The 115,343-nt window shown below is 72.7% G+C and carries 33 protein-coding genes (2 of these 33 running past the window's edge); 11 read left to right on the top strand and 22 right to left on the bottom strand.

Annotated features, from left to right (window positions below; translation table 11 throughout):
- The 3 genes from QSK30_RS00660 to QSK30_RS00650 all read right to left on the bottom strand — a co-directional run.
- Positions 1–874 carry the 5' portion of an ABC transporter substrate-binding protein gene (locus tag QSK30_RS00660; protein WP_285498742.1) on the bottom strand. The gene continues 506 nt to the left of window position 1, outside the view, so only the first 874 of its 1,380 coding nucleotides appear in the window; its start codon is at positions 872–874; its stop codon lies off the left edge, out of view.
- A gap of 49 nt (positions 875–923) precedes the next feature.
- Positions 924–2,024 carry an ABC transporter ATP-binding protein gene (locus tag QSK30_RS00655; RefSeq protein WP_285498741.1) on the bottom strand — a complete coding sequence of 367 codons (1,101 nt, stop codon included), beginning with the start codon at positions 2,022–2,024 and terminating at the stop codon, positions 924–926.
- Positions 2,025–2,222: 198 nt separating this feature from the next.
- Positions 2,223–2,975 (bottom strand): 2OG-Fe(II) oxygenase, encoded by a 753-nt coding sequence (locus QSK30_RS00650; RefSeq protein ID WP_285498740.1) that lies wholly within the window; start codon positions 2,973–2,975, stop codon positions 2,223–2,225.
- A gap of 139 nt (positions 2,976–3,114) precedes the next feature.
- On the opposite strand from QSK30_RS00650, the gene QSK30_RS00645 reads away from it, so the two are divergent.
- Both QSK30_RS00645 and QSK30_RS00640 read left to right on the top strand, forming a co-directional pair.
- Complete coding sequence (locus tag QSK30_RS00645; RefSeq protein ID WP_285498739.1) at positions 3,115–6,846, top strand: hypothetical protein; 3,732 nt, start codon at positions 3,115–3,117, stop codon at positions 6,844–6,846.
- Positions 6,847–6,892: 46 nt separating this feature from the next.
- Positions 6,893–7,240 carry a hypothetical protein gene (locus QSK30_RS00640; protein WP_285498738.1) on the top strand — a complete coding sequence of 116 codons (348 nt, stop codon included), beginning with the start codon at positions 6,893–6,895 and terminating at the stop codon, positions 7,238–7,240.
- Positions 7,241–8,824: 1,584 nt separating this feature from the next.
- Here the strand turns inward: QSK30_RS00640 and QSK30_RS00635 are convergent.
- On the bottom strand, positions 8,825–9,229 hold the full coding sequence (locus QSK30_RS00635; protein WP_285498737.1) for a histone-like nucleoid-structuring protein Lsr2: 405 nt from the start codon (positions 9,227–9,229) through the stop codon (positions 8,825–8,827).
- Between the two features lie 920 nt (positions 9,230–10,149).
- On the opposite strand from QSK30_RS00635, the gene QSK30_RS00630 reads away from it, so the two are divergent.
- Positions 10,150–11,052, top strand: coding sequence for a GNAT family N-acetyltransferase (locus tag QSK30_RS00630; protein ID WP_502871772.1), 903 nt, complete (start codon positions 10,150–10,152; stop codon positions 11,050–11,052).
- 261 nt (positions 11,053–11,313) lie between these two features.
- Here QSK30_RS00630 and QSK30_RS00625 read toward each other — a convergent pair whose 3' ends face one another.
- Positions 11,314–14,301, bottom strand: a complete 2,988-nt coding sequence (locus QSK30_RS00625) for a glycine--tRNA ligase (protein WP_285498864.1) — start codon at positions 14,299–14,301, stop codon at positions 11,314–11,316.
- Between the two features lie 537 nt (positions 14,302–14,838).
- Here QSK30_RS00625 and QSK30_RS00620 point away from each other — a divergent pair.
- Together QSK30_RS00620 and QSK30_RS00615 are read left to right on the top strand one after the other, a co-directional pair.
- Positions 14,839–15,393 carry an acyl-CoA thioesterase gene (locus QSK30_RS00620; protein ID WP_285498736.1) on the top strand — a complete coding sequence of 185 codons (555 nt, stop codon included), beginning with the start codon at positions 14,839–14,841 and terminating at the stop codon, positions 15,391–15,393.
- Positions 15,390–15,845 carry an ester cyclase gene (locus QSK30_RS00615; protein ID WP_285498735.1) on the top strand — a complete coding sequence of 152 codons (456 nt, stop codon included), beginning with the start codon at positions 15,390–15,392 and terminating at the stop codon, positions 15,843–15,845. The genes QSK30_RS00620 and QSK30_RS00615 overlap by 4 nt, the downstream gene beginning before the upstream one ends.
- Positions 15,846–16,009: 164 nt before the next feature.
- Here the strand turns inward: QSK30_RS00615 and QSK30_RS00610 are convergent, their stop codons facing one another.
- Positions 16,010–16,300, bottom strand: a complete 291-nt coding sequence (locus tag QSK30_RS00610) for a hypothetical protein (RefSeq protein WP_285498734.1) — start codon at positions 16,298–16,300, stop codon at positions 16,010–16,012.
- A gap of 319 nt (positions 16,301–16,619) precedes the next feature.
- Between QSK30_RS00610 and QSK30_RS00605 the strand changes: the two genes are divergently transcribed.
- Entirely contained in the window at positions 16,620–17,819 is a 1,200-nt protein-coding gene (locus tag QSK30_RS00605) for a cytochrome P450 (RefSeq protein WP_285498733.1), read from the top strand.
- 80 nt (positions 17,820–17,899) lie between these two features.
- On the opposite strand, the gene QSK30_RS00600 is transcribed toward QSK30_RS00605, so the two are convergent.
- Positions 17,900–19,036 (bottom strand): response regulator transcription factor, encoded by a 1,137-nt coding sequence (locus QSK30_RS00600; RefSeq protein ID WP_285498732.1) that lies wholly within the window; start codon positions 19,034–19,036, stop codon positions 17,900–17,902.
- 107 nt (positions 19,037–19,143) lie between these two features.
- On the opposite strand from QSK30_RS00600, the gene QSK30_RS00595 reads away from it, so the two are divergent.
- Positions 19,144–19,725 carry a copper resistance CopC family protein gene (locus QSK30_RS00595; protein WP_285498731.1) on the top strand — a complete coding sequence of 194 codons (582 nt, stop codon included), beginning with the start codon at positions 19,144–19,146 and terminating at the stop codon, positions 19,723–19,725.
- Positions 19,726–19,819: 94 nt separating this feature from the next.
- Complete coding sequence (locus tag QSK30_RS00590; protein ID WP_285498730.1) at positions 19,820–21,508, top strand: PstS family phosphate ABC transporter substrate-binding protein; 1,689 nt, start codon at positions 19,820–19,822, stop codon at positions 21,506–21,508.
- Between the two features lie 16 nt (positions 21,509–21,524).
- On the opposite strand, the gene QSK30_RS00585 is transcribed toward QSK30_RS00590, so the two are convergent.
- Positions 21,525–22,220 (bottom strand): DUF4386 family protein, encoded by a 696-nt coding sequence (locus QSK30_RS00585; RefSeq protein WP_285498729.1) that lies wholly within the window; start codon positions 22,218–22,220, stop codon positions 21,525–21,527.
- A gap of 100 nt (positions 22,221–22,320) precedes the next feature.
- On the opposite strand from QSK30_RS00585, the gene QSK30_RS00580 reads away from it, so the two are divergent.
- On the top strand, positions 22,321–22,986 hold the full coding sequence (locus tag QSK30_RS00580; protein ID WP_285498728.1) for a TetR/AcrR family transcriptional regulator: 666 nt from the start codon (positions 22,321–22,323) through the stop codon (positions 22,984–22,986).
- A gap of 240 nt (positions 22,987–23,226) precedes the next feature.
- A complete protein-coding gene (locus QSK30_RS00575) occupies positions 23,227–24,141 on the top strand; it encodes a hypothetical protein (protein WP_285498727.1) in 915 nt (304 codons plus the stop codon).
- Positions 24,142–24,514: 373 nt separating this feature from the next.
- Here QSK30_RS00575 and QSK30_RS00570 read toward each other — a convergent pair whose 3' ends face one another.
- Positions 24,515–25,795: a cytochrome P450 gene (locus tag QSK30_RS00570; protein WP_285498726.1), complete on the bottom strand. Its 1,281-nt coding sequence runs from the start codon at positions 25,793–25,795 to the stop codon at positions 24,515–24,517.
- Positions 25,796–26,261: 466 nt separating this feature from the next.
- Here QSK30_RS00570 and QSK30_RS00565 point away from each other — a divergent pair, with 466 nt between their 5' ends.
- A complete protein-coding gene (locus tag QSK30_RS00565) occupies positions 26,262–27,077 on the top strand; it encodes a fibronectin type III domain-containing protein (protein ID WP_285498725.1) in 816 nt (271 codons plus the stop codon).
- A 558-nt stretch (positions 27,078–27,635) separates the two neighbouring features.
- On the opposite strand, the gene QSK30_RS00560 is transcribed toward QSK30_RS00565, so the two are convergent.
- The 13 genes from QSK30_RS00560 to QSK30_RS00500 all read right to left on the bottom strand — a co-directional run.
- On the bottom strand, positions 27,636–28,745 hold the full coding sequence (locus QSK30_RS00560; protein ID WP_285498724.1) for a DegT/DnrJ/EryC1/StrS family aminotransferase: 1,110 nt from the start codon (positions 28,743–28,745) through the stop codon (positions 27,636–27,638).
- The gene (locus QSK30_RS00555; RefSeq protein ID WP_285498723.1) at positions 28,742–30,181 is read right to left on the bottom strand and encodes an NDP-hexose 2,3-dehydratase family protein; all 1,440 of its coding nucleotides are present in this window, start codon (positions 30,179–30,181) and stop codon (positions 28,742–28,744) included. Before QSK30_RS00555 ends, QSK30_RS00560 begins: the two co-directional genes overlap by 4 nt.
- Before the next feature lie 89 nt (positions 30,182–30,270).
- Entirely contained in the window at positions 30,271–31,470 is a 1,200-nt protein-coding gene (locus QSK30_RS00550; RefSeq protein ID WP_285498722.1) for a macrolide family glycosyltransferase, read from the bottom strand.
- 2 nt (positions 31,471–31,472) lie between these two features.
- Positions 31,473–32,414, bottom strand: a complete 942-nt coding sequence (locus tag QSK30_RS00545) for an NAD-dependent epimerase/dehydratase family protein (protein ID WP_285498721.1) — start codon at positions 32,412–32,414, stop codon at positions 31,473–31,475.
- On the bottom strand, positions 32,411–33,001 hold the full coding sequence (locus QSK30_RS00540; RefSeq protein ID WP_285498720.1) for a dTDP-4-dehydrorhamnose 3,5-epimerase family protein: 591 nt from the start codon (positions 32,999–33,001) through the stop codon (positions 32,411–32,413). The genes QSK30_RS00545 and QSK30_RS00540 overlap by 4 nt, the downstream gene beginning before the upstream one ends.
- 18 nt (positions 33,002–33,019) lie before the next feature.
- Entirely contained in the window at positions 33,020–33,757 is a 738-nt protein-coding gene (locus tag QSK30_RS00535; protein ID WP_285498719.1) for a hypothetical protein, read from the bottom strand.
- A gap of 11 nt (positions 33,758–33,768) precedes the next feature.
- Positions 33,769–34,662, bottom strand: coding sequence for an ABC transporter ATP-binding protein (locus QSK30_RS00530; RefSeq protein WP_285498718.1), 894 nt, complete (start codon positions 34,660–34,662; stop codon positions 33,769–33,771).
- Positions 34,659–51,584, bottom strand: a complete 16,926-nt coding sequence (locus QSK30_RS00525; RefSeq protein ID WP_502871771.1) for an SDR family NAD(P)-dependent oxidoreductase — start codon at positions 51,582–51,584, stop codon at positions 34,659–34,661. Before QSK30_RS00525 ends, QSK30_RS00530 begins: the two co-directional genes overlap by 4 nt.
- Complete coding sequence (locus QSK30_RS00520; protein ID WP_285498717.1) at positions 51,581–61,912, bottom strand: type I polyketide synthase; 10,332 nt, start codon at positions 61,910–61,912, stop codon at positions 51,581–51,583. Before QSK30_RS00520 ends, QSK30_RS00525 begins: the two co-directional genes overlap by 4 nt.
- 14 nt (positions 61,913–61,926) lie before the next feature.
- Positions 61,927–71,133, bottom strand: a complete 9,207-nt coding sequence (locus QSK30_RS00515; RefSeq protein WP_285498716.1) for a type I polyketide synthase — start codon at positions 71,131–71,133, stop codon at positions 61,927–61,929.
- Between the two features lie 52 nt (positions 71,134–71,185).
- The gene (locus QSK30_RS00510) at positions 71,186–86,215 is read right to left on the bottom strand and encodes a type I polyketide synthase (protein WP_502871770.1); all 15,030 of its coding nucleotides are present in this window, start codon (positions 86,213–86,215) and stop codon (positions 71,186–71,188) included.
- Between the two features lie 290 nt (positions 86,216–86,505).
- On the bottom strand, positions 86,506–108,648 hold the full coding sequence (locus tag QSK30_RS00505; RefSeq protein ID WP_285498714.1) for a type I polyketide synthase: 22,143 nt from the start codon (positions 108,646–108,648) through the stop codon (positions 86,506–86,508).
- A gap of 17 nt (positions 108,649–108,665) precedes the next feature.
- A protein-coding gene (locus QSK30_RS00500; RefSeq protein ID WP_285498713.1) for a type I polyketide synthase crosses the window boundary here: on the bottom strand, positions 108,666–115,343 show its final stretch. It continues 17,445 nt past the right edge of the window; 6,678 of the gene's 24,123 nt are visible here — the last part of the coding sequence; its start codon lies beyond the right edge, outside the window; it ends in the stop codon at positions 108,666–108,668.

Genomic DNA, 115,343 nt, shown 5'->3' with positions numbered 1-115,343 from the left:
GGGCGAAGCCCTCGGTGCCCTGCTGCTGGGTGCGGTTGGGCATCGCGCCGGAGCGGACCATGCCCTGCATCGTGGTGACGGCCTCGACCACCGGCGCGTCGGCGAAGGACAGCGTCTTGCGGTCCTCGGAGATCACCCGGCCGCCGTTGGAGCGCACGATCGACTGGAAGCACCAGTCCTTCGCCGACTTGGTCAGGCAGTCGACGTAGGCGCCCTCCTTGCCGGTCTTGGCCTTGATCGCCGAGGCGGCCTGCTCGACCTCGGCCCAGGTGGTCGGCGGCTTGGCCGGGTCCAGGCTGGCGGCGGTGAACAGCGCGGCGTTGTAGTAGAGCACCGGCGTGGAGAAGACGAACGGGACGCCGTAGGTCTTGCCGCTCCAGTCACCGAGGCCGCGGGCGGTCTTGGCGTAGGGGTACTTCGCGCCGTCGAAGTTCTTCTGCACCGCGTCCTTGCCCACCAGGTCGTCCAGCGGGGCGGCCTTGAGCTGGTTGACGGTGAAGTCCAGCTCGCTGAAGCCGAGCTGGGCCACGTCCGGCGGGTTGCCGGTGGCCAGCTGGCTCTGCAGGCTGGAGACGGTGTCGGTGGCCGGGTTCGCGCTGTTGCCCTGCGGCTTCTGCGGGGTCACCTTGATGTTCGGGTGCGCGGCGGTGAACTTGGTGATCAGCTCGTTGAACGTGTCGGTCCAGGCACCGGCCTGGCCGAAGTTGTAGCTCTCGAAGACGATCGAGACCTGCTGGTCGGCCTTGAGCTCGGGGATCTGGCTCACCGGCGCGGCGGTGGTGGCCGGGTCGGCGCCGCCGAGGCCGCACGCCGACAGCGCGGTCGAGAGGGCCAGCGCCGCACCGGCGCACGCCAAAGACAGCTTCCTTCTCACGGGGAACGCTCCTTGCTCGCTCTTGCTTCGCTTGGGGGACAAGCAGATTTCAGGCCGACGTGGCCACGGGCGTCGGCTGCCACGCCAGCCTGCGGCCGCTGTCGGGGTCGAACAGGTGCAGGTGCTCGGGGGCGGCCCGCAGGTGCACGGGGTCGCCCGCGCGCAGGCCGAGCGGGCGCGGGCCGCGCAGGCACAGCCGGTCGTCGCCGACCAGGCAGTGCGCGACCTCCTCGCTGCCCAGGTTCTCCACCGCCCGCACCACGCCGCGGATCCCCGCGTCCTCGGGCGTGGTCAGGACGAGGTGTTCGGGGCGCACGCCCAGCACCACCGGCCGGGCCGGGAGCTCGGTGGCGAAGGGCAGCAGCAGGTCGATGTCGGTGCCCCGCGCGCGAGTGCGCCCGTCGGCCGGGGCGAGGCTGGCGGGCACCAGGTTCATCGGCGGCGAGCCGAGGAACCCGGCGACGAAGGTGGACGCCGGCTCGTCGTAGACCTGCTCCGGGGTGCCGACCTGTTCGAGCTTCCCCTTGTCCAGCAGCACGATCCGGGTCGCCATGGTCATCGCCTCGACCTGGTCGTGGGTCACGTAGACGACGGTGGCGGCCAGCCGCTGGTGCAGCGCGGAGATCTCCGCGCGGGTGCTCGAGCGCAGCTTGGCGTCCAAGTTGGACAGTGGTTCGTCCATCAGGAACGCGCCCGGGTCGCGCACCAGCGCGCGGCCCAGCGCCACCCGCTGGCGCTGGCCGCCGGAGAGCTCCTTGGGCTTGCGGTCCAACAGCTCGGTGAGGTCGAGCACCGCGGCCACGTCGGCGATCTTGGCCTGCGCCGTGGCCTTGGGCAGCCGCCGGGCGCGCAGCGGGAACCCGATGTTGCGGGCCACCGACAGGTGCGGGTAGAGCGCGTAGCTCTGGAACACCATGGCCAGGTCCCGCTGCCGCGGCGGGGTGTGGGTGATGTCGGTGTCGTCGAGCAGGACGCGACCGCCGGTCGGCGGCAGCAGCCCGGCGATCATCCGCAGCAGGGTCGACTTGCCGCACCCGCTCGGTCCCAGCAGGACCAGGAACTCGCCGTCGGCGACATCGAGCCAGATGTCGTCGACCGCGGTCACGGAACCGAAACGCCGGGTGAGGCCTTCCAGTTGAATACGGCTCACAGGTGCGCACTCCTCGCTGAGATCGGCCGACCGGCCGCCGGACGAGCCGAAGTGCAGCAGGCATCCGTGTACAGCCGATGAACCGGAGGTCGTGCGCGGTCTTGCCCGCTGGAATCACACCTGCCCTGACCAGCGGAAACGGGGCTGAACAGGGCGCCCGGCGATCGAAAATCGCAATCGAGCGAGAAGCCGTGGCAGTCAGCGGGCGTTGTGGAAGATGATCCCCAGCACGTACCGCTGTCCGGAGTGGACCGCACTGACCCCGTGCCGCAGCTGGACCCGCCGGTAGCCGCGGGCACCGGGAACCGGTCGGTGGCGCACCGGGAAGACCAGCCCGGCGCCCCGGCCCGGCCGGGCAACCATCGCCCGCGACTGCTGCCGGGGCCGGTTCTCCACGAACACGCTCTCGCCGCCGGTGAAGTCCTCGTCGGGGGTGCTGAGCATGATCGCCACCTGGAGCGGGAAGGTCAGGTCGCCGTAGACGTCCTGGTGCAGGCAGTTGTAGCCACCGGCGTCGTAGCGCAGCACCAGCGGGGTCGGCCGGTGCTGGCCGTGGTCGGCGCACTCGGCCACCAAGGTCTCCAGGTCGGCGGGAAAGGTCCGCTCGCCCAGCTTCTCCGCCCACTGGTTGGCGAGTTCCGCCAACGGTGGGTAGAGCGTCGTTCGCAAGTCCGCGACGAGTGGGACAAGAGGGTCGGCGAAGTACCGGTAGGTCCCTTTGCCATAAGAGTGCCGGGTCATCACCACCCTCGACCGGAAAACCTCGTCCCGGTCGAAGAGATCGATCACTTCGGCGCACTGCTCCGGACTGAGAAGCGGCGGGGTTAGCGCGAACCCCGCGCTGTCCACTTCGGCCGCCACCGACCTCCAGTCGACCGCCGCTTTCGAGTCCAGTGCTGCCGAGTCCACCGCTGTCGAGTCCACCGCTGCCGAGTCCAGTGCTGCCGCCATCACGCCACTCCCAGTCCTGAGGTCGTCCCGATCCACCCCTGAACCCCGCCGGCACGAGTTCGGTTGCACCGCCAGTGCCGATTCCGAACCTGTGGACAACTCCGCGCGGCCGGCAGCCGGACCGACCACAATGCCCGGTGTGAACAGCACCTCGGCGCGCTCCCTGCTCCGCGACCTCGACCCGCTGCCCTACCCGCGGCGCCAGCACCACCTCGCCGTGCTCGCGCGGCAGCTGGACCGGGCCCGGTTGCGGCCGCTCGTCGAGGAGCTGCACGCGTCCGACCCGCACGGCAGGCGGGTGGGCCTGCGGCTGGCGGCGATCGCGGGCGACGCCGACTACGTCCTGCGGTGCCTGTCCGCGCCCGAGACGCGGTTGCGCGCACACGCGGTCCTGCACGCCGTCCGCTTGGGGGTGGCGCTGCCCGCCGACCTGGTCGACGACCTCCCCGCGGCGTTGCGCAAGCGGTTGTACAAGGCCGTTCGGGCGCACCGCCGCCACGAGCTGGCCGCGGCCCTGCTGCCCCGGGTGCGCGCCCGGTTCGGCGACCACGAGGCCGTCGCGCTGCTGGTCTCCTGCCCGCCGGAGATCGTGGCCGCCGCGCTGCCCGAGCTCGGGTACGCGGTGGGCAGCTGGTCGGCGCTCGCCCGGGCCCACCCCGGCCCGCTGCTCGACCACGTCGAGGCCGAGCTCGACCGGGTCCCCCGGGCGAACTGGCCCGGGCTGTGGAACCGGCTCGGCCAGGTGCTCGCCGAGGCGGCCGGGGCCGACCCGCGGCGGGTGCTGACCCTGCTCGAGCGCACCGCGGGCGTGGTCGCGCTGCCCAGCGGGCTCTGGCACACGATCGGCCTGCTCGCCCGGCACGACCCGGCGCGGCTGCTGCGAGTCCTGCTGGACCCGCGCCGGGTCGGGTCGATCCCGGTCAGCCGGGGCCTGTGGCGGGCGCTGCTCGGCTGCGCCGACGACGAGCTGGGCGCCCTGGCCAGGGTGCTGCGCGGCGATCAACTGCCCGGATTCCTGCACACCCTGCCGCCGTCGCGGCGGGCCGCGGTCTACGCGGCGGCCATCGGCGACCGGGACCTGGTCGCCGCGGGCATCCCGCTCGACGCGGTCGACGAGCTGCCCCGCGCCGCGCGGGCGCGGGAGGCCGAGCGCCTGCTCGGGCTGCGCTCGGGCGCCGACGACCCGGGTCTGCGGCTGGCGGTCACCGCCCGCACCGACTGGGCCACCGCCGGTCCGGTGCTGGCCGAGGCCACCCGTCGGTCCACAGCGGACGAACGCGCCGAGGCGTACCCGCTGGCGATCGCCGCCGCCGCGGCCACCCGCGACCGCGTCGAGTTCGGCGCCTACCTGGGCACCCTCACCCGGCTGCGCAACGAGCAGGCCCCGGTCCGCTCGGCGGCGCTGCACGCGTTGGCCAAGGTGCCGCCGTGGCTCTACGGGGAAGCCGACATCCCCGCGCTCACCGCGCTGCTCACCGACGCGGCCGAGTCGCACGACCGGTCGGCGTCGAGCAGCTGGGGCGTGCGGCTGCTGGCGAGCCTGCTCATCCGGGAGGGCACCGCGCGCGGGCTGCCCGCGCTGCTCGACTGCGGTCTCGCCGCCCTGACCACGTTGGGCGACAAGACAATGGTCATCAACCTGCACGGTGTGGCCGACGGGCTCCCGCACGGCGCCGAACGCGCGGTCCACGCGGCCCTGGCCCCGCGCCTGGCCAACGAGGCCCGGCGCGGCCACTTCGACCTCGCCCTGGCGCTGGCCGCCGGGCTGGGCGAGCGCGCGTGGGACATCCCCGGTCTGCAAGCCGTCATCGACCAGGCCCGGCGCGCCAAGGACGACACCGTGGTCCGGTCGGCGATCGAGCTGTGGCTGGCCCCACCCACCACCAGGGGCGACCGCGTCGCCCAGGTGCTGCGCGCCGACCGGTCGACCATCGTGCTGCCCGCCGTTCGCGCCGCGGTGGCCCGGCGCCGCACCGACCTGCTCGACGACGTCCTGGCAAGGCCCGCCCGCGGCCGGTTCCTGTCCGGGAAAGTGCACTGGATCCCCGAGTTCACCGCCTGTTTCGACGCCTGGCTCCCCCGCCAGTGCGCCCGCTACGCCGCACTGCTCACCGAGGTCGCCAACGACACCACCCTGGAGCAGTACGCCCGGACCGAGGCGGTCCGCAGGCTGCGCCACGTTCCCGGCGCCGCTCCTGCCCTGCGCGAGCTGTCGCGCTCACCGGTGGTGGTCATCGCCGAGGCGGCCCTGGCCGGGCTGGCGTGGACCGAGGAGCCGGGCGAGGTGCTGCCCGACCTGTTGGCCTGGGCCGACACCGACCGGGCCCGGGTCGCGATCCACGCGGTGGCCCGCTCGGCCCGGTTCATCCAGCCGTCCGAGCTGGCCGTGCGGCTGGCCCCGATGCTGGCGGCCAAGAAGGTCACCACCCGAAAGGAAGTGTTGCGACTCCTGGCAACCCACCACGTACCCGGCGCCGCGGAGATCATCGCAAACGCTTTCCGCGCCCCGGACCAACACCGCGACATCCGCCGGGCCGCCGCGTCGGCCAGCCGCCACCTGCTGGACTCCGCCGCGGCCTGGCAGACCTTGACCGCCGCGGCCCAGGACGAACTCGCCGTGGCAGGCGCCGTCCTGGAGACCTGGCCCCACTCCTTGCCGGAGCGCCACCGCCCGCCCTACGCCACGCTGATCCGCACCGTGGCCATGTCCAACGCCCCGGACACCGCCAGGGAAGGCCTGCGCGTCCTCCCCGGCTGGAGCCAGTGGGACACCGCGGGCACGGCGATGCTGGTCGACCTGGTCACCGACCTGTCGACAACCGCCACCTGGCGCTTCGCCCTCACCGCCCTGACGTCGGCGGCCACCACCACGGGCGACCCGACACCGGTGCTCGAAGCCGTCCACCGGCTCTTGGCCGCGGGCGACAACCAGACATCAACGCATTCCCCCGCGCCCAACGACTCCAGCCACCTCCAACCCGAAATGGATTCAGGCGCGACATCCACCACCACACCAACCCCCGCCACTGCCACGCCCGACTCGCCCGCCGAACAAAGCCCTTCCGCGCCGGACAACAACGCGGGTACTCCGACGCCGGGAAAGGCAATGCCCGACCCCGCTGCCGGTGGACGTGTTCCGACCGACCACCAAGACACACCCGCGGCGACCACCGGCCACGACCCGACAAGATCATCGGTCGACCCGACACCCGAGCGATCCGGCCCGTCCGGCCAATCCGGCCCGTCCAGCCAAGATCGGGCAGTCGCGGGCGTGGCGATCCCCGCAACGGCGGGAACTCCGGGCACCTCGGCGGCCATCCCGTCAGCCGAGACGCCGGGTGACCCCGTCGGACGAGAAGCGCGCGAGTCGGTCCGTTCCCGGCCGGCTCCTGATCGTGACTTGCCCGCCCGACAACGCCTGCACGCGTTAGCGGCGGAGGTGGCGGCGGCAGCGGTGCGCGGCACCGGCCGGGAACTGGCGACGGCGGTGGGCGCGGCGCTGGTCGACGACACCTGGCGTCCGGTCGCCGTCGACCTGGGGTTGGCCGCGATCACCTGGGAGTCGGTCGACCCCGCAGCGCTCCGGGCAGTGCACGCGCTGGCCGGTGGTCCGGTGCAGGCGTGGCAGGCCGCCCAGGTCCTGCGGTCACGGCTGGGCCAGGTGGTCTCCCGGCTGCCCGACGACTCCTTGCTCGCGGTGGCCCGCGATCTGGTGCCCGACGCCCCCGCGTTCGCCCTGGGCGTAACCACCGTGACCGGTGAATCCGCCGGCTGGCCCACCCGGTGGCGGGACATCCTGGATGATCTTCGCGAGCACCCGGACCCGCACACCCGAACCGCCGCCCTGGCGGTGTTCACCCGGCCCGAGTAGCCCGTACCGTGAACAAACGCCCGTCTAGGGGAAGAGGAGCCCGAGCATGCCGGAGCCAGTCCTGGTCTCGATCGCCGCCGCACTGGCGGCGAAGTCCGCGACCTCGCTCTACGAGCTGGTGAAGACCAGGTTCGCCAGGCGCGCCGAGGCCGCCGCGGCCCTGGAGGCCGCCGCCGGGGCCGCCCCGGAGTCGACCGAGGTCGCCACCCTGGCCGCCGAGCTGGAACGCGAGGAGCGGCAAGACCCGCAGTTCCAGAGCGACCTGCGCTCGCAGTGGGACACCGTCGCCACCCAGCTGCAGGCCGACCACGGTGCCGTCAACAACCAGATCACCGGGAACGTCAGCGGAAAGGTCCTGCAGGCCCGCGACATCCAGGGCGGCATCAGCTTCTAGGACTCCCGCGGTTGGCAGCCGCCGATGATCACGCCTCCGCGACATCGGTGTTGGAGCCGTGCGCGGTGCCCCCTGGCGTGACCGCTCCGGGCGGTGTGGGGCTTGAACCGCGCCCGAACGGCTGTGGTTGCGCGGTAGGCGGCTGAGCCGCGGAATTGTGAACCCCGGTCATCATCGCGGGTGGCCGGGGTTCGACCACTCCCGTACGCAATACGGAATTGTCCGCGGTGACGCTGAAGTGCGGCAACGGGCCGCGGAATGCGCCGCGCCCGGGCCGGGCAATAGCGCCGGCTCGACCGTGCCGGGCCCATCCGCCCACACCGAACAACCAAAGCGGACAACCAGGCCGCCGCCACCTCGACACCGGCGGCTCGCGAAAGAGTCGGCCCGGGAATGGCCCGCGCCCCGCCAGGATGACAACCGGGCGGGACCCAAGGACGCGCTGGCGGGCAAACCCGGTTAGAAACGGCACAACCGCGATCCGGAACGCCGCAACCCCCATGCGTTACCGCCAACGGTCGTCCTAAACGATGGCGACAACCTCGATCGACGAACTACCCGCCGTCGGCGAAACCGCCCCAAGCGGCCACGGCCGGACACGGCCCGGCAAACCCCATCTGTCGCGCACCGAGACCCCAGGCCACGAAACCGCGCCGGGTCCACGGCCGAAACCAAACGACACGGTTGGGTGAACCCACCTCGCGGGCGGGAGCAATCATGACTGTGAAAACCTGAACGACAACGCCCCGACGCCGGCCGGGCGGACCCGCGCCCGCACAGCCGCATAGGTGCGAAACCGCACCACCGGTTTGATTGGGCGAACGACGCCGGCCAACGGCGTCCGTCATACCCGCCGGGCGGGCGTCGACCACGGCAGCCCGCGAAACCACACGATCAGTGCGACCACGCGGTCGACGTTCCACAAAACAACTCAGCCGAGCGCGACGGCGATCATGGCGCAAAACCACGCACTGGGCGTGACCGGACGACGACACCGGCAATCACGGCCGGTCGAACCGGTCCGGCGCGGGCCACGGGGATGCGCAAAACCAGGGCACCCGACCAACCGGGCAATCAACACCGGCCGGCACACCGGGCGCGCCCGAGCGCGCGAAACACCACAGCCCGACCAAGTCGAGCGACGACACCGCCAGTACGGCGGGCAAACCTCAGCCGCACGGACAACGAGCCAACATCACCTGCCAGGACAAAGCCGAGCAACGAACCCCAGAGTCCAACGACCCGCACAACCTGCTGACAACGTGTCCGCAACGGCACAGCCGTACGAACCCGCGACGCGCACCAACCACACCACCACCCGGCGCACCCACAACGAGCCAGCGGGGAGTAAGCCGAGCAACGACCACAAACCCACCGCAGAACCACCCAGGACGGCCGGACGACCCCACACGCCCTGTCGACCACGAACCACCGGCGCGGCAGGACCGAACCGCCCCGGCAGCCAGCAGACTGGCCCATCCGGCGGCGCCCGTCGGCCACGCCGTCCGATGTGGTCGACCGATCACCGAGACCCGGCGGGACCGTGGCGGAAACGAAACGCCACGGTCCGTCCCGGTGTCGCGGTCAGCCGGAGAAAGCGGCCTTCTTCGCCTTGGAGCTGCCGTTCGTCTTGGCCTTCACGGTGTGCGCCTCTTCGAAGGCCTCCACGACCGCGGACGGGATACGGCCGCGCTCGGAGATGTCGTGGCCGTTCTGGCGGGCCCAGTCGCGGATGGCCTTGGTCTGCTCCTTGGAGCGGGCGTCGCCCGCCGGCTTGGCCGCGGGGGCGGTGTGCCGCTTGACCCGGCCACCGGTGCGCCGCGCGGCGGCGACGTACTCGGCCAACTGGTCGCGCAGCTTGGACGCGTTGGCCTCATTGAGGTCGATCTCGTAGTTCGCGCCGTCCAGGCTGAATTCGACCGGACGGATGTCGTCGCCTGCCGAGCCGTCGAGGTCGTCGAAAAGCTGGACGATGGTCTTCTGAGCCATAGGGCACCTCACTGCATTCGGGGTGTCACTGGGAAATGGAAAGCACGTACCCGCCTGGTCGGAACAGTACCCGTCCGGGAGGCTTTCGACAAATGTCCCACCGGGGGAGAATGGTCCGCGTGTCGCAGGCCACTGCCCGCGGTGGGAAACCCGCCGCCCGCCCGATCGGCCGAAAGACTGGTCCGGGCCGGGGAAATCCACCCGGTCGGGCCATATCACCCCGGTCCGGATTGACCGGCCGCGCCGGAGGGCGGGCACCGGCGCGGGGCAAAGCGACAAGGCGCGCCCGAGGTCTCGACCGCGATCAATGCCCGGGCCCCGCGCCGCCCCACCGCCGCGCGTCCAATCCGGGCGGCAGCCGGATTGGACGGGCCGCCACTCGGCCGATTGCCGGATTCGCCCGGCGCCCGGCGGGCCCGATTGCCCGGGGCGACCGTCGGGCCACGCGGCGACGCGGTCGGATAGGGCACGCGCATTGCCCGGACGCCCGGGTCGGCACGCCACCGGGGAAAGCGCCCCGGGGTGTGACGCAGCGGTGAAGCGGCCGTGAGGATTGCGTGTGGTGACCATCGGGCGACACCAAGTGGTGAATTACCGGCGCCGCAACCGACTTCCGCGCCCACCGAAGCCCCGGGTCGGGTCGCGCCCCGACAACAACGCCGCCGTCCGGGTCGCTATGCGGCGGGGTATTGCGACCCCGGCGAAGTCCAACACCCACGCGCTGTTCTTCGCCGCTTTCCACCACCGGCGCGCGCCGGTCGGCCGGGAAACCGGGTTGCGCGCCGCGGGCGCGGCGGCTACCTTCCGCTCGTCCGTACGCCGAGAGAGGGGGTGGGAAAACCGATGATCACCACGAATCCGCGCTCCCGCCCCGGCCTCGACGGCTGACCGGGAGCGCACCAGCTTCTCGGAAGGACATCATGACCCTGGTCATCCGCCCGCTCGTCGCGGGCGAGGAGAACCTGTTCGACTCGCTGCCCGACCGCGGCCTGGTCGGCCGCCCGGTCCTGGGCAACCTCAGCTACCCGGACCTGCGCGCGCGGGGCGAGTACCGTCCGGAGTGGACCTACGTCGCCATCGCCGAGGGCACCGTGGTCGCCCGCGCCGCGTGGTGGGGCACCCCGTCCGACCCGGCCCCGGTCGCCCTGGACTGCTTCGACTTCACCGACGCCGACGCCGCGGTGGCGCTGCTGCGCGCGGCCCCGTTCACCGCCGAGTACTGCCTCACCCTGCCCGCGGGCTGGCGCACCACCCCGGCCGTGCGGGCCGAGGCCGACGCCCGGATCGACGCCGCCACCGCGGCGGGCATGCGGATCCTGGTGGAGCGCTACCGCTACCAATGGACCCCCGCGTGCGGCCTGCCCGACCGCCCGGACCGGCTCCGCTACCGCGAGGAGCCCGACGACGCGGTGTTCCTCGACATCTTCCGCCGGGTGCACGTCGACAGCCTGGACGCGCACGTCCAGGCGACCGTCGCCGAGTCCGGCCTGGAGGCCGCGGCGCAGGAGGACCTGGACATCCTGCGCTGGATGCCCGCGCCGCGGTCCTGGTGGCGGGTGGCGGAGACGCAGGAGGGCAGCCTGGTCGGCCTCACGGTGCCCAGCCGCAACCCCGGCGGCCCGGTGGTGGCCTACATCGCCGTGCTGCCCGAGCACCGGGGCCACGGCTACGCCTACGACCTGCTGGTGGAGGCCACCCACCTGCTGGTGGCCGAGGGCGCAGACCGGATCGTGGCGAACACCGACGTCGACAACATCCCGATGGCCAAGGCGTTCGCCAAGGCGGGGTACCCGATCACGCAGCACCGGATAGACCTGGTCTGACAGCGGAAGGACCCGCTCTCGGGCGGGCCCGGTACGCGGCAACACGCCCCCGCCGACGGGAAGACCCTGCACGACCACCGGCGAGCCGCCCACACCCTGACCGGCTCTGCCGCAGGGATCGCGGTCCGGCACAACCGGGTCCGAACCCCCACAACAACAGCTGCGAGACATCCCTCAGCGTGGCCGAGGGCCCGCTCCGACCTCGGAGCGGGCCCTCGGTGATCTCACCGCAGGTAGATCTCCCAGTGGGTGGGTGGCCGCTCAGCCGTCGAGGCTGGAGCCCAGTGCCTGCCAGTCCAGGACCGGCGCGGCCCAGTCCCGGATGGCCGCGAGCAGACCCAGCCGGGCGGCGCGCAGGGCCGGGTCCGGCGCCATCACCAGGATGTCGTCGAAGAACACGTTCACCGGGCCGGTCAGCACCGCCGCCGCCGAGGTGAACTCGGCCAGGCCGGTGCCCGCGGCCGCGCGGGCCTTGTCGAACACCTGGTGCAGCGACACCTCGGCGGGCTCGGTGAGCACCGCCGGGTCGTAGCCGGGCTCGGTCCCGGCGGGGACGATCCGCCGGACCCGCTGCAGGGCCGCGACCAGCGCCGCGAAGTCCGGGTCGCCCACCCGGGTGGACAGCTCGGCCAGCGTCTCGTCGGCGACCACCGGCGCCGCGCCCAGCACCAGCACCGCCGAGACCTGCTCGTGCGGGTGGCCCGCGTCCAGCAGCTGCTGCTCGTACCGGCGCAGCACGAACTCGGCCACCTCGGCCAGCACCGCGTCGGACACCTCGATGCCCTGCGCGCGCACGCGCTCCGCGGCGGCGGCCAGCCCGCGCGGCACGGTGATCGCCCGCAACGAGGGGTGCGCCCGCAGGATCGCGACCACGCCCGCCCCCGCGCGGCGCAGGCCGAACGGGTCGGAGCTGCCGGTCGGCTTGGCGCCCACCGCGAACAGGCCCGCGAGCAGGTCGAACCGGTCGGCCAGCGCGAGCAGCGCACCGGGAGCGGTGGCGGGCACGGCACCGCCGCCGGAGCGCGGGAGCTCCATGTCGTAGAGGGCCTGCGCGACCGCCTCGGGCTCACCGGCGCGGCGGGCGTACTCGCGGGCCATGGTGCCCGCCAGGCTGGTCAGCTCGATGACCATCTGCGAGCCCAGGTCGAACTTCGCCAGCGCGGCGGCCCGGCGCAGCACCTCGATGTCCACAGTAGAGCTGTCCACAGTGGACACCTCGGTGGCCAGGTCCAGGGCCACCGCGGCGATCCGGTCGGCGCGCTGGGCCACCGAGCCGAGCCGCTCCTCGAAGGCCAGCTTGGCGATGCCCTCCTTCATCCGCTCCGGCGGGGTCTGCAGGTCGGCGCGCCAGAAGAAGCTCGCGTCCTCGTACCGGGCGCGCAGCACGGCCTCGTTGCCCGCGCGCACGGTGTCGTGGTCGCACGCGCCGTTGGCCACCGCCACGAAGTGCGGCAGCAGCGTGCCCTGCGCGTCGCGCACCGGCAGGTAGCGCTGGTGCTTGCGCATCACGGTGGTGAGGATCTCGGCTGGCAGGTCCAGGTAGCGCGGCTCGAATGAGCCGAGCACCGCGTTGGGCTCTTCGACCAGGTTGGTGATCTCGTCGATGAGCGCGTCCTCGCCCTCGACGTGACCGCCGACCGACTCGGCCAACTCCGCCGCCGCGGCGACGATGCGCGCCCGCCGCACTTCTTGGTCGGCCACAACCCCGTGCGAGGCAAGGAAATCGAGGTAGCCCTCGGCGGATTCCACTGGCAGCACGGGCGTTGCCGCCGTGCGGTGCACCCGGGTCTCCCGGCCCGCGGCGAGCGCGGAGGCGACCACCGGCACCTGGGTGTCGCCCAGCAGCGCGACCAGCCAGCGCACCGGGCGGGTGAACGAGAGCTTCGGGTCGCTCCACCGCATGTTCTTGTCCGCGCGCAGTTCCGCGACGAGTTCGCCGAGCAGTCCACTGAGGACCTCCAGCGCGCCGCGGCCGAGATCGGTGCGGGTGATGCCGACGTACTCCACACCGTCCACATCGATGCGCTGGAGCGCGCTCGCGTCCACCCCCTGGCCGCGCGCGAAACCGGCGGCGGCCTTGGTGGGGTTGCCATCGGCGTCGAAGGCGGCCGAGGCGCGCGGGCCGCGCACGGTGCGCTCGGCGTCCGGCTCCACCGGCTCGACACTGTCCACAATGGCCACGATCCGGCGCGGTGTGGCGTGCGTGCGGACCTCGCCGTGGCCGAGGCGGGTGCCGTCGAGCTTGGCGGCCAGCGCCGTGCGGACCGCGGCGGCGGTGCGGGTGACCTCGTGCGGCGGCAGCTCTTCGGTGCCGATCTCGAACAGCAGCGTGCGGGTCCCCTCCACGACGGGGAACTCCGTCGGCGCGGGCAGCGCGGCGGGCAGGTCGGCGGTGCCGAGCGGGTGCCCCAGCTCGGCGCGGCGCTGCGACCACAGGCCTGCGACCTCGCGGGCCAGCCCGCGCATCCGGGCGAACGCCTTGGCCCGCTCGGTGGTGCTGACCGCGCCGCGGGCGTCGAGGACGTTGAAGGTGTGCGAGCACTTGAGCACGTGGACGTGCGCGGGCACCGGCAGCCGGGCGTCGAGCAGCCTGCGGGCCTCGGCGGCGTAGTCCTCGAAGAGCCTGCGCTGGGTCTCGACGTCGGCGTCGTCGAGGTAGAACCGGCTCATCTCGTACTCGGCCTGGCCGAACGCCTCGCCGTAGGAGATGCCCGGCGCGTAGGCGATGTCCTTGAAGTGCGCCACCCCCTGCAGCGCCATCATGATCCGCTCGACGCCGTAGGTGATCTCCACCGAGACCGGGTCGAGGGTCTGGCCACCCGCCTGCTGGAAGTAGGTGAACTGGGTGATCTCCAGCCCGTCGAGCCAGACCTCCCAGCCCAGGCCCCAGGCGCCCAGGGCGGGTGAGGCCCAGTTGTCCTCGACGAAGCGCACGTCGTGGGCGTGGATGTCGATGCCCAGCGCCTCGAGGCTGCCCAGGTAGAGCTCCTGCGGGTTGCCCGGGTCGGGCTTGAGCACCACCTGGAACTGGGTGTGGGTCTGCAGCCGGTTGGGGTTCTCGCCGTAGCGGGCGTCGTCGGGGCGCACGCTGGGCTCGACGTAGGCGACCCGCCACGGCTCGGGCCCCAGCACGCGCAGCACGGTGGCCGGGTTCAGCGTCCCGGCGCCGACCTCGGTGTTGAACGGCTGCACCACCATGGCGCCGCGCTCGGTCCAGTAGCGGGTCAACGCGAGCAACGCGTCCTGCATGGTCAGCACAGCGGAACCTCACTACGGGCGGGCGTGTGGATGCGGTCGCAGTCTAGGTGCTGTCCCGCGGGTCCGGTGCGTGGGATTCGTGATCCGCGCGGTTCCTGGCCGCGCGGGCGGGAGGCCGCTCGTACCGGGTTGTACTTGGGCTTTCCGTCCGTGCGGCCAGGGGCCGCGCGGGCGCGGATAGCGCGTGCCGGACTCGCGGGACAGCACCTAGCGGTGGGGCGTGGGGTCCCGACCGCACCCGAGGATTTCCGACGGTTCACCCACTCGGGCAAGTATCGGTGACGAACTCTCCCATTCGTGCAGCTCTACTTCACTAGTTCGAGTTACGGGTGTCCCGCAGTTAGCCCTGTGGCCGGTGACCGACCGTGATCAATGTCGCCCAACAAAGCGAGATATCCGCGGATGGTGCGAAATTGGCAAAGACCACCCGAATGATCGTTTAGACTGGGCGCCATCTCCCCCCGCTCGTCGCCCCCGTGCACCGGTATTCCCGACCGACCCGATATCCCCTTTGGAGAATCACTTCCGATGACCCCTGTCGACGCAGCCCAGCGGACTCCGACGACGCAACCGGAGTCCATGGCGACCGGGAAGACGATGGGCGCCTCGCGCTGCGAGCTCTCCCGCGTCATCTGGCGGTCCAACGAGAACATGTTCGGCTCTGGCAAGGGCACGCTCATCCTGGAACTGGTCGACGACGTCGCCTGGGCCACCGCCGCCCGGCACAGTGACGGCCACGCCGTCACCGTCTCGGTGGAGGCGATGACGTTCTTCGCCCCGGTCTGGGCAGGCGACATCGTCTCGGCGCGCGCCCAGGTGGAGGGCACCGGCCGGACGTCGATGGAGATCGGCGTGCACGTCGACGCCCAGCGCTGCCACGGCACCGGCGAGCGCGAGCGGATCGCCGAGGCGCACCTGGTGTTCGTCGCCGTGGACGACGACGGCGCGCCGCGCCCGGTCCGCCCGGTGCACCCGGAGACCGACGCCGAGTACGCCCGCCACCGCGCCGTGGCCATCCGCCGGGAGCACCGCAGAGCGCTCGCCGCCGCCCTCTCCGAGGTCGCGCTCCCCGCACCGCGGTGACCGGCGTGCTGGTCCGCGGGCCGTGGTCGGCCACCCGCGCGGGCGATCAGGTGGAAATCGCGGTGGCGTTCATCCGGGAATCGGTCAACGAGGGCGATTTCACCGTTCTGGACGAGTTCGCCCATCCCGATATCCGAGATTTGTCCGACGTCCGAGTCTTCGACGACGGAATACCCGGGCTGCGCTTTTCGATCGAGGCCGCCCGGCGCGCGATGCCCGATGTCTACGCGCGCATTCTCAGCGCCCGGCGCACCGGTACCGACACGGTCGAGACGCGCCTGGAGTTCAGCGGCACCTATGTCGGGACCAACCTGGCGCCCAGTCCCCGGCACGGCCGCCGGGCCACCTGGCGCCAGCACCACCTGTGGTCCTTCCGAGGGGCGCGGGCCAGCGCCCACCTCGGCTGGATCGACCGCGCCGCGCTGCGCGCGGCCCTCGGCGAGCCGTACTGAGGGCTTGGCCGGAACCCGGTGTCCCCCGGTCGGCGCCCACCGACCGGGGGACCCCAGGCGGGATGGTTCGACCCACCCTCACGACGCGGCGCCCACCGCGTCGGAACTCGTGGTTCGGCCCCATGGTGACCGCCCGCACGGGGCTGGACCAGGGCCGTTGGACATCAGCCCGCGAGCCGGTCCGGCGTCCGGCGGTGCGGCCACAGCCGACGGGCCGGGTGCGGCAACCTGACCACCGCGGGCAACCCGGTCTCGGCGCGGGTGGTGCCGGGCGTCTCGGCGACCGGGCGCGACGACACCCACTCGGTTTCGGTGGCGGCGCGGCGGGCGTCCCGCTCGGCGCCCGCGTGCTCTTCGACCAGGATCCGGTCCAGCAGGCCCGCGGCGCGGCGGAGACGCCAGGAGGCGAGCCCGACCAGGGCGATGACGGCTCCGATGATCCACAGCAGTGTCATGGGCACATCGATTCTTCGGCGGTTCGAACCCCGGGCCGACCCGAGCGCGCGTTGTCCGGACGCTCGTTGGTCCTTCTGGGGCCTTGCTGCTCCGTGCATCGCATGGACCCCGGTCGCCAGTTACCGCTCGTAGCGGATCAGTAGCTATCTACTCGCGAGTATCACCCGTACGGCGTACATATTTAATGATCAAGTAACCCGGGCCGCCGGTGCTAGGGGACCCCTGCTAGGGGTTGACGGTCCCCGGGGCCGACAGCAGGATCGAGGCGGATTCCAGTGCTGCCAGGGCGAACTGGCCTGTCACGGACGGACCCCCGCTATGACTGCGCTCTTCGACCTGAACGACCCGGCGCTGGCCGCCGACCGGTTCGGGTACTACCGGCGGCTGCGGGAGACCGAGCCCGTGCACCGGTCGCCGTTCGGCTACTGGGTGCTCTCCCGCTACGACGACGTCGACGCCCTGCTGCGCGCGCCCGGCGCCTCCAGCAACTTCCCCGCCGACCCCGGCTGGGCGATGATCCGCGGCGGCCCGACCTGCCCGGTGGTCAAGAGCACCAGCAAGTGGATGCTCATGCAGGACGGTCTCGCGCACCGCCGGATGCGCAGGCTGATCGCGCGCGTGTTCACCCCGCGCAACATCGACCGGATGCGGCCGCGGATCGCCGAGGTGGTCGGCAGGCTCATCGACGACATGGGCGACGGCGAGGTCGACCTGATCTCCGACCTGGCGCTGCCGATGCCGATCCTGGTGGTCGGCGAGCTGCTCGGCATCCCCGAGCAGGACCGCGCCAAGTGCCGCGATTGGACGGACAAGGTCGGCTACGTGATCGACCCCGGGGTTACCCCGGCGCGCCGGATCGCGATGAACAAGGCCGAGCCCGAGTTCCGCGCCTACCTGCTCGACCTGATGGCCCAGCGGCGCGGCAACGACCCCGAGCACGACCTGCTCTCGGTGCTGATGTCCCCGGACGCCGACGGCGAGCAGCTCACCGACGAGGAGATCGTCGCCAACATCCTGCTCATCTTCAACGCGGGCCACGAGACCACGGTCAACCTCATCGCCAACGGCATGCTCGCCCTGCTCCAGCAGCCCGCGGCGCTGCGCGCGCTGCGGGCCGACCCGGGGCTGATGGGCACCGCGGTCGAGGAGCTGTCCCGGTTCGACCCGCCGGTGCAGCTCGCCGCGCGGATCGTCACCGCGGACACCCGCATCGGCGACAAGGTGATCCCGGCGGGCGACACGGTGATCGTGCTGTTCGACGCCGCGGGCCGCGACCCGGACCGCTACCCGGACCCGGACCGGCTCGACCTGGCCCGCACCGAGCCCAAGTCGCTCGCGTTCAGCTCCGGCCCGCACTACTGCGTGGGCGCGGTGCTGGGCAAGCTGGAGGCGAGCACGGTGTTCGCCGAGCTGCTGCGCCGCTACTCCGACATCGAGCTGGCGAGCCAGGACCTGCGCTGGCACTCGCACTTCAACCTGCGCGGCCTCACCGAGCTGCGGCTCAACCTCAAGCGCTGACCCGGCGGGCTACTCGAGCGACGTGATCGCCTGGCGGTGTTCGGCCCAGGTGATCAGACCGTCGCGCAGCACTTGCCGGGTCAGCGCGCTGCGGGATCGGGCGGAGCGATCGAGGTCGGTGTACTTCTTGCGAACCCGTTCCAGCCGGGAGTGGACGGCCTGCACGGTGAGCCGGAGCGCGCGGCGATCTCGACCAAGGTCATGCCCGCGCAGTGGAGCAGCAGCACCTCCCGCTCACCCGGGCTGAGCTCCGGGCGCCCGACCGGGGGCAGGTCCATCGCCGCCGCCAACAACGGCGCCCGGTAGACCCGTCCGTACGCCGCGGCGCGGACGGCCTCGGCCAGGTGGTCGGCGATCTCGACCTTGGTGATGTAGGTGTGCGCGCCGATCCCCATGCACCGCACCATCGTGATGCGGTCGACGCGAGTCGAGCAGACGACCACCTTCCGCCCGGCGTCGACCAACCGCTGCAGGTCGAGGTAGCCGGACCCGGCCCGGTCCGCGGGGCCGGTGTCCGGGCGGTGCAGGTCCATGATCACCACGTCGGCGACGGCACCCGGACCGGTGAGCGCGGACAGCACCGAGTCCGCCTCCGAGACGATCCGCACTGGCGGGTCCGCGCGGTCGAGGTAGTGGCGAATCCCGTGCCAGACGACTTGGTGGTCGTCGACCACCGCGACGGTGATCGACGGGACGCCGTCCAGCTCGGCCGAGAGCCTGCCCAGCCGAGCGCCTTGCTCGTCGAGGAACCGGTCGATCTCGTCCAGGCCCGCGACCAGGGCGGTCGGCTCGATCCCGGGCAGTTCAGCGGGTTCGCTCGCCCGCGCCTGGACCTCGGCCAGCCTGGCCCGGGCGAGGCGCAGCAGGCGCACCGCGGTGGCCTGTTCGGCCTCGGCGACGTCCAGTTGGCCCTCGGCGCGTTCCTTCGCCACCACCGTCGCGCGCAGCTCGGTCTCGTTGTCCCGCAACCGGAGCACCTGGTCTTGCAGGCGCAACACGAGTGTCTGCAACGCCCACACGGCCTGGGTCAGGTTCCGCTCGACCTGCATGCCCTCCAAGAGCTGCCGTCGCGCGTCCGCCAGCTCGCTGTAGGCGGCCACCAAGCGCTCCTGCCCGGTGTGCACGTGCACGCCGCCGGAGATGCGGTACGCCTGCACGCTCGTGCCGTGCACTTCCCCGGCGATCTCGTTACTGGTGATGTCCCCAGGACGCTCCACCGCACCCCCTCACGCACGAGCGCAGCCTACGCAAGGGAAGCACCGCGGGGCCTCGGTCGAACGCGGGCAAACCCTGGCCGAACGCACCCACCGGCTACCCTCCGTCCATGATCCTGCGCCGCCTGGCCGCCATCCTGCTCCTCGCGGGCGTCGCCCTGACCGCCACCGCGCTGCCCGCCTCGGCGCACGTGGAACTCGAGTCGAGCTCGCCCGCCAAGGGCGCGGCGCTGGCCGAGCTGCCCCAGTCCGTCCAGCTCACCTTCACCGAGGCGGTCACCATCGGTCCGAACGACTCGGTGTCGGTCAGCGGCGCGGGTGGTCGTTGGACGGTCGAGCGACCGGTGGTCGCGGGCACCGTGGTCACGGTCGCGGTGCAACCCGTGGGCCTGGCGGGCCAGTACGCCATCGAGTACCGGGTCACCTCCGACGACGGCCACACCGTCTCCGGGCAGATCCCGTTCAGCACGATCGTGGACGCCCCCGGCGCGCAGACCACCAGCTCGGAGACCGCGGGCTCAGACGTGGTGACCAGCGAGGAACTCCCGCCCGTGACCGAGGTGTCCACGGCGCCGGTGGCGGCCCCCGCGCCCGGGTCCAACGCCATGCCCAACTGGGTGTGGATCACCGGGTTGGCCGTCCTGGTCGCCATCGGCGCGCTGCTCGCGCTGCGCCGGTCCGGCAAGCAGTAGCGCTTGGCTGAACCGGCGGTGAACGGATGGAGATCATGCTGCCCGCCGGGGCCGGCCCTCCTACGCTGACCGGCGTGATCCTGGGAGGCGTCCGGTGACCGGAATCCGAGAGACCCTGCGCGCGGTACTGGACTTCCTCGGCCCCGGCAACCTCGTGCTGGGCATCGTGCTGCTGGTGGCCACGCCGTTCGTCGACCGGTTCCTGATCCGGCGCAAGCGGATCAGCTACCGGGTGCACTACAACTCGAAGATCGGCCTGGGGCCGGAGAAGCTGCACGACGACGGCCCCGGGGCGGGCCCGCGGCAGCTGGCGAGCATGTCGCGGCTGCTCGACCGGATGAGCATCGTGGTCATCCGGATCCGCAACACCGGCGGCTACGACATCAGCGCCGACGACTTCGACAAGCCGCTCTCGTTCACCTTCGGCAAGCGGGTGGTCTGGAACGCCCGGATCTCCGAGGCGGGCTCCGACGAGATCCGCGAGCAGCTGCGCGCCGGGCTGCGGTTCTTCCGCAACGGCACCGACCCCGCACCCGGCAACGGCGAGCGGGACAACCTGCTGACCGTGCGGGAGAAGCTGTCCCAGCGGATGGTGCGCTGGATCGGCGGGCAGGCCCCCGCCCCGCAGGAGCCGGAGACCGAGCCGCGCTGGCACGGGGTGCGGCTGGACGGCCTGTCCTTGAAGCGCAAGCAGAAGTTCAAGCTGGTCGTGGTCCTGGAGGAGCCCGCGGACACCCCGGAGGGCGAGACCAGCAAGGAGATCGAGTCCACCGGCAAGCTCGGCGACAACGGGATCATCAAGGACGAGAAGCGCCAGCGGCGGGTCACCCTGCCCCGGCTCACCGGCGCGCTCGCCCTGGTGCTGACCGGTTTCCTGGTGCTGAGCCTGGTGTTCGCCTCACCACCGACCGACCCGTCGGTGGCCTGCGGCTCGGGTGAGCTGTCGGTGCAGGGGTCGAGCGTGTTCATGCCCACGATGAAGTCGATCGCCCGCGACTACCTGGACGCCTGCACGGACGCCAAGATCCTCACCCAGGCCACCGGCAGCATCGATGGGGTGCGCACCGTCGCGGCCCTGAGCCCCGCCGACGCGGGGACCCTGGCGGCGCTGTCCGACGGCAGGCACCGGGGCGAGGAACAGGGTCTCTACGCGCAGCAGCTGGCGATCGTGGTCTACCACGTGGTGGTCAACTCCTCGGTCGGCCTGGACACCATCTCCACCGCCGACCTGCGCAAGGTCTACGACGGCACCTACCAGGACTGGAGCCAGCTGCGCGGCGGCGCCCCGCTGCCGATCCGGATCGTCGGGCGCGGCCAGGAGTCCGGCACCCGCGAACTGTTCGAACAGCGCGTCCTGGGCACCGGCGAGGACGGCCTGTCCTCCAACGAGTGCCTGGCGAAGGACCGCAACCCGGGCGCCCGGACCACGCGCTGCGAACGGGACTCCAACTCCGAGGTCGTCGCCAAGATCAGCTCCATCCCGGGCACCATCGGCTACGCGGACGCCCCGTCGGTGGCCGAGGCCCGCAAGAGCAACGCCCTCAACGCCCTCAGCCTCGACGGCAAGGTGTTCGACGCGGCGGGCGGCATCGAGTCCGAGTATCCCTTTTGGACCGTGGAGTACCTCTACACCCGCGGCGAACCGGCGGCGGGCTCGCTGCTGGCCTCGTTCGTGAAGTTCGTGCGGACCCACGACAGCGCCCGACTGCGCCTCAAGGACGCGGGGTACCTGCCGTGCACGACAGCCGAGCGCACCCAGCTGGAACTCTGCAACAGCCGCTAGCCTTGGTGTAGACCAGTTATCGATCCCGCGCCGCGCTCGACCGCCTGCCGCCGCGGACGACGTGCACGGCGGTGACCAGGAACCAGACCTGGACCGTCGCACTGCCCACGCTGATCAACGCGCCCGCGTCCACCCCGAGCAGCTCGACCAGCGGCAGGGCGAGGGCGGCGGCGGTGACAACGGTGAAACCCTTGAGCCACAACGGAATGCTCGCGACCTTGGCCAGGCAGAGCAGCCAACCCGCCGCGAACAGCGACACCCCGAGCAACTCACCAACACCACCCGCGAACGAGTTCAGCGCGTCGTACTGCACCTCGATCGCCTCCCGGTGCACGCCCGACTGCCAGGCGTGCGCGAGGTCGGGCATGGTGGTGAGCCACCGGACGATGCCGACACACCGAGCCACTGTGGACAGAGCGGCGAACGCCACGCCGAGCCGGGCAACCCGCGAGTCCTGCCGGTCCGGCGCGAGGGTCCCCATGGCCCACAACGCCACCGGCAGGAACAACGCCGAGTAGGCGAGGTACACGACATACCCGACCCGCAACGCCGCCTCGTGCTCAGCCACTCGCGGCAACACGGCGGCGGCAGGTTCACCCAGGCTGGCCGGCCAGTCCACAGCCGCCCCGAGCACCACCAGCGGGACGAACAGCAACAGCCCCTCCACCAGTAACAACACCGCGGTCGCCCGTTCCGGGACGCCCTCGCGCATGCCGCCAACTTTGCGATCAGTATCTGCACTGCGATCAGTGTTCACACTTTGACCGTAGCGCACTGCGAACACCGATCGCAACGCGCTACCCTCACGCACCATGGCGACCAGGCGGGAACGACTCCGGGAACAAACCTCGGCCGAGATCAAGGCCACGGCCCTGGCCCACCTGCGCGAGGGCGGCGGCGCAGCCCTGTCACTGCGCGCGGTGGCGGTGTCGATCGGGATGAGCCCGGCAGGCCTGTACCGCTACTACCCGAACCGCGAAGCACTGATAACCGACCTGATCACCGACGGTTTCGCGGCACTGGCGGAGGAGGTGACACGGGCCCGCGACGCGGCAAAGGGCGACGCCTTCGTGGCAGCGGCGCTCGCGTACCGGCAGTGGGCGCTGACCCACCCGCACGAGTTCGCACTGCTGTACGGAACACCGATCCCGGACTACGCGGCCCCGGAATCCGGCCCCACCTCACACGCCAGCCGAGCAGTGGGCGCAGCCTTCGTACCCCCCATCATCGAGGCGTGGCACAGGGGCACCCTGAAACGCCGAGAGGTCGACCCGACGATCACCGCACTGAACACCTTCGCCGCAGCAGTAGACCTACCCCCGGACGCCGCAGCGATCGCCTTCACCGCGTGGACCACGATCCACGGCCTAGTGGTCCTGGAAACCTTCGGCCACCTGGCCTGGCTGGGCGAGAACCCGGCTCCCCTAGCCGAATCCCGCTTTCAAGCCCTGTCCGAAGACCTCGGAATCGCCCCCTGACCCCGGCCAGAAAAGAAGCGCTGGCCTGACCCAGGCGGTGGGTATCCCTTTCCCACCCGCTCTATCCACTGCGCCTCTTTTCGTAGGGGCCCCGAACAAAGCCACTCCACCCAATCCAGCCCTGCGCCGGAACCCGGCCACCCAGCAGGCCGAGCACAGCAACCAGATCCAGCTGAACCGCTCCCCCAGATCCACCGTGTACCTGGTGAATCCAAGTCCAGCCACCAGGGAGCCACCCAGATGAACCGCACCATCTCCGCCGCCGTCCTCCTCACCGCCATCGCCGCCCTCTCCGCCTGCGCGGGTCAAAGCACCCCCACACCGGACACCCCAGACACCGCGGCCGCGGTACCCGCCGCCCAGGAGAGCGAACAGCTCGACGGCGTCTCGTTCTTCGGCGGCACCGCGAAGTCCAACAAGGCCACCGAGGGCACCGGTGACTGGGCGACCGGTCCGGACGGCACCGCGAACACCGCGCAGGCGGAGACCGCGAGCAAGTGGGTGCAGCTCAAGGCGGGCAAGGCCGGGGAGCTGAACCCGGTGGTGGTCAACGGTGCCGGGCTCACGCTGTACCGGTTCGACAAGGACACCGCGAGCCCGTCGAAGTCCACTTGCAACGGTGACTGCGCCAAGACCTGGCCGCCGGTCACAGTTGCCAAGGGCGGCAAGGTGTTCATCGCTGGGGTCAAGAAGTCGGCGGTCGGCTTCGTCACCCGCGACGACGGCAGCACGCAGGTGACGATCAAGGGCTGGCCGGTCTACCGCTTCGCCAAGGACACCAAGCCCGGCGACACCCTGGGCCAGGGCGTGGGTGGAACCTGGTTCGGCGTCACCCCGGACGGCCGCAAGGCGGGCGCGGGCGCCACCCCGACCACCACCCCGTCCACCGCCCCCGAGTCGGGGCGCAAGGCGACCAGTGTGACCCTGTTCGACGAGCCGAACTTCAGCGACAACGGTGCCGCGGAGGGTACTGCGGGCAAGGGCTGCAAGAACCTCGCCCGGCCGGGGAACGCGTCGTCGTTGACGGCGCTGGGCTCGGTGAAGTTGTGGTCGGAGAAGGATTGCAAGGGGAAGTCGTTGGTGGTGGACGGGGACGTGGCTGACCTCGCGCGGCTGGACTTCGATGACGTGGCCGCTTCGGTGTTCTTCGGGTGATCGCTTGGTGGCCGGCCTGGGCACAGCAGCGGGTTCATGCCGCTGCTGTGCCTTGCTGCTCTGTGCCAGCTCTGCTGGTGGCCTGGTTGGCGGGGTGGGCTCGATTGGGTGGAGTGGCTTTGTTTGGGGCCCCTAAGAAAAGAGGCGCCGTGGGTAGAGCGGGTGGGAAAGGGATACCCACCGCCTGGGTCAGGCTAGCGCCTCTTTTCTCCCCAAACAAAGCCACTCCACCCAATCGAGCAGGAGGGCGGGCGGGTGCGGCTTGCGCGGGGAGCGGGTTGGGTGAGCGACATGGAAAAGCTTGTTGCGACTGCGACTCGGCCGACTGTCTCCCGCTCTGTTCCCTCAGGCCGCCGCCTGCACTCTTTCCCTTTTAGGCCGTGGTGACCGGGATTTGTTCCACGCCGTAGACGATGGAGGTCTTCCGGTATTCCAGGGAGTCCTCGGGCTTGGCCAGTTTCAGGTTCGGGAACCGGCGCACCAGGGCCGGGTAGGCGGCTCGGAGTTCCATCCTGGCCAGTTCGGCGCCGATGCAGCGGTGGGCGCCGTAGCCGAAGGCCATGTGCTGGGTGGGTCGGCGGCGGGGGTCGAAGGTCCGGATGTCGACACCGAGGGCGTCGTCGCGGTTGGCTGAGCTCAGGGAGCAGACGACGAGGTCGCCCTTGCCGATCTCGGTGTCGCCGATGCGCAGGTCGTGCCGGGCGAACCTGGGGAAGGCGACCTGGACGACGGTGAGGTAGCGCAGCAGTTCCTCCACGAACGGGCCGATGGCCTTGTCGTCGTGGCGGATTAGGGTGGCGGTGTCCGGGTCGCGCAGCAGGATCACCGCGCCCAGGGCGAGCATGCTGGCCGTGGTCTCGAAGCCGCCGGTCAGGATGCCGTCGGCCAGGCCCGCCAGTTCCTTGTCGTCGACCTCGTCGCCGTGTTCTCGGATGATCATGCCGAGCAGGCCGTCGCCGGGGTCGGCGCGCTGGGCGCGGACGATGCCCTCCAGGTAGACCAGTGACTCCGAGATGGCGCCGAGTGAGGCGCCCGCGCCGCTGAACAGGTCGAAGCGGGCGACCGCGAGGCGTTGGAAGTCGTCGCGGTCGGAGTAGGGGACGCCGAGCAGCTCGCAGATGGTCAGCGACGGGATGGGCAGGGCGAACAGCTCGACCAGGTCGATCGGGCCGGGCGCGGTGGCGATCCGGTCGAGGCAGTCCGCCACGATCGCGTCGATGCGCGGGCCCAGCCTGGCCAGCCTGCGCATGGTGAACTCAGGCGTGAGCAGCTTGCGCAGCCGGGTGTGGTCGGGCGGGTCGGCGAAGCCCAGGCCACCGGGGTTCTGGTCCTCGATCTCGACCAGCTCGCCGAGGTGGCGGTAGTCGTTGCTGAACGACGCGGTGTCGACCAGCACCTGCTTGTTCTCCGCGTAGCCGGTGACCAGCCAGATGTTCACCCCGAAGGGGACCGGCAGCTTGGTGACCGGCTGCTCCTCGCGCATCCGGTCGAGCTCGGCCACCGGCTCCATCCCGTCGCGGCGCAGCGGGACCAGGGTGGCCTCGGGGAGCAACGAGAGCGCCCTGGTGCCGAACTTGCGCAGCAGGAAGCGGGCCGCCGAGGTGCCCACCAGCCAGGACCCGATCCGCGCGCCCATCGTCCGAACGAGACCCATGGCGACCTCCCCCGAGACCGACGTCGAGGACCTGAGCCTACCCATGCCCCGGATCGCTCTCCGCGACCTCCGCGCCCAGAGCCACCCGCATGACCCAGCTCACAGCGGACCGGCGGTCCGCTTGCGCCCGAGGCAGACCGGATTCTCACCCTGCGTAGTGTGGTGAGTCCGCCAGGGCGCTGTGCCGGAACATGCGCTGGCTAGCCCGGTCAACCCGGGCGTGTTCGCTGAACTGTGGGTCTTTCGACTCCCGATTCGGCGCGTGGCCGGTGACCGGAATTGACAAGACCTGACCAACCCGTGGATTGTCGCCAGGGGATCCTGGTGGCGATTCGGCCACGGGACCCGGGAATCCACAAAGGACATTTTGCGGCAAGGAGATGTCCGCCCGCGTTCGGCGCAACTTCGTTGCCGCCGAACCGGCGCGGCCCTAGCTTGGGATTCCTCCGAGCGAAGGGAACTCCCAGTGCGCAGGATCCTCGCCACCGCCCTGGTCGTGTTGTCCGCCAGTGTGCTCACCGCCGCCACGGCGGCGGCCCAGCCGATGTCGGTCGAGCTGACCAACCGCTGTCCGGGACCGGTCGGTGGTCCGGTGAAGCTGGCGCTGACCGCCGACATCGAGAACCCCGCCTACCTCGGCCCCGGCCCGGAGGCGCGCCGGATCACCGGGAAGGCCACCATCCCGGCCCGCGCCGTGCGGGGGCTGCGCTCGGTCGAGGGTGTGGTGACGGCGAACATCGCGGTGAGCGGCACGGTGTCGCTGCGCGCGGCGGTACCGCTGGACTTCCACCGGACCACGGTCATCCCCGGCCAGGACCTGGTGGTCGACGTCGCCGGGTACACCGGGACGAACTACTCCACCTTCAAGGCCGGGCTGAGCTACGTCGACATCGAGAGCATCGACCTGACCCTGCGCGGACACGGCCGCACGGTCAAGTGCACCCGCGGCGACCAGCCACCCGCCCGGTGGCTGGAGATCCGGACCGACAACGTGATCAACGAACTGCTGCCCGCGCCGAAGGGCCTGCACACCACGGCGGTCGGGTCGGACAGCGTGTCGCTGGCCTGGAACCCGACCAGTGGGCCGTTCTGGACCGTGTACGGGTACGAGGTGGCGGTGGACGACGTGCCCGCGCAGCGGTTGATGGGGCCGGTGCTGAGCACGACGATCACCGGGTTGCAGCCGGACACGGTGTACTGGTTCCGGGTGAAGGGGATCGCGAACTTCGGGTCGGAGCGGCGGGGGGATCCGATTCGGGTTCGGACTCTGCCTCGGCGTTGATCATGCTTGCTGGGTGGTTGGGTTCGCGGGTGGGCTCGATTGGGTGGAGTGGCTTTGTTCGGGGCCCCTAAGAAAAGAGGCGCCGGGGTGAAGCGGGTGGGGAAGGGATCACCCACGCCGGGACCAGGCTAGCGCCTCTTTTCTCCCCGAACAAAGCCACTCCACCCAATCGAGCAGGAGGGCGGGGAGGGTGCGGCTCCGTCGGGAAGCGGGCTGCAAAGCCACTCCGCCCAATCGAGCAGGAAGGCGGGAGGGTGCGGCTCCGCCGGGAAGCAGGTTGCAAAGCCACTCCACCCAATCGAGCAGGAAGGCGGGAGGGTGCGGCTCCGCCGGGAAGCGGGTTGCAAAGCCGCGCCACCCGATCGAGGAGGAGGGTAGGCGGGTGCGGCTCGGGTGGGGGGCGGGTTGGGTGAGGCTGGCTTGCCCGGGGGGCCTGGTTGGGGACGGCTTGGTTGGGGAGAGCCCGGCCAGAGGCTGGGGTTGCTTGGCGAGCGGCTTGCTAGGCCGCTCCACCTCGCAGGCACCAAGGCGGAGGTGAGGCCTGCGGCACCTCGTGGGTCAGAGGGTGCGGAGGACTTCGCGGAGGGCGCTGATGACCTTGTCCTGGAGGTCCTCCGACAGGGACGAGTACATCGGCAGGGAGAAGATCTCGTCCGCCAATGCCTCGGTGACCGGCAGGGATCCTCGTTCGTAGCCCAGGTGGGCGAAGCCGCTCATGGTGTGGACCGGCCAGCGGTAGCTGACGTTGAGGGCGATGTCGTAGGCCTGCAGTGCCTCGAGGATCTGGTCCCGCTTGGGGTGGCGGACCACGTAGACGTAGTAGACGTGGTCGTTGCCCGGTTCGACGGCGGGGAGCACCAGGTCGGTGTCGGCCAGGGCCTCGGCGTAGCGGGCGGCCACGCGCTTGCGGGACTCCAGGTAGCCGTCGAGGCGGCGGAGTTTTCGGCGGAGGATTTCGGCGTGGACCTCGTCCAGGCGGGAGTTGTGGCCGGGGGTCTCGACCACGTAGTACTGCTTCTCCATCCCGTAGTACCGCAGCCTGCGCAGGGCGGCGTCGACGTCCGGGTCGTCGGTGACGACGGCACCGCCGTCGCCGTAGGCGCCCAGGACCTTGGTGGGGTAGAAGCTAAACGCCGCCGCTTGGCCGGTGGTGCCCGCGATCTTGCCGTGTTGGCGGGCGCCGTGGGCCTGGGCGCAGTCCTCAAGTAGGACCAGGTCGTGCTTCTTCGACACCTCTTGCAGTGGTGCCAGGTCGACGCACTGGCCGTAGAGGTGGACCGGGAGCAGGGCCCTGGTCTTCGGCGTGATGGCGGCCTCGACCTGGGAGACGTCCATCAGGTAGTTGCGCTCGTGCACGTCGACGAAGACCGGCTTCGCGCCGATCTGGTCGATGGCGATGACCGTGGGGGCGGCGGTGTTGGACACCGTGATCACCTCGTCGCCCGGGCGGACGCCCAGCGCGCGCAGGGCCAGGACCAGGGCGTTGGTGCCGTTGTCGACGCCGATGCCGTGCGCGAGGCCGTGGTAGGCGGCGAACTCCTCCTCGAACCCGCGCACGCTCGGGCCGAACACCAGCTGGCCGGAGCGGAACACCGTGTCGACGGCGTCGAGGATGTCCTCGCGCTCGTTCTCGTACTCGGTCAGGTAGTCCCAGACGCGCGTGGTCATGCTGTTCCCTCCGGGCCGGACACCAGGCTGTGCAGGCAGGCGAGCACGCTGCGCGCCTGGACGTTGAGGTAGTGGCTGTGCCGCAGCAGGGTGGCGAGCTGGTGCAGCGGCAGCCACCGGTGGTCGGGGTGCCGGGCGGCCGATGCGTCCACATCGGACTCGATCACCACGTACCGGGTGCGGGCGTGCAGGAAGCGGCCGCCCTCCTCGGAGTGCACGGCGTCGAAGCGGATCGCCGACGGAGCCGCGGTCAGCACCTCGTCGAGGAAGGGTGGGCGGGCCTCGGCGGGCAGTTCGGCGTAGGTCTCGGGGGTGCACTGCACGGTCGGGGCCAGCTCCACGACGTCGAAGTAGCCCGGTTCGACCTTCGCGTGCATCAACACGTGCAGCACGCCGTCGACGCGCCGCACCAGGAACGCCACAAGCCCGAGGCCGCGCGGGCGCAGCATCGGCTGGTGCCAGTTGCCCACCTCGCGGCCCGCCGCCGAGACGCCCACGCCGACCACGTCGAAGAACAGGCCGCTGTCGTGGGTGATGCGGCCCTCGGACCAGCGCCAGTTCGCGACGGTGTTGAGCGGGATCTCGCGGACGCGGACGTCCTGGCGGGTGCGCGCGTCGGTGATCCAGCTGAGCACCTCGCCGATGGGGTGCGCGGCGGGCTGGGCGTCGTCGAGCGAGCGCACCAGGCTCTCGCGGAAGCCCGAGCCGGTGCCGTAGGCGGACGCGGAACCCCTGCCGGAGAAGGGGAAGCAGCACAGCACCGTGCGGGTGTCCATGTTGATCAGGTCGTCGAGCCGGAGCAGCTCGTGCACCTGGGCCAGGGTCAGCCAGCAGAAGCCGTCGAGCACCTCGACCTCGTCGTGCACCTCGACGACCATGTTCCGGTTGCGCTTGCGGTGGAACCAGGCGCCCTGCTCGGACTGGCGGACGTCGGCGAGCACCGTGTGCCCGGCGGTGTCGCGGAAGTACTCCAGGTAGGGCACCGACTTGCCGCCGTGCACGCTGGTGTAGTTGCTGCGGGTGGCCTGCACGGTGGGCGAGAGCTGGACGCCGTTGACGTTGCCCGGCTCCACTTTGGCCTGCATCAGGCAGTGCGCGACACCGTCGAACTCCTTGACCAGGATGCCCAGGATGCCGATCTCGGGCTGGCTGATGATCGGCTGGCTCCACCGGGCGATCGGCGCCCCCGCCACCTCGACGTCGAGCCCGCGCACGGTGAAGAACTTCCCGCTGCGGTGGCCGATGTCGCCGGTCTCCGGGTGCACCGACCAGCCGTCGAGGCGGTCGAGCGGGATGGGCTCGACGTGGGTGTGGAAGCGGGCGCGGCAGTCGGTGAGCCACGCCTCGAGCGCGGCCGGGTCGGTGACCGCGTAGGGGGTGCGTGCCGAGTGGGCGATGCGGGCGGCATCGCCAACCCGGTCGGATACGTCGGTCACGGTGAAGTCCTCATCGCGTCGTGGCGCACGGAACCGCTTGCGGCTCAACGGATCCGAGCGTAGGAACGGGCCAGCTGGACTGACAACCCCTATCGGCCCCCATTCGCCAGCAGCCGCTCCAGCGCGTCGGCGCCCGCCCGGCCACCGCCCGCGGCACCGATGTCCACGCGCATCCGGCTGACCCGCTGGGCGGTGAGCCGGTCACCCGCGACCTCGACCACCGCCGCGCGCAGCTTCGCCGGGGTGGGCAGCTCGTCGCGGATCACCCGGCCCAGGCCGAGTTCGGCGACCCGGCGCGCGTTCACCCAGTCCTCAGGAGACGCCGGGACGACCACCAGCGGCACGCCCTGGTGCAGGGCGCCCATGACGCTGCCCAGGCCCGCGTGTGAGAGGAAGACGTCGGTGTGCGCGAGAACCTCCAGGTGCGGCAACCAACCGTGGACCTCCACATTGGACGGCAGTGGACCGAGTGCGGCCCGGTCGACGCCCTCGTGCACGGCCAGCACCACGTGCCACGGCTGGTCCCGGAAGGCGTCCACGCAGACCTTGAAGAACCCCGCCCGCCGGTTCACGCAGGTGCCCAGCGAGACGAACACCAGCGGGTCGTCGGTCATCGGCGGCTTCCACGGCTGCGCGGTCGGGTCCGGGTCGAGCCCCGGGCCGATGAAGGCGAAGCGCTCGTCGAAGGTGTCGCCCGCGAACTGGAACGAGCGCGGGAAGTACGCCAGGTTCAGCTCCTCGGTGCGGCCGATGAAGTCCTTCAGGTCGGTGTCGCCCTGGCCGTGCGCGACGAGCAGCCGGGTGAGGCGGGCGAAGAAGGACTGCAGCTCGGGGTGGCTCAGCTCGGCGCGGCCCATCTTCTCGACCATCTTCTCCAGCAGCGAGAAGTGCTCGTTCGAGGCGAACACCGGCAGGCACTGCACGGTCGGGACCCCCCACGCGCGACCGAGGATCCGCGCGGCGTGGTAGACGGTCAGGTCGTAGCAGATCAGGTCCGGCTCGGGACCGGGCTGGGCCACGACCGCGTCGAGGACGCGCTCGCTCTCGGTGAGGTAGATGCCGGTCAGCGCGGCCGTCTCGTCGGCGGTGACGTAGGCGGACAGGTCGATCCCGGGCAGCTCCGAGTCGTACTCCACGACGGTCGCGCCGGTGGCCGCCACCTTCGGCACCGGACCGCCACTGGTCACATAGGACACCTCGTGCCCGCGCCGCACCAGCTCGGCCACCACGCTCAGCGACGGCATGACGTGGCCGAAGCCGGAGTTGTTCAGGAACAGGACCCGGGCCACGCTCACTCCCCCGCGATCGAGGCGACCGTGCGGCGGATGCCCTCGGTCAGCGGCACCCGCGGCTCCCACCCGGTGACCGCGCGGAACGCCGACGCGTCCACCTCGACGCTCTTGAGGTCGGTCGGCTCGGCGTGCCCGGGCGGGGGCACCGACACCACCGGCACCGGCGGACGGCCGGTGGTGGCCGACACCCGCGCCGCGATCTCGGCGAACACCTTGCCCAGCGGCTCGCCCACGCCACTGCCGAGCACGTAGTGCTTGCCCGCGAGCGCGTCCGCGTTGTCCAAAGCGGACACGAACGCGGCTGTGACGTCGTCGATGTAGACGAAGTCGCGGCGCACGGTGCCGTCGTGCCACATCGTCAGCGGCTCGTCGGCGAACGCCTTGCGCACCATCAGCGCGACGACACCCTTGTCGCGTGCCGTGGTCTCCGGCCCCTGGCCGTAGACCGTGGGCAACCGGAGGGAAACGCCCCGGAGGACCCCCTCGGCGGTCGCGTCCTTGAGCAGGTTCTCCGCGGCCAACTTCTGCCGCGTGTACGCGCTGCGCGGGTTGTCGGGCTCGGAGCCGTCGATGCGGACCCGCTCGGTCAGCCCCACCTGCGTCTCGGTCCCGGCGAAGAGCACCACCGGCGGCGACGGCCTGCCGCGCAGCGCGTCGACCAGGTCCGCGACCAGGCCGACGTTCACCCGCTCGGCCACGGTGTCACCGTCGGCGACCCGCCAGCCACCGTCGGTGTAGGCGGCCAGGTGCACCACCGCGTCGGCGTCGGCCACGTGCTCGGCGACCCCGTCGGTCAGGTCCGCGGCGCGCACCTCGACGTGCGCGGGCGCCGGGGTCGGCCTGCGCGCCACGACCCGCAGCGAGACGTCCGCGCGGGCCAGCGCCCGGGTGATGCCCGAGCCGATGAACCCGGACGCGCCGAGCACCACCACCCGCGTCATCCGCGCAGCTCCAGCTCGATCTCCTGGCACAGCTCGTAGCGCGGCAGGAGGTCCATGGCGTCGGCCAGCCGCGGCGCGACCAGGTCGCGCTCGGAGATGATCGCGTTCTCCGGCACCGGCAGCCCGAGGGCCGGGTCGGTGACCAGCAGCGCCAGCTCGTGCTCGGGCACGTAGGCGCTGGAGACCATGTAGGACATGACGGTGTCGTCCTCCAGCGCCACGAACGCGTGCCCGCAGCCGACCGGGAAGTACATCGCCCGGAAGTCGTCCTGGTCGAGCAGCACCGAGTCCCAGGCGCCGAAGGTCGGCGAGCCGACGCGGAGGTCGACGACGATGTCGATCGCCTTGCCGCGCGCGCAGTAGACGTACTTCGACGAGCCCGGCCGGGTCAGGGTGAAGTGCACGCCGCGCACCACGTCCCGTCGGGAGCGGCTGTGGTTCGTCTGGGCCACCGGGAACAGCCGGTGCCCGGTGGCCGCCAGGAACGCCGACTCCTGGAAGGGCGAGAGGAACAGGCCGCGGTCGTCCGGGAACACCCTGGGGGTGAACTCGACGGCGCCGTCGACCTTGAGGTTGCGGAACTGCATGATGCCCCTTCGGGTGGTTCAGCGGAAGCGCTTGCCCTCGTCGGACCGGTACGCCTGGTAGGCGAGGAAGGCCAGCACGACGGTCCAGACGCCGAGCATCACCATCGACAGCGGGTTCGGCGAGTAGTCGCCGACCGCGGCCCAGACCAGCTCGGCGGAGCCGCGGGTGGGGATGAACGGCGCGAAGCCGGTGGTGAAACCGCTGGTGCTGTTGGGATCGGTGAACAGCCCGCCCAGGTAGGCCAGGATGATCGGGGCGATGCTGGTGATCACGCTGACCAGGTACGGGTTCACCGCGTAGCCGATGGCCAGCATCATCAGCGAGAACGGGATGACGGCCAGCACCAGCGCGCCCAGGCCGAGCAGCACCCCTCCGAAGGACACCGAGGCCGCGGTGCCGATCGCGGCGATGGCGATGAGCGGCAGCGCGCCCGCGACCACGAACAGCGAGCTCATCACGATCATGCTGACCATCTTGGGCAGCGGTCCGCCGGGCAGGGTGCGGACGTAGCCGCCCCAGGGCTTCATCCGGGCGTCGGCGATGCCCAGGCCGTACTGCGCCGAGCAGATGATCAGCACCGTGAACAGGCACATCGAGCCGGTGCTCAGCGTGGCGCCGACCGGGTCGTCGCCGAGCGCGGGCACCACGAACAGCAGCATGCCCACGGTGGGCAGGAACATCAGTGCGACGAAGACCATCGGGATGCGGATGGCACCCAGGATCTCGAACTTGGTGTAGGCGGCGATCGTGTTCACTGTGGACTCTCCTAGACGGACGACGCGGTGGTGGGGGCCTTGGCGGTGTAGGCCAGGAAGGCGTCCTCCAGCGAGCCGGGGCGCACCTCCAGCTCGCTGAAGGCGACCCCGGAGGCCACCAGGTCGCGGACCAGCTGGTCGGAGTCCGGGGTGATCAGGCTGACCCGGTCGCCGTCCTGCTCGACCCCGACGACCCCGGGCAGGGTCGGCACCTCGGGGGTGCGCACGGTGACCTTGCGCAGGCCGCTGACCCGGCGCAGCGAGGCGACGCTGTCGTCGGCGACCAGCTTGCCGCTGTCGATGATGACGACCCGCTCGGCCAGCTCCTCGATCTCCTCGAGGTAGTGGCTGGTGATCACCGCGGTGCCGCCCGCGGCGTTGTAGGCCTTGACGCCATCCCAGAGCGCGCGCCGCACCTCGACGTCCAGGCCGGTGGTCGGCTCGTCGAGGAAGACCAGGTCGGGGCGGCCGACGAAGGCCAGCGCGATGGCCAGCCTGCGCTTCTCGCCGCCGGAGAGGCCACCGGTCTGGCGCTTCTCGACCTCCTCGAGGTGGAACTGCTCGAGGAGCTCCTTGCGCCCGATGGGGTTGGGGTAGTGCGAGGCGACGAACTCGATGACCTCGCCCGCCTGCAGGGTCTCCGGCATGCCGGTCTCCTGCGGGGTCATCCCCATCCGGCGGCGCGCCCGCACGTCGCGCGGGTTGTGGCCGAAGAGCTCCACCGACCCGGCGGACGGCTTGCGCAGCCCGACGAACATGTTGATCAGCGTGGACTTGCCCGCGCCGTTGGGGCCGAGCAGGCCGAGCATCTGCCCGGCCGGGATCTCCAGGGACAGCTCGTCGACGGCGACCACGTCGCCGTACCGGCGGGTGACGCCGCTCGCGCGGGCCAGGACTTCGGTCATCGCTGGTGTTTCCTCTCGTGGGGCGGTTCGCCGAGCTGGTCGCGGATCCATCGGTGGACCGCGTCGGCGGTCGACCCGGCGTGCTCGGACATCATGGTGAAGTGGTTGCCCACCACGTCCACTGTGGACGTGGTGGGCCAGCTGCTGCGCCAGTCGCCGCCGTGCTCGCCCAGTGCCTCGGTGGCCCGCACGAGCAGGGTGGGGACCCGGTGCTCGGGGTCGGGGGCCTGCCAGAACAGCCTGCCGTACCAGGCCATCGCGGTCAGCCGCACGTCGTCCATCGGGACGTACTGGTCCTGGCGTTCGAAGACGCCCTCGGACAGCTCGTCGGCCCAGTCGTTCATGACCGGGTGGTCGAGCGGGTAGATGTCGACCAGCACCAGCGCGGCGGGCGGGGTGCCCCGCTCGACCAGGCGGGTCGCCAGGCGGTGCGCCAGGGTGGCGCCGCCGGAATGTCCCAATAGGACAAAAGGACGGTCGACCGGGACCGCGTCGGCCTGCCAGTCGAGGGCGATCTCGGCGGTGGCGGGGAGCAGCTCACCTCGTCCGTAACCCAGTACTGGCAACGCTTGTACGTCGCGCTGGTCTCGCAGACGCGCGGCGAGCCGAGCGAACTCGTGCGGACCGCCGCCCGCCGTGAGGCCGCTGCAGCACAGGAGCAGAGCAGGCGCGGGGCCTGTCGCCAGGGTGACCGCCGCGGCCGGGGCCAGGTTGGCGGCGGTGTCGGCGGCGGGGCGGAACTTCGCGGCGTCGCCGAGGAAGGCGAGGAAGTCCTGGGTGCGGCCGGTGCGGGTGGCCTCGCGGTAGAGGGAGTCGAGCAGGCCCACCGGGTTGCGGTCGTCCGGCGAGATGCCCAGCTGCTCGGTCGGGGCGCTGTGACCGTCGAGGTGGCGGGCCAAGGCGGCTGGGGTCGGGTGGTCGAACACCACCGTGCCGGGCAGCTCGATGCCGGTGGCCTCCTGGAGGGCCTGGCGCAGCTCCAGGGCGGTGAGCGAGTCGACGCCCAACTCCAGGAAGCCGCGGTCGGGCGCCACCGGGGTGGTGTCGGCGTGGCCGAGGACCCGGGCCGTGGTCTCCCGGACCAAGTCGAGCACGTCGCCCACCCGCTTGGGGGCGATCACCCTGGGGGCGGTCGTCAGGCGCCGGACCTCGGCGAGGTCGTCGAGCAGCGGGCGCGGGCCCGCGAGGGTGAAGGCGGGGTGGAACCGGTCCCAGTCGACATCGGCGACCACGGTGGCACCCCGCGTGGTGTCGAGGGCGGCGAGGGCGCTGTCCGGGTCGAGGGGCAGCAGGCCACGGCGGATCAGGGCGTCTTGGTCCTGGTCACTGGCCCACGGGCCCCAGGCGATCGTGGTGGCAGGGAGGCCGTCGGCCTGGCGGTGCAGGGCGAGGGCGTCGAGGTAGGCGTTGGCGGCGGCGTGCGCGCCTTGGCCTGCGGCGCCCCAGACCCCGGCGACCGAGGAGAACAGGACGAACTGGTCGAGGTCGTGGGTCAGTTCGTGCAGGTGGCGGGCGCCGTCGGCCTTAGCCGCCAGCACAGTGCGCAGCCGGGCCGGGGCGAGGGCGGCGAGTTCGGTGTCGTCGGGGACACCGGCGGCGTGCACGACCATCCGCAGTGGCCTGCGCTTGGGGATGGCGTCGAGCACGGCGGCCACGGCGTCGCGGTCGGCGACGTCGCAGGCGGCGAAGGTGACCTTGGCCTTGAGCTCGGCGGCGAACTCCCGGGCACCCGGCGCGTCCTCGCCCCGCCTGCTGAGCAGGATGATGTTCTTGGCCCCGCGCTCGGACAACAGCCGCGCGACCCGCCTGCCGAGGGCCCCCGTGCCACCGGTGATCAGCACGGTTCCCCTGGGCTGCCAGGGCCTCGGCTTGGCGGGCGCGGTCCGGGTGAGCCTGCGGGCGTACAGACCGGCACCGCGGATGGCCAGCTGGTCCTCGGGACCGCCTGCGGCGAGCACGGAGACCAGTCGAGCGGTCGAGCGCGCGTCCGCGTCGGCGGGCAGGTCGACCGAGCCGCCCCAGCGGTGCGGCTGCTCCAGCGCGGCCACCCGGCCCAGGCCCCAGGCGCGAGCCTGGTCGGGACGGGTGAGCGGGTAGCTCGGCCCGGTGCTCACCGCGCCGCGCGTGACACTCCACAGTGGAGCGTCGAGCCCCAGGTCGGTCATCGCCTGGACCAGTGCGAGCAGCGCCTCGGGCTCGGTCAGCACGGCGATGACACCCGCCGGTCGCTCGGCGTCGAGCAGGCGCTTGCCGAGGATGACCCGGTCGGCACCCGACTCGGCGGTGATCTCGGCGATGGTCATGCCGTGCGCGCGCAGCAGACCGGCCAGCGGGTCCGCCCCACTGCTCACGACGACCCAGTTTCCCTGCGGGACCACGGTTTCCGGGTCGCTCACGGGACGCCAGGTGATGGCGTAGCGGAGGAGGTCGGCGGGTTGTGCGGTGGGTGCCGGTTCGAGCCAGTAGCGCTTGCGCTGGAAGGCGTAGGTCGGCACGTCGGCGCGACCGCCGCCCCACGGCGCGAACACCGGCGCCCAGTCGACCTTGACACCGGCGGTGAACAGGCGGGACACGGCGGCCAGCAGGGTGGCGGCCTCGTCCCGCCCCTTGCGCTGGGCTGCGACCACGACCGCGCCCGGCGTATCGGCGCCGGGGGCGGTGAGCGTCTGGTCGGCGAGGGCGACGAGCGGGCTGTCCGGTCCGATCTCCAGGAAACGGGTCGCGGGCAGTGCGGCCACGGCGTCGGCGAAGCGCACCGGTCGGCGGATCTGGTCGACCCAGTAGTCCGGAGTGGACATCCGACCGTCGTCGAGCGCACCGGTGACGGTCGAGACGAGCGGCAGCCGCGCGCGGTGGAACCGCAGGCCGCGGGCCACCTCGGCGAACGACCCCAGGATCGGGTCCATGTGCGCGGAGTGGAACGCGTGCGACACGGTGAGCCGCTTGACCTGGCGTTTCGTCTGCTCAGCGAGGGCGGCGAGTTCCTCGACCGCGTCGGCGTCGCCGGAGACGACCACGGCGTCGCGGGCGTTGACCGCGGCGATCGAGACCCGGTCCTCGAAGCCCGCCAGCGCGGTGCGGGTCTCGGCCTCGGTCATCCGTACGGCCAGCATCGCACCGCCTGCGGGGAGCGACTGCATGAGCCGACCACGCGCGGTGACCAACGCGCAGGCGTCGGGCAGGTCGAGTATCCCGGCGACGTGTGCGGCGGCCAGTTCGCCGATGGAGTGCCCAGCCAGCGCGTCCGGTCGCAGGCCCCAGGACTCCAGCAGGCGGAACAGGGCGACCTGGAACGCGAACAGGCCCGCCTGCGCGTAGACCGTCTGGTGCACGTCTTCGCTGGTGAGAGCGGCTCGCAGCGGAAGATCCAGGTGCGCGCAGACGGCGTCGTGGGCATCAGCGAAGGTCGGGAAAGCCTCGTACAGCGCCGAACCCATCCCCTGGTGCTGAGAGCCCTGCCCGGAGAATAGGTAGGCGAGGCTGCCCGATCCCGCCGTTCCCGACACCAAAGTCGGATCCTTGCGGCCCTCGGCCAAGGCAGCCAAACCGCGGCGGAAGCCCTCGGCGTCCTCGGCCAGCACGACGGCTCGGTGCGGCAGGGCCGCGCGGCCCAGCGCCAGCGTCCGGCCGACGCCCACGGCTGGGTCATCCACAGTGGACAGAAGTGCTCGCGCCTGGGCTCGCAGCGCCTCGGCGGAGCGCGCCGAGACCACCCACGGCACCGGCATGGGCACCACACCCGGCTCTGCGGGTTCGGCGGTCTCGGTGGGCTCGAAGCCCTCGACGATCACGTGCGCGTTGGTGCCGCTGATGCCGAAGGAGGACACCGCCGCGCGCGGGGCCCGGTCCACCGACGGCCACGGCCGGGCGTCCGACAGCAACGACACCGCGCCCGCGGACCAGTCGACGTGCCGGGACGGCTCATCGACGTGCAGCGTCTTGGGCAGCACACCGTGCCGCAGCGCCTCCACCACCTTGATCACGCCCGCGACCCCGGAGGCGGCCTGGGCGTGGCCGATGTTGGACTTCACCGACCCCAACCACAGCGGCTCGGCCCGATCGCGCCCGTAGGTCGCCAGCAGCGCGGACGCCTCGATCGGGTCGCCCAGCACGGTTCCGGTCCCGTGCGCCTCCACCGCGTCCACATCGGACGGTTCCAGCCCACCGGCGGCCAGCGCCGCGCGGATCACCCGCTGCTGCGACGGCCCGTTCGGCGCGGTCAACCCGTTGGAGGCGCCGTCGGAGTTCACCGCCGAGCCGCGCACCAGGGCCAGGACCCGGTGGCCGTTGCGCTCGGCGTCGGAGAGGCGCTCCACCAGCAGCAACCCGACCCCCTCGGCCCAGCCGGTACCGTCGGCGCCGTCGGCGAACGAGCGGCACCGCCCGGTCGCGGCCAACCCGCCCTGCCGGGCGAACTCGGCGAACACGGCGGGAGTCGGCATCACCGCGACGCCGCCCGCCACCGCGAGTGAGCACTCCCCCGCACGCAGCGCCCGGGCGGCCAGGTGCAGTGCGACGAGGCTGCTCGAACACGCCGTGTCGATGGTCAGTGCGGGGCCCTCAAGGCCGAACGAATAGGCCAACCGTCCAGAGAGGACACTGTTCGCCGAGCCGGTCATGGCGTGGCCCTCGGACCCCTCAGGCAAGCCGCCTGCCATGCCGTAGCCCGAGGTCGAGGCGCCGACGAACACCCCGGTGTCACTGCCGCGCAGGGAGTCCGGCGCGATCCCGGCGCGCTCCAGCAGCTCCCACGCCGATTCCAGCAGCAACCGCTGCTGCGGGTCCATGGCGACGGCCTCGCGCGGGGAGATGCCGAACAGGTCGGCGTCGAACTCGGTGGCGTCGTGCACGAATCCGCCCTCGGCGGTGATCTCGCCCGCGGCCGACAGGTCCCAGCCGCGGTCGGCCGGGAAGCCGGACATGGCGTCGGTCCCCGATGCCACCAGGTCCCACAGCCGCTCGGGCGAGGTCGCGCCGCCGGGGTAGCGGCAGCTCATGGCCACGATGGCGATCGGCTCGTCGGCAGGTGCGCGCAGACTGGACTCGACCTCCTGCACACCGCCCAACCGGGCCACCAGCTCGTCGGCGACCGCACCGGCGGTGGGGTAGTCGAAGACCACAGTGGACGGGAGCCGGACACCGGTGCGCGCGACGATCCGGTCCCGGACCTGGACGGCGGTGAGGGAGTCCACGCCGAGGTCGGTGAACGGCACGTCGGCCGCGACCGGCTCGGGGTAGCCGAGTACGCCCGCCACCTCGCGGCACACCAGGGCCAGCAGCGCGCGCGGGTCGGCGTCGACCTGGGCGACCAGCGGCGTCCCGGCCGCGAGCGGGATCTCGGCCAGTAGCGGGCTCGGCCTGCCGCTGGTGAACGCGGGCACGAACCGGTCCCAGTCGACATCGGCCACCGTCACGCTCGCGCCGAGCCCGAGGGCGGTGACCGCCAGACCCGGGCGCAACGGGGTGATCCCGCGCTTGCGCAGGAAGTCCTCGGCACCCTCGCGGGCCGCCATCCCCACCTCGGCCCACGGACCCCAGGCGATCGACGTCCCGGCCCAGCCCCGGGCGCGGCGCCGCTCGGCCAGGGCATCGAGGTAGGCGTTCGCGGCGGAGTACGCGGCTTGGCCACCGCTGCCCCACACCCCGGCGATCGAGGAGTACAGCACGAACAGCTCGGCTCGCTCGCCGAGCAGCTCGTCGAGGTGGCGGGCGCCGAGAACCTTGGCGTCTGGGATGAACTCGTCGGTGAACTCCAACGGCAGCGTCGTGGCCACCCCGGCGGTGTGCACCACGCCGGTGACCGGGTGCTCAGCCAGGAGTGCGGCGAGCGCGTCCCGATCGCTGACGTCGCAGGTCAGGATGGTTGCGGCGCTTCCCCGGGCAGCGAGGTCCGCGACCAGTTCGGCGGCACCGTGAGCCTGCGGACCAGAGCGGCTCACCAGTACCAGCTCGGCCACACCGCGGTCGGCCAGCCAGCGGGCCGCCTCGGCCCCCAGCGCGCCGGTCCCGCCGGTGACCAGCACCGGGCCGGTGACTGTCCAGTCAGGACGATCGGACTTGGCGGTGTGCAGTCGCCGGACGAAGACGCCGGAGGCGCGGACCGCCAGCTGGTCTTCGCCGGGGAGGGCGCCACCGAGGATCGCGGCGAGCCGCGCCCTGGCCCGCGCGTCGACCTCGGCGGGCAAGTCGATCAACCCGGCCCAGCGGGCGGGGTACTCCAGCGCGGCGGCGCGGCCCAGGCCCCAGAGCAGGGCCTGGTCGGGATCGGGTCCCTCGTCGGACCCGATCCCGACCGACACCGCGCCCCTGGTCAGGCACCACAGCGGCGCGTCGACCAGCGGTAGGAGTGCGATCGTGCCCTGGACGTCGAGCAGGGACAGCACACCCGCCCACTCGCCCGCGGGGATCCCGTCCGCGAGACGGGTGGTGACGGCGCCGTCGAGCAGGTCCGGCACCGGACCGGCATCAGGGGCCACGACCAGCCAGCGGCCCGATGGCGTCGCGGGTTTGAGGTCGGTGACCGGTCGCCACGAGACCCGGTAGCACCAAGAGTCCACAACGGACTCATCCCGGCGGCCCCGGCGCCAGGCGGACAGCTTGGGCAGCACCTCGGTCAAGCCGGCGGGTTCGATGTCGAGAGCGGTGGCGATCGCGTCGGCGTCCAAGTCCTCGACAGCGGACCAGAAACGGTCCTCCACCGCGTCGGTGAACAGCGTGCGACTGCCCGCCTCCGGCCAGTAGCGGACGTGGTCGAAAGCGTAGGTCGGCAGATCGATGAGCCTGCCGCCCCAAGGCTCGACCAGCGCTGCCCAGTCGACCACAGCACCATCCACATGAGCCTGTGCCAGCTCGGCGACCGACAAGCCACCCTCGACCGCACGCGCCGCACCCCTGGCCACCCCGCGCACCAGGTGCGGTGAGTCCTCACCCGCCACCAGTGCGGCAAGACCGGCCGCGTGGTCGCCGAAGACCACCGCTCGGTGCTCCAGGACCGCACGCCCTCGAACCAACGTCGTGGCGACGTCGACCGGGTCGGCGTCCACCCCGAGCAGCCGCTCCACCTGGCGCCGCAGGGCTTGCTCGCTGCGCGCGGACAGCAGCCACGGCACGACCTCGGGCGTCTCCCGCGGACCTCGCGGCGCCTCGGTCCGGTACTCCTCAAGGACGGTGTGCGCGTTCGTCCCGCTCACGCCGAACGACGACACCGCCGCCCGCCGCGGCCTGCCCAGGTCCGGCCACTGCTGGGGCTGGGTGAGCAGGGCAACGCCGGAGGACCAGTCGACGTGCGGGGACGGTTCGTCGATGTGCAGCGTGCGAGGGAGTTCGCCGTGCCGGAGCGCCTGCACCACCTTGATCACGCCCGCCACGCCCGCCGCCGCCTGGGTGTGGCCGATGTTCGATTTCACCGAACCCAGCCACAGCGGCTCGACACGGTCGGCGCCGTAGGTCGCCAGCAGCGCCTCGGCCTCGATCGGGTCGCCCAGCGAGGTGCCAGTGCCGTGCGCCTCCACAGCGTCCACATCGGATGGTTCGAGGCCCGCGTCGGCCAACGCGGCGCGGATCACCCGCTGCTGGGCGGGGCCGTTGGGGGCGGTCAGTCCGTTGGACGCGCCGTCGGAGTTCACCGCGCTGCCGCGCACCACGGCCAGCACCCGATGGCCGTTGGCGATGGCGTCGGAGAGTCGTTCGACCAGCAGCAGGCCCACGCCCTCGCCCCAACCGGTGCCGTCGGCACCCGCCGAGAACGCCTTGCAGCGGCCGTCGAAGGAGAGCCCGCCCTGGGCGCTGAACTCGATGAACGTGCCCGGTTGCGGCATCACCGTGACACCGCCGGCGAGCGCCATGTCGCATTCGCCCTGGCGCAGCGACCGCATCGCCAGGTGCAACGCGACCAGACTGCTCGAACACGCGGTGTCGACGGTGAGCGCCGGGCCGCGCAGTCCGAACGAGTAGGCGACCCGACCGGACAGCACGCTGGCCGTGTTCCCGGTACCGAGGTGGCCCTCGACCGCGACGTCCGAACCCAGCAGCAGCGTCGCGTAGTCTTGGCCGTTGGTGCCCGCGAAGACGCCGATCTCGCTGTCCTTGACCGAAAGCGGGTCGATGTTCGCGCGCTCGAAGACCTCCCAAGCGGCCTCCAACAGCTGTCGCTGCTGGGGGTCCATTGCCAGCGCCTCGCGCGGGGAGATGCCGAACAGCGCCGCGTCAAAGTCCGCCACGTCGTCGAGGAATCCGCCGGACTGAGCGGCTGACCCACCCGCGCGCAGTGCGTCGAGATCCCAGCCGCGATCAGTGGGGAAGGGGGTCATCGCGTCGGTGCCGGTGCGCAGCAGCTCCCACAGCGCCTCAGGACTGTCGACACCGCCGGGGAACCGGCAGCTCATCCCGATGATGGCGATCGGCTCACCATCCACAATGGAGGTCGTGGCGGCTTGTGGGGCACGCTCCCCCTCCAGGTGCGCGGCGAGCGCGGCCGGGGTGGGGAAGTCGAACACCAAGCCCGCGGGCAGCGCCCGGCCGGTCTCGGCGGCGAGCAGGTTGCGCAGCTCCAGCGAGGTGAGGGAGTCGAACCCGAGGTCGCGGAAGGCCCGCCCGGGTTCGATCGCACTGCCGTCACCGTGCCCGAGGACGGCGGCGGCCAACTCGGTGACGAGCTCCACCATCGGCCGGTTCGTCCGTTGTGGACTAATGGGCGCGGTGACGGGAGCCAACTCGGCGAGCAGCGGACTCGGCCGAGTGGCGGTGAAGCCGGGAGCCAACCGCGCCCAGTCCACGTCGGCGACGACGAGCGTGCCGATGTTGGCGTCGAGCGCGCTCCCCAGGGCGGCGAGCGCGCGGGCGGGGGCCATGGCGGGCAAACCGGCCCTGGCCAGGCGCGATCCCGCCTCGGCGGCCATGCCCGCACCCGCCCAAGCACCCCACGCGATCGCGGTCCCGCGACCACCCCGGGCCCTGCGTCGTTCGATCAGACCGTCCAGGTGGGCGTTCGCGGCGGCGTAGGCGGCTTGGCCCGCGTTGCCGAGCACGCCCGCGAGCGACGAGAAGACGATCAGGTCGACCTCGGGCGCCAGCAGCTCGTCCAGCAGGTCGGCCGCCACGGCCTTGGCGGCGAGCACCTCGGCCAACCGGTCCGGGGTGAGCGTGTCGAGGAGCCCGTCTCCGGTGATCCCAGCGGCGTGGATCACCGCACCGAACTGCCGCTCTTCGAGCAGGCCGGTAAGGGCGGCGCGGTCGCTGACGTCGCAGGCGACAACCTCGACACCCAGCTCAGCGGCCCCGGGCGCCTCGGGACCGCGCCTACTGGCCAGCACGACCTCGGCGATACCACGCTCCAACAGCCAGCGCGTGACCTGTGCGCCCAACGCGCCCGTGCCGCCGGTTACCAGGACCGGTCCTGCCGGGTGCCACGGCGCCCTAGGCACGGGCGCGGCGACTCGGCGCAGCCTGCGGCCGAACACGCCCGCGGGGCGGATCGCCACCTGGTCCTCGCCGGAGCCCAGTGTCCACGCCAGACTGTCGAGGGAGCCGCCCGCAATGTCGATCAAACCGCCCCAACGATCGGGGAACTCCAGCGCGGCCACCCTGCCGAGCCCCCAGACCTGGGCCTGCTCGGGGTCCGGCGCCTCGTCCACGACCGACACCGCGCCGCTGGTGACGCACCAGATCTTGGCGTTGTGGCGCAACAACCCCAGGACGTCCTTCGCACCGCGGACAACAGCGAGGACGTTCGTCGGCTCGTCCTCGACGATCTCGGCGCCCGCGACGCGCAGGGCGTCGGCGATCTCCGGGGCCCCGAGGACCATCCACCGGCCGGACAGCGTGGCGGGGCCGTCGGCCAGCGGCTGCCACTCGGCGCGGTAGTGCCACGGATCGACCGGGCGGGCGGGCGGTTCGGGCCAGAACCTGGTGCGTGCGAACGGGTACGTGGGCAGCGGTACCCGAGTCCCACCGAAGGGGGCGAGGTAGGCGGGCCAGTCGACCGGGATACCACGGGTGTGCAGCCGGGCCAAGGCGGTGACCAGCGTCGTCGACTCAGGTCGGTCGGCGCGCAGGGCGGGGACGGCGACGAGGTCGGGCGAGGTCTGCTGGGCGAGGGCGGACAGGACACCGTCGGGGCCGAGTTCGAGGGCGGTCGCCACGCCGCTGAGACCGACCACGGCGTCGGCGAAGCGCACCGGGGCACGGACCTGGCCGACCCAGTACCCGGGGGTGTCGACGGCGCCGGGCGCGGTCGTGATGATCGGGATGCGGGGCGGGTGGAAGGTCAGCCGCTCGGCGACGGCGGCGAACTCGGCGAGCATCGGCTCCATGAGGTGGGAGTGGAACGCGTGCGACACCGTGAGCCGCTTGACCTTCCGGCCCTCCGCTCGCCAGCGCGCCGCGCACTCGCCGACCGCTGTGGAATCACCGGACACGACGAGTGCCCGCGGGCCGTTGACCGCCGCCAGGTCCACACCCTCGGGCAACTCGAGATCGTCGGTGGCCTCCACGGCGAGCATCGCGCCACCGGTGGGCAACGCCTGCATCAACCTGCCGCGTGCCGAGACCAGCGCGCACGCGTCATCCAGCGACAGCACCCCGGCGACGTGCGCGGCGGCCAGCTCGCCGATCGAGTGACCCACCAGGAAGTCCGGTGTCACACCCCAGGACTCGACGAGCCGGAACAGCGCGACCTGCACGGCGAACAAGCCCGCCTGCGTGTAGACGGTCTGGTTCAGCGCCTCGGCGTCGGTGAAGACGACCTCGCGCAGTGGGCGCTCCAGGTCGACGCGCGCGCACACGGCGTCGAACGCCTCGGCGAAGACTGGGAACGTCTCGTGAAGCCGCGCGCCCATGCCCGCGCGCTGCGAACCTTGGCCGGTGAAAAGGAAAGCGAGGCCGGCATGGGTGACCTGGTCGCGCACGACCAGCGGTGCGGCGGTGCCGCCCGCGAGTGCGGCGAGCCCGTCCGCGTGGTCACCGAGGAGCACCGCTCGGTGGTCGAGGGCGGCCCGCGTCGTGGCCAGTGACCAGGCAATGTCGGCCGCGTCGCAGTCCACTGTAGACAGCAGAGCGGCCTGCCGGGTGAGACCGTCGGCGGTGTCGGCGGAGACCAGCCAGGGCAGCGGGGCGTCCAGCTCGGCGCGGTCGCTGATCGCGGGCTCGTCGAGGTCGGGCGCTTGCTCCAGGATCGTGTGCGCGTTGGTGCCGCTGATGCCGAACGAGGACACGCCGACCCGGCGCGGGCGAGCCAGCTCGGGCCACGGCCGCGACTCGGTGAGCAGCTCGACCGCGCCCGCGGCCCAGTCGACGTGCGGGGTGGGCGCGTCGACGTGCAGGGTCGTCGGCAGCACGCCGTGGCGCAGCGCCAGCACGGCCTTGATCACCCCGGCGACACCGGCGGCGGCCTGGGTGTGGCCGATGTTCGACTTGACCGACCCGAGGTAGAGCGGCTCCGCGCGGTGTTGGCCGTAGGTGGCCAGGAGTGCCTGTGCCTCGATCGGGTCGCCCAGGGCGGTGCCGGTGCCGTGCGCCTCCACCGCGTCCACATCGGACGGTGCTAGCCCGGCCGAGGCCAACGCGGCCCGGATCACCCGCTGCTGCGCGGGACCGTTCGGCGCGGTGAGCCCGTTCGACGCACCGTCCTGGTTGATCGCCGACCCGCGCACGACCGCCAGCACGTCGTGGCCGTTGGCCACCGCGTCGGAGAGCCGTTCGACCAGCAGCACACCGACGCCCTCGCCCCAGCCCGCGCCGTCGGCCGAGGCGGCGAACGAGCGGCACCGCCCGGTGAACGACATCCCGCGCTGGCGGCTGAACTCGGTGAAGATGCCCGGTCCGGACATCACGGTGACGCCACCGACCAACGCGAGGTCGCACTCGCCGTGGCGCAACGCCTGCATGGCCAGGTGCAACGCCACCAAGCTGCTCGAACAGGCCGTGTCGACGGTGACCGCCGGGCCCTCGAGTCCGAAGGTGTAGGCCACCCGGCCGGAGACGACGCTCGGCGAGCCGCCCGTGGCCAGGTAGCCCTCACCACCCTCGGCGGAGGAGGACAGGAAGCTCATGTAGTCCTGACCACCGGTACCCGCGTACACGGCGGTCCGGGAACCCTTGAGGGACAACGGATCGATACCCGCGCGCTCGAACAACTCCCATGACGCCTCCAGCAGCAGGCGTTGCTGCGGGTCCATCGCCAGGGCCTCGCGGGGGGAGATGCCGAACAGGCCGGCGTCGAAGGTGGTGGCGTCGGGGATGAAACCGCCCTCGCGGGCGTAGGTCGTGCCGGGGTTGTCCGGGTCCGGGTCGTAGAGCGCTTCGGTGTCCCAGCCCCGGTCGGCCGGGAACGGCGCCATGGCGTCGGTTCCGGCCAGCACCAGGTTCCACAGGTCCTCCGGCGAGCGGACCCCGCCGGGGAAGCGGCAGCTCATGCCGACGATGACGATCGGGTCGCCGTCGACCGGGGTCGCCGCGGCGACCGGTGCCGGTGCGGGTTCGGATGCCGTGCCCGCGACCTCGGCGCTGAGGAACCGAGCCAGCGCGGCGGGGTTCGGGTGGTCGAAGACCGCGGTGGCGGGCACCCGCAGGCCGGTGGCCAGGGTGAGCCGGTTGCGCAGTTCGACCGCGCCTGCCGAGGCGAGGCCGAGGTCGCCGAACGCGCGACCGGGCTCGACCGCGGCCGCGGAGTCGTAGCCGAGCACCAGCGAGACCTGGTCGCGGACCAGGTCGAGGAGGACACGGTTGCGCTCGGCCGCGGGCACACCGGCGAACGGCTGCGCGGGTTCGACGGTCTGGGTCTGCGGCTTGGCGAGCTCGGGGAGGTCGTCGAGCAGGTGGCTGGGGTGGGTGGCGGTGAAGAACCAGCCGAAGGTCTCCCAGCGGATGTCGGCCACGGCGACGGCGGTGTCGTCGCAGTCGATCGCGGTCCGCAGGGCGCGCAGGGCGAGTTCGGGGTCCATGCGCGGCACACCGTGCCTGCCCATGGCGTCGCCGATCGCGCCCTCGGCCATGCCCGCGCCGTCCCACGAGCCCCACGCGATGGACGTCGCGGGCAGGCCTTGGGCACGGCGGTAGTGCGCGAAGGCGTCCAGGAAAGCGTTGCCCGGGCCGTAGTTCCCCTCGCCCGCGGCGCCGAAGATCCCGGCCAGGGAGGAGAACAGGACGAAGGCCTCGAGGTCGCCGGTCAGCTCGTGCAGGTTGACCGCGGCCTGGACCTTGGCGCGCAGGGCGTGTTCGACGCGGTCGAGGGTGAGGCTGTTGATGATGCTGGAGTCGACCACCCCGGCGGCGTGGAACACCGCGGTGAGCGGGTGTTCGGCGGGGATGTCGTCGAGGATCGCCTGGAGCGCGTCGCGGTCCGCCGGGTCGCCCGCGGTGATCGTGACCCGGGCGCCCGCGTGTTCCAGTTCTTCCCGGAGTTGTTGCGCGCCAGGGGCTTGCGGGCCGCGACGGCTGACGAGCAGCAGGTGGTCGGCGCCCGCGTGGGCGAGCATGCGGGCGAGGTGGGTGCCGATCGCGCCGGTGCCGCCGGTGATCAGGATGGTGCCGGACGGGGTCCAGTCCCGGACCGGCCGCACGTCGGCGCGGTGCAGGCGGGCGGTGTAGGTGCCGTCGAGGCGCAGGGCGAGCTGGTCTTCGCCCACCGTGTTGCCGAGGGCGTCGGGGAGGCGGTGCAGGGCGTCCGGGTGGACGTCGACGAGGCCGCCCCAGTGCGGGTGCTCGTGCGCGGCGACCCGACCGAGGCCCGCGACGAGCGCCTGGTGCGGGTGGCGGACGTCGGTGGCGCACCAGAGCGGGGCGCGGCTGCCCGCGTCGTGCAGGGCGTGCAGCAGGGTGATGGTGGCCGCGAAGCCCGCCGGGATCGCCGGGTGGTCCACTGTGGACTCCTCGGCTGCGGCGAGGAACGACAGGACACCGTCGGGCGCCTCGGCGCGGAGCCGGGCGGCGAGGGTGGCGCGGTCGTCGTCCTGGATGAGCAGCACGGACGTCCGGGCGCCCGCCTCGCTCAACGCCCCGGCGGCGGCCCGCAGGGTCGGGTCGTCGGTGGTGGCGACGAGCAGCCAGTGGCCGTCGAGCCTGGCTCGCGGGAGATCGATGGGGCGCCACTGGACGCGGTAGCGCCAGTTCGCGGTGTCAGGGCGCTCGTGGAGCGGCTCCAGCCAGTAGCGCTTGCGCTGGAAGGCGTAGGTCGGCAGGTCCACGCGGCGGCCGCCCCAGGGGGCGAAGACGGCGCGCCAGTCGACGGCGACGCCGTGCACGAACGCCTCGGCCAACGCGGTGAGCCACCGCTCGTGGCCGCCTTGATCGCGGCGCAGGGTGCCGAGGACGGCGGCGCGCAGGCCGGTGGCCTCGACGGTCTCGCCCATGGCCTGGGTGAGCACCGGGTGCGGGCTGACCTCAAGGAACAGGGTGCGGCCCGCGTCGAGCAGGACGCGGGTGGCCTGCTCGAAGCGGACGGTCTCGCGCAGGTTGGTGTACCAGTACTCGGCGTCCAGGCCGGTGGTGTCGAGGCGGCCCGCGGTGACCGCGGAGTAGAACGGGACCTCGGCGGGGCGCGGGGTGATGGGGGCGAGGTCGGTCAGCAGCCGCTCGCGCAGCCGTTCGACCTGCGCGGAGTGCGAGGCGTAGTCGACCGGGATCCGCTTCGCCCGGATCCCTCGCTGCTCGCACCGCGCCAGCACCTCGGTCAGCGCCGCGACGTCCCCGGACACCACGGTCGACAGCGGCCCGTTCACCGCCGCGACCGACAACACCCCGGGCCACTGGGAGATCAGCGCCTCGGCCTCGTCGTGCGGCAGTCCCAGCGAGACCATCCCGCCGTCAACAATCCAACGATCCCCTTGTTCAACTGTTGGATCATTGGATTGTTGAACAATAGGATTGTTGGACAGTTGACCGATCTGGGCGATAGCCCGGCTGCGCAGGGCGACCACCCGGGCACCGTCGTCCAGGGAGAGCGCCCCCGCGACCACGGCGGCGGCGATCTCACCCTGGGAGTGGCCGACCACGGCCGCCGGGACGACCCCGGCGGCGCGCCAGAGCTCGGCCAGGGAGACCATGACGGCCCAGAGCACGGGCTGGACGACGTCGACGCGGTCGAACTCCCCGGCGCGCAGGACGTCGAGCAGGGACCAGTCGGTGTACGGGCGCAGCGCCTCGGCGCACTCGGCGAGCCGGGCGGCGAAGACCGGGGCGGTGTCGACCAGTTCGACCGCCATGCCCGCCCACTGGGCGCCCTGCCCCGGGAAGACGAACACCACGCCGCCGTGACCGAGGTCGCCGGTCCGCACCACCACGCCGGGCCGTTCGCGGCCATCGGCCAAACCCGTCAGTCCTGCGGTGAAACCCTCGCGGTCCCCGGCCAGCACCACGGCCCGGTGTTCCAGCGCGGCACGTGTGCTGACCAGCGAATACCCGATGTCCAGCGGGTCGCCGTCCTGCGCCAGCAACCGACCAGCCTGCCCGCGCAGCGCCTCGGGCGTCTTGCCGGAGATCACCCACGGCAGCACCGGGGGCGGCGACCCCGCGGGTACCTCGGCGATCTGGGCGACCTGGGCGACTTCGGCTCTGTACTCCTCGATGACCACGTGCGCGTTGGTGCCGCTGACCCCGAACGACGACACCCCCGCCCGGCGCGGCTCCGCGCCGGCGGGCCACGGGCGCGGCTCGGTCAGCAGCTCGACCGCGCCGGAGGTCCAGTCGACGTGCGGTGTGGGCTCCTCGACGTGCAGGGTGCGCGGCAGCACGTTGTGCCGCAACGCCTGCACCATCTTGATCACGCCGCCGACCCCCGCCGCCGACTGGGCGTGGCCGATGTTGGACTTCAGCGACCCCAGCCACAGCGGCCGGTCCCGGTCCTGCCCGTAGGTCGCCAGCACCGCCTGCGCCTCGATCGGGTCGCCCAGCGCGGTGCCGGTCCCGTGCGCCTCCACCACGTCCACATCGGACGGGTTGAGCCGCGCGCCTGCCAGCGCCGCCCGGATGACCCGCTGCTGCGACGGCCCGTTCGGCACCGTCAGCCCGCTCGACGCGCCGTCCTGGTTCACCGCGCTCCCGCGCAGCACCGCCAGCACCGGGTGGCCGTTGCGCACGGCGTCGGAGAGGCGTTCCACCAGCAGCATGCCGACGCCCTCGGACCACCCGGCCCCGTCGGCGGTGGCGGCGAAGGACTTGCAGCGGCCGTCGGCGGCGAGGCCGCCGGACATGCCGAAGTCGACGAAGGTGTTCGGCGTGACCATGACCGAAACGCCGCCCGCCAGCGCAAGTGTGCACTCGCCGCCGCGCAGCGCCTGCGCGGCGAGGTGCAGCGCGACGAGGCTGCTGGAGCACGCCGTGTCGACCGTCAGCGCGGGCCCCTCGAGCCCGAGGGCGTAGGACACGCGGCCGGATACCACGCTGCCCGCGCTGCCGGTGCCGAGGTAGCCCTCGACCCCCTCCGGCACGGCCAGCGCCCGGGTGGCGTACTCGTGGTACATGACCCCGGCGAAAACGCCGGTCCTGCTGCCACGCAGGGAAAGCGGGTCGATGCCCGCGCGTTCGACGGCCTCCCAGGACGACTCCAGGACGAGCCGCTGCTGCGGGTCCATCGCCAGCGCCTCGTTGGGCGAGATGCCGAACAGCGAGGGGTCGAAGTCGGCGACGCCGTCGAGGAAGCCGCCCTCGCGGGTGAACTCCACAGTGGACATCTCGAACGGGGTCAGGTCCCAACCGCGGTCGGTCGGGAACCCGGAGACGGCGTCGACGCCCTGCTCGACCAGCCGCCACAGGCTCTCCGGGCTGTCCACGCCACCGGGGTAGCGGCAGGCCATCCCGATGATCGCGATCGGCTCGCGCTCGGCGGACTCCACCGCGCGAAGCCGCTGCCGCACCTGGGCCAGGTCAGTGGTGACCCGGCGCAGGTACTCGCGCAGCTTGTCCTCAGTGGACTGCCCGGGCGCCATCACGCCCCCAGCTCGTTGTCGATGAACGCGAACATCTCTTCGTCGCTGGCCACGTCCAGGGCGGGCTCGGCGACGGGCGCGGCGGTGTCGTAGCGGGCGAGCAGCGCTTGCAGGCGCAGCACGACCTTGACCCGGTTGTCCGCCGACGCCTTGGCCAGCTCGGCTTCCAGCTTGTCCAATTCGGACAGCGCGGACGGGCCGTCGTCAACGACGACGTGCTCGACCAGGTAGCCGGCCAGCCGCACGGAGGTGGGGTAGTCGAAGATCAGGGTCGTCGGCAACCGCAGCCCGGTGTCCGCGGCGAGCCGGTTGCGGATCTCGATCGCGGTCAGCGAGCTGAACCCCAGCTCGGTGAACCCCCGCTCGGGGTCCACCGCGTCGGCCGAGGCGTGGCCCAGCACCGCGGCGGCGTGGCCGCGCACCAGTTCCAGCAGCACGTCCCGCTGCTCGGCGCCGGTCAGCCCGGCGAGCCTGGCGGCGAGATCCGGTTCCTCGGCCACCCGGCGGCGGGCCGGGACCAACTGGCGCAGCAGGGCGGGGACGGCGGCCGACCTGGCCCGCAGCCCGGGCAGGTCGAGCCGCGCGGCGAGCACGTGGGCGTGGTCGGTGGCGATCGCCGCGTCGAGCAGCGCGAGGCCCTCGGCGTCGGAGAGCGCGGTTCCCGTGCGCCGGTCGACCGCGGCCGTCATCCCGGTCTCCCGTTCCCAGAGGCCCCATGCGATCGAGACCGCGGCCTGGCCGTGGGCGCGCCTGCGGGCGGCGAGCCCGTCGAGGAAAGCGTTAGCGGCGGCGTAGTTCGCTTGCCCCGGCGTGCCGAAGGTGGCCGCGCCGGAGGAGAACAGCACGAACAAGCGGGCGTCGCCTGCCAGCTCGTGCAGGTGGGTCGCCGCGTCGGCCTTGGGTCGCAGGACGTCGCTCACCCGCTCGGGCGTCAGGCCGTCGAATACCCCGTCGTCCAGCACACCGGCGGCGTGCACGACACCGGCGATAGTTCGTCCACTCAGGACTTCCCGCAGGCTCTCCCGGTCGGCCGCGTCACAGGCGACGACCTCGGCCTTGGCACCGAGTGACACCAGCTCGTCGACCAGCTCGCCCGCCCCCTCGGCGGCTGGACCGCGCCTGCTGAGCAGCAGCAGCTCGGTGACACCGTGGCGTTCGACGAGGTGCCGCGCGACCAGCGCGCCCAGACCACCGGTGCCGCCGGTGATCACCACGAGCCCGTCGACGACTGCGGACGAGCCCGGCTTGGCCTTGACCAGGCGGGGGACCAGCGGGCCGCCGCGCAGCGCCACCTCGGGTTCGTCGGCGGGCAGGGTGGCCAGGCCGGAGAGCCCGCCATCGGTGTCGACCAGGACGAACCGGTCCGGGTGCTCGGCCCGGGCCGAGCGCACCAGGCCCCAGGCCGCGGCGGAACCGAGGTCGGCGACGTCCTCGCCCGCCCGCGTCGCGACCGCACCCGAGGTCAGCACGACGAAGCGGCTGTCGGCGAGGCGCGGGTCGGCAAGGGCGACCTGCAGCGCGGTGAGGAGACCGGCCAGTCCGGCGTGCGGGTCGCGATCGGCCGACGCGCCAGCGAAGAGAACCGACTCGGGCACCGCCATTCCCGCGTCGAGGGCTTCCAGCAGGGCCGGGAGATCGGGGTGCCAGTCGACGACGGGTGCCGTCTCGGCCAGGTGTTCGGCGGCCGCGAGCGGGTCAGGGCCGACGACGGCCCAGGCCGCGGGTGCCGGACCGGCCGCAGCGGGGACCCAGTCGAGGGTGTGCAGGGAGTCGGTGTGGGCGGTACCGAGGTCGGCGGTGGTGACCGGGCGCAGGACCAGTCCATCCACTGTGGCCACTGGGGCACCGGTGCCGTCGGCGATGTCGATGCCGACGGTGTCGCCGCCAGCGGTGTCACTACCGGTGGTGTCACTGCCGCGCAGCCGGACCCGCAGGGCGGTGGCGCCGGTGGCGTGCAGGGTCACCCCGGTCCAGGCGAACGGGAGGCGGACGGCGCCGTCGTCGGGCACCAGGCTGCCGATGGCGTGCAACGTGGCGTCCAGCGCGGCGGGGTGTAGGCCGAACTCGCCGTCCGGGCCGGTGATCTCGGCGAACACCTCGCCTGCACCGCGCCAGAGCGCCTTCAGACCTTGGAAGGCCGGACCGTAGCCGTAACCCGCGTCCGCGGCGGAGTCGTAGAACCCTTGCAGTGGAACGGGTTCGGCGTCAGGAGGCCACTGGTCCAGCCTCTTGCCCACGCGAGTGCCCGCGGACAGGGTGCCTGCAGCGTGCCGAGTCCATGAGTCGCCAGCCTGGGAGAAGACGCCGATCGTGCGGACGCCCGAGTCATCCGGAGCACCGACGACGACCTGGATCGTGGTGCCCGCGTCGGTTAGTACGAGCGGTGCCTCGATGGTCAGCTCGTCGACGGTGGGGCTGCCCGCGGCGGTGCCCGCGTGCAGGGCGAGCTCGACGAACGCGGCCCCGGGGAGCAGGACGGCGCCCAAGACCGCGTGGTCGGCCAACCACGGGTGGGTCGTCGTGGACAGCCTGCCGGTGAACACCAGGCTGTCGGTGCCCGCGACCGGGACGGCCGCGCCGAGCAGCGGGTGGCCGGCGTGGCCGAGACCAGCGGCGGTGACGTCGCCGGGCAGCGAGACCGGGTCGGGCCAGAAACGGGTGCGCTGGAACGGGTAGGTGGGCAGGTCGACGTGGTCGCCGGGGGTGAGCACGGCTCGCCAGTCGACGGGAACGCCCACGACGTGCGCCTCGGCGAGCGCGGTGAGCCAGCGCTCGCGGCCGCCCTCGTCGCGGCGGAGGGTGCCCAGGACGGCGCCGGTGGTGTCGTCGAGGGTCTCCTGCAGGGCGGTGGTCAGCACCGGGTGGGCGCTGACCTCGACGAGGACGGTGTGGCCGTCGCGGAGCAGGGCGCGGGTGGCTTGCTCGAACTGGACCTGTTCGCGCAGGTTGCGGTACCAGTAACCGGCGTCGAGGGTGCGGGTGTCGACCCGCTCCCCCGCGAGCGCGGAGTAGAACGGCAGGTCGGCGGCCAGCGGGGACACCGGCGCCAGGTCGCTGAGCAGCCGCTCCTCGATCCGGTCGACGTGCGCGGAGTGCGATGCGTAGTCCACCGGGATCCGTCGGGCTCGGAGACCGCGCTCGTCACACAGCACCAGCAGCTCGTCGAGCGCGGGGACGTCGCCGGACACCACGGTCGACAACGGCCCGTTCACCGCGGCCACCGACAGCGCGCCCGACCAGGCATTGATCAGCTCAACCGCGTCCGCCTCGGCGACCGCCAGCGAGACCATGCCACCGGCGACAATCCGACGATCCCCTTGTTCACTTGTCGGATTGTCAGATTGTTCAACAAGTGAATTGTTGGATTGTAGGACCTCGGCGATGGCCAGGCTCCGGAGCGCCACCACGCGCGCGCCGTCCACCAGGGACAAGGCTCCGGCGACCACGGCGGCGGCGATCTCGCCCTGGGAATGACCGACCACGGCGGAGGGCTCGACACCCGCGGCGCGCCACAGCGCGGCAAGGGAGACCATCACCGCCCACAGGACGGGTTGGACCACGTCGACCCGGTCGAACTCGCCCGCACGCAGTGCGTCGAGCAGGGACCAGTCGACGAACGGAGCCAGGGCGGCGGCGCACTCGGCCATCCGTGCGGCGAAGACCGGTTCGGCGGCGAGCAGGTCGACCGCCATGCCCGCCCACTGCGACCCTTGACCGGGGAAGACGAAGGCCACGCCGCCCCGGACGACCGCCCCGGACACGACCCCGGGGACCACCCGCCCCTCGGCGAACGCGGCCAGCCCGGCCGCGAAACCGGCCTGATCAGCGGCGATGACCGCGGCGCGGTGCGCCAACCCGGCTCGGCCGGTGGCCAGCGCCCAGCCGACGTCGGCGACGGGAAGGTCCACTGTGGACAGCGAGCGGGCGTGGGCGCGGAGCGCGGCAACCGATGTACCGGACAGCACCCACGGCACAGCCGCCTCGGTGGCGGGAGTGGCGCTGTCGGTCCCGCTGAGCGCCGAGTCGTCCGGCGCCGGACCCGTGCCACCGCGGTACTCCTCCAGCACCGTGTGCGCGTTCGTGCCGCTCACCCCGAACGACGACACCGCCGCACGGCGGGGGCGGCCCGGCGTGTCCCAGTCCACCGGCGAGGTCAGCAGCGACACCTGGCCCGACGACCAGTCCACGTGCGGCGAGGGCGCGTCCACGTGCAGGGTCCGCGGCAGCACCCCGTGGCGCATCGCCTGGACCATCTTGATCACGCCGCCGACGCCCGCCGCGGCCTGGCTGTGGCCGATGTTGGACTTGAACGAGCCGAGCCAGAGCGGCCGGTCGCGGTCGCGCCCGTAGGTGGCCAGCAACGCGGACGCCTCGATCGGGTCGCCGAGCACGGTGCCCGTCCCGTGCGCCTCCACCGCGTCCACATCAGACGGTTCAAGCCCGGCGGCGGCCAGCGCGGAGCGGATGACGCGTTCCTGCGACGGGCCGTGCGGTGCCGTCAAGCCGTTGGACGCGCCGTCCTGGTTGACTGCGGAACCACGCACCACAGCCAAGATCGGGCGACCGGAGGCCTCCGCGTCCGAGAGCCGCATCACCAGGAGCATCCCGATGCCCTCGGACCACCCGGTCCCGTCGGCTGAGGCGGCGAAGGACTTGCACCGCCCATCGAACGCGAGCCCGCGCTGACGGCTGAAGTCGATGAACACCGCAGGCGTCGACAGCACCGTGACCCCGCCCGCCAAGGCCATGTCGCACTCGCCTTGCCGCAACGCCTGGGCGGCCAGGTGCAGCGCCACCAGCGAGGACGAGCACGCGGTGTCCACGGTCATCGCCGGACCCTCGAGCCCGAAGGTGTAGGACACCCGGCCCGCCAGCACGCTGCCCGCGGTGCCGGTCCCCAGGTAGCCCTCGACGCCCTCCGGCAACACCGGCATCGTCGAGGCGTAGTCGTGGTACATCAGCCCGGCGAACACCCCGGTCCGGCTGCCGCGCACCGAGGTCGGGTCGATCCCGGCCCGCTCGAAGGCCTCCCACGACGCCTCCAGCACGAGCCGCTGCTGCGGGTCCATCGCCAGTGCCTCGCGCGGCGAGATGCCGAACAGCGACGGGTCGAACTCGTCGGCGTCGTGCACGAACCCGCCTTCGAGCACATAGGACTTGCCCGCCGAGTCCGGGTCCGGGTCGTAGAGCCCGGCGGTGTCCCAGCCGCGGTTGGTCGGGAACGGCGTGACCGCGTCGCGGCCCTCAAACACCAAGCGCCACAACGACTCGGGGCTGTCGACGCCACCCGGGTAGCGGCAGCTCATACCGACGATCGCGATCGGCTCGTCGTGCACCGCGCGAGCCTGCACGGCCGCGACGGCCGTCGACCCGCCGAGCAAGCGCGGCAGCAGGTGCTCGGCCAATGCGGACGGTGACGGGTGGTCGAAGATCAACGTCGCGGGCAGCCGCAGGCCGGTGACGGTGCCGAGCTGGTTGCGCAGCTCGACCGCGGTGAGCGAGTCGAATCCCAGCTCGCGGAACGACCGGTGCGGCTCCACCAGCTCCGAGGAGCTGTGCCCGAGCACCGCGGCCACCTCGGCCCGCACCACCGCCAGTAGCACACGTGCCCGCTCGGCCTCACCCAGCCCGGCGAGCCGAGCGCCCAGTCCGGCGGTAGGCGTGGTCTCCACCCGGCGCACCCGCCCACGAACCAGTCCACGCAACAGCGGTGGCACCACAGCGGCGGGATCGCGGTCGAGCTGGGCGCGCAACGCGGGCAAGTCGAGCCGCAAGGCGACCAAGTGCGCGTCGTCCCCGGCGAGCGCGGCGTCGAACAGCGCCAATCCCTCCACAGTGGACAGCGCGGCACCCGCGCGGGTGATCCGGGCACGCTCGACATCGTCGAGCCGGGCGGTGATCCCGCTGGTCTGCTCCCACAGACCCCAGCCGATAGACACCGCACCCGGCCTGCGCGAGGCCACCGCGTCGAGGACCGCGTTGGCCGCGGCGTAGTTCGCCTGACCCGCCGCGCCGAACACCGCGGCGGCCGAGGAGAACAGCACCAGCGGCACATCCCCGAGCAGGTCGTCGAGGTGCGCGGCCGCCAAAGCCTTGTCCAGGACGGCATCCACCCGCTCCGGCGTCAGGCTCTCGACCGTGCCGTCGTCGGTGCTGCCCGCCGCGTGCACCACCCCGGCGATCTGCCGGCCCGACAACGCCTCGGTCAGCGCGTCGCGGTCGGCGACGTCGCAGGCCACGACCTCCGCGAGCGGCCCGAGGTCAAGTTCACCGACGGCCAACGGCCCGCGACGGCTGAGCAGCAACAGCTCGCGCACGCCGTACTTCTCGACGAGGTGCTGGGCCACCAACCCACCCAGCACACCCGTGCCACCGGTGATCACCACCGTGCCGGCGCCAAACACGGGCTCCGTCGCACCACGCTGGACCCGGGCCAGGCGGGGCACCAGCACGACACCGTCCCGCACGGCGAACTGCGGCTCATCCGTGGCCAAGGCGCTCGCGGGCAGTTCGTCCACCGGGCTCTCCACCAGCACGAACCGGCCCGGGTGCTCGGTCTGCGCGGAACGCACCAGGCCCCACACCGCCGCCGCACCGAGATCGGCGCCGGTCAGCACCACCAACCGCGCGTCCAGGAAACGCCCGTCGGACAACCACTCTTGGACCAGGTGCAGCGCGCGGTGCGCCGCTTCCCGAATGTCCGCGCTGTCGATCCGCACAGCCACCAGCGGCGGAACATCGCTCAGCGAGGCGAGGTCGTCGACCAACGCCCACTCGGCGGCAGGCCCGTCGGTCGCGAGAGGCACCCAGTCCACCCGGAACAGACTGTCCCGTGGACCTGCTTCTCGCGCAGGTGCGTCCGCGACCGGCCGCAACACCAGCGAGTCCACGGTGAGCACGGGTGAGCCCGCCAGGTCAGCCGCGACCAGCGACACGGCGTCCTGCCCGGCGGCGGCCAGCCGGATCCGCAGACCGGTGGCGCCCGCGGCGTGCAGGGTGACACCGGACCAACTGAACGGCAGCCGCACCTCGACGGCACCGTCGACCAGGCCACCCACGGCGATCGCGTGCAACGCCGAGTCCAACAGCGCCGGGTGCAGGCCGAACCCGTCCACCGCCTCGTCGACACCCACCTCGGCGAACACGTCGCCGTCCCGCCGCCACGCCGAGCGAAGGCCCTGGAACACCGGCCCGTAATCGAGCCCGGCATCACTGGCGGCGGCGTAGAAGCCAGTCACGTCAACGGGTTCCGCGCCCACAGGCGGCCACTCGGTCAAGTCGGGAGCGCCGACTCCCGCCGGGGCGAGCGTGCCCGCGGCGTGCCGCACCCACTCGCCGTCCTCAGGTCGCGAGTGGACGGTCACCGTGCGGATCCCGTCCGAGGTGGGCGAACCGACCTCGATCTGCACCTGAAGTGCGCCCTGCTCGGGCAACACCAGCGGAGTGCTGAGCGTGAGCTCGTCCACAGCGGGACACCCGGCCAGCTCACCCGCGCGCAGTACCAGGTCGACGAAGGCTGTACCCGGCAGCAACGCCGCGCCGTGCACTCGATGCTGACCGAGCCAAGCCTGCGACCCCAAGGACAGCCGACCGGTCAGCAGCAGCCCTCCACCACTGGCCAGTGACACCGCGGCGCCGAGCAGCGGGTGGTCGGCCGCGCCGAGTCCAGCGGCCGTGACATCGCCCGCCGCGTTGACCGCGGGCCAGAAGCGCTGCCGCTGGAACGCGTACGTGGGCAGGGGAACGACCCGGCCGCCCCACGGCTCGAACACCCGGGCCCAGTCGACCTCCACACCGACGACGTGCAGCCTGGACACCGATCGCAGCAGGGTCTCCACCCCCGGGCGGCCCGCGCGCTGCAGCGCCACGCCGTCGTCGACCAGCGCGCTGAGCACCCCGTCCGGACCCAGCTCGACGAACCGAGTGACACCGCGCCCGCGCAGCTCGACCGCCGCGTGGTGGAACCGCACCGCGTCCCGGACCTGCCGCACCCAGTACTCGGGAGTCGCGACATCCGCTGTCAGATCCACAGTGGACATCAGCGGGATCACCGGAGCGTGGTAGGTCAGCGACTCGGCGACCGCGGCGAACTCCACCAGCATGGGTTCCATCAGGTGCGAGTGGAAGGCGTGCGAGACCACCAGCCGCTTGACCTTGCGACCCCGCGCCCGCCAGACCTCGGCCAGCGCGTCGACCGCGTCGGCGTCCCCGGAGACGACCACCGAGCGCGGCCCGTTCACCGCCGCCAGGCTCACCCCCGCCGAAAGCTCCACTTCGGACTCGTCAGCCTCGATCGCGAGCATCGCCCCACCCGCGGGCAACGCCTGCATGAGGCGACCACGCGCCGCCACCAGCGTGCAAGCGTCGTCGAGCGAGAGGACCCCGGCGACGTGCGCGGCGGCCAGTTCGCCGATCGAGTGCCCGGCCACCAGGTCGGGCCGGACTTCCCAGGACTCCAGCAACCGGAACAGCGCGACCTCGAGCGCGAACAACCCGGTCTGGGCGTGCACCGTCTGGTCGAGGTCGACACCGCCGAAGACCGTCTCCCGCAGCGATCCCCCGATCCGCTCGCACACCTCGTCGAACGCCCGCGCGAAGACCGGGTACGTCTCGTGCAGTTCGCGCCCCATCCCAGCGACCTGCGCGCCCTGGCCGGTGAACAGGAACGCGGTCAGCCCCGGCTCGGCGGTCCCCCGCAGCACGTCCGGGCTGGTCGCGCCCTTGGCGACCACGGCGAGACCGGCGCGCGCGGCATCGAGGTCGGTGGCCAGCACCACTGCCCGGTGCTCGAACGACTGCCGGGTGGTGGCCAGCGCGAACCCGAGGTCCACCAGGTCGGCGTCTACATCGGACAGCAGGGCGGCCTGCGCGGGCAGCGCCTCCACCGACCGGCCGGACACCAGGACCGGCACCACCGGCGCGACCCCGGACTCGACCGGTTCGGCGGTGACGGCGGGGGCCTCCTCGATGATCACGTGCGCGTTGGTGCCGCTGATGCCGAACGACGACACCGCCGCCCGACGAGGCTGTGCACCCGCGGCCCACGGCCGCTCCTCGGTCAGCAGCTCGATCGCGCCGGACGTCCAGTCCACGTGCGGCGTGGGCTCGTCGACGTGCAACGTGCGCGGCAGGATCCCGTTGCGCAGGGCCAAGACCACCTTGATGATGCCCGCCACACCGGCGGCGGCCTGGGTGTGGCCGATGTTCGACTTCAACGACCCCAGCCACAGCGGCCGGGTGCGGTCCTGGCCGTAGGTCGCCAGCAGCGCTTGGGCCTCGATCGGGTCGCCCAGCGCGGTCCCGGTGCCGTGCGCCTCGATGGCGTCGACCTGTTCCGGCGACAGCCGCGCGTTCGCGAGCGCGGCCCGGATCACCCGCTGCTGCGACGGGCCGTTCGGCGCGGTGAGGCCGTTGGACGCACCGTCCTGGTTGACCGCCGAGCCGCGGACCACGGCGAGCACTGGGTGTCCATTCCGGACCGCGTCGGACAACGTCTCGACCAGGATCATGACCGCGCCCTCGGCCATGCCCATGCCGTCCGCGCGGGCGGAGAACGCCTTGCAGCGGCCGTCGGAGGACAGGCCGCGCTGGCGGTTGAACTCGTGGAACCCGGTGGGGTGCGGCATCACGGTGACCCCACCGACCAGGGCCAGCGAGCAGTCGCCGGAGCGCAGCGCCTGGGCGGCCATGTGCAGCGCGGTGAGCGAGGACGAGCAGGCGGTGTCGATCGTGACGGCCGGGCCCTCGAGCCCCAGCGTGTAGGCGATGCGCCCGGAGACGACGGAGGTGGCGCCACCGGTCAGCAGGTAGCCCTCGGACCCCGCCATGCCCGCCTGCATGCCCGCGCCGTAACCCTGGCCGTTGGTGCCGACGAACACACCCGTATCGCTGCCGCGCAACGACTTCGGGTGGATACCGGCCCGCTCGACGACCTCCCAGGCACCCTCCAGGACGAGGCGCTGCTGCGGGTCCATGGCCAGGGCCTCACGCGGGTTGATGCCGAAGAACCCCGGGTCGAACAGGCCCGCGTCGTGCAGGAACCCGCCCTGGGCGGACTCCGCCGAGGTGTGCCCGTCGGGGTGGGTCAGCGCGTCGCCGACCCAGCCGCGGTCGTCGGGGAACGAGGTGATGCCGTCGCCGCCGTCGACGAGCAGCCGCCACAGGTCCTCCGGCGAGCGGACACCGCCGGGCAGGTGGCAGCTCATCGCCACGATCGCCACCGGCTCCTGCTCGGCGGACTCGGCCTCGCGCAGCCGCCGCCGGGTGTCGTGCAGCTCGGCGATCACCCGGCCGAGGTAGTCGCGCAGCTTCTGCTCCGCCGAGCTCGCCATGGTGCTCTCCCCGCTCACTTCAGCCCCAGATCCCGGTCGACCAGGTCGAACAGCTCGTCGTTGGTGGCCGACCCCAGCCGGTCCAGCAGGTCGTCGGCGGCGCCCGCCGGGCGCTGCGCGGCCAGCAGCGACTCCAGCCGCACGACCACCCGCACCCGGGCGATGTCGTCGTCGGCCCGGGTGGACAAGGCCAGCTCCAGGCGGTCCAGCTCGTCCATCGAGGGCAGGTCGTCCACCGCCTCCTCGGGCAGCACCAGCGTGCGCAGGTGGCCCGCGAGCACCTCGGGGGTGGGCTGGTCGAACACCAGCGTGGCGGGCAGCGCCAGCCCGGTGGCCGCGCCGAGCCGGTTGCGCAGCTCGACCGCGGTGAGCGAGTCGAAGCCGAAGTCCCGGAACGCCCGGTCGGCCTCGATCGCCTCCGGCCCGGAGTGCCCCAGCACCACCGCCGCGTGCGCGCGCACCAGGTCCAGCAGCGCCCGTTCACGCTCTACTTCGGACAGACCGGCCAGGGTGGCGCGGAACCCGTCGTCCACCGCCGGTTCCGGCTCGACGACCACCGCCCGCGCGGCCTCCGGCAGCTCGGCCAGCAGCGGGCTGGGCCGCAGCGAGGTGAACGCGGGGACGAACCTGGCCCAGTCGACCTCGGCGGCGGCGATGAACGCGTCGTCGTGGTCGAGCGCCTGGCGCAGGGCCACCATCGCCGGGCCCGGGGTGATCAGCGGGACACCGCGGCGCAGCATGGGTTCGACGGCGGCCAGCGCGACCATGCCACCGCCGTCCCACGGCCCCCACGCCACCGACAGCACCGGCACGCCCTCGCTGCGCCGGTGCTGGGCGAGCGCGTCGAGGTAGGCGTTGCCCGCGGCGTACCCGCCGTGCCTGCCCACCCCCCACACGCCCGCGATGGAGGAGAAGTAGACCACCGCGTCGAGCCGCTCCGGGGGCAGCAGTTCGTCGAGGTGGCGCGCGCCCGCCACCTTCGCGGTGATCAGGTGGGCCAGGTCTGCGACGGTGGTGTACTCCAGCGGCGCCAGCGTGCCCATTCCCGCGGTGTGCATGACCGTGATCCGGTCACCCTCCAGAGTGGACACCAGCCGTTCGACGTCGGCCCGCTCGGCCAGGTCGCAGGAGACGACGCTGACCCGCGAACCCAGCGCGGTCAGCTCCTCGGCCAGCTCGCGGGCGCCGGGCGCGTCCGGGCCGCGCCTGCTGGTGAGCACCAGGTGCTCGGCACCGTTGGCCGCCAGCCAGCGCGACACGTGTCCGCCGATCGCCCCGGTTCCGCCGGTGACGAGCACCGTCCCACTTGGACGCCAGGACCGGACCGGTCGCGCGTCCGCGGTTCCGGCGCGCACCAGGCGCCGCGCGAAGGTCCCCGACGCGCGCACGGCCAACTGGTCCTCGTCGTCGGTTCGCGCCAAAGCCCCGGCCAGCCGGTTCAGCACCCGCGCGTCCAACGCGCCGTCGGGCAGGTCGATCAAACCGCCCCACTGCCGCGGGTGCTCCAACCCCGCGACCCGGCCCATCCCCCACACCTGTGCCTGCGACGGCCTGGCGGGCACCTCGCCCGCGACGCCGACCGCGCCCCGGGTGACGCACCAGAGCGGCGCGAGGTCGGTCTCGACGGCGGCGTGCAGCAGGGACAGCGTCCCGGTGAGCCCCACCGGCAAGGCGGCGTGCTCGGGGTGCGGCGTCTCGTCGAAGGCCAGCAGCGACAGGATCCCCACCGGCGGCACCAACCCGCGCAGCTGTTCGACCAGGTCAGGGCCCTCGGCCAGTGGGTCGACGGTGAACACCTCGACCTCGGCCAGGTGCTCGGTCAGCGCCCGCAGGCAGTCCGCCACCACCGGCGACCCGGCCTGCGCGGCCGACACCGCGACCGCCCAGCGCCCGGCGAGCACCGGCGTGCGGACCTCGTCCACGGCCGACCACCGGACCCGGTACCGCCAACTGTCCACAAACGACTCTTCACTCGCCTGCCGACGCCACGTGGCCAAGGCAGGCAGCAGCGGCGCCACCGTCGCCGAGTCCAGCTGCAGCGTCTCGGCCAGCGCGGCGCTGTCCGCGCGCTCGACCGCCGCCCAGAACCGCGCTTCCTGCGGCGAACCGGCGGCAGCGGGCTCGGCGGTCTCGACCACCGGCGGCTTCGGCCAGTACCGCTGCCGCTGGAACGCGTAGGTGGGCAGGTCGACCAGCCGACCGCCCTCCACCGCGTGCCGCCAGTCGACGGCCGCGCCGCGCACGTGCGCCTCGGCCAGGGAGGCCAGCCAGCGGGCGTTGCCACCGTCGTCGCGGCGCAGCGAGCCGACGGCCGCGACCGCCTCGTCGGTCTCCTGCAGGGCCATGACCAGCACCGGGTGCGGGCTCGCCTCGACGAGCAGGGTGTGCCCGTCGCGCAGCAGCGCCCGGGTGGCGTCCTCGAACCGGACGGTCTCGCGCAGGTTCGTGTACCAGTACTCCGCGTCGAGGCCGCTCGTGTCGAGCAGGTCACCGGTCACCGCCGAGTAGAACGGCACCGTCGCGCGCTTCGGGCTGATCCCGCCCAACACCTCGGCGATCCGCTCGCGCAGCGCGCTGACCTGCGCCGAGTGCGACGCGTAGTCCACCGGCACGCGGCGGGCCCGGATGTTGTCCGCGGTCAGCTCCACCATCAGCTCGTCGAGCGCGCCCGGCTCACCGGACACCACGACCGAGCGCGGGCCGTTCACCGCGGCCACCGAGATCCGCTCACCCCACGGCGCGATCCGGGTGCGCACCTGCTCCTCGGCGAGCGGCACGGACACCATGCCGCCCTTGCCCGCCAGCTCGACCAGCGCCCGGCTGCGCAACGCCACCACCGCGGCGGCGTCGGCCAGGCTCAGCGCACCCGACACGCAGGCCGCGGCGATCTCACCCTGACTGTGCCCGACGACCGCCGAGGGAACGACGCCGTGCGCGCGCCACAGCTCGGCGAGCGACACCATCACCGCCCACAGCAACGGCTGCACGACCTCGACCCGCTCCAGCGCACCGCTCTTGAGCGCCTCGACCGGCACGAAGTCGATGTGCGGGGCCAAGGCGTGCGCGCACTGCTCGAACCGGGCCCGGAACAGCGGCGAGGAGTCCAGCAGCGCCAGGGCCATGCCCGCCCACTGCGAACCCTGGCCGGGGAAGACGAACGCGACCTTGGTCTGCGCCGCCTTGCCGACGACCACCGCGGGGTGTGGTGTCCCCTCGGCCAGAGCGGCGAGCGCCTCAGCCAGGCCGTCGCGGTCCTCGGCGACGACCACGGCCCGGTGCTCGAACGTCGAACGTGCCGTGACCAGCGAGAACGCGAGATCGGCGAGGCTGACCTGGGTCGTGGTCAGGTGCGCGCGCAACGCCCCGGCCTGCCCGCGCAGCGCCTGCTCGGTGCGAGCGGACAGGGTGATCGGGATGAACCCCGCGCGCTGGCCGGGCGTGGACGGGAGTTCCTCGCCCGCCTGCTCCAGCACGAGGTGGGCGTTGGTGCCGCTGGCACCGAAGGAGGACACCCCCGCGCGGCGCGGCCGTCCGGTCTCCGGCCACGGGGTCGTCTCGGTCAGCAGCGCGACCCGGCCGACTCCCCAGTCCACCTGGGACGTCGGGGCGTCGACGTGCAGGGTCTTGGGCAGCACGCCGTGGTCGAGGGCCAGCACCATCTTGATCACACCCGCGACCCCCGAGGCGGCCTGGGTGTGCCCGAGGTTGGACTTCACCGCGCCCAGGTGCAGCGGCCGGTCCCGGCCCTGGCCGTAGGTCGCCAGCAGCGCTTGGGCCTCGATCGGGTCGCCGAGCGTGGTGCCGGTGCCGTGCGCCTCCACAGCGTCCACATCGGACAATTCAAGTCCGGCGGCGGTGACCGCCTGGCGGATGACCCGCTGCTGCGACGGACCGTTCGGCGCGGTCAGCCCGTTCGACGCGCCGTCGGAGTTGATCGCGCTGCCGCGCAGCACGGCGAGCACCTTGCGCCCCGCGCGGCGGGCGTCGGAGAGCCGCTGGACCAGCAGGACGGCGGCGCCCTCACCCCAACCGGTGCCGTCGGCGGCGTCGGCGAACGCCTTGCAGCGGCCGTCCTCGGCCAGTCCGCTCAGCCTGCTGAACTCCACGAACGGGCCCGGGGTCGACATCACCGACACGCCGCCGGCAAGGGCCAGGTCGCACTCGCCACCGCGTAAAGCCTGCGCGGCCAGGTGCAAGGCGACCAAAGAGGACGAACACGCTGTGTCGACGGTCACCGCGGGGCCTTCGAGACCGAGGGTGTAGGCGACCCGGCCGGAGATGATGCTGGCGGTGGCGCCGGCGAGCAGGTGGCCCTCGACGTCCTCTTGCGAGCTGAGCAGCAGGTAGCTGTAGTCCTGGCCGTTGGAGCCGATGAAAACGCCGGTTCTGCTGCCGCGCAATGAATGTGGGTCGACACCCGCTCGTTCGACGGCCTCCCAGGAAGTCTCCAGCAGGAGTCGCTGCTGGGGGTCCATCGCCACGGCCTCGCGCGGCGAGATGCCGAAGAACCCGGGGTCGAAGTCGGCTGCGTCGTGCAGGAAACCGCCCGCGCGGACGTAGGACGTGCCGCCATCGGCGTCCTCGGCGAAGAGCTCCTCGAGGTCCCAGCCGCGGTCGGTGGGGAACGCCGAGATGGCTTCATCCCCGGCGAGCAGCACTTCCCACAGGTCCTCCGGCGAACCCACCCCGCCGGGGAAGCGGCAGGCCATCCCGACGATCGCGATCGGCTCGTCGGCCGCGGTCCGGGTCGCGGCCTCGACGCGGCGCACGGTGCCGGTCAGCTCGGCCACCAGGAACTCCGCCAGCGTGGCGGGCTTCGGGTAGTCGAAGACCAGGCTGGCGGGCAGCCGCAGACCGGTGGCCGCGGCGAGCCGGTCGCGCACCTCGACCGCAGTCAGCGAGTCGATGCCGAGGTCCTTGAACGGCAGCTGCGCACCGATCGCCTCGACGTCGCGGTAGCCGAGCACCTGGGCGACCTCGCCGCGCACCAGTGCCAGCAACACGCCGGCGCGTTCGCTCTCGGGCCGGTCGGCGAGCCGCTCCGCCCACTGCGCGCGGATGTCGGCCCCGGCGCCCGCGGGCTCGACCGGCACGGCCTCGGCCAGCTCGGTGAGCAGCGGGCTGGGCCGGGCGCTGGTGAACGCGGGGGCGAAGGTCGACCAGTCGACGTCGGCGACGGTCAGCGTGGTGTCCTGCTGGTCGAGCGCCCGGCCCAGCGCGGTGATCGCCGCCCTGGGCGACATGGGGTTCAGGCCGCGCCGGGTGAGCTGGTCGGTGTCCGCGGCGGCCATCCCCGCGCCCGCCCACGGCCCCCAGGCGACGGCCGTCGCGGGCAGGCCCCGGCCCCGGCGGTGCTCGGCCAGCGAGTCGAGGTAGGCGTTGGCCGTGGCGTAGGCGGCCTGGCCGCCGCTGCCCCACACCCCGGCGATGGAGGAGAAGTAGACGTGGTGGGCCGCCGGCGCCAGCTCGTCGAGCAGCGCGGCGCCGACGACCTTGGCGCGCAGCACGTCGGCGAACTCGGCCAGCCCGGTCTCGCCCAGCGGCACCAGGTCGGTGGTCCCGGCGGCGTGCACGACGGTGTCGACCGGGTACTCGGCCAGCAGCGCGGCCACCGCGTCGCGGTCGGTGACGTCCAGGGCCACCGCGGTCACGCCCAGCTCGTCGACCAGCTCCCCGACGGCGTCGGCTCCCCGGCGACCGGCCAGCAGGATCCGGTCGGCCTTGTCGGCGAGCCAGCGCGCGACCTGGCCGCCCAGTGCCCCGGTCCCACCGGTGACCAGCACGGTCCCGCCGGGCCGCCAGGACTCGACGGGGGCGGGCACCTCGGCCCGCACCAACCGCCGGGCGAACACGCCGGCGGCGCGGACCGCGACCTGGTCCTCACCGGTCCCGGGCACGGCCAGCAGCGCGGCCGCCGAACGCTCGTCCAGCACCGCGGGGAGGTCGACGACCCCGCCCCAGCGCTTCGGGAACTCCAGCGCGGCGACCCGGGCCAGCCCCCACAGCTGCCCCTGCGCGGGCGCGGTGACAGCGCCACCCACCGGCACCGCGCCCCGGGTGACGATCCACAGTGGCGCGTCCAGTCCGGCGTCGCCGAGGGCCTGGACCAGGATCAGCGTCGAGACCAGACCGGTGGTCAGCGGCGGGTACTCCGCGTGCGGGAACTCGTCGTCGGCCAGCAGCGAGAGCACCCCGGTGACCCCGCCCGCGACCCCGTCGGCGACCTCGCGCAGCCTGCCCGCGACCGACCAGCGGTCGACCTCGGTGCGGGCCAGCGGCAGCTCGACGACCTCGGCGCCCTGGGCGCGCAGCGCCCGGACGGTGCCGATCACGACCTGGTCATCGGCCTTGCCGGTGGGCACCACGACCAGCCAGCGACCGGCGGTGGCCGTCGTCGTCGTGACCGGCACCCATGTCGTGCGGTAGCACCATGAGTCCACTGTGGATCGTTCGTGCCGATCCCGGTGCCACTGGGCGAGAGCGGGCAGAACGGCGTCGACGGCGTGTTCGTCCGCCCCCAGGGTCGCGGCCAGCGCGGGCGCGTCGGCTCGGTCAACGGCGGACCAGAACTCGGTCTCCGCCGGGTCGACGGCGGTGTCGCGCGGCGCGGACTCAAGCCAGTACCGGTCACGGCGGAACGCGTAGGTGGGCAACGGAACCGTGCGTCCGCCCCAGGTCGCGAAGACCGCGCGCCAGTCGACAGCGGCACCGGCGACGTGCGCCCGGGCGAGCGCGGTCAGCAGGGTCGCGGGTTCCGGGCGGTCCCGGCGCAGTGGCGCCACGGCGGTCACCGGTTCGTCGGGCAGGCAGTGCCGGGCCATCGCGGTGAGCACACCGTCCGGACCGACCTCAACGAACTTGGTGACCTCCTGGGCGTGCAACCACTCGACGGCGTCGGCGAACCGCACCGGCAGGCGAACCTGCCGAACCCAGTAGTCAACTGTGGACACATCGGCGCCAACAGACACAGTGGACACAACGGGCAACGCGGGTGTCCGCAGGTCCAAGCCCGCGACGACCGCGCGGAACCGGTCGAGCATCGGCTCCATGTGGTGGGAGTGGAAGGCGTGCGAGACGGCCAGCCGCTTGACCTTGCGCCCCTCATCGCGCCAGCGGGCCTCCAGGGCGGCGACCGCGTCCTCGTCGCCCGAGACCACCAGCGCGTTCGGCCCGTTCACCGCGGCCAGGCTCACGCCGGCGGGCAACGTCACCGCGGACTCGGCTGCCTCGACGGCCAGCATCGCGCCGCCCGCGGGCAACGCCTGCATCAGCGAACCCCGGGCCGCGACCAGCGCGCACGCGTCGTCCAGCGACAGCACACCGGCGACGTGCGCCGCGGCGATCTCGCCGACCGAGTGGCCCACCAGGAAGTCCGGCCGGACGCCCCAGGACTCGATCAGCCGGTACAGCGCGACCTCGAGGGCGAACAACCCGGCCTGGGTGTACGCGGTTTGGTCCAGCGCCACCGGGTTGGCGAAGACAGCCTCCCGGATGTCGAGGTCGAACCGCTCGCACACCGCGTCGAAAGCCTCGGCGAACACCGGGTAGGTGGCGTGCAGCTCGCGACCCATCCCCGCGTACTGCGCACCCTGGCCGGTGAACAAGAACGCGACCCGGCCGTCGTCGACCGATCCGCGCACGACGTTCTCCGCGGTGTGACCGGCCGCGAGGGCGCGCAGACCGGTCAGCAGACCGTCACGATCGGCGGCCAGCACCACGGCGCGGTGGTCGAGCGACGCCCGCGCGGACGCGAGGGTGTGGCCGACGTCGAGCAGTGGGGAGTCCACACCGGACACAAGCTGGTGGGCCTGCTCACGCAGCACCTCGGCCGAGCGCGCGGACACCAGGCAGGGCACCAGCCCGGGCGCGTTGCCGGGCTCGCGCCCCTCGGCCACCGGCGCCGAGGCGAGGATCACGTGCGCGTTGGTGCCGCTCATGCCGAACGACGACACGCCCGCGTGCCGGGGGCGGTCGACCTCCGGCCAGGCGCGTTCCTCGGTGAGCAGGCGCAACGCGCCGGAGGACCAGTCGATGTGCGGAGACGGCTCGGCGGCGTGCAGGGTCGGCGGCAGCACACCGTGCCGCAGCGCCTGCACGGTCTTGATCACACCCGCCATGCCCGCGGCGGCCTGGGTGTGACCGAGGTTCGACTTCACCGAACCCAGCCACAACGGCTCGGTGCGGTCCTTGCCGTATACCGAGAGCAGGGCCTGCGCCTCGATCGGGTCGCCCAGCACCGTGCCGGTCCCGTGCGCCTCTACCGCATCCACATCGGACGGTGTCAGGCCCGCGGACTCAAGTGCCGCCTGGATGACCCGCCGCTGCGACGGCCCGTTCGGCGCGGTCAGCCCGTTCGACGCGCCGTCGGAGTTCACCGCGGAGCCGCTGACCAGCGCCAACACCTCGTACCCGCGCCGCATCGCCTCCGACAGCCGGGTCAGCACCAGCACACCGGCGCCCTCACCCCAGCCGGTGCCGTCCGCGGCGGCGGAGAACGCCTTGCACCGCCCGTCACCCGCGAGGCCGCCCTGGGCGCCGAACTCGCTGTACAGCCCCATTCCCGCCATCACGGTCACACCCGCGGCGACCGCCAGCGCGCACTCGTCGGCCCGCAGCGCCCGCACGGCCAGGTGCAGCGCCACCAGGCTGCTCGAACACGCCGTGTCCACGGTGACCGCCGGGCCCTCGAGCCCGAACACGTACGCGACCCGCCCGGACACCACGCTCGCCGCGCTGCCGGTGAGCAGGTGACCCTCGACGCCCTCCGGTAACGCCATGCCCACGCCGTAGTTGGACGCTCCCGCGCCCGCGAACACGCCGGTTCGGCTGCCGCGCAACGACATCGGGTCGATCCCCGCGCGCTCGAATGCCTCCCAGGCGACCTCCAGCAGCACGCGCTGCTGCGGGTCCATGGTCAGCGCCTCGCGCGGGCTGATGCCGAACAGGGCGGCGTCGAACCGGTCGGCGTCGTCGAGGAAGCCACCGCGCACGGTCAGCGGGTCGGCGTCCCAACCGCGGCCCGCCGGGAACCCGGTGATCGCGTCCCGGCCGTCGCGCACGAGGTCCCACAGGTCCTCGGGGGTGCGCACGCCGCCGGGGAACCGGCAGCCCATGCCGACGACCGCGATCGGCTCCTCCAGCGCGTGCAGCCGCTGGCGGGTCTCGGCCAGGTCGGCGGTGACCCGCTTGAGGTACTGCAGGAGCTTCTCTTCGTTCGCCACGAGGGGTCCTCCACCACATCCGTTCATCGGGGGCCGGGTCGTGCCGCGCGGGTCAGGACACGCCCAGCTCCTTGTCGATGAAGTCGAAGACGTCGTCCGCGGACGCGGACTCCAGCCGGTCGGCCACCGCGTCCTGGCCGGTGAGCCGGGCCAGCAGGGCCTTGAGCCGCCCGGTGAGCGCGCTGCCCTCCAACGCGCCGACGGGCAGCGCCGCGACCGTCGCGGCGAGCCGGTCGAGGTCGGCGAGCGCGCCCGCGTCCGGTTCGACCGCGCCGACCAGCTCACCCAGCAGCCGCTCGACCAGGTCGGCGGGCGTGGGGTGGTCGAAGACCAGCGTGGCGGGCAACCGCAGCCCGGTCGCGCCGGTCAGCCGGTTGCGCAGCTCGACCCCGGTCAGCGAGTCGAACCCGAGCTCCTTGAACGCCCGGTCGACGCCGACGGCCGAGGTGTCCGGGTGTCCCAGCACCGCGGCGGCGTGCCCGCGGACCAGGTCTTGCAGCGTGCGGCGCTGCTCGGGGACGGGCAGGCGGGCCAACCGGTCGGCGAGGTCGAGCGGCCCGGCGGCGTCGACCTTGGCGCGGGTCCGGCGCGGGCGCACCAGGCCGCGCAGCAGGGCCGGAACCTCACCGACGGCGGCGAGGTCGAGGTGCATCGGCACCAAGTGCGCGTCCGGCCGGGCCATCGCGACGTCGAAGAGAGCCATGCCCTGCTCGGCGGTGATCGCGGTGCCCGCCTTCGCCCGCTCCGACTGTCCCAAGTGGCCGGTCATGGCGCTGGCCTGGGCCCAGAGGCCCCAGGCGAGCGACTGACCGGCCAGGCCCCGGGCGCGCCTGCGGTGGGCGATGGCGTCCAGGACGGTGTTGGCGGCGGCGTAGTTGGCCTGGCCCGGCGAACCGAGGGTGGCCGAGGCGGAGGAGTAGAGCACGAACAGCGCCAGGTCCAGGTGCGCGGTCAGCTCGTCGAGCAGCAGCGCGGCGGTGACCTTGGGGCGGAACACCGCGTCGAGCCGGTCGGGGGTGAGCGAGCCGAGCACACCGTCGTCGAGCACGCCTGCCGCGTGGACCACCCCGGTCAGCGGGTGTTCGAGACCGTCCAGCAGCGCGGTGAGCGATTCGCGGTCGGCGACGTCGCAGGCGACAACCCGCACGTCGGCAGGCAGGGCCAGCAACTCGTCGGCCTGCGGCGACTCCGGACCACTGCGGCCCGCCAGTACGAGGTGGCGGACGCCGTGGTGCTCGATCAGGTGGCGGGCCAGGATGCCCGCCAGCACGCCGGTTCCGCCGGTGATCAGGACCGTGCCGTCGGGGTCGAGGCGGGCGGGCAGGGTGAGCACGTTCTTGCCGACGTGCCGGGCCTGGCCCAGGTGCCGGAACGCCTCGGGCGCCTGCCGCAGGTCCCACGCGGTGATCGGCAACAGGTCGAGCTCGCCCCGCTCGAACAGGGCGAGGACCTCGGCCAAGATCTCGCCGAGCCGGTCGGGACCGGCCTGCACCAGGTCGAAGGCGCGGTAGGTGGTGCCGGGGTGGTCGGCCTCGGTCCGTTCGGCGTCTCGGATGTCGGTCTTGCCCATCTCGACGAACCGGCCGCCGGGGGCGAGCAGGCGCAGCGACGCGTCGACGAACTCGCCCTTGAGCGAGTTGAGCACGATGTCCACGCCCCGGCCGTCGGTGGCGACGCGCAGGCGCGGCTCGAAGTCGAGGTCGCGGGACGAGGCGAGGTGGTCGTCGTCGAGACCGGTGGCGACCCACTTGCCCGCGCTCGCGGTGCCGAACGGTTCGGCGCCGAAGTGCCGCACCAGCTGCACCGCGGCCATGCCGACGCCACCCGCGGCGGCGTGTACCAGGACGGTGTCGCCAGCGGTCATGCCCGCGAGGTCCACCAGGCCGTAGTACGCGGTGAGGAACGGCGTCGGGACCGAGGCGGCCTCGGCGAATGTCCACTCCGGACGCATCCGGGCCAGCGCGCGGCGCTCGGTGGTCGCGGTGGGGCCGAAGCAGGAGGTGAACACGCCGAAGACGCGGTCGCCGGGCGCGAGGTCGGTGACCGCGGCGCCCACCTCGGTGACCACGCCCGCGGCCTCGGTTCCCATGCCCTGCTGGTCGGGGACCAGGCCCAGGGTGATGGCCACGTCGCGGAAGTTGACCCCGGCGGCGCGCACGGCGATCCGCACGTCGGTGGGGCCGAGCTCGGGCCGGGGCGCGGGGACGAAGGCGAGGCCGTCGATCGTGCGGTCGCCGACCACGTCGAGGCGGGTGCCGTCGGCGGGTTCGCCGAGCGCGGGCGCGGTGGCCTTCGCCAAGCGGGGCGCTGCGGGCCTGCCTTGGCGCAGGGCGACCTGGGGCTCGTCGAGGCCGAGGACACCCGCGATGGCGGCGGCGGAGTCGGGGTGGCTGTCGATGTCGATGATGCCGAAGCGCCCGGGGTTCTCCGTTGCCGCGGAACGGAAGAGACCGTGCACGGCGGCACCCGCGAGGCTGTCGACGCCCTCACCGGGTCCGGTCGCGACGGCGTTCCTGGTGAGGACCACCAGGCGCGCGGTGCCGAAGCGCTCGTCGGCCGTCCAGTCCTGGGCGGTGATCAGTGCCTCGACCGCGGCCTCGCGGGGCGTGGTGGCGAGCGGCAGCCAGAGCACGTCGGCCCGGGTGTCCGGGAGGTCGGCGAGGGACGGGTACCAGCCCTGGTGGTCGATCCCGATCGGCTCGGCACCGACGACCACGAACGGCTTTTGGTCGCCTGTGGACAGTGGAACCCAGTCGACGCGCAGCAGCGAGTCGGACTCGGCGGTGGCGGCGGTGTGCGGGCGCAGCACCAGGGAATCGATGCTGATCACCGGGGTGCCGGTCGCGTCGGTGGCCGTGACGGCGATGGTGTCCGGCCCGATGGGGGTGATCCGCACGCGCAGGGCATTGGCGCCGGTGGCGTGCAGGGAGACACCTTCCCAGGAGAACGGGAGGAGGGTCTTGGTCTCGAACAGGCCACCGAGGGTCGCCGCGTGCAGCGCGGCGTCGAGCAGGGCGGGGTGGATGCCGTAGCGACCAGCGTCGGAACCGGCGGGGATCTCCACCTCGGCGTACACATCACCACCGACGCGCCAGGCTGCGGTCAGGCCTTGGAAGAGCGGACCGTAACCGTAGCCAGCGGCGTCCAGTGCACCGTAGAAACCCTCTGTGTCAAGGGTTTCGCCGTTCGGCGGCCAGCTGTCGACCGGGGCGGCCGCGGCGTCCTGGTCGGTGAGCCAACCGGTGGCGTTGGTGACCCACTCGCCGCCTTCGGGTCGCGAGTGGACAGTGACCGGTGTGCGGCCGTCCGCCTCGGCGCCGACCCTGACCTGCACCTGCACGGCCCCGCGCTTGGGCAGGACCAGCGGCAGCCGCAGGGTCAGCTCGTCGATCCGGCCGCCGCCCGCGTGCAGCACCAGCTCGACGAACGCGGTCCCTGGCAGCAGGACCGCGCCGTTGACGGCGTGCTCGGCCAACCACGGGTGGGTGGCGACCGAGAGCCTGCCGGTCCACAGCGCGCCCTCGTCGCCCGCCAGCGCGATGGCGGCGCCGAGCAGCGGGTGGTCCGCGTCGGCCAGGCCCGCGCCGGTGACGTCGGCGGTGCCCGCGCTCGGCTGGGGCCAGTAGCGGCGGTGGTGGAAGGGGTAGGTGGGCAGGTCGACCACGCGTCCGCCACCGAGGACAGCCGCCCAGTCGACGTCGACACCCGCGACGTGGGCCTCGGCGAGCGCGGTCGGCCAGCGGTCGGTCTCGTCGCGGCGCAGGGTGGCCAGGGTGGCCCCGGCGACCTCGGCGGCGTCGATGCTCTCCTGGATGCCCACGGTGAGCACCGGGTGAGCGCTGACCTCGAGGAACACGGTCCGCCCGGCCGCCAGCAGCGCGGCGGTAGCCTGGTCGAAGCGGACGGTCTCGCGCAGGTTGTCGTACCAGTAGCGCGCGTCCAGCCCGGCCGTGTCGAACCGCCCGGCGGTCAGCGCGGAGTAGAACGGCACGCTCCCGGTCATCGGCGTGATCGGCGCCAGGTCGGCCAGCAACCGGGCCTCAATGCGCGCCACGTGCGCCGAGTGCGAGGCGTAGTCCACCGGGATCCGCCGCGCCCGGATCTCCCGTTCGCCGCAGAGCGCCTCCAGCTCGTCGAGCGCCGCGACGTCCCCCGAGACCACAGTCGACCTGGGCCCGTTGACCGCCGCGACCGACAGCGCACCCGGCCACGAGGTGATCAGCTCGGCGGCCTCGTCGTGCGGCACCGCCAGTGACACCATCCCGCCCGCGACCGGCCCCGGCTCCCGGGCGCCAATCCCACGATCCTTTTGTTCAACAATCCTACGATTGAACTGTTCACCCTGAGGATCGTCGGATTGGTCGACAAGTGAATCGTCGACCTGGAGCACCTCGGCGATGGCCAGGCTGCGCAGGGCGACCACCCGGGCGCCGTCGTCCAGGCTTAGCCCGCCCGCGACCACCGCCGCGGCGATCTCCCCCTGGGAGTGGCCGAGCACCGCCGAGGGCACGACGCCCACCGAGCGCCAGAGTTCGGCGAGCGAGACCATCACCGCCCAGAGGACCGGCTGGACCACGTCCACCCGCTCGAACTCGCCCGAGCGCAGGACATCGAGCAGCGACCAGTCGACGTACCGGGCCAACGCGCGCTCGCACTGCTCAAGGCGGGCCCGGAAGGCGGGCTCGTCGAGCAGGTCCACGGCCATCCCGGCCCACTGCGAGCCCTGGCCGGGGAAGACGAACACCGGTCCGGCACCGGCCCGCGGCGCCCCCACCAGCGCGGACTCGCCACCGTCTGCCACCGCGGCCAGGCCGGAGCGGCCGAACACGACGGCCCGGTGCGCCAGCGGCGCCCGCGCGGTGGCCAGGGTCCAGGCCACGTCGGCGGCCGGGAGATCCACTGTAGACAGTCGAGACGCCAGCGCCCGCAGGGAGTCCTCGGACGCAGCGGACAGCACCCAAGGCGCGACGCCGCCGGGGGTGACAGGCTTGCCGGTCGGCTCCGGAGCGGCCGACTCGATGATCACGTGGGCGTTGGTGCCGCTCACCCCGAACGAGGACACCCCGGCCCGCCGCGGGCGGTCGGCGTCCGGCCAGGGCAGCGGGTCGGTCAACAGCCGCACGGCGCCGGTGGTCCAGTCGACCTGGGCCGAGGGCCGGTCCACGTGCAGCGTCGCGGGCAGCACCCCGTGCCGCAGCGCCTGCACCATCTTGATCACCCCGGCGACCCCGGAGGCCGCCTGGGTGTGCCCGATGTTCGACTTCACCGAGCCCAGGTACAGCGGCTCGGTCCGGTCCTGCCCGTAGGTCGCCAGCAGCGCCTGCGCCTCGATCGGGTCGCCGAGCCGGGTGCCCGTGCCGTGCCCCTCGACGACGTCCACATCGGACACCGCCAGCCCGGCGTCGGCTAGTGCCGTCCGGATGACCCGTTGCTGCGAGGGGCCGTTGGGGGCCGTCAGACCGTTGGACGCGCCGTCGGAGTTCACCGCCGTGCCGCGCACCACGGCGAGCACCCGGTGCCCCTTGCGCCGGGCGTCCGAGAGCCGCTCGACGACCAGCACACCGACGCCCTCGCCCCAGCCGGTGCCGTCGGCGGCGTCCGCGTAGGACTTGCAGCGCCCGTCGCGGGCCACCCCGTTCTGCCTGCTGAACTCGGTGAACACGCCCGGCGTCGACATCACCACCACGCCACCGGCCACCGCCAGCGAGCACTCGCCCGACCGCAGCGAACGCACAGCCAAGTGCAGCGCGACCAGCGACGAGGAGCACGCGGTGTCGATGGTGACCGCGGGGCCTTCGAGCCCGAAGGTGTAGGCGACCCGTCCGGACACGACACTCGCCGAGCTTCCGGTCGCGAGGTAGCCCTCGCTGCCCTCCGGCGCGTCGGCCAACAGCGACAGGTAGTCGTGGCTGTTCGTGCCCGCGAACACGCCCGTGCTGCTTCCCTTGAGCGCCAACGGGTTCAGGCCAGCGCGCTCGAACGCCTCCCATGACGTCTCAAGGAGCAGCCGCTGCTGCGGGTCCATCGCCACGGCCTCGCGCGGCGAGATGCCGAACAGGTCCGCGTCGAAGTCGCCCGCGTCGTAGACGAACCCGCCCTCGTGGGCGTGCGAGCTGGCGGGGTTGTCCGGGTCAGGGTCGTAGAGCCCGTCCAACCACCAACCGCGGTCGGTGGGGAAGGCGCCCAAGCCGTCGCGGCCGTCGCTGACCAGCTCCCACAGGTCCTCCGGCGACCGCACCCCGCCGGGGTAGCGGCAGGCCATGCCGATGATCGCGATCGGCTCGTTCGGGTCGGCGGCGGCGACCGGCGCGGTGACCTGCTCGACGTCACGGCCGAGGCGTTCACCCAGGTGCGCGGCCAACTCGGCGGCGGTCGGGTAGTCGAAGACCACGGTGGCGGGCAGGGCGAGACCGGTCGCGCTGGTGAGCCGATCGCGGAGCTCGACCGCGGTCAGCGAGTCGAAGCCGAGGTCGTTGAACGGCCTGCCAGGCTCCACGGCGGCGGCATCGGCGTGCCCCAGCACCGCGGCGGCGCCGTGGCGGACCAGCTCCAGCAGATCACCCGGGTCGACGGCGGTGGGCGCCTCGACGGGGGTGGCCTCGGTGTACACATCGGACAGCAGCGGGCTCGGCCGGGAGGCGCTGAAGGTGGCGCCGAAGCGGGACCAGTCGACGTCGGCCACGGCGACGGTGACGTCGCGGTGGTCGAGCGCCTGGGCCAGCGCGGCGATCGCGAGGTCCGGGGCCATCGCGGCAACACCGCGCGACCGCAGGTACTCCTCGGCGTCCTCGGCCACCAGCATGCCGGACTCCGCCCACGGACCCCAGGCCACCGAGGTCGCCGCCAGGCCGTGCGCCCGCCGGTGCTCGGCGAGTCCGTCGAGGTAGGCGTTCGCGGTAGCGTAGGCCGACTGGTTGCCGCTGCCCCAGACACCCGCGATGGAGGAGAACAGGACGAACGCGTCAAGATCGCCGCAGAGCGCGTGCAGGTTCGCCGCACCGGTCGCCTTGGCGCGCAGGACCTCGCCGAACTCACCCAGTCCGGTCTCCCCCAACGGCACCGCGTCGACCACGCCCGCCGTGTGGAACACCGACCGCACCGGGTATTCGTCCAGCACCGCACTGAGCGCCGCACGGTCGGCCACATCGCACGCGACCACGTGCACCTGGCTGCCCAGGGCAGTGAGTTCATCGACAAGCTCTTGCACACCAACGGCTTCGAGACCGCTACGGCTCGCCAGCACCAGCTGCGGGGCACCGCGCTCGGCCAGCAGGCGGGCGACCCGGGCACCCAGCGCACCAGTACCGCCGGTGATCAGCGCCGCGCCCTCGGGCCGCCACCCAGCGGCGACCCCGGAGCGAGGAGCCCGGGCGATCCGCCGCCCGTAGGCACCGGCCGAGCGGATCGCCACCTGGTCTTCCGATCCACACAGGACTGAGGCGAGCCGGGCGCCGGACCGTCGGTCCAACGTCGGCGGGAGGTCGACGAGACCACCCCACCGCTGCGGGAACTCCAGTGCCGCGACCCGGCCGAGCCCCCACACGGACGACTGGTCGGGGTCCACCGGCGTGTCCGAGCGGCTCACGGACTGCGCACCACGCGTCACGCACCACAGCGGCGCCGTGATCCCGGCGTCACCGAGGGCTTGGACCAGCAGCACGGTCGCGGCAACGCCGGCGGCGAGGTCCGGGTACTCCGGGTGCGGACCGCGCAGGGCGGCCGAGCCGGAGATGACGCCCCGCAGGTCACCGGTGACCGCGACGGAGATGTCGTGCGCGAGCGACCACCGGTCGACCTCGACCCCGGTCAGCTCCAGCTCCACGACCCGCGCACCATTGTCCCGCAACGCCTCGACGACATCGACGGGACAGGCAACCGCGAGCCAGGTCCCCAACTCGTCTGGCACGGACTCGGGCAGTGGGGTCCACACAGGACGGTAAAGCCACGAGTCGACAGTGGACCGCTCGGACCGACCGCGTCGCCACGCGCTCATCGCCGGGAGCACAGGCGCCACAGCCTCGGTGTCCAGCGACAGCGTCGCGGCCAACGCGGCGGCGTCACCGTGATCGACAGCGGCCCAGAACGCGCCCTCGTCCTCGCCCACGACTGCCGGTGCGGGGAAGGTGTCCAGCCAGAAGCGCCGGCGCTGGAAGGGGTAGGTGGGCAGGTCGACCCGCGATCCGCCACCGATCACAGCGGCCCAGTCGACCGGCACGCCGCGCACGAACACCTCGGCCACCGCCCGAACGGCGGTCTCCGGCTCGGCCCTGCCACCACGCAACAGTGGTGTGGCAGGCGTTTCCGGGTTTCTGACCAGGGCGCTGAGCACGCCGTCCGGGCCGAGTTCCAGGAAGTCGGCCCGCAGGTCGGCCACCGCGTCGGCGAACTGGACGGGCTCGCGGACCTGGCGAACCCAGTAGTCCGCCGTAGCGGGGTCGCCAGGCGCGGTAGGCACGAGACGAATGACCGGCTCGCGGTAGTCCAACCCCTCAGCGACCTGGGCGAACTCCGCCAGCACGGGTTCCATGCGGTGCGAGTGGAAGGCGTGCGACACCGTGAGGCGCTTGACCTTGATCCCCTGAGCGCGAAGCTGGTCACTCAGCAGGACAAGGGGTTCCTCGTCACCGGACAGCACGATGGCACCAGGCCCGTTGACCGCCGCGAGATCGACGCCCTCAGGGAGCTGGATCTCATCACCACCAACCAGGATGGCGCGATCGCCTCCAGGATCGGACGCCACGGCCACCATCGCCCCGCCGGCGGGCAGTGCCTGCATCAGCCGAGCACGGGCGGAGACCAACACGCAGGCGTCGTCCAGCGAGAGGATCCCGGCGACGTGCGCCGCGGCCAGCTCGCCGATCGAGTGGCCCACCAGCACGTCCGGCGCGAGACCCCAGGACTCGAGCAGCCGGAACAGCGCCACCTGCAAGGCAAACAGCGCGGGTTGGGCGTTACCGGTCTGATCGAGGTCGTCCCCGATGTCCACACGAGACAGAACCTCGTCGCGAGCCGCCGCGAACACCGGATACGCCGCCGCCAGTTCAGCGCCCATACCGACACGCTGCGATCCCTGGCCGGTGAACAGGTACGCCAACTGCCGCGGCTCGGCCACTCCGCGCACGATCTCACCGTCGGACAACCGCACCGCCCGGTGCGCGAGCTTTGCCCGCCCCACCGCCAGGGTGTGCGCGACGTCCACTTCGGAATACCCGCTCAGGTCGTGCGCGAGCTGCGCTTCCAGTGCGGCAGCGGTCTTGCCGGTGAACACCCACGGGGCGGCCGGGACCGACGCGGGTTCGATGACCGCCCACTCGGGCGCCTGCTCGATGATCACGTGCGCGTTGGTGCCGCTCACCCCGAACGAGGACACACCCGCACGACGGGGCCGGTCGACCGACGGCCACGCCGTCGCCCGCGCCAGCAAGGCCACCCGACCGGCCGACCAGTCGACGTGCGGGGTGGGCTCGTCGACGTGCAGCGTGCGCGGCAGGATGCCCGCCCGCAGCGCGTGCACCATCTTGATGATGCCCGCGACGCCGGAGGCCGCCTGGGTGTGGCCGATGTTCGACTTGAGTGACCCCAGCCAGAGCGGTTCGACGCGGTCTTGGCCGTAGGTGGCGAGCAACGCCTGCGCCTCGATCGGGTCCCCGAGGCGGGTACCGGTGCCGTGCCCCTCGACAACGTCCACATCGGACGTCGTCAGCCCGGCGCCCGCCAGTGCCGCGCGGATGACCCGCTGCTGCGACGGTCCGTTGGGTGCGGTGAGGCCGTTCGACGCGCCGTCGGAGTTGACCGCGCTTCCGCGCACGATCGCCAAGACCTCACGGCCCTGCGCCACGGCGTCGGAGAGTCGTTGCACCAGAAGGACCCCGACGCCCTCGCCCCAGCCGGTGCCATCGGCCGCCGCCGCGAACGACTTGCACCGCCCGTCTGCGGCCAGACCGTTCTGCCTGCTGAACTCGGAGAAGATGTCCGAGCTGGTCATCACCGCCACGCCTGCGGCCATCGCCAGGTCGCACTCACCCTCGCGCAACGACCGCGCGGCCAGGTGCAACGCGACCAACGAGGACGAGCACGCGGTGTCGATGGTGACCGCCGGACCCTCGAGCCCGAAGCTGTAAGCGACCCGGCCGGACATGACACTGCTGGAGGTACCGGTCAGGTAGTGCCCCTCGGACCCGCTGGCCGAGTTGAGCCCCACGCCGTAGCCGGAGGCCGACGCGCCGACGAACACACCGGTCGGCGTGCCGCGCAACGAGTACGGGTCGATGCCCGCTCGCTCGAGGACTTCCCACGCGGCTTCGAGCAGGACGCGTTGCTGCGGGTCCATCGACGCGGCCTCGCGCGGCGAGATACCGAAGAGGTCGGCGTCGAAAGTCGAGGCGTCGTAGACGAATCCGCCCTCGGGCGCGTAGGCGCCCTCGGCCCGGGCGAGGTCCCAGCCGCGGTCGGACGGGAACACCGAGACGCCGTCGGTCTCGTCCAGCACGAGCTGCCACAGCTGCTCGGGCGAGCTGACCCCGCCCGGGTAGCGGCAGCTCATGCCCACGATGGCGATCGGCTCGTCGGTGTGGCGGGCGGCGTCGGGCAGCGGGCGGTCGGCGACCGGGTGCAGGTCGCCGAGCAGGTCGAGCAGGTGCGTGGCCAGCACGGCCGGGGTCGGGTAGTCGAAGACGAGGGTCGCGGCGAGCCGCAGGCCGGTGCCGGCGGCGACCCGGTTGCGGACCTCGACGGCGGTCAGCGAGTCGATGCCGAGGTCCTTGAACGGGCGCTCGGACTCGATGGTGCCCGGGTAGCCCAGGACGGCCGCGGTCTCCCGGCAGACGATCTCCAGCACCAGCCGCAGCCGCTCGGCGGTCGTGCGACCGACCAGGGCCCGCGCCAGGGCGGGCAGCTCGGCGGCCTCGGCCACCGCGTCCACACTGTCTACTTCGGACGCCGCGACCTCGGGGAGCGCGGCCAGCAGCGGGCTGGGCCTGCTGGTGGTGAAGGTGGGGGCGAACAGCGACCAGTCGACGTCGGCGACGACCAGGCCGGTGACCCCGGCGTCGACCGCGGCGGCGAGGTAGGTCACGCAGTCGTTGGGGGGCATGGGGTTCAGGCCCCGCCTGCGCAGGTACTCGGTCGCGCCACCGCGGGCGGCCATGCCCGCCTCGGCCCAGGCACCCCAGGCCACCGAGGTGGCCGCCAGCCCGCGGGCGCGGCGCGACTCGGCGAGCGCGTCGAGGTGCGCGTTGGCGGCGGCGTAGGCGGACTGGTTGCCGCTGCCCCAGACCCCGGCGATGGAGGAGAACAGGACGAAGAGCTCGGCCCGGTCACCCAGCAGCTCGTCGAGGTTGGTCGCGCCGAGCACCTTGGCGCGCAGGCCGTCGGCGAACTCGGCGACGTCGGTCTCGTCCAGCGGCACCGAGTGGTCGACCCCTGCGGCGTGCACGACACCGGTGACCGGGTACGTGGCCAACAGGGCCTCGACTGCGGCCCGGTCGGCGACATCGCAGGGGACGACCTCCACCGAGACGCTCTCGGCGAGTTCGGCCGCGAGTTCGGCGGCACCGGGCGCGTCCGGCCCGGAACGGCTGGTGAGCACCAGGTCGACCCCGCGGCCCGCCAGCCAGCGGGCCACCTCGGCGCCCAGCGCTCCGGTGCCGCCGGTGATCAGCACGGGACCGGACAGCGTGATCTGGCCGGTGGCGCGCGGGGTGGCGAAGTGCTCGATCCGCCGGGCGTAGAGGCCGTCGGCGCGTACCTCGACCTGGTCCTCGGTCCCGGTGAGCGCGGCGGCGAACAGTGCGGGGTCGGCAGCGGAAACGTCGATGAGGCCGCCCCACCGGGCGGGGACCTCGAGCGCGGCGACCCGGCCGAGGCCCCAGACCTGGGCCTGTACGGGATCGGTGGCTGCCCCGGCGGTGACGCACCAGAGCGGCGCCGTGACCCCCGCGTCGCCGAGAGCCTGCACCAGGGTCAGGGTGGCGCCGACGCCCAGGGTGACCGCGTCGTCGTCGAAGTGCGGCCGGGTGTCGGGGGCGAGCAGGGAGAGCACACCGGCGATCTCGCCGTCGTCGCTCTCGGCCTCGCGCAGGCGCTCGGCCATGGCCCAGCGGTCGAGGTCGTCGTCGGCCAGCACGACGTCGACGGTGTCGAGTTCACCGAGGTAGGCGGGCCACTCGACGGACTCAGTCCGCACTACCAACCACTTACCGGTGGCCGGGGCGCCCGCGGGCACCCGCTGCCACCCGGCGCGGTAGCACCAGGGGTCCACAGTGGACTCAGTGGGGGCGGCGAGCCAGTAGTGGTCGCGCTGGAACGCGTAGGTGGGCAGGTCGACCTGGGTACCGCCGGGAGCCAGCGCCGACCAGTCGACCCGCACCCCCGCCGCATGCGCCTCGGCGACGGCCGAGAGCCAGCGCGCCGGACCGCCCTCGTCCCGCTTGAGCGTGGCCAGCGCGGTGCCGGTCCCGGCCTGGTCGAGTGTCTCCTGGAGGCCGATGGTGAGCACCGGGTGGGCGCTGACCTCCAGGAAGACGGTGTGCCCGGCGGCGAGGGCTGCCTGGGTCGCGCGGTCGAACCGGACGGTCTCGCGCAGGTTGGTGTACCAGTACTCCGCGTCCAAGGCGGCGGTGTCGATCACGGCGCCGGTGACGGCCGAGTAGAACGGGATCTCGGCGGCCCGAGGCTCGACGGTCAACGTCGCGCGCAGCCGCTCGCGGAGCCGCTCGACGTGCGCGGAGTGAGAGGCGTAGTCGACCGGGACCCGCCGCGCCCGCAGCTCGCGCGCCTCGCAGGCGGCCAGCAGCTCGTCCAGCGCCGTGACGTCCCCGGACACCACGGTGGACAGCGGCCCGTTGACCGCGGCGACCGACAGCGCACCCGGCCAGGCGGAGATCAGCTCGACGGCGTCGGCGTGCGCCACCGCCAGCGACACCATCCCGCCGGGGACAATCCGACGATCCTCATGTTCAACTGTTGAATCATCGGATTGTTCAACAATTGAATTGTCGGATGGGAGGATCTCGGCGATGGCCCGGCTGCGGAGCGCCACGACCAGGGCGCCGTCCGCCAGCGAGAGCGCACCCGCGACCACGGCGGCGGCGATCTCCCCTTGGGAGTGGCCCATGACCGCGGCGGGTCGGACACCGACCGAGTTCCACAGCTCCGCGAGCGAGACCATGACCGCCCACAGGACGGGCTGCACCACGTCGACCCGGGCGAACTCCCCGGAGCGCAGGACGTCGAGCAGGGACCAGTCGACGTGCTCGGACAGCGCGTGCGCGCACTCGGCCATCCGCGCGGCGAACACCGGGGACGTGTCCAGCAGGTCCACCGCCATCCCGGCCCACTGCGACCCCTGGCCGGGGAACACGAACACCGGCGCCACCTCGCCGCGCGCGACCCCCGCGACCACCCCGGGCGCCGACTCACCGCGCGCCACGGCGTCGAGCCCGGCCCGCAGCTCCTCGACCGACGAGCCCACGACGACGGCCCGGTGCTCCAGGTCCGCCCGACCGGTGGCCAAGGACCAGGCCACGTCCACCACCCGCGGCGGCGCGGCGACGCCCGCGACGGAACCACCCGCCGGACGAGTTTCCACTTCGGACAGTCGGGCGGCCTGCGCGCGCAACGCCTCGGCCGTGCGGGCCGACACCGGCCACGCCACCACAGCGGGCGGCTCGAGAAGCTCAGCCGCCGGAACCGGCTCGGCCTCCTCCAGCACCACGTGCGCGTTGGTCCCGCTCACGCTGAACGACGACACACCCGCCCGACGGGGCCGCTCCGGGTCGCGCGGCCACGGCGCCGCGGCGGTGAGCAGCTCGATCGACCCGGCGGTCCAGTCCACGTGCGGGGTCGGGGCGTCGACGTGCAGGGTGGGCGGCAGCAGCCCGTGCCGCAGCGCCTGCACCATCTTGATGATCCCGGCCGCGCCCGCCGCCGCCTGCGAGTGCCCGAGGTTGGACTTGATCGACCCGAGCCGCAGCGGCCGCGCGCGGTCCTGCCCGTAGGTCGCGAGCAGCGCCTGCGCCTCGATCGGGTCGCCCAGCGTCGTGCCGGTCCCGTGCGCCTCGACCGCGTCGATGTCGGCCGGGGTCAGCCGGGCGTTGGCCAGCGCGGCGCGGATGACGCGCTCCTGCGACGGCCCGTTCGGCGCGGTCAACCCGTTCGACGCGCCGTCCTGGTTGACCGCGGTTCCCCGCACCACAGCCAAGATCCGGTGGCCGCGGGCCTGCGCGTCGGCCAGCCGCTCGACCACCAGCACGCCCGCGCCCTCGGCCCAGCCGGTGCCGTCGGCGGCGGCCGCGAACGGCTTGCACCGGCCATCGGCGGCCAAACCGTTCTGGCGGCTGAACTCGGCGAAGATCCCCGGTGTGGTCATCACCGTCACACCACCGGTCAGCGCGAGGTCGCACTCACCGGCGCGCAGCGCCTGGACGGCCAAGTGCAGGGCCACCAACGACGACGAGCAGGCCGTGTCGACGGTGATCGCGGGGCCCTCGAGACCGAGGGTGTAGGCGACGCGGCCGGAGACGACGCTCGGGGCGTTGCCGGTGAGCAGGTGGCCCTCGGCGCCCGGCGGCAGTTCCCGCAATCCCGCGCCATAAGCGGAGGAAGAAGATCCGATGAACACCCCGGTCCGCGAACCGCGCAGCGACAACGGGTCGAACCCGGCGCGCTCGACCGCTTCCCACGCCGTCTCCAGCAGCACCCGCTGCTGGGGGTCCATGGCGACGGCCTCGCGCGGGGAAATGCCGAACAGCGCGGCGTCGAACTCGGCGGCGGTGTGCACGAAACCGCCCGTTCGCGCGTAGCCCACACCGGCGGGCACGTCCCAGCCGCGGTCGGTGGGGAACGGCGAGACGCCGTCGCGGCCCTGGGCGACCAGGTCCCACAGGTCGTCGGGCCCGGTGATCCCACCCGGGTACCGGCACGCCATCGCCACGATGGCGACCGGCTCGTGCGGCCGGTCCTCGGCGGCCCGCAGCCGCCTGCGGGCCTGGCGCAGGTCGGCGGTGAGGCGCTTGAGGTATTCCAGATACTTCTGGTCGTCAGCCACGCGATGCCACCTTCTCCGGACCGACGGCGCGCACACAAAGGCCCGTGACGTCCACCGAAAGGAATCGGCCGACATTTCCGGGCCCCAACACGGAACAGACGATAGGAACCGCCCACCAGGACGGACAACCCCCTAGCCCCCCTAGGAGCAGGGGCTCGCCGAGCGATAGGGGCAGCCGGAATAGCGTCGAAATCAGGGGAGAACAATAACCGGCAATAGCGGTGGAAATGGGTTCGACGAATAGCCAGGCCGACCACCCGAACCGCACGCTACTAGCCCGCGCGGAACGCTGACAAGGCCGCGCGGGCGCCTTAGGGGTACCCCTCTCACCGGCCCAGCTCCCGGTCGATCAGGGCCAGCATCTCGTCGTCGTCGGCCAGCTCGAGGTCGTCGATCGAGTCGTCGACTGCTGGGTCGACCGCGCGCTCGTCGCTCCAGCGGGCCAGGAACGACTGCAACCGCACGGCCACCTTCACCCTGGTGAGGCCGTCGGGGGCGGTCGCGGCGAAGGCGGACTCCAGGGTGTCCAGCTCGGCCAGCAGGGCGTCGACCCCGGACACCGGACCCAGCTCGGCGCGCAGGTGCCTGGCCAGCTCGGCGGCGGTCGGGTAGTCGAACGCCAGCGACGACGGCAGCGCGAGGCCGGTCGCGGTGGCCAGCCGACCGCGCAGTTCCACCGCGGTGAGCGAGTCGAACCCCAGGTCGCGGAAGGCACGGTTCGGCTCGACGCCGCCCTGGTAGCCCAGCACCTCGGCGACCGCGGTGGACACCAGCGCCAGCAGCGCCGCGTCCTGGTCGGCTTCCGACAGACCGGACAACCGCTCCCGCAGGTCCGAGACCGGCGCCTCGACGACCGGCTCGAACTCGGTGAACAAAGTGGTCGCACGGGCGGTCGCGAACGCCTCGGTGAACCGCGGCCAATCGACGTCAGCCACCGTCACACAGGTGGCCCCAGCGTCCAGAACGGCACCCAAGACTGCCAACGCGTCGGCTGGCGCGAGTGCTTCAAGACCTCGTTTGCGCAGGTAGTCGGCCGCTTCGGCGTCAGCGGCCATACCCGCGCCTGCCCACGGCCCCCACGCCACCGAGGTGGCCGGGACGCCCCGGGCGCGGCGCTGGTCGGCGAGCGCGTCGAGGTAGGCGTTGCCCGCCGCGTAGGCGGCTTGGCCACCGCTGCCCCACACGCCCGCGATCGACGAGAACAGCACGAAGGCGTCCACTTCGGACACCAGCTCGTCCAACCAGCGCGCTCCCAACACCTTCGCGCGCACCGCCTCGATGAACGCCGCCGAGTCGATCTCCGCCAGCGCGCCCACCGCCGGAACCCCAGCGGCGTGCACCACTGCTCGAACCGGGTGCGCGGCCAACAGGTCCGCCACCTCGTCCCGCACCGCGACGTCGCAGGCCACCACGGTGGCGGTCGCGCCGAGTTCGCCCAGCTCAGCCACCAACTCGGCGGCCCCGGGCGCGGCAGGCCCCCGACGGCTGGTGAGCACCAGCTCGACGGCCCCGCGGCCGACCAGCCACCGTGCGACCTCGGCCCCCAGCGCGCCCGTGCCCCCGGTCACCAGCACCGGCCCACTCGGCCGCCACTGCCCGACCGGCGCGACATCTGCCCTGGTCAGCCTGCGCGCGAAGACGCCATCCGGCCGCACCGCCACCTGGTCTTCGCCGAGCCCGGACAGCACAGCCGCCAGTGCCACGCCGTCAACCTCGTCGGTCACATCGATCAGGCCGCCCCACCGCTGCGGGTGCTCCAGCGCGGCCACCCGGCCCATACCCCACAGCTGAGCCTGTGCGGGTTCGGTCACCGGATCGCCCGCGCTCGTCGAGACCGCGCCGCTGGTGATCGCCCACACCGGGCTTTCGCTGGTGCGCAACAGTTCCAGCAGCTCCACCGGGTCGTCGCCCAGGAACAGCACGCCCCCGGTCGCCGCCGGTGGTTCCACGATCTCGACACCTTGGGCTCGCAGCGCCCGCTCGACAGCGCTGCCGCGCGTGCCGACGACGGCCCAGCCGCCGCCCAGCCGCGTCTCCGGGGTGGCGATGGGCGCCCAGGTGACCTGGTAGGTGAGGTCGTCGACGCGCGAGCGAACCGGCTCCAGCGGCCAGAACCGCTGCCGGTCGAACGCGTAGGTGGGCAACGCGACGTGGTTGCCGCCCGCGAGCAGGGGCTTCCAGTCGACCGCCACGCCCTCGACGTGCAGGCGCGCCAAGGCGGTGAGCAGCGTTTCACGCTCCGGCCTGCCGGACCGCAAGGCCGGAACACCCTCACCAACCAGCGCGGTGAGGACACCGTCCGGACCGAGTTCCAGGAACCTGGTGACACCGCGGTCGCGCAGGGTCGCCACGGCGTCGGCGAAGCGGACTGGTTCGCGGACCTGGGTGACCCAGTAGTCCGGCTTCGCGAACTCCGCCGAACCGGACACAGTGGACACGATGGGGATGTTCGGCTCGCGGAAGTCCAGCCGCTCGGCGACGGCGGCGAACGCGTCGAGCATCGGGTCCATCAGGTGCGAGTGGAAGGCGTGCGACACGGACAACCGCTTGACCCGGCGGCCTTCCGCCCGCAGCCTCGTCTCCAGTTTGTCCACAGCGGACTCGGTACCGGAGACCACGATCGAGCCCGGCGCGTTGACGGCCGCGAGGTCGACCCCCGCGGGCAGGTCGAGGTGGTCAGCCTCGACGGCGAGCATCGCGCCACCGGCGGGAAGTGCTTGCATCAGACGGGCTCGAGCGTTGACCAGAGTGCAGGCGTCGTCAAGGGAGAGCACCCCGGCGACGTGCGCGGCGGCCAGCTCGCCGATCGAGTGGCCGACCAGGTAGTCCGGTGTGACGCCCCACGACTCGACCAGGCGGAACAGCGCGACCTCAAGGGCGAACAGGCTGGTCTGCGCGTACTCGGTGCGCTCTAGGTCAGTGGCGGTGACATCGTGCAACGACAGGTCAAGACGGGCGCAGACAGCGTCGAACGCCGCCGCGAAGACGGGGAAGGCCGCATAGAGCTCGCGCCCCATCCCGACGCGCTGGGATCCCTGACCGGTGAACAGAAACGCGAGTCCGCCGCGCGTCGACTCACCGACGATCGAGAGGGACGACAAGCCCGCTCGCAGCTCCTCGGTGCCCTTGGCGAGGACCACCGCACGGTGGGCGAGACGCGCCCGCCCGGCGACGGTGGCGGCCACGTCAAGCGTCGCTTCGGCTCCCGCGAGTCTCCGGGCTTGGGCCCGCAGGGCCTCCGGAGTCGCCGCCGACAGGACGAACGGCGTCACGCCAGTCAAGTCCTGAGTGGACTTGGCAGCGCGGGGGTACTCCTCGATGATCGTATGTGCGTTCGTGCCGCTGACACCGAACGAGGAGATGCCCGCGCGGCGGGGGCGGTCCCGCTCCGTCCACGGCCGGTTCTCCGACAGCAGTCCGACCGCGCCGGTGGACCAGTCGACGTGCGGGGTCGGCTCGTCGGCGTGCAGCGAGCGCGGCAGCACACCGTGCCGCAGCGCTTGCACCATCTTGATCACCCCGGCCACCCCGGCGGCGGCCTGCGTGTGCCCGATGTTGGACTTCACCGAGCCCAGGAACAACGGGTCCGCCCGGTCCGCGCCATAGGTGGCCAGCAACGCCTCGGCCTCGATCGGGTCGCCCAGCGACGTCCCCGTGCCGTGCGCCTCGACAGCGTCCACATCAGACGGAACGAGGCCCGCCGAGCGGAGCGCCTGCTGGATCACCCGCTGCTGCGCGGGTCCGTTCGGGGCGGTGAGGCCGTTGGACGCGCCGTCCTGGTTGACCGCCGACCCGCGCACGACGGCCAGCACCTCATGACCGTTGCGCACCGCGTCGGAAAGCCGTTCCAGGACGAGGACACCCACGCCCTCGCCCCACCCGGTGCCGTCGGCGTCGGCGGAGAACGGCTTGCACCGACCGTCGGCGGCCAGGCCCCGCTGGCGGCTGAACTCGATGAACGCTCCCGGTGTCGACATCACCGTGACACCGCCCGCGATCGCCATCGAGCACTCGTCTGCCCGAAGCGCCTGGGCCGCCAAGTGCAGCGCGACCAGGCTGCTCGAGCACGCCGTGTCGACGGTGACCGCCGGACCTTCCAGCCCGAAGGTGTAGGACACCCGGCCGGACAGCACGCTCGCCGCGTTGCCGGTGCCGAGGTGGCCCTCCAGCTCCGACCGGCCGATCATCAGCGCCGGGTAGTCTTGCCCGTTGGTGCCCGCGAACACCCCGGTTCGACTGCCGCGCAACGACTTCGGGTCGATCCCGGCGCCCTCGAACGCCTCCCAGCAGGTCTCCAGCAGGAGCCGCTGCTGCGGGTCCATGGCCAGGGCCTCGCGCGGTGAGATGCCGAACAGCCCGGCGTCGAACTCCGTCGCGGTGTCGAGGAACCCGCCCACCCGGGTGTAGGTCGTGCCGGTCCGCTCCGGGTCCGGGTCGTAGAGCCCGGCCAGGTCCCAGCCACGATCCGCTGGGAACGGCCCCATCGCGTCGCCGCCGGAGACCACCAGGTCCCACAGGCCCTCCGGCGAGACGACCCCGCCCGGGAAGCGGCACGCCATACCGACGATGGCGATCGGATCGTCCACAACGGACGCCACCTGGCCGGTGGGCTCAACCGGCGCGGACTGGTCCCGCAGGTGCGCCGCGAGCGCGACCGGCGTGGGGTGGTCGAAGACCAGGCCCGCGGACAGCGTCAGCCCGGTGGCCTCGGCCAGCCGATTGCGCAGCTCGACGGCGGTGAGCGAGTTGAATCCCAGGTCGCGGAAGGCCAACTCCGGTTCGACCGCCGCGGCCGAGGCGTGCCCGAGGACCAGCGCGGCCTCGTGGCACACCAGTTCCAGCAGGTCAGCGGGCCGCAGGGCCGGTGAGTCGACCACTGCCGGAGTCACCAGTTCGCTGAACAGCACCGGGAACGCCGGTCCGAACACCGCCCAGTCGATGTCCGCGACAACCACGTCCGCGTCGTTGACGTCCAGCGCCGTGCCCAGGGCGGCGAGCGCCCGGGTCGGCTCGAGCGGGCGCAGGCCCGCCCGGCGCATCCGGTCGGCCAGCTCGGCTGCCATGCCCGAGCCCGCCCACGGCCCCCACGCCACGGACGTCCCCACCGCACCACGCGCACGACGGCGCAGCACCAACGCGTCCAGCTCGGCGTTGGCCGCCGCGTAGTTGCCCTGACCCGCACTGCCCAGGGTGCCCGCCAGCGAGGAGAACACCACGAACGCGCTCAGGTCGCCCGCGAGTTCGTCGAGCACCCGCGCGGACTTGGCGCGCAGGACCGCGTCCAACCGCTCAGGAGTCAGGGACTCCAGGACACCGTCGTCGACGACTCCGGCGGTGTGGAAGATCGCCGTCACCGGGTGCGCGGCCAAGAGCGAGGCCACGGCTTCCCGATCGGCAACGTCGCAGGCCACCACGTGCACGGTCGCGTCCAGTGACTCGACCAGCCCGTCCGGCGCGATCCCGCGCTTGCTCGCCAACACCAACTCGGTGGCCCCGCGCTCGACCAACCAGCGGGCGACCGCACTGCCCAAGGCACCCGTGCCGCCGGTGACCAGCACCGGCCCGTCGGGCACCCACGGCCGCCGCGTCCCGACCGCCGCCCGGCGCAACCGCCTGCCGAACACCCCGGACGCCCGCACCGCGACCTGGTCCTCGAACGCACCGGCCAGCACGGCCGCGAGCCGCCGCCCGGCGCGCTCGTCCAGCCGCTCGGGGAGGTCCACGAGCCCGCCCCAGCGCGCGGGCTGCTCCAGCGCGGCCACGCGCCCCAGGCCCCAGACCCGCGCCGCCAGCTCATCGACGGTCGGGTCGGCCGGACCCGTTGACACCGCGCCCCGTGTCACACACCACAGCGGCGCGGGCGGCTCACTTCGCAGCAGTGACAACACATCCTCGACCGGCGACAACGCCAGCACACCGGCGAGCCCATCCGGGAAGACCACGTCACCGGACCGCGCTGTGACGATCTCCACCCCGGCCAGCGCCGCGCGGATGTCGTCGGGCACGTCGCCGTCGGGGGTGACCACCAGCCAGGTCCCGCTCAGCTCGGCCGCGGCCTCATCCAGCGGGCGCCACCCGACCCGGTACCGCCAGCCATCCACTGTGGACTGAGCCTGGTGGCCGGCGCGCAGCTCGGCCAACATCGGCAGCGCGGCGGCCAACTGCTCGGCCTCGGCCGGGCCGACCGCCAGCGAGCCCGACTCCAGGGCCGCCCAGAACCCGTCCGCCGCCACCGGTGCCGCGGGCTCAAGCCAGAACCGCTCGCGCTGGAACGCGTACGTCGGCAACTCCACCGGCGTCGGCGCCCCTAAGACGGCCTTCCAGTCCACCGGGACACCCCGCACGTGCAGACTCGCCAACGCGGTCCGGGCTGTGTCGGGTTCCGGTCGCGCACCGCGCAGGACCGGCACGGCGACCGCGCGATCGACCGTCTGCCGCACCGCTGCCGCCAGCACCCCGTCGGCGCCGAGTTCGAGCCAGGTGGTCACACCGTGTCCGTCGACGGTGCGCACGGCGTCGGCGAACCGCACCGTCTCCCGCACCTGCCGCACCCAGTACCCGGGCGTGTCCACCTCGCCCGAGGCGGTCGGCACCATCGGGATCTCCGGGCGCCGGTAGGTGATCGCCTCGGCGACCCGGGCGAACTCCGCCAGCATCGGCTCCATCAGGTGCGAGTGGAAGGCGTGCGAGACGACCAGCCACTTCACCCGCCGACCTTCCCGGCGCCACCGGGCCTGCAGGTCGGCGATGACGTCCTCGTCGCCGGAGACCACCAGCGAACTCGGTCCGTTGACCGCCGCCAGGTCCACTCCGGACGGGAGTTCGAGTTCTCCCGCCTCGACCGCGAGCATCGCGCCACCCGCGGGCAGCGCCTGCATGAGCCGGGCGCGCGCGGACACCAGGGTGCACGCGTCGTCCAGCGACAGGACCCCGGCGACGTGCGCGGCGGCCAGTTCGCCGATCGAGTGGCCGACCAGGAAGTCCGGTCGCACACCCCACGACTCGACCAGGCGGAACAGCGCGACCTCGAGGGCGAACATCCCGGTCTGGGTGTAGGCGGTCTGGTTGAGCGCGTCCTCGTCGTCGAAGACCACGTCGATCAAGGGCCGGTCGAGGTCCAACCGCTCACAGACGGCGTCGAAGGCCGCCGCGAACACGGGCTCGGTCGCGTAGAGCCCCCGCCCCATGCCCACCCGCTGGGATCCCTGGCCGGTGAACAGGAACGCGACTCGCGGATCGGTTGCGACACCTTGCACGACACCCACCGCAGACCGTCCACTCGCGACTGCTGTCAACGCTTCGCGACTGCCGACCACGGCCCGGTGGGGCAGGTGCGCCCTCGTCACGGCAAGCCCGCGTGCGACGGCTGAACGTGTGCGATCCGTTGTCCAGTCGAGCAAGCGAGCGGCCTGGGCGCGCAGCGCGGCGGCGTCGCGGCCGGAGACCAGCCAGGGCAGGTCGAGGTCGTCGTCGACAACCGGTTCCGCGTCGGGGTAGGACTCGATGAGGACGTGCGCGTTGGTGCCGCTGACCCCGAACGACGAAATACCGGCACGCCGGGGCCGGTCACCCTCGGGCCAAGGCCTGGGCTCGGTGAGCAGCTCGACGCGACCCCGGGCCCAGTCGACGAACGGCGACGGGGTGTCCACGTGCAGTGTCTTGGGCAGCACCCCGTGGCGCATCGCCTGGACCACCTTGATGATCCCGCCGACCCCGGAGGCCGCCTGGGTGTGGCCGAGGTTGGACTTCAGCGAGCCCAGCCACAGCGGCCGGTCGCGGTCGGCGCCGTACGCCTCGATCAGGGCGTTCGCCTCGATCGGGTCACCCAGCCTGGTACCGGTGCCATGCCCTTCGACAACGTCCACATCGGATGGCGCCAGGCCCGCACTCTCCAAAGCCTGCTTGATGACCCGCTGCTGAGAAGGCCCGTTGGGCGCGGTGAGCCCGTTAGAGGCACCGTCCGAGTTGACCGCGCTGCCCCGTATGACGGCGAGAACTGAGTGTCCTCTTCGGATCGCATCGGACAACCGCTCGACAGCCAGCATGCCGACGCCTTCGGACCACCCGGTGCCATCCGCCGCGGCCGCGTAGGGCTTGCACCGACCATCACCGGAGAGTCCACCTTGGACGGAGAACTCCGCGAACACGGCAGGCGAAGGGATCACTGTCACACCACCGGCGAGAGCGAGGTCGCACTCGCCATCCCGCAGCGCCCGTACCGCCCAGTGCAACGCCACCAGGCTGCTGGAACAGGCGGTGTCCACAGTGACGGCAGGCCCTTCCAGGCCCAGCGTGTACGCGATGCGCCCCGACATGACGCTGTTGGCCGTGCCGGTCAGGAAGTGCCCCTCGACCTCAGCGGGCAACGCGCTTCCCGCTCCATACCCGGAGTTCGACGCGCCGATGAACACACCGGTCGAAGAACCCCTGAGCGACTGCGGGTCGATGCCCGCCCGCTCCAGTACCTCCCAGGACGCCTCCAGCACGAGCCGCTGCTGCGGGTCCATGGCCAGGGCCTCGCGCGGCGAGATCCCGAACAGCTTGGCGTCGAAGTCGGTCGCCCCCGCGACGAACCCACCGGCGCGCGCGTAGGGAACAGCGGAGTCGAGGTCCCAGCCGCGGTCGGCCGGGAACCCGCCGATGGCGTCACCACCGGCGCGCACCAGCTCCCACAGGTCGTCGGGCGAGGTCACGCCCCCGGGGTAGCGGCAGGCCATCCCGACGATCACGATCGGGTCCGCGGCCGAGTCCTGCCGCGCCTGGACCGGCTGGACCGCCGCGGCGGAAGCGATGTGGGTCAGCAGGTGGTCGGCGAGGGCCGCGGCGGTCGGGTGGTCGAAGACAGCGGTGGCGGCGATGCGCAGGCCGGTGGCCTCGACGAGGCGGTTGCGCAGGTCAACGGCGGTTAGCGAGTCGAAACCGAGGTCCTTGAACGGGCGGACGGCGTCGATGGCGCCGGGATCGTCGTGTCCGAGCGTGGCCGCGACCTGCTGGCGCACCAGGGTCAGGGCTTCCCGCGCCCGATCGGCCTGGGTGAGCACCGCGAGGTCGTCGGCCCAGGTCGGGTCCGCGAGCTGGTGGGTGTCCTGGGGCTGGTGGAAGTGGGTGAACAGCGGGCTGGGCCGGGTCGCGGTGAAAGCGGGGATGAACCTGGACCAGTCGACGTCGGCGATGGTGACCGTGGTGTCGCCCTGCGCCAGGGCCTGCCCGAGCGCGGTGAGGGCGCGGGCGGGCGCGAGCGGGGTGAGTCCTCGTTTGCGCAGGTAGTCGGCGGCTGAGCCGGTGGCGGCCATGCCCGCGCCCGCCCACGGGCCCCAGGCGATCGAGGTGGCGCGTTGGCCGATGGACTGGCGGTGCTCGGCGAGGGCGTCCAGGTAGGCGTTGGCGGCGGCGTAGGCCGACTGACCGCCGCTGCCCCAGACACCCGCGATGGAGGAGAACAGGACCAGGTGGGCGTCGGGCGCCAGCTCGTGCAGGTGCCGGGCGCCGAGCACCTTGGCCCGGGTGACCTCGTGGTAGCGCTCGACCGCCCCCGCCACGTCTGATGTGGACAGTGGCAGCGGGGTCCGGGTGTCGACGCCGGCGGCGTGGATGATCGTGGTCACGGGATGCTCGGCGAGCAGCGCCGCGACGGCGTCGCGGTCGCTGACGTCGCAGGTCGCGGCACGGACACCCAGCGACCTGACCAACTCGGCCACACCGGGGGTGGCCGCGCCGCCCCGGCTGGCCAGGATGATGTCGGTGACACCTCGGGACACCAGCCAGCGGGCGACCTGCGCCCCCAGCGCGCCGGTGCCACCGGTGATCAGGACCGGCCCCGTCGGGGTCCACTGTCCGCCGAGTGGTCCGCCGAGCGGTTCGCCCGCGGGCCGCAGCCTGCGCGCGTACACCCCGTCCGCGCGGACACTCACCTGGTCTTCGACACCAGCCAGCACCGGCAGCACGCGGGCTTGATCACCCGACGCGGACAAGTCGATCAGACCGCCCCAGCGGTCCGGCGTCTCCAGGGCCGCCACCATGCCCACGCCCCACACCTCGGCGGCAGCCGGGTCGGCGAGGAGACCACGCGTGAGCGCCCACACCGGTGCGTTCGCCGTCGCGAGCACCTCGATGAGGCCGGGAGCATCGACCTCAGCGAGGATGCCGTCCGCCGGTTCGCCGAGTCGGACGACCTCGACACCAGCGGCACGCAGGGCGTCGGCCACGTCGTCGGCCCCGAGCACGGCCCATCGACCGCTCGGAATCCCTTGCAGGTCAACCGGAACCCAGTCCACGCCGTAGCGGAGCGACTCGGTGCGGGCGACGGAGTCCAGCCAGTGGCGACGGCGCTGGAACGGGTAGGTGGGCAGCGGCACCCGGCGGCCGCCCCAGGGGGCGAAGACCGCGGGCCAGTCGACCGGGGCGCCGTGCACGTAGGCCGTGGCGGCCGCGCGGAAGACCGCGGGCACCTCGTCCACGCGAAGCGCCGGTGCGACCACGACGTCAGGGAGGATCTGCTGCGTCAGCGCGGACAGCACACCGTCCGGGCCCAGCTCCACGAAGCTGCCCGCTCCGCAGCGCCGCACCGCGTCGCTGAACCGGACCGTGGCGCGGACCTGCCGAACCCAGTACTCCGGGGTCGTGAGCTCACCCTCCGAAGTGGACACGATCGGGATCGTCGGGGCCCGGTAGGTCACGCTTTCGGCAACGGCCGCGAACTCGGCGAGCATCGGGTCCATGTGGTGCGAGTGGAAGGCGTGCGAGACCGCCAGGCGCTTGACCCGCAGCCCTTCGTCCCGCCAGTACTCGGCAAGTCGGTCGATCACGTCGGCGTCGCCGGACACCACTAGCGACCGCGGACCGTTCACCGCCGCCAAGTCCACGCCACCGGGCAGATCGACCCAGGACGCCTCGACAGCCAGCATCGCGCCGCCGGCGGGCAACGCGTCCATCAGCCGGGCGCGCGCGGAAACCAGGGTGCACGCGTCGTCCAGGGACAGGATCCCCGCGACGTGGGCCGCCGCCAGCTCACCGATCGAGTGTCCGATGAGGACATCGGGTCGCAGGCCCCAGGATTCGAGCAGTCGGAACAGCGCCACCTCCACCGCGAACAGCGCGGGCTGCGCGTTCCCCGTCCGCAGCAGGTCGTCACCGAAGGGCAGCCGCGCGCGCACCTCGTCGTAGGCGGCGGCGAACACCGGGAAGGCGGCGCGCAGCTCGTCCCCCATGCCCGCCCGCTGGGCGCCCTGACCGGTGAACAGGAACGCGACCCGCCCCTGACCTGCGACCCCGCGCACCTGCGTGGAGCCGAGCCGGACCAGGCGGTGGTCCAGGTCGGCCCGGCCGACCGCCAGCGTGTGGCCGACGTCCACCGCGTCCAGCGCCGCGACCGACTGATCAAGCCGTGCCACACAGGCGTCCAGCGCGTACTTGGTGCGGGCGGACAGCACCCACGGCACGAGTGCAGGCGTGGATCGTTCCACAGTGGACTTCGGCAGCTCGGCCACCTGCTCGATGATCACGTGCGCGTTGGTGCCGCTCACGCCGAAGGAGGACACCCCCGCCCGGCGCGGTCGGTCGACCTCGGGCCACGGGCGCGCCGCGGTCAGCAGGGATACCGAGCCCGCCGACCAGTCCACGTTCGGGGTCGGCTCGTCGACGTGCAGGGTGGCGGGCAGCAGCCCACGCCGCAGCGACTCCACGACCTTGATCACGCCCGCGACCCCGGCGGCGGACTGGGTGTGCCCGATGTTCGACTTCACCGACCCCAGCCACAGCGGCTCGGCGCGTTGTCCGAACACCGACAGCAGGGCCTGCGCCTCGATCGGGTCGCCCAACACCGTGCCCGTCCCGTGCGCTTCCACGGCGTCCACATCGGAGGGCTGAAGTCCGGCGGAGGCCAGTGCCGCGCGGATGACCCGCTGCTGGGACGGCCCGTTCGGCGCGGTGAGGCCATTGGAGGCGCCGTCGGAGTTCACCGCCGACCCGGCCACCACCGCCAGCACCTCGTGCCCGCGCGCCACGGCGTCGGAGAGCCGCTCCACGACCAGCACGCCGACGCCCTCACCCCAGCCGGTCCCGTCGGCCGACGCGGCGAAGGAGCGGCAGCGGCCGTCCACCGACAGACCCTTCTGCCTGCTGAACTCGGTGAAGATCCCCGGCGTGGCCATCACGGTCACACCGCCCGCCAACGCCAGCGAGCACTCGCCGTTGCGCAATGCCTGCGCGGCGAGGTGTAGCGCGACCAGCGACGACGAACACGCGGTGTCGACGGTGATCGCGGGCCCTTCCAAGCCGAAGGTGTAGGCCAGCCGCCCGGAGGCGACACTGGTGGCGATCCCGGTCAGCGAGTGGCCGTCCGACGGGCCCGCGTCGAGCCCGTAGAGCGAGGTCGCCACGCCCATGAAGACACCGGAAAGGCTGCCGCGCAACGACATCGGGTCGATCCCCGCGCGCTCGAACGCCTCCCACGAGGTCTCCAGGAGCAGCCGTTGCTGAGGGTCCATGGCCCGAGCCTCGCGCGGCGAGATGCCGAACAGGTCGGCGTCGAACTCCGTCGCCTCCGGCACGAAACCACCGGCGCGGGTGTAGGTGGTGCCGAGGCGGTCGGGATCGGGGTCGTAGAGCGCGTCGAGGTCCCAGCCGCGGTCGGCCGGGAACCCGGCGACGGCGTCGACCTCGTCAACGACCAGCCGCCACAAGTCCTCCGGCGAAGCGACCCCGCCTGGATAGCGGCAGGCCATACCGACGATGACGATCGGGTCGTCGTCGCGCTGACGCGGCGCCTCGACCTCGACCGGCTCCGCGCCGCCGAGCAGTTCGGCGGCCAGGTGCGCGGCCAGGGCGACCGGGGTCGGGTGGTCGAACACGAGCGCGGGCGGCAGCCGCAAACCGGTGGCCGTGTTGACCCGGTTGCGCAGCTCCACCGAGGTCAGGGAGTCGAACCCGAGGTCGCGGAACGCCCGGCGCGGCTCGACCGCGTCCGGCGAGGCGTGCCCGAGCACGGCAGCGACCTGGGCGCGGACCAGGTCGAGCAGCACCCGGTCACGCTCGCCGGCGGGCAAAGCCGCCAGGTTCGCGGCGAACGACGCCGCCGGGAGGCTGACGGCGCGGCGCACCGGACCGCGCACGAGTCCGCGCAGCAGTGCGGGCACGGGTTCACGCGTGGCCCGGGCGCGCAACCCGACCAGATCAAGGCGCATCGGCACCAGATTGGCCTGGGGAAGGCCCAGGGCAGCGTCGAACAGCGCCAAACCATCCTCAGTGGACAGTGCCGCACCGGTACGGGCAAGCCGCTCGAGGTCGGTCTCGCGGAGCGTCGAGCTGATCGTGCTCGCCCGCGCCCACAGGCCCCAGCCCAGCGACACCGCGGCCCGGCCGGACGCCCTGCGGCGGTGGGCGAGGGCGTCCAGCACGGCGTTGGCGGCAGCGTAGTTGCCCTGGCCCGCCGTGCCGAAGGTGGCCGAGGCGGACGAGTAGAGCGCGAACAACGAGAGGTCCAGGTCGGCCGTCAGCTCGTCGAGAACCCTTGCAGCATCTGCTTTCGCGGCCAACACGGCGGTGAGCCGGGCCGGGGTGAGGTCGCCGATCACGGCATCGTCGGACACACCTGCGGCGTGCACGACACCGGTCAGCCGGTGCCGGGCGATGATGGCGGCCAGTCCGTCACGGTCTGCCGCGTCGCAGGCGACGACCTCGACCGCGGCGCCCAGCTCGGACAGCTCAGCGACCAGCTCCGCGGCCCCGGGCGCGGCCGGGCCGCGCCTGCTGGTCAGCACCAGCCCGGTGACACCGTGCGCGGCGACCAGGTGGCGCGCCAGGATCGAGCCGAGCACACCGGTGCCGCCGGTGACCAGCACGGTCCCTTGTGGATCCAGTGAACGCGGCAGGGTGAACACGTTCTTGCCGATGTGCCTGCCTTGACCCAGGTGCCGGAAAGCGGTGCGCGCGTCGCGGATGTCCCAGGCGCGCACCGGCGACAGCTCAAGGGCGCCGCGTTCGAACAAGGCGACCAGCTCGCGCAACATCTGCTGGATGCGGTCGAGCCCTGCCTCCCCCAGGTCGAACGAGCGGTAGGTGATGTCCGGGAAGTCGGCTGGCTCGCGCAGGTCCGCCTTGCCCATCTCGACGAACCGACCACCGGGGCCGATCAGCCCGGCGGAGGCGTCGATGTACTCCCCGGCCAGCGAGTTGAGCACGACGTCGAAGCCCCACCGGCCGGACACCTTCCGGAACTTCCGTGCGAAGTCGAGGTCGCGCGAGGAAGAAAGGCGGTCCTCGGACAGACCGGTGGCCTGCCACTTCGCCGGACTGGCCGTGCCGTAGACCTCGGCACCGAGGTGTCGGGCGATCTGCACGGCGGCCATGCCCACGCCACCCGCCGCCGCGTGCACGAGCACGTGCTCGCCTGCGCGCAAACCGGCGAGGTCGACCAGCGCGTAGTAGGCGGTCAGGAACGCCATCGGGACCGAGGCGGACTGGGTGAATGACCACTCGCCCGGCATCGGGGCGACCATCCGGCGGTCGACCACCGCACGCGGGCCGAAACCACCCGTGAACAGGCCGAACACCCGATCACCCGCCCGCAGGCCGGTGACGTCGCCGCCGACCTCGAGCACGACGCCCGCACCCTCGGAGCCCATCACGGCGGCGTCGGGGTAGTGGCCGAGCGCGATGAGCACGTCGCGGAAGTTGACGCCGGCGGCGCGCACCTCGACCCGGACCTCGTGGGGCGCGAGCGGGACGTCCGGGTTTTCGACGAGGCTGAGGTTTTCCAGCGTCCCCTCGCCCACGATGTCCAGCCGCCACGGGCCGGCCGGCACGGTGAGCCCGGCGTCCGGGCGGGCGAGCCTGGGGGCGAACAGTTCACCGCCGCGCACCGCGAGCTGCGGCTCGTCGGCGGGCAGGGCGGGCAGCGGGGAGCCGTCGGTGTCAACCAAGACCACTCGGCCGGGGTTCTCCGACTGCGCCGAGCGGACCAGGCCCCAGGAGGCGGCGGCGTCGAGGTCAGAGATGTCGTCGCCAGGGAGCGCGGCGACGGCGCCACGCGAGACCAAGACCAGCGGGGCGTCATCGCGCTGCAAGAGCGCGAGGACCTCCTGCGGCGTGGCGGGGAGGTCGACGACGACGCGGTCGACGACCTCGGTGGCGGGCGCGACCGCCACCCAGTCCACTGTGTACAGAGCGTCGTCGAGGCTCGCGTCCCGGGGGCGGGTGGCGGTGCGCAGGGTCAGCGACTCGACGGTGGCGACCGGATTTCCGGCGGGGTCGGTGATGGCGAGCCGGACCTCGGTACCGGTGCGAGCCAGGTGGACTCGGAGTCGGCCCGCGCCCGCGGCGTGCAGCGTGACGCCGGACCAGGCGAACGGGACGAGCGGGCCGTCGGTGGTGCCGTCGAGCGCGAGTGCGTGCAGCGCGGCGTCCAGCAGGGCCGGGTGCAGCCCGAAGTCCGTCCCATCCCCCTCCGGGAGGGCGACCTCGACGAAGAGGCCATCCGGTGTCTTGTAGGCGTTTTGCAAGCCCTGGAAGAGCGGACCGTACTCCAGCCCGGCGTCGGCGAGGGCCGGGTAGAGGCCGTCGAGGTCGAGCGGGTCAGCGTGCGGCCAGACGAGCGGCGCGGGCAGGTCGACGCGCGGACTCAGCAGGCCCACGGCGTGCCGAACCCAGGTGGTCGCGGTCCGGGCGTGCAGGGACACCGGTCGGGTGCCGTCCGGCTGCGCGGCGCCGACGGCGACCTGGAGATCGGCGGGCAGGGCGAGCGGGGCCTCGATGGTGAGCTCGTCCAGCCGGGGGCAGCCGACCTCGACGCCCGCGCGCAGGGCCAGCTCGACCAGCGCGGTGCCGGGCAGGACGACGCTCCCGTGCACGACGTGCTCACCGAGCCAGGGGTGCGTCGCGGCGCTGAGGTGGGCGGTGAACAGGTACCCGTCGGCGAGCTCGATGGCGGCGCCGAGCAGGGGGTGGTCGGCCCGGTCGAGGCCCGCGGCGGCGAGCGTGCTCGGCTTGGCGTCGACCCAGAAGCGCTCGCGCTGGAAGGCGTAGGTGGGCAGGTCGGCACCGGGGCCCGCGGTCGGCCAGGCGACCGGCACGCCGCTGACGTGCAGCCGGGCCAGGGCGCGGGTGAAGGTCTCGACCTCGTCGCGGCCGGCGCGCAGCGTCGGGATGCCGTTGTCGACCAGGGCCGACAGGACGGCGCCGGGGCCGATCTCCAGGAAGACGCCGCCATCGGGGAGGGCGTCGTGGAAGCGGACGGTCGCCCGGACCTGGCGCACCCAGTAGTCGGCGGTGTCGACGGGGCCGCCTGCCGTGGACGTGATCGGAATCCGTGGTGGGTTGTAGGTGAGGTCGCGGATGGCCTCGGCGAACTCGACGAGCATCGGCTCCATCAGCCGGGAGTGGAAGGCGTGCGAGACGTCGAGGCGCTTGAGCTTGCGCCCGTGCCAGGTCCGCTCCAGTTCGGTGATCGTGGCCTCGGGCCCCGAGACGACCAGCGCGCGCGGACCGTTGACGGCGGCGATGTCGACGGTGTCGGGGATCTCGTGCTCGTCGGCCTCGACCGCGAGCATCGCACCACCGGCGGGGAGCGCCTGCATGAGTCGCGCACGGGCGCTGACCAGCGCACACGCGTCGTCGAGGTCGAGCACCCCGGCCACGTGCGCGGCGGCGACCTCGCCGATCGAGTGGCCGATGAGCTGGTCGGGGCGGACACCCCAGGACTCCACCAGCCGGAACAGCGCGACCTGCAACGCGAACAGCGCGGGTTGGGCGTTACCGGTCTGGCGCAGATCCGACCCGATGTCGAGCCGGGCGACCACCGCGTCGTACGACTCGCGGTAGACGGGGAACGCCTTGTAGAGGCCCCTTCCCATGCCCTCGCGCTGGGAACCCTGACCGGTGAACAGGAAGACGAGCCGCTCGTCGACGGTGGTCCCCTGGACCAGTCCCTCAGCGTCGCGCCCCTCTGCCAAGGCTGCCAGCGCGGCGACGTCGCCCGCCGTGACGACCGCCCGGTGGGCCAGGGCGGCACGGCCGGTGACGAGCGTGTGCGCGACCGAACCCGGATCGAGGTCGTCAACGGCTCGCAGGAGTCGTTCGGCCTGGCCACGCAACCCGGGTGTCGATCGAGCCGAGAGCGGCCACACCTGGCCGACTCCGGCGCTCGGCGGCTCGGCGGCGGGGGCCTGCTCGATGATGGTGTGGGCATTGGTGCCGCTCACGCCGAACGACGAGATGCCCGCCCGCCACGGGCGGTCGACCTCCGGCCAGGGCCGCGCCGCGGTGAGCAGGGACACGGCGCCGCTCGACCAGTCCACATGGGACGTCGGGCGGTCCACGTGCAGGGTGGGCGGGAGTTCGCCGTGGTTGAGGGCTTGGACCATCTTGATCACACCGGCGACGCCCGCGGCGGCCTGGGTGTGACCGATGTTCGACTTCACCGAGCCCAGCCACAACGGCTCGGTGCGCTCGGCGCCGTAAGTCGCGAGCAGGGCCTGTGCCTCAATCGGGTCGCCCAGGACTGTCCCGGTCCCGTGCGCCTCGACAGCATCCACATCGGACGGTTCGAGCCCCGCCGAGGCGAGCGCGGAGAGGATCACCCGTTGCTGCGACGGGCCGTTCGGGGCGGTCAGGCCGTTCGACGCGCCGTCCTGGTTCACCGCCGAGCCCCGGACCAGGGCCAACACCTTGTGCCCCAACCGCTGGGCGTCCGAGAGGCGTTCGACCAGCAACACCCCGACGCCCTCACCCCACGCGGTGCCGTCGGCGGCGTCGGCGAACGGCTTGCACCGGCCGTCGGGCGCGAGACCGCGCTGGTGGCTGAACTCCACGAACGCGCCGGGGGTCGACATCACCGTCACGCCGCTCGCCACCGCCATCGAGCACTCGCCGTTGCGCAGCGCCTGAACGGCCAAGTGCAGCGCCACCAGGGACGACGAGCACGCGGTGTCGACCGTGACAGCGGGGCCTTCAAGCCCGAACACATAGGCGATCCGTCCAGAGAGGACGCTCGCGGTGGTGCCGGTCGAGAGGTAGCCGAGCAGACCTTCGGGTGCCGCCATCGCGACCGCCGCATAGTCCTGGCCGTTGGTGCCTGCGAACACGCCGATCGGCTTGCCGCGCAACGAGGTCGGGTCGATCCCGGCTCGCTCGAAGACCTCCCAGGTCGCCTCCAGCAGCACCCGCTGCTGGGGGTCGAGCACCTGCGCCTCGCGAGGCGAGATGCCGAACAGGTCGGCGTCGAACCCGGTCGCGTCGGCGAGGAAGGCGCCGTGCCGCGAGTGGGAAGTGGCGAGCAAGGCGTCGAGGTCCCAGCCGCGGTCGGCGGGGAACTCGTCGACGACCTCCGTACCCGACCGCACCAGGTCCCACAGCCGCTCGGGCGAGTCGACCCCGCCGGGGAACCGGCAGCTCATCGCCACAATCGCGATCGGCTCATCCGCTCGAACGGCGGTCTGCACGACCACCTTGGCGGACTCACCGAGTGCCAGGCCGAGCACATGCTCAGCGAGCGCGGCGGCGTTCGGGTAGTCGAACACCAGGGTCGCGGGCAAGGCCTGCCCGGTGACCTGGACGAGCCGGTCCCGGAGCTCGACCGCGGTCAGCGAGTCGAAGCCCAGGTCCTTGAACGGCTTCGCCGCCTCGACCGAGCCGCGGTACCCCAGCACCGCGGCCACCTCAGTGCGCACCAGCTCCAGCACGAGCCGCGATCGCTCCACATCGGACACACCAGTCAGCGAACCCGCCCAGGTCGAGACCGGGACAGCGGGCACCCAGGGCAATTCCGCCAGCAGCGGACTCGGCCTGGCGGAGGAGAACACAGCGGCGAACCGCTCACCGTCCACATCGGCCACAGTGACGCTGGTGTCCCCCGCGTCGAGCGCGCGCCCCAAGGCGGCCAAGGCCCGCGCGGGGGCCATCGGCGTCAGGCCCCGCTTGCGCAGGTAGTCCTCGGCGCCCTCGTCGACCAGCATCCCGGACTCGGCCCACGGACCCCACGACACGCAGGTCGCCCGGCCGCGTCGGTGCTCCGCCAACGCGTCGAGGTAGGCGTTGGCCGCCGCGTACGCCGCTTGGCCACCGCTTCCCCAGATCCCAGCAATAGAGCCGAAAAGCACCAGGTGCGCCTCGGGGAGCAGCTCGTGCAGGTTCCGCGCGCCATCGACCTTGGCGCGTAGGACATCGGCGAACTCAGCGGCGGTCGTCTCGGCCAGCGAACCCGTGCCGACCACGCCCGCCGTGTGGAAGACAGCGGTGATGTCGTGCCTGGCGACCAACGCGGACACAGCGGCCCGATCGGCGACATCAGCGGCGACGACGTCCACCCGGATGCCCAACTCGGCGACCAGCTCGGCCACGCCGGGCGCCGCCGCACCGCGCCGGGACGTCAAGATCAGGTGTTCGGCACCGCGCCCAACCAGCCAGCGGGCGACATGCGCGCCAAGAGCACCGGTCCCGCCGGTGATCAGCACCGAACCAGTGGGCCGCCAAGGCGTACCACTGCTCGCGGGCGCGGGCACGAGCCTGCGCGCGAACACACCTTGCGGCCGCAGGGCGACCTGGTCCTCGGAGCCCGCGAGAATAGCCGCGAGCTGGGCCGAATCAGTCTCGCCGGGCAGGTCTACCAGGCCACCCCAGCGGTCCGGCCATTCCAGGGCAGCCACCCGGCCGAGGCCCCAGAGTTGCGCCTGTGCCGGGTCCGTGAGCGGGTCGTCGGCACCGACGGACACCGCGCCCCGGGTCAGCACCCACACCGGCGCCTCGGCCGTGCGCAGGACGTCGAGCACGGTGGCCACGTCGGCGCCGGGCAGCACGACCACGCCCGCGGGCTCGTCCGAACTCGTCAGACTGATGGTGGGATCTTCGCCCACGATCCGCCAGCCACGACCATCCGCCGGTGTGGGTGCGACCGGTCGCCAGGCGATCCGGTAGCGCCAGTCATCCACTGTGGACTCAGCGGGTGCCAGCCAGTAGCGCTCGCGCTGGAACGGGTAGGTGGGCAGCGCGATTCGGTTGCCGGTGGGCAAGATCGCGCGCCAGTCGACCGGGACACCGACGACGTGCAGTCGCGCGATCGCGGTGAGCACGGTCTCGGCTTCGTCGCGGTCCGCGCGCGAAGTGGGGACACCGTGCTCGACCAGCGCGGACAGCACGCCGTCCGGCCCCAGCTCCAGGCAACGGGTCCCCTTCGACAAACCCGCGACGGCATCGGCGAACCGGACCGTCTCGCGGACCTGGCGCACCCAGTAGTCCGGCGTGTCGACCGCACCGGACGAGGTCGGGATCATCGGGACGCGCGGTGGGTGGTAGGTGAGCCGCCCCGCGACCGCGGCGAACTCGGCGAGCATCGGCTCCATCAGGTGCGAGTGGAACGCGTGCGACACCGCGAGCCGCTTCACCCGGACGCCCTCGGCCCGCAACCGGGCCTCCAGCTCGTCGACCGCGACTTCGGCACCGGACACGACCAGTGAACGCGGTCCGTTCACCGCCGCCAGGTCCACGCCGTCCGGCAGCTCGACCGACTCGGCCTCGACCGCCAGCATCGCACCGCCAGCGGGCAGCGCGTCCATCAATCGGGCGCGCGCGGTGACCAGTGCGCACGCGTCGTCGAGCGAGAGAACACCGGCCACGTGCGCGGCGGCGACCTCGCCGATCGAGTGCCCCACCAGCACGTCCGGTGTCAGCCCCCACGACTCGACCAGCCGGAACAGCGCCACCTCCAGCGCGAAGAGCGCGGGCTGGGCGTTGCCGGTGCGCACGAGGTCGTCGCCGATCGAGACCCGGTCGAGCACCTCGTCGTAGGCCGCCGCGAACACCGGGAACGCGGCGCGCAGACCGGTACCCATGCCCACCCGTTGCGCGCCTTGACCGGTGAACAAGAAGGCCAGCTCGCCATCGGTCACCGTGCCACGCACGACCCCCGGAGCCGACTCGGCCCGCGCGAGCGCGGCCAGGCCCTCAGCACGGGAACCCAGCACGACGGCCCGCTCGTCCAGCGACGCCCGCGTGGTGGCCAGCGACCACCCGATGTCCACAGCGGACCCAGGCAGCTCGCGCAGCTGCTCCGCCTGAGCCGCAAGCGCTTGCGGGGTGTGCGCCGACAGCAGCCAGGGCCCCTCACCCGGGGTACTCGGCACAGGCGCCGACGGCTCGTGCGACTCCAGGATGACGTGCGCGTTGGTGCCGCTCACGCCGAACGACGACACGCCCGCGCGGCGCGGGCGCTCCACCGACGGCCAGTCTCGTTGTGCGGTAAGCAGTTCCACCGCACCCCGCGCCCACGCGGCGTGCGGGGTCGGCGCGTCCACGTGCAGGGTCCGCGGGAGCACGCCGTGGCGCAGGGCCTGCACCATCTTGATGATGCCCGCGGCACCGGACGCGGCCTGGGTGTGCCCGATGTTGGACTTGAGCGACCCCAACCACAGCGGCTCGCGCCGGTCCTGGCCGTAGGCCGCCAACAACGCCTGCGCCTCGATGGGGTCGCCGAGTCGGGTCCCCGTACCGTGACCCTCGACAACGTCCACATCGGACGGAACCAGCCCCGCCGAGTCCAGCGCCAATCGGATGACCCGCTGCTGCGCGGGCCCGTTGGGCGCGGTGAGGCCGTTGGACGCGCCATCGGAGTTGACCGCGCTGCCACGGACGACCGCAAGGACCTCGTGTCCGTTGGCCAGCGCGTCGGAGAGCCGCTGCACCACCAGCACGGCCACGCCCTCGGACCAGCCGGTCCCGTCGGCCGCCGCCGCGAACGACTTGCACCGACCGTCGGGCGCGAGGCCCTTCTGCCGCGCGAACTCCGCGAACGCGGCGGTGTTCGGCATCACGGTCACGCCACCGACCAGCGCCATCGCGCACTCGCCCCGGCGCAGCGCCGTAGCCGCGAGGTGCAAGGCGACCAGGCTGCTGGAGCACGCGGTGTCGACGGTGACCGCCGGACCCTCCAGGCCGAGCGCGTAGGCGACCCGGCCGGAGATCACGCTGTTGTGCGTACCGGTGAGCGCGTGTCCCGCCACCTCGGCGGGCAGCGGCTGACCGGCGCCGTAGAACGAGGTGGACGCACCCGCGAACACCCCGGTGGCCGAACCCTTGAGCGACAGCGGGTCCAGGCCCGAGCGCTCCAACGCCTCCCAGCTCGCCTCCAGCAACAACCGCTGCTGCGGGTCCATGGCCAGCGCCTCGCGCGGCGAGATGCCGAACAGCGCGGCGTCGAAGCCCGTGGCGGTGTCGACGAACCCACCCGCCCGCGCGTACTCGACCTCGCTGGTCAGGTCCCAGCCGCGGTCGCCGGGGAAGCCGGTGATGCCGTCACCGCCCGCGAGGACGAGGTCCCACAGCTGCTCCGGCGAGCCGACGCCACCGGGCAGCCGACAGCTCATGCCGATGATCGCGACCGGCTCCCCCGCCGCGGCGACCAGCTCGCGGTTCTGCTTGCGCAGCCGCTCGGTTTCCTTCAGCGACGCCCGCAGCGCCTCGACGACTTGCTGCTCACGGCTCATGTTCGGCTCCACACGCGTCACGCGCCCGGGTTGTCGAAAGCGGACTGGATCAGGGCGTCGACGTCCATCAGGTCGATCTCGGCCGCCGACTCGGCGGGCGGGGCGGGGTCGGCGGGGTCAGTGGTGGCGGCGGTGAGTCCCGCCAGCGAGCGCAGCACGTCCAGGACGCCCGCCTCGCGCAGGCGGGCGATCGGCAGCTCGGCCAGCGCGCGGCGCAGCTCGGCCTCGGCGGGGTCGGGGGTGGCGGCGAGCAACTCGGTGCCCAGGTGCGCGGCCAGGGTGACCGGGGTCGGGTAGTCGAAGATCAGCGCGGTCGGCAGCGGCAGCCCGGTGGCCTCGGCGAGCCGGTTGCGGATCTCCACGGCGGTCAGCGAGTCGAAGCCCAGGTCGGCGAAGCCCGCCCGGGCCGGGACGGCGGCGGCACCGTCGTGGCCGAGCACCGCGGCGGCCTGCCCGCGGACCAGGTCGAGCAGCGCCCGCTCACGGTCCACATCAGACATTCCGGTCAGGTCGACGGCGAGGTCGGTGAGCCCGTCGGGCTGCTCCTCCTTGCGGAAGGCGGCCAGCAGCGGGCTGGGCCGGGCGCTGGTGAACGCGGGCACGAACCGCTCCCAGTCGACGTCGGCGACGGTCACGCACGGCTGGTTCCCGGCGAGGGCGGCACCGAGCGCGGCCACCGCCCGGCCCGGCGCCATCGGCCGCAGCCCGCGTTCACGCAGGTACGCCTCGGCTTCGCCCGCCGCGAGGCCGGCGCCCGCCCACGGGCCCCACGCGATCGCGGTGACCCGGCGGCCACTCGCCCGGCCGCGGGTGGCGAGCGCGTCGAGGAAAGCGTTTGCGGCGGCGTAGGCGGACTGGCCGCCGCTGCCCCAGACGCCCGCGATGGAGGAGAACAGGACGAGTTCGGCGTCCGGCAGGAGCTCGTCGAGGTGACGGGCGCCGAGCACCTTGGCCCGCTGGTCCTCGGCGAACGTGGCCGGGTCGGTGTCGGCGATCGGGGTGGTACCCGCGATCCCGGCGGCGTGGATGACGACAGCGGGCCGGTACTCGACCAACCGCTCCACCGCCGCGCGGTCGGCGACGTCGCAGGCAACCACGTCCACGCGGATGCCCAGGTCGGCGACGAAGTCCTTGATGCCGGGGGCGTCTTGGCCGCTGCGGCTCGCCAGGATGAGGTGGGTGGCGCCGCGGCTGACCAGCCAGCGGGCGACGTGCCTGCCCAACGCCCCGGTACCACCGGTGACCAGCACCGGACCGATTGGTGTCCACTGTGGACCGGATGGCCGCTCGGCCCGGACCAGGCGCCTGCCCAGGGCCCTGCCGTCCCGCAGGGTGACCTGGTCCTCACCCCCGGTGAGAATCCGTGGCAGCGCGCGGAGATCACCGTCGAGGTCGACCAGCCCACCCCATTGGCGGGGTTGCTCGAGCGCGGCGACTCGGCCGAGGCCCCAGACCTGGGCCTGGTCGGGATCGCTCGCGGCGGAGCGGGTCGTGGACCAGACCGGCGCGTTGGCGGTCTTCAGCACCCGCAGGACAGTCGCCGCGTCAGCGGGCAGGACCAAGACACCGTCAGCTTCGGTAGTGGCGACAGCGTCGATCGAGGTGGGCACCGCATCAATGCCCTCGACTCGGAGTGCGTCGAGGACTTCGGGCTCGCCTTCCCCGACCACCAGCCACTTCCCGCGCGCCGGCGCGCCGGGAGTGATCTCGGTCCATTCGGCGCGGTAGAACCAGGAGTCCTCGGCCTCGGGTTCGGCCGTGAGCCAGTAGTGGGTGCGGTCGAAGGCGTAGGTGGGCAGGGTCGCGCGCGGGCCGTCGCCCACGACGGCGGCCCAGTCGACTTTGGCGCCGTGGACGAACGCCGTGGCCAGGGCCTTGAGCACCGTGGTCGGCTCGTCGCGGTCGGCTCGCAGGGTCGGCACCGCGACGATCTCTCGACCGTCGAGGCACTGCTGGGCGAGCGCCGTGAGCGTGCCGTCGGGCCCTAGTTCGACCAGCGTGGTGACACCCGCGTCCGGCAGCTGCGCCACCGCGTCGGCGAAGCGGACGGTCGAGCGGACCTGACCCACCCAGTACTCCGGGGTGTCGATCTCGCCCGCGGCCGTCGTGGTGATCGGGATGGCGGGTGAGTGATAGGCCACTCCGGCCGTGACCTGGGCGAACTCGGCGAGCATCGGGTCCATCAAGTGCGAGTGGAACGCGTGCGAGACCGTCAGCCGCTTGACCTTGCGGCCCTCCGCGCGCAGCTGCGACTCCAGCGCGGCCACGGCGTCCTCGGCGCCGGACACCACCAGAGACCGCGGGTCGTTGACCGCCGCCAAGTCCACGCCGTCCGGCAGTTCCAGGCTTTCCGCCTCCACGGCCAGCATCGCGCCGCCCGTGGGGAGCGCCTGCATCAAGCGGCCTCGGGCGCGGACCAGCGTGCACGCGTCGTCGAAGGAGAGCACCCCGGCGACGTGCGCGGCGGCCAGCTCGCCGATCGAGTGGCCGACGAGGTGATCGGGCACCAAGCCCCAGGACTCGACGAGCCGGTAGAGCGAGACCTGCAGCGCGAACAGCGCGGCCTGGGTGTGCTGGGTCTGGTCGATGGCGGTGTCGTCGAACGGAACGCGCTCGCGGATGGCGTCGAAGGTCGCGCGGAAGACCGGGAACTGCTCGCGCAGCTGACTGCCCATGCCCGCGCGCTGCGATCCCTGGCCGGTGAACAGGAAAGCTGTTCGACCGGGTGTGGCGACCCCCTCGGCGGCCGGTGTGGCAAGCAGGTTCTCGGCACCGAGGAAGACCGCCCGGTGGGGCAGATCGGCACGGGTTGCGACCAGCGCGCGGGCAACCTCAATGGGCGGAGCATCCACCTCGGCGAGCCGCTTCACCTGTTCCCGCAACGCATCCGCTGATCCGGCCGAGACCGGCCACGGGATGACCGGGGGTGTCGGCGCCGCCGCGCGCTCGACCGGCGGCACCGCGGGCGCTTCCTCGATGATCGTGTGCACGTTGGTCCCGCTGACGCCGAACGACGAGACGCCTGCGCGGCGCGGGCGGTCCGTGCGCGGCCAGGCGCGCGGCTCGGTCAGCAGGGCGACGTTGCCGGTGCTCCAGTCGATGTGCGGGGAGGGTTGCTCGGCGTGCAGCGTCTTGGGCAGGGTGTCGTGGCGCATCGCCTGGACGACCTTGATGATGCCCGCGACACCGGCGGCGGCTTGCGCGTGACCGATGTTGGACTTGAGGGATCCCAGCCACAGCCGGGTTTCCCGGTCCTGCCCATAGGTGGCCAGGAGGGCTTGGGCCTCGATCGGGTCGCCGAGCGTGGTACCGGTGCCGTGCGCCTCGACAACGTCCACATCGGACGTCGTGAGACCGGCCCGGCGCAACGCCTGGCGGATGACGCGCTGCTGCGCCGGGCCGTTGGGCGCGGTGAGCCCGTTGGACGCGCCGTCCTGGTTGACCGCGCTTCCCCGCACCACGGCCAAAACCTCGTGACCGCGTTCGATCGCGTCGGACAGTCGCTCGACCAGCAGCATCCCGACGCCCTCGGACCACCCGGTGCCGTCGGCGTCGGCGGAGAAGGACTTGCAGCGCCCATCGGCGGCGAGGCCCTGTTGGCGGGAGAACTCGGTGAACATCCCGGGCGTCGCCATCACGGCCACACCGCCGGCGAGTGCCATCGTGCACTCCCCCTCGCGCAACGCCTGCACCGCCCAGTGCAGCGCGACGAGGCTGCTCGAACACGCGGTGTCGACGGTGACGGCCGGGCCTTCCAAGCCGAAGAAGTAGGACAGCCTGCCGGACGCGACGCTGGTCGCGGCACCGGTCATCCGGTGGCCCTCGACCTCGGCGGCCGCGATGTCCGCGCCGTACAGTGAGGCGGCGGCGCCGATGAACACACCGGCCTGGGTGCCGCGCACCGACAGCGGGTCGATGCCCGCCCGTTCGAAGACCTCCCAGGCGGCCTCGAGCAGGAGCCGCTGCTGCGGGTCCATGGCCAGCGCCTCGCGCGGCGAGATGCCGAAGAGGGTGGCGTCGAAGGCGCCCGCGCTGTCGAGGAACCCACCGGTGCGGGCGTAGGTGCTACCGGGCTTTCCGTTGTCGAACAACGTGTTCAGGTCCCAGCCGCGGTCGGTCGGGAACGCCCCGACAGCGTCGACCCCGTCCGCGGCGACCCGCCACAGCGCCTCGGGTGAGTCGATGCCACCGGGGAAGCGGCAGCTCATCGCGACGATGGCGATCGGCTCGTCGGTGCGGCGGTCGCTCGCCTCCGCCGCCACCGGGCGTCGTGGCTCGGTCAGCGCGTGCAAGTGGACGGCGAGGGCGGCGGGAGTCGGGTGGTCGAAGACGAGCGTGGCGGGCAGCCGCAGGTCGGTGGCCGCGCCGAGCCGGTTGCGCAGCTCGACGGCGGTGAGCGAGTCGAAGCCCAGCTCGGTGAACGAGCGCTCGGGGTCCACTGTGGAATGGCCGAGCACGGCGGTCACCTCGGCCCGGATCAGCTCGGTCAGCGACCGAACGGTCCGACCCGCCTCGATCCGCCGGGCGGGTGCGGCTCGACGCACCGGAGCCTTGGTCAGCCCGCTGAGCACCACCGGAACGTCGCCGCGGAGCCGGGTGAGGTCGAGGTTCGCCGGGACGAGGTGCGCGCGGCCGGCGGTGATGGCGGCGTCGAACAGGGCGAGGCCGCCCGCGTCGGAGAGCGGGGCGCCGAGTCGGGTGGCGCGATCGCGGTCGGCGGTGTCGCTGATCTCGCTCGCCCGGTCCCACAGCCCCCACGCCAGCGCGACGGCGGGCAGGCCCCGGGCGACCCGGTGCTGGGCCAGCGCGTCGAGCTGGGCGTTGGCGGCGGCGTAGTTGCCCTGGCCGGGGGTGCCGAGGGTGGCGGCGACCGAGGAGTAGAGGACGAACAGGGCGAGGTCGTGGCCCTGGGTCAGCTCGTGCAGGTTGCGAGCGGCGACGACCTTGTCGTCAACGGCATGAAGTTGCTGCTGTGTAAGGGTTTCGATCACACCGTCGGCGACGGTTCCCGCGGCGTGCACCACGGCGGTGAGCGTCCGGCCCGCGATGACCTCGGCGAGCGCGGCGCGGTCTGCGGCGTCGCAAGCGATGACCTCGACGGTCGCGCCGAGCGCGGTGAGGTCGTCGGCCAACTCCGCCGCACCGGGGGCGTCGGGGCCGCGCCTGCTGATCAGGACGAGGTTCGTCGCACCGTGCGCGGTGACGAGGTGGCGGGCCAAGAGACCCCCGAGGGACCCGGTGCCACCGGTGATCAGCACTGTCCCTTGTGGATCTATCGGTCGGGTGACGGTGAGCACGTTCTTACCGATGTGCTTGGCCTGGGCGACATGCCGGAACGCGGAACTCGCGTCCCCGATGTCCCATGCGCGGACCGGCGGCACGGCGAGCGCGGATTCGTCGAACAGGCGCACCACCTCGGCGAGCATCTCGGCGAGGCGGTCCGGACCCGCCTCCCAGAGGTCGAACGCGCGGTAGCCGGGAATGCCGTCGCGCAGGTCGGCCTTGCCCATCTCGATGAACCGCCCACCCGGCCTCAGCAGGCTCGCGCTCGCGTCGATGAACTCACCGGCCAAGGCGTTCAGCACGACGTCCACCTGCGGGAACCGCTCGGCGAACGCGAGATCGCGGGAGGAGGCGAGGTGGTCGTCGGCGAGACCGGTGGCGGGCCACTTGGCCGGGCTCGCGGTGCCGTAGACCTCCGCGCCGAGGTGTCGCGCGACCTGGACGGCGGCCATCCCGACCCCACCGGCGGCGGCGTGGACGAGCACGCGTTCACCTGGCCGGACGCACGCGAGGTCGACCAGCGCGTAGTAGGCGGTGAGGAACGCCATCGGGACCGCGGCGGCCTCGGCGAACGACCAGCCGTCGGGAATCGGCGCGAGCAACCGGTGGTCGACTGTCGCTTGTAGACCAAATCCGGCGCCGAGCAGACCGAACACGCGGTCCCCCGGCCGCAGGCCGGTCACCTCCCGGCCGACCTCGGTGACCACGCCCGCGCCCTCGGAGCCCAGGTCAGCGGCCTCCGGGTACTCGCCGAGCGTGATGAGCACGTCCCGGAAGTTGACCCCGGCGGCGCGCACGGCGAGACGGACCTGGGTCGGGGCGAGCGGAGCTTCGACGACGGGGGTGTGGTCGAGTTCGGTGAGGGTGCGACCGCCGGGGGTCAGGTACCAGGGCGTGACCGGGGGCGGTGTCGGACGGAAGCGGGCAAGCCTGGGGACCAAGACTTGACCGTCGCGGATGGCGGCCTGCGGTTCGCCGTGGGCGGCGCTCGGCGGCAGGGTGTCGTCGGTGTCGAGGAGGGTGAACCGGCCGGGCTGCTCGGACTGGGCCGAACGAACGAGCCCCCAGATCGCGGCCGTCGCCGGATCGGTGATGTCGTCACCAGGGATCGCGGCAACGGCCCCTCGGGTGAGGACCACGAGGTCTCCGCCGCCTCGCACGGCGGTCAACGCCTCGTCCACAGTGGACGGCTCGACCACGGCGAGCCCGATCTGGGTGGCAGCGGGCGGGACCGGCACCCACTGGACCTCGAACAACGAGTCCGGGCGGGTCGCGGCGGTCACCCGGAGGGTCACCGAGTCGATCGTGAGCACCAGTGCGCCATCGGCGTCGACCGCCCGCACGGCGATCGTGTCCGGGCCGATGGGGGCGAGACGCACCCGCAGCTCGGTGGCCCCGGTCGCGTGCAGCCG

The sequence above is a fragment of the Actinokineospora sp. NBRC 105648 genome (genome assembly GCF_030269645.1).
Taxonomy (GTDB): Bacteria; Actinomycetota; Actinomycetes; order Mycobacteriales; family Pseudonocardiaceae; genus Actinokineospora.
This window is presented reverse-complemented; position numbering and strand designations above follow the sequence as displayed.

What these genes read in the sequence shown, in the direction of transcription:
- QSK30_RS00650 (WP_285498740.1), bottom strand. Translation starts at nt 2,975, where the DNA reads ATGGCGGCAGCACTGGACTCGGCAGCGGTGGACTCGACAGCGGTGGAC.
- QSK30_RS00640 (WP_285498738.1), top strand. Translation starts at nt 6,893, where the DNA reads ATGCCGGAGCCAGTCCTGGTCTCGATCGCCGCCGCACTGGCGGCGAAG.
- QSK30_RS00635 (WP_285498737.1), bottom strand. Translation starts at nt 9,229, where the DNA reads ATGGCTCAGAAGACCATCGTCCAGCTTTTCGACGACCTCGACGGCTCG.
- QSK30_RS00630 (WP_502871772.1), top strand. Translation starts at nt 10,150, where the DNA reads ATGACCCTGGTCATCCGCCCGCTCGTCGCGGGCGAGGAGAACCTGTTC.
- QSK30_RS00625 (WP_285498864.1), bottom strand. Translation starts at nt 14,301, where the DNA reads ATGCAGGACGCGTTGCTCGCGTTGACCCGCTACTGGACCGAGCGCGGC.
- QSK30_RS00620 (WP_285498736.1), top strand. Translation starts at nt 14,839, where the DNA reads ATGACCCCTGTCGACGCAGCCCAGCGGACTCCGACGACGCAACCGGAG.
- QSK30_RS00610 (WP_285498734.1), bottom strand. Translation starts at nt 16,300, where the DNA reads ATGACACTGCTGTGGATCATCGGAGCCGTCATCGCCCTGGTCGGGCTC.
- QSK30_RS00605 (WP_285498733.1), top strand. Translation starts at nt 16,620, where the DNA reads ATGACTGCGCTCTTCGACCTGAACGACCCGGCGCTGGCCGCCGACCGG.
- QSK30_RS00595 (WP_285498731.1), top strand. Translation starts at nt 19,144, where the DNA reads ATGATCCTGCGCCGCCTGGCCGCCATCCTGCTCCTCGCGGGCGTCGCC.
- QSK30_RS00585 (WP_285498729.1), bottom strand. Translation starts at nt 22,220, where the DNA reads ATGCGCGAGGGCGTCCCGGAACGGGCGACCGCGGTGTTGTTACTGGTG.
- QSK30_RS00580 (WP_285498728.1), top strand. Translation starts at nt 22,321, where the DNA reads ATGGCGACCAGGCGGGAACGACTCCGGGAACAAACCTCGGCCGAGATC.
- QSK30_RS00575 (WP_285498727.1), top strand. Translation starts at nt 23,227, where the DNA reads ATGAACCGCACCATCTCCGCCGCCGTCCTCCTCACCGCCATCGCCGCC.
- QSK30_RS00570 (WP_285498726.1), bottom strand. Translation starts at nt 25,795, where the DNA reads ATGGGTCTCGTTCGGACGATGGGCGCGCGGATCGGGTCCTGGCTGGTG.
- QSK30_RS00560 (WP_285498724.1), bottom strand. Translation starts at nt 28,745, where the DNA reads ATGACCACGCGCGTCTGGGACTACCTGACCGAGTACGAGAACGAGCGC.
- QSK30_RS00545 (WP_285498721.1), bottom strand. Translation starts at nt 32,414, where the DNA reads ATGACGCGGGTGGTGGTGCTCGGCGCGTCCGGGTTCATCGGCTCGGGC.
- QSK30_RS00540 (WP_285498720.1), bottom strand. Translation starts at nt 33,001, where the DNA reads ATGCAGTTCCGCAACCTCAAGGTCGACGGCGCCGTCGAGTTCACCCCC.
- QSK30_RS00530 (WP_285498718.1), bottom strand. Translation starts at nt 34,662, where the DNA reads ATGACCGAAGTCCTGGCCCGCGCGAGCGGCGTCACCCGCCGGTACGGC.
- QSK30_RS00520 (WP_285498717.1), bottom strand. Translation starts at nt 61,912, where the DNA reads ATGGCGAGCTCGGCGGAGCAGAAGCTGCGCGACTACCTCGGCCGGGTG.
- QSK30_RS00505 (WP_285498714.1), bottom strand. Translation starts at nt 108,648, where the DNA reads ATGAGCCGTGAGCAGCAAGTCGTCGAGGCGCTGCGGGCGTCGCTGAAG.